General features: G+C 73.4%; 91 protein-coding genes and 1 pseudogene (2 of these 92 cut by a window edge). 50 read left to right on the top strand and 42 right to left on the bottom strand.

Going from position 1 to position 115,343, the window contains the following annotated elements; translation table 11 throughout:
• Positions 1-1,223, bottom strand: partial view of a hypothetical protein gene (locus ACGF5U_RS17290; RefSeq protein ID WP_392818608.1) — the 5' portion only. Its footprint begins 271 nt before the window's first position; only the first 1,223 of its 1,494 coding nucleotides appear in the window; it begins with the start codon at positions 1,221-1,223; its stop codon lies beyond the left edge, outside the window.
• A 231-nt stretch (positions 1,224-1,454) separates the two neighbouring features.
• Between ACGF5U_RS17290 and ACGF5U_RS17285 the strand changes: the two genes are divergently transcribed.
• The 3 genes from ACGF5U_RS17285 (at position 1,455) to ACGF5U_RS17275 (ending at position 7,108) form a co-directional block, all read left to right on the top strand.
• Positions 1,455-2,570: an aminoglycoside phosphotransferase family protein gene (locus ACGF5U_RS17285; protein WP_392818606.1), complete on the top strand. Its 1,116-nt coding sequence runs from the start codon at positions 1,455-1,457 to the stop codon at positions 2,568-2,570.
• Positions 2,571-2,875: 305 nt separating this feature from the next.
• Entirely contained in the window at positions 2,876-4,654 is a 1,779-nt protein-coding gene (locus ACGF5U_RS17280; protein WP_392818605.1) for a PP2C family protein-serine/threonine phosphatase, read from the top strand.
• Between the two features lie 234 nt (positions 4,655-4,888).
• Entirely contained in the window at positions 4,889-7,108 is a 2,220-nt protein-coding gene (locus ACGF5U_RS17275) for a germacradienol/geosmin synthase (RefSeq protein WP_392818603.1), read from the top strand.
• Between the two features lie 8 nt (positions 7,109-7,116).
• Here ACGF5U_RS17275 and ACGF5U_RS17270 read toward each other — a convergent pair whose 3' ends face one another.
• From ACGF5U_RS17270 to ACGF5U_RS17235, 8 genes are all read right to left on the bottom strand, one after another.
• Positions 7,117-7,509 (bottom strand): RNA-binding S4 domain-containing protein, encoded by a 393-nt coding sequence (locus ACGF5U_RS17270; RefSeq protein ID WP_392818602.1) that lies wholly within the window; start codon positions 7,507-7,509, stop codon positions 7,117-7,119.
• Between the two features lie 19 nt (positions 7,510-7,528).
• Positions 7,529-8,029 carry a hypothetical protein gene (locus tag ACGF5U_RS17265; RefSeq protein ID WP_392818600.1) on the bottom strand — a complete coding sequence of 167 codons (501 nt, stop codon included), beginning with the start codon at positions 8,027-8,029 and terminating at the stop codon, positions 7,529-7,531.
• A 271-nt stretch (positions 8,030-8,300) separates the two neighbouring features.
• Complete coding sequence (locus ACGF5U_RS17260; RefSeq protein WP_392818599.1) at positions 8,301-8,702, bottom strand: ACT domain-containing protein; 402 nt, start codon at positions 8,700-8,702, stop codon at positions 8,301-8,303.
• Between the two features lie 157 nt (positions 8,703-8,859).
• The gene (locus ACGF5U_RS17255) at positions 8,860-9,102 is read right to left on the bottom strand and encodes a DUF397 domain-containing protein (protein ID WP_392818597.1); all 243 of its coding nucleotides are present in this window, start codon (positions 9,100-9,102) and stop codon (positions 8,860-8,862) included.
• A 114-nt stretch (positions 9,103-9,216) separates the two neighbouring features.
• Positions 9,217-10,392, bottom strand: a complete 1,176-nt coding sequence (locus ACGF5U_RS17250; RefSeq protein ID WP_392818595.1) for a thiolase domain-containing protein — start codon at positions 10,390-10,392, stop codon at positions 9,217-9,219.
• On the bottom strand, positions 10,389-11,444 hold the full coding sequence (locus tag ACGF5U_RS17245; protein ID WP_392818593.1) for a thiolase domain-containing protein: 1,056 nt from the start codon (positions 11,442-11,444) through the stop codon (positions 10,389-10,391). Before ACGF5U_RS17245 ends, ACGF5U_RS17250 begins: the two co-directional genes overlap by 4 nt.
• Positions 11,441-12,403, bottom strand: coding sequence for a Zn-ribbon domain-containing OB-fold protein (locus ACGF5U_RS17240; protein WP_392818817.1), 963 nt, complete (start codon positions 12,401-12,403; stop codon positions 11,441-11,443). Before ACGF5U_RS17240 ends, ACGF5U_RS17245 begins: the two co-directional genes overlap by 4 nt.
• 219 nt (positions 12,404-12,622) lie before the next feature.
• Positions 12,623-13,432, bottom strand: a complete 810-nt coding sequence (locus ACGF5U_RS17235; RefSeq protein ID WP_392818591.1) for a crotonase/enoyl-CoA hydratase family protein — start codon at positions 13,430-13,432, stop codon at positions 12,623-12,625.
• 172 nt (positions 13,433-13,604) lie between these two features.
• Between ACGF5U_RS17235 and ACGF5U_RS17230 the strand changes: the two genes are divergently transcribed.
• The 3 genes from ACGF5U_RS17230 (at position 13,605) to ACGF5U_RS17220 (ending at position 19,623) form a co-directional block, all read left to right on the top strand.
• A complete protein-coding gene (locus tag ACGF5U_RS17230; protein ID WP_392818589.1) occupies positions 13,605-15,317 on the top strand; it encodes an acyl-CoA synthetase in 1,713 nt (570 codons plus the stop codon).
• 480 nt (positions 15,318-15,797) lie between these two features.
• Positions 15,798-17,096, top strand: coding sequence for a phenylacetate--CoA ligase PaaK (gene paaK, locus ACGF5U_RS17225; protein WP_392818587.1), 1,299 nt, complete (start codon positions 15,798-15,800; stop codon positions 17,094-17,096).
• Between the two features lie 115 nt (positions 17,097-17,211).
• Positions 17,212-19,623 carry a penicillin acylase family protein gene (locus tag ACGF5U_RS17220; RefSeq protein ID WP_392818585.1) on the top strand — a complete coding sequence of 804 codons (2,412 nt, stop codon included), beginning with the start codon at positions 17,212-17,214 and terminating at the stop codon, positions 19,621-19,623.
• Positions 19,624-19,670: 47 nt separating this feature from the next.
• Here ACGF5U_RS17220 and ACGF5U_RS17215 read toward each other — a convergent pair whose 3' ends face one another.
• Both ACGF5U_RS17215 and ACGF5U_RS17210 read right to left on the bottom strand, forming a co-directional pair.
• Positions 19,671-21,227, bottom strand: a complete 1,557-nt coding sequence (locus tag ACGF5U_RS17215) for an acyl-CoA synthetase (protein ID WP_392818584.1) — start codon at positions 21,225-21,227, stop codon at positions 19,671-19,673.
• Positions 21,224-22,348, bottom strand: coding sequence for an NAD(P)H-dependent flavin oxidoreductase (locus tag ACGF5U_RS17210; protein ID WP_392818583.1), 1,125 nt, complete (start codon positions 22,346-22,348; stop codon positions 21,224-21,226). The genes ACGF5U_RS17215 and ACGF5U_RS17210 overlap by 4 nt, the downstream gene beginning before the upstream one ends.
• 157 nt (positions 22,349-22,505) lie before the next feature.
• Here ACGF5U_RS17210 and ACGF5U_RS17205 point away from each other — a divergent pair, with 157 nt between their 5' ends.
• The 4 genes from ACGF5U_RS17205 to ACGF5U_RS17190 all read left to right on the top strand — a co-directional run bounded on the left by ACGF5U_RS17205 (position 22,506) and on the right by ACGF5U_RS17190 (position 26,043).
• The gene (locus tag ACGF5U_RS17205; protein ID WP_392818581.1) at positions 22,506-24,398 is read left to right on the top strand and encodes a serine hydrolase; all 1,893 of its coding nucleotides are present in this window, start codon (positions 22,506-22,508) and stop codon (positions 24,396-24,398) included.
• A gap of 84 nt (positions 24,399-24,482) precedes the next feature.
• Entirely contained in the window at positions 24,483-25,406 is a 924-nt protein-coding gene (locus tag ACGF5U_RS17200; protein WP_392818579.1) for an arylamine N-acetyltransferase, read from the top strand.
• A gap of 74 nt (positions 25,407-25,480) precedes the next feature.
• Positions 25,481-25,672: an antitoxin gene (locus ACGF5U_RS17195; protein WP_392818577.1), complete on the top strand. Its 192-nt coding sequence runs from the start codon at positions 25,481-25,483 to the stop codon at positions 25,670-25,672.
• A gap of 194 nt (positions 25,673-25,866) precedes the next feature.
• A complete protein-coding gene (locus ACGF5U_RS17190) occupies positions 25,867-26,043 on the top strand; it encodes a hypothetical protein (RefSeq protein ID WP_392818575.1) in 177 nt (58 codons plus the stop codon).
• A gap of 255 nt (positions 26,044-26,298) precedes the next feature.
• Here ACGF5U_RS17190 and ACGF5U_RS17185 read toward each other — a convergent pair whose 3' ends face one another.
• Positions 26,299-27,924, bottom strand: coding sequence for a phytoene desaturase family protein (locus ACGF5U_RS17185; protein ID WP_392818574.1), 1,626 nt, complete (start codon positions 27,922-27,924; stop codon positions 26,299-26,301).
• Between the two features lie 97 nt (positions 27,925-28,021).
• The gene (locus tag ACGF5U_RS17180; protein ID WP_392818572.1) at positions 28,022-30,502 is read right to left on the bottom strand and encodes a tetratricopeptide repeat protein; all 2,481 of its coding nucleotides are present in this window, start codon (positions 30,500-30,502) and stop codon (positions 28,022-28,024) included.
• Between the two features lie 418 nt (positions 30,503-30,920).
• Here ACGF5U_RS17180 and ACGF5U_RS17175 point away from each other — a divergent pair, with 418 nt between their 5' ends.
• The 5 genes from ACGF5U_RS17175 (at position 30,921) to ACGF5U_RS17155 (ending at position 34,981) form a co-directional block, all read left to right on the top strand.
• The gene (locus ACGF5U_RS17175; RefSeq protein WP_392818570.1) at positions 30,921-31,457 is read left to right on the top strand and encodes a toxin-antitoxin system HicB family antitoxin; all 537 of its coding nucleotides are present in this window, start codon (positions 30,921-30,923) and stop codon (positions 31,455-31,457) included.
• A gap of 33 nt (positions 31,458-31,490) precedes the next feature.
• Positions 31,491-32,363 carry a DUF4097 family beta strand repeat-containing protein gene (locus ACGF5U_RS17170; RefSeq protein WP_392818568.1) on the top strand — a complete coding sequence of 291 codons (873 nt, stop codon included), beginning with the start codon at positions 31,491-31,493 and terminating at the stop codon, positions 32,361-32,363.
• Positions 32,364-32,550: 187 nt separating this feature from the next.
• A complete protein-coding gene (locus tag ACGF5U_RS17165; protein WP_392818566.1) occupies positions 32,551-33,519 on the top strand; it encodes an ATP-binding cassette domain-containing protein in 969 nt (322 codons plus the stop codon).
• A complete protein-coding gene (locus ACGF5U_RS17160; RefSeq protein WP_392818564.1) occupies positions 33,516-34,307 on the top strand; it encodes an ABC transporter permease in 792 nt (263 codons plus the stop codon). The genes ACGF5U_RS17165 and ACGF5U_RS17160 overlap by 4 nt, the downstream gene beginning before the upstream one ends.
• Positions 34,308-34,387: 80 nt before the next feature.
• Positions 34,388-34,981, top strand: a complete 594-nt coding sequence (locus ACGF5U_RS17155) for a DUF4097 family beta strand repeat-containing protein (protein ID WP_392818562.1) — start codon at positions 34,388-34,390, stop codon at positions 34,979-34,981.
• Between the two features lie 226 nt (positions 34,982-35,207).
• Here ACGF5U_RS17155 and ACGF5U_RS17150 read toward each other — a convergent pair whose 3' ends face one another.
• The 4 genes from ACGF5U_RS17150 to ACGF5U_RS17135 all read right to left on the bottom strand — a co-directional run bounded on the left by ACGF5U_RS17150 (position 35,208) and on the right by ACGF5U_RS17135 (position 37,764).
• Positions 35,208-36,395, bottom strand: coding sequence for an acyl-CoA dehydrogenase family protein (locus ACGF5U_RS17150; protein WP_392818560.1), 1,188 nt, complete (start codon positions 36,393-36,395; stop codon positions 35,208-35,210).
• 143 nt (positions 36,396-36,538) lie between these two features.
• Positions 36,539-36,772, bottom strand: a complete 234-nt coding sequence (locus ACGF5U_RS17145) for a DUF6480 family protein (RefSeq protein ID WP_392818559.1) — start codon at positions 36,770-36,772, stop codon at positions 36,539-36,541.
• A 28-nt stretch (positions 36,773-36,800) separates the two neighbouring features.
• Positions 36,801-37,124, bottom strand: coding sequence for a CDGSH iron-sulfur domain-containing protein (locus tag ACGF5U_RS17140; protein ID WP_392818557.1), 324 nt, complete (start codon positions 37,122-37,124; stop codon positions 36,801-36,803).
• Entirely contained in the window at positions 37,108-37,764 is a 657-nt protein-coding gene (locus ACGF5U_RS17135) for a HemK2/MTQ2 family protein methyltransferase (RefSeq protein ID WP_392818555.1), read from the bottom strand. Before ACGF5U_RS17135 ends, ACGF5U_RS17140 begins: the two co-directional genes overlap by 17 nt.
• Positions 37,765-37,824: 60 nt before the next feature.
• On the opposite strand from ACGF5U_RS17135, the gene ACGF5U_RS17130 reads away from it, so the two are divergent.
• The 4 genes and pseudogenes from ACGF5U_RS17130 (at position 37,825) to ACGF5U_RS17115 (ending at position 41,068) form a co-directional block, all read left to right on the top strand.
• Positions 37,825-39,477 (top strand): FAD-dependent oxidoreductase, encoded by a 1,653-nt coding sequence (locus ACGF5U_RS17130; protein ID WP_392818554.1) that lies wholly within the window; start codon positions 37,825-37,827, stop codon positions 39,475-39,477.
• Positions 39,474-40,469, top strand: coding sequence for an iron-containing redox enzyme family protein (locus tag ACGF5U_RS17125; protein ID WP_392818552.1), 996 nt, complete (start codon positions 39,474-39,476; stop codon positions 40,467-40,469). The genes ACGF5U_RS17130 and ACGF5U_RS17125 overlap by 4 nt, the downstream gene beginning before the upstream one ends.
• 107 nt (positions 40,470-40,576) lie before the next feature.
• Positions 40,577-40,723, top strand: a pseudogene (locus ACGF5U_RS17120) (LD-carboxypeptidase); the annotation flags it as partial.
• 102 nt (positions 40,724-40,825) lie between these two features.
• Positions 40,826-41,068, top strand: coding sequence for a hypothetical protein (locus ACGF5U_RS17115; protein WP_392818550.1), 243 nt, complete (start codon positions 40,826-40,828; stop codon positions 41,066-41,068).
• 123 nt (positions 41,069-41,191) lie between these two features.
• Here ACGF5U_RS17115 and ACGF5U_RS17110 read toward each other — a convergent pair whose 3' ends face one another.
• A complete protein-coding gene (locus tag ACGF5U_RS17110; RefSeq protein ID WP_392818548.1) occupies positions 41,192-41,392 on the bottom strand; it encodes a hypothetical protein in 201 nt (66 codons plus the stop codon).
• 324 nt (positions 41,393-41,716) lie between these two features.
• Here ACGF5U_RS17110 and ACGF5U_RS17105 point away from each other — a divergent pair, with 324 nt between their 5' ends.
• Positions 41,717-42,871 carry a right-handed parallel beta-helix repeat-containing protein gene (locus ACGF5U_RS17105; RefSeq protein WP_392818546.1) on the top strand — a complete coding sequence of 385 codons (1,155 nt, stop codon included), beginning with the start codon at positions 41,717-41,719 and terminating at the stop codon, positions 42,869-42,871.
• Positions 42,872-42,909: 38 nt separating this feature from the next.
• Here ACGF5U_RS17105 and ACGF5U_RS17100 read toward each other — a convergent pair whose 3' ends face one another.
• Genes ACGF5U_RS17100 through ACGF5U_RS17085 form a run of 4 tightly spaced genes read right to left on the bottom strand, consistent with a single transcriptional unit; the run spans position 42,910 to position 45,842 of the window.
• A complete protein-coding gene (locus ACGF5U_RS17100; protein ID WP_392818545.1) occupies positions 42,910-43,641 on the bottom strand; it encodes a hypothetical protein in 732 nt (243 codons plus the stop codon).
• Positions 43,641-44,171: a SigE family RNA polymerase sigma factor gene (locus ACGF5U_RS17095; protein WP_392818543.1), complete on the bottom strand. Its 531-nt coding sequence runs from the start codon at positions 44,169-44,171 to the stop codon at positions 43,641-43,643. Before ACGF5U_RS17095 ends, ACGF5U_RS17100 begins: the two co-directional genes overlap by 1 nt.
• Before the next feature lie 52 nt (positions 44,172-44,223).
• Complete coding sequence (locus tag ACGF5U_RS17090) at positions 44,224-45,075, bottom strand: SMP-30/gluconolactonase/LRE family protein (protein ID WP_392818541.1); 852 nt, start codon at positions 45,073-45,075, stop codon at positions 44,224-44,226.
• Positions 45,072-45,842, bottom strand: coding sequence for an IclR family transcriptional regulator (locus ACGF5U_RS17085; protein WP_392818539.1), 771 nt, complete (start codon positions 45,840-45,842; stop codon positions 45,072-45,074). The genes ACGF5U_RS17090 and ACGF5U_RS17085 overlap by 4 nt, the downstream gene beginning before the upstream one ends.
• A 190-nt stretch (positions 45,843-46,032) precedes the next feature.
• Between ACGF5U_RS17085 and ACGF5U_RS17080 the strand changes: the two genes are divergently transcribed.
• The 7 genes from ACGF5U_RS17080 to ACGF5U_RS17050 all read left to right on the top strand — a co-directional run bounded on the left by ACGF5U_RS17080 (position 46,033) and on the right by ACGF5U_RS17050 (position 54,594).
• Positions 46,033-47,196, top strand: a complete 1,164-nt coding sequence (locus ACGF5U_RS17080) for a mandelate racemase/muconate lactonizing enzyme family protein (RefSeq protein WP_392818537.1) — start codon at positions 46,033-46,035, stop codon at positions 47,194-47,196.
• Positions 47,193-48,203 carry a zinc-binding dehydrogenase gene (locus ACGF5U_RS17075; RefSeq protein WP_392818535.1) on the top strand — a complete coding sequence of 337 codons (1,011 nt, stop codon included), beginning with the start codon at positions 47,193-47,195 and terminating at the stop codon, positions 48,201-48,203. The genes ACGF5U_RS17080 and ACGF5U_RS17075 overlap by 4 nt, the downstream gene beginning before the upstream one ends.
• Before the next feature lie 198 nt (positions 48,204-48,401).
• Entirely contained in the window at positions 48,402-49,370 is a 969-nt protein-coding gene (locus tag ACGF5U_RS17070; protein WP_392818533.1) for a hypothetical protein, read from the top strand.
• A gap of 2 nt (positions 49,371-49,372) precedes the next feature.
• The gene (gene chvE, locus ACGF5U_RS17065; protein WP_392818531.1) at positions 49,373-50,521 is read left to right on the top strand and encodes a multiple monosaccharide ABC transporter substrate-binding protein; all 1,149 of its coding nucleotides are present in this window, start codon (positions 49,373-49,375) and stop codon (positions 50,519-50,521) included.
• Between the two features lie 20 nt (positions 50,522-50,541).
• Complete coding sequence (gene mmsA, locus ACGF5U_RS17060; protein WP_392818815.1) at positions 50,542-52,077, top strand: multiple monosaccharide ABC transporter ATP-binding protein; 1,536 nt, start codon at positions 50,542-50,544, stop codon at positions 52,075-52,077.
• A 9-nt stretch (positions 52,078-52,086) separates the two neighbouring features.
• Entirely contained in the window at positions 52,087-53,319 is a 1,233-nt protein-coding gene (gene mmsB / locus ACGF5U_RS17055) for a multiple monosaccharide ABC transporter permease (RefSeq protein ID WP_392818530.1), read from the top strand.
• 120 nt (positions 53,320-53,439) lie between these two features.
• Positions 53,440-54,594, top strand: a complete 1,155-nt coding sequence (locus tag ACGF5U_RS17050) for an aldose epimerase family protein (RefSeq protein WP_392818528.1) — start codon at positions 53,440-53,442, stop codon at positions 54,592-54,594.
• A 142-nt stretch (positions 54,595-54,736) separates the two neighbouring features.
• On the opposite strand, the gene ACGF5U_RS17045 is transcribed toward ACGF5U_RS17050, so the two are convergent.
• The gene (locus tag ACGF5U_RS17045) at positions 54,737-56,818 is read right to left on the bottom strand and encodes a SpoIIE family protein phosphatase (RefSeq protein ID WP_392818813.1); all 2,082 of its coding nucleotides are present in this window, start codon (positions 56,816-56,818) and stop codon (positions 54,737-54,739) included.
• Between the two features lie 173 nt (positions 56,819-56,991).
• Positions 56,992-59,871 (bottom strand): glycoside hydrolase family 3 C-terminal domain-containing protein, encoded by a 2,880-nt coding sequence (locus tag ACGF5U_RS17040; RefSeq protein ID WP_392818527.1) that lies wholly within the window; start codon positions 59,869-59,871, stop codon positions 56,992-56,994.
• A gap of 357 nt (positions 59,872-60,228) precedes the next feature.
• On the opposite strand from ACGF5U_RS17040, the gene ACGF5U_RS17035 reads away from it, so the two are divergent.
• From ACGF5U_RS17035 to ACGF5U_RS17005, 7 genes are all read left to right on the top strand, one after another.
• On the top strand, positions 60,229-61,920 hold the full coding sequence (locus ACGF5U_RS17035) for a Tat pathway signal sequence domain protein (RefSeq protein ID WP_392818525.1): 1,692 nt from the start codon (positions 60,229-60,231) through the stop codon (positions 61,918-61,920).
• A 25-nt stretch (positions 61,921-61,945) separates the two neighbouring features.
• Positions 61,946-63,031 carry an ABC transporter permease gene (locus ACGF5U_RS17030; protein ID WP_392818524.1) on the top strand — a complete coding sequence of 362 codons (1,086 nt, stop codon included), beginning with the start codon at positions 61,946-61,948 and terminating at the stop codon, positions 63,029-63,031.
• Positions 63,028-63,942, top strand: coding sequence for a carbohydrate ABC transporter permease (locus ACGF5U_RS17025; RefSeq protein ID WP_392818522.1), 915 nt, complete (start codon positions 63,028-63,030; stop codon positions 63,940-63,942). Before ACGF5U_RS17030 ends, ACGF5U_RS17025 begins: the two co-directional genes overlap by 4 nt.
• Before the next feature lie 203 nt (positions 63,943-64,145).
• Positions 64,146-66,389 carry a WD40/YVTN/BNR-like repeat-containing protein gene (locus ACGF5U_RS17020; protein WP_392818520.1) on the top strand — a complete coding sequence of 748 codons (2,244 nt, stop codon included), beginning with the start codon at positions 64,146-64,148 and terminating at the stop codon, positions 66,387-66,389.
• Positions 66,389-68,365 (top strand): beta-galactosidase, encoded by a 1,977-nt coding sequence (locus ACGF5U_RS17015; protein ID WP_392818518.1) that lies wholly within the window; start codon positions 66,389-66,391, stop codon positions 68,363-68,365. The genes ACGF5U_RS17020 and ACGF5U_RS17015 overlap by 1 nt, the downstream gene beginning before the upstream one ends.
• On the top strand, positions 68,362-70,641 hold the full coding sequence (locus ACGF5U_RS17010) for a glycoside hydrolase N-terminal domain-containing protein (RefSeq protein ID WP_392818516.1): 2,280 nt from the start codon (positions 68,362-68,364) through the stop codon (positions 70,639-70,641). The genes ACGF5U_RS17015 and ACGF5U_RS17010 overlap by 4 nt, the downstream gene beginning before the upstream one ends.
• A gap of 31 nt (positions 70,642-70,672) precedes the next feature.
• Positions 70,673-71,401: a hypothetical protein gene (locus ACGF5U_RS17005; RefSeq protein ID WP_392818514.1), complete on the top strand. Its 729-nt coding sequence runs from the start codon at positions 70,673-70,675 to the stop codon at positions 71,399-71,401.
• Positions 71,402-71,798: 397 nt separating this feature from the next.
• On the opposite strand, the gene ACGF5U_RS17000 is transcribed toward ACGF5U_RS17005, so the two are convergent.
• From ACGF5U_RS17000 to ACGF5U_RS16980, 5 genes are all read right to left on the bottom strand, one after another.
• On the bottom strand, positions 71,799-72,824 hold the full coding sequence (locus ACGF5U_RS17000) for a LacI family DNA-binding transcriptional regulator (protein ID WP_392818512.1): 1,026 nt from the start codon (positions 72,822-72,824) through the stop codon (positions 71,799-71,801).
• A 284-nt stretch (positions 72,825-73,108) separates the two neighbouring features.
• Positions 73,109-75,658 carry an alpha-L-arabinofuranosidase C-terminal domain-containing protein gene (locus tag ACGF5U_RS16995; RefSeq protein WP_392818511.1) on the bottom strand — a complete coding sequence of 850 codons (2,550 nt, stop codon included), beginning with the start codon at positions 75,656-75,658 and terminating at the stop codon, positions 73,109-73,111.
• 105 nt (positions 75,659-75,763) lie between these two features.
• Positions 75,764-77,068 (bottom strand): sensor histidine kinase, encoded by a 1,305-nt coding sequence (locus tag ACGF5U_RS16990; RefSeq protein WP_392818509.1) that lies wholly within the window; start codon positions 77,066-77,068, stop codon positions 75,764-75,766.
• Positions 77,065-77,757 carry a hypothetical protein gene (locus ACGF5U_RS16985; RefSeq protein WP_392818507.1) on the bottom strand — a complete coding sequence of 231 codons (693 nt, stop codon included), beginning with the start codon at positions 77,755-77,757 and terminating at the stop codon, positions 77,065-77,067. Before ACGF5U_RS16985 ends, ACGF5U_RS16990 begins: the two co-directional genes overlap by 4 nt.
• Positions 77,758-77,891: 134 nt before the next feature.
• On the bottom strand, positions 77,892-78,947 hold the full coding sequence (locus tag ACGF5U_RS16980) for a PucR family transcriptional regulator (RefSeq protein ID WP_392818812.1): 1,056 nt from the start codon (positions 78,945-78,947) through the stop codon (positions 77,892-77,894).
• A gap of 168 nt (positions 78,948-79,115) precedes the next feature.
• On the opposite strand from ACGF5U_RS16980, the gene ACGF5U_RS16975 reads away from it, so the two are divergent.
• Both ACGF5U_RS16975 and ACGF5U_RS16970 read left to right on the top strand, forming a co-directional pair.
• Positions 79,116-81,206, top strand: a complete 2,091-nt coding sequence (locus ACGF5U_RS16975) for a SpoIIE family protein phosphatase (RefSeq protein ID WP_392818505.1) — start codon at positions 79,116-79,118, stop codon at positions 81,204-81,206.
• A 7-nt stretch (positions 81,207-81,213) separates the two neighbouring features.
• Positions 81,214-82,245 carry a PHP domain-containing protein gene (locus ACGF5U_RS16970; protein WP_392818503.1) on the top strand — a complete coding sequence of 344 codons (1,032 nt, stop codon included), beginning with the start codon at positions 81,214-81,216 and terminating at the stop codon, positions 82,243-82,245.
• A 43-nt stretch (positions 82,246-82,288) separates the two neighbouring features.
• Here ACGF5U_RS16970 and ACGF5U_RS16965 read toward each other — a convergent pair whose 3' ends face one another.
• Together ACGF5U_RS16965 and ACGF5U_RS16960 are read right to left on the bottom strand one after the other, a co-directional pair.
• Positions 82,289-82,930: an LAETG motif-containing sortase-dependent surface protein gene (locus ACGF5U_RS16965; protein WP_392818502.1), complete on the bottom strand. Its 642-nt coding sequence runs from the start codon at positions 82,928-82,930 to the stop codon at positions 82,289-82,291.
• Positions 82,931-83,424: 494 nt separating this feature from the next.
• Positions 83,425-84,438 (bottom strand): TrmB family transcriptional regulator sugar-binding domain-containing protein, encoded by a 1,014-nt coding sequence (locus tag ACGF5U_RS16960; protein WP_392818500.1) that lies wholly within the window; start codon positions 84,436-84,438, stop codon positions 83,425-83,427.
• Between the two features lie 402 nt (positions 84,439-84,840).
• On the opposite strand from ACGF5U_RS16960, the gene ACGF5U_RS16955 reads away from it, so the two are divergent.
• The 3 genes from ACGF5U_RS16955 (at position 84,841) to ACGF5U_RS16945 (ending at position 88,122) form a co-directional block, all read left to right on the top strand.
• The gene (locus ACGF5U_RS16955; RefSeq protein ID WP_392818498.1) at positions 84,841-85,671 is read left to right on the top strand and encodes a helix-turn-helix domain-containing protein; all 831 of its coding nucleotides are present in this window, start codon (positions 84,841-84,843) and stop codon (positions 85,669-85,671) included.
• 368 nt (positions 85,672-86,039) lie between these two features.
• A complete protein-coding gene (locus ACGF5U_RS16950; RefSeq protein ID WP_392818496.1) occupies positions 86,040-87,101 on the top strand; it encodes a PhlD in 1,062 nt (353 codons plus the stop codon).
• 37 nt (positions 87,102-87,138) lie between these two features.
• Positions 87,139-88,122, top strand: coding sequence for a glutathione S-transferase family protein (locus tag ACGF5U_RS16945; protein WP_392818494.1), 984 nt, complete (start codon positions 87,139-87,141; stop codon positions 88,120-88,122).
• Positions 88,123-88,303: 181 nt separating this feature from the next.
• On the opposite strand, the gene ACGF5U_RS16940 is transcribed toward ACGF5U_RS16945, so the two are convergent.
• Complete coding sequence (locus ACGF5U_RS16940; RefSeq protein ID WP_392818493.1) at positions 88,304-89,710, bottom strand: NADP-dependent succinic semialdehyde dehydrogenase; 1,407 nt, start codon at positions 89,708-89,710, stop codon at positions 88,304-88,306.
• A gap of 62 nt (positions 89,711-89,772) precedes the next feature.
• On the opposite strand from ACGF5U_RS16940, the gene ACGF5U_RS16935 reads away from it, so the two are divergent.
• Complete coding sequence (locus tag ACGF5U_RS16935) at positions 89,773-90,837, top strand: YihY/virulence factor BrkB family protein (protein WP_392818491.1); 1,065 nt, start codon at positions 89,773-89,775, stop codon at positions 90,835-90,837.
• 43 nt (positions 90,838-90,880) lie between these two features.
• Here the strand turns inward: ACGF5U_RS16935 and ACGF5U_RS16930 are convergent, their stop codons facing one another.
• Both ACGF5U_RS16930 and ACGF5U_RS16925 read right to left on the bottom strand, forming a co-directional pair.
• Positions 90,881-91,768 (bottom strand): SDR family oxidoreductase, encoded by an 888-nt coding sequence (locus ACGF5U_RS16930; protein WP_392818489.1) that lies wholly within the window; start codon positions 91,766-91,768, stop codon positions 90,881-90,883.
• A 110-nt stretch (positions 91,769-91,878) separates the two neighbouring features.
• Complete coding sequence (locus ACGF5U_RS16925; RefSeq protein WP_392818487.1) at positions 91,879-92,298, bottom strand: DUF1348 family protein; 420 nt, start codon at positions 92,296-92,298, stop codon at positions 91,879-91,881.
• A gap of 87 nt (positions 92,299-92,385) precedes the next feature.
• On the opposite strand from ACGF5U_RS16925, the gene ACGF5U_RS16920 reads away from it, so the two are divergent.
• Genes ACGF5U_RS16920 through ACGF5U_RS16905 form a run of 4 tightly spaced genes read left to right on the top strand, consistent with a single transcriptional unit; the run spans position 92,386 to position 97,314 of the window.
• Positions 92,386-92,967: a TetR/AcrR family transcriptional regulator gene (locus tag ACGF5U_RS16920; protein ID WP_392818485.1), complete on the top strand. Its 582-nt coding sequence runs from the start codon at positions 92,386-92,388 to the stop codon at positions 92,965-92,967.
• 9 nt (positions 92,968-92,976) lie between these two features.
• Positions 92,977-95,496, top strand: coding sequence for an FHA domain-containing protein (locus ACGF5U_RS16915; protein WP_392818482.1), 2,520 nt, complete (start codon positions 92,977-92,979; stop codon positions 95,494-95,496).
• A 25-nt stretch (positions 95,497-95,521) separates the two neighbouring features.
• On the top strand, positions 95,522-96,265 hold the full coding sequence (locus ACGF5U_RS16910; RefSeq protein WP_392818479.1) for a hypothetical protein: 744 nt from the start codon (positions 95,522-95,524) through the stop codon (positions 96,263-96,265).
• The gene (locus ACGF5U_RS16905; protein ID WP_392818477.1) at positions 96,265-97,314 is read left to right on the top strand and encodes a serine/threonine-protein kinase; all 1,050 of its coding nucleotides are present in this window, start codon (positions 96,265-96,267) and stop codon (positions 97,312-97,314) included. Before ACGF5U_RS16910 ends, ACGF5U_RS16905 begins: the two co-directional genes overlap by 1 nt.
• 42 nt (positions 97,315-97,356) lie before the next feature.
• On the opposite strand, the gene ACGF5U_RS16900 is transcribed toward ACGF5U_RS16905, so the two are convergent.
• Positions 97,357-98,715 (bottom strand): streptophobe family protein, encoded by a 1,359-nt coding sequence (locus tag ACGF5U_RS16900; protein WP_392818475.1) that lies wholly within the window; start codon positions 98,713-98,715, stop codon positions 97,357-97,359.
• 540 nt (positions 98,716-99,255) lie between these two features.
• Between ACGF5U_RS16900 and ACGF5U_RS16895 the strand changes: the two genes are divergently transcribed.
• Both ACGF5U_RS16895 and ACGF5U_RS16890 read left to right on the top strand, forming a co-directional pair.
• On the top strand, positions 99,256-100,350 hold the full coding sequence (locus ACGF5U_RS16895) for a DUF6777 domain-containing protein (protein ID WP_392818474.1): 1,095 nt from the start codon (positions 99,256-99,258) through the stop codon (positions 100,348-100,350).
• Positions 100,351-100,492: 142 nt separating this feature from the next.
• Positions 100,493-102,445, top strand: a complete 1,953-nt coding sequence (locus tag ACGF5U_RS16890; protein ID WP_392818472.1) for a rhamnogalacturonan lyase — start codon at positions 100,493-100,495, stop codon at positions 102,443-102,445.
• 60 nt (positions 102,446-102,505) lie between these two features.
• Here ACGF5U_RS16890 and ACGF5U_RS16885 read toward each other — a convergent pair whose 3' ends face one another.
• From ACGF5U_RS16885 to ACGF5U_RS16865, 5 genes are all read right to left on the bottom strand, one after another.
• Positions 102,506-103,396 carry an alpha/beta fold hydrolase gene (locus ACGF5U_RS16885; RefSeq protein WP_392818469.1) on the bottom strand — a complete coding sequence of 297 codons (891 nt, stop codon included), beginning with the start codon at positions 103,394-103,396 and terminating at the stop codon, positions 102,506-102,508.
• Positions 103,397-103,427: 31 nt separating this feature from the next.
• On the bottom strand, positions 103,428-104,510 hold the full coding sequence (locus ACGF5U_RS16880; protein ID WP_392818467.1) for a class I SAM-dependent methyltransferase: 1,083 nt from the start codon (positions 104,508-104,510) through the stop codon (positions 103,428-103,430).
• Between the two features lie 124 nt (positions 104,511-104,634).
• A complete protein-coding gene (locus tag ACGF5U_RS16875; RefSeq protein WP_392818465.1) occupies positions 104,635-106,281 on the bottom strand; it encodes an adenosine deaminase in 1,647 nt (548 codons plus the stop codon).
• 164 nt (positions 106,282-106,445) lie between these two features.
• Positions 106,446-106,892, bottom strand: coding sequence for a hypothetical protein (locus ACGF5U_RS16870; protein ID WP_392818463.1), 447 nt, complete (start codon positions 106,890-106,892; stop codon positions 106,446-106,448).
• A gap of 10 nt (positions 106,893-106,902) precedes the next feature.
• Positions 106,903-109,506, bottom strand: a complete 2,604-nt coding sequence (locus ACGF5U_RS16865) for a multicopper oxidase domain-containing protein (protein WP_392818462.1) — start codon at positions 109,504-109,506, stop codon at positions 106,903-106,905.
• A gap of 198 nt (positions 109,507-109,704) precedes the next feature.
• Between ACGF5U_RS16865 and ACGF5U_RS16860 the strand changes: the two genes are divergently transcribed.
• The 3 genes from ACGF5U_RS16860 to ACGF5U_RS16850 are packed head-to-tail and all read left to right on the top strand — an operon-like array spanning position 109,705 to position 112,297.
• Positions 109,705-109,929 (top strand): FeoA domain-containing protein, encoded by a 225-nt coding sequence (locus ACGF5U_RS16860; protein ID WP_392818460.1) that lies wholly within the window; start codon positions 109,705-109,707, stop codon positions 109,927-109,929.
• Positions 109,923-111,935, top strand: coding sequence for a ferrous iron transport protein B (gene feoB, locus ACGF5U_RS16855; RefSeq protein WP_392818458.1), 2,013 nt, complete (start codon positions 109,923-109,925; stop codon positions 111,933-111,935). The genes ACGF5U_RS16860 and feoB overlap by 7 nt, the downstream gene beginning before the upstream one ends.
• The gene (locus ACGF5U_RS16850; RefSeq protein ID WP_392818456.1) at positions 111,932-112,297 is read left to right on the top strand and encodes a FeoC-like transcriptional regulator; all 366 of its coding nucleotides are present in this window, start codon (positions 111,932-111,934) and stop codon (positions 112,295-112,297) included. The genes feoB and ACGF5U_RS16850 overlap by 4 nt, the downstream gene beginning before the upstream one ends.
• On the opposite strand, the gene ACGF5U_RS16845 is transcribed toward ACGF5U_RS16850, so the two are convergent.
• Positions 112,258-113,451, bottom strand: coding sequence for a TIGR04053 family radical SAM/SPASM domain-containing protein (locus tag ACGF5U_RS16845; protein WP_392818455.1), 1,194 nt, complete (start codon positions 113,449-113,451; stop codon positions 112,258-112,260). The two genes, ACGF5U_RS16850 and ACGF5U_RS16845, sit on opposite strands and share 40 nt — an antisense overlap.
• On the bottom strand, positions 113,448-113,672 hold the full coding sequence (locus ACGF5U_RS16840) for a hypothetical protein (RefSeq protein ID WP_392818453.1): 225 nt from the start codon (positions 113,670-113,672) through the stop codon (positions 113,448-113,450). The genes ACGF5U_RS16845 and ACGF5U_RS16840 overlap by 4 nt, the downstream gene beginning before the upstream one ends.
• A gap of 154 nt (positions 113,673-113,826) precedes the next feature.
• Between ACGF5U_RS16840 and ACGF5U_RS16835 the strand changes: the two genes are divergently transcribed.
• Positions 113,827-115,343 carry the start of a nitrate reductase subunit alpha gene (locus tag ACGF5U_RS16835; RefSeq protein ID WP_392818451.1) on the top strand. 2,188 nt of this gene lie beyond the right edge of the window, so 1,517 of the gene's 3,705 nt are visible here — the first part of the coding sequence; the start codon lies at positions 113,827-113,829; its stop codon lies beyond the right edge, outside the window.

Below are 115,343 nucleotides of genomic sequence, written 5' to 3'. Positions count from 1 at the left end.
TCGATCCGTAGCTCCAGGGCCTTCTGCGCGAAGTGCTGGGCCTGTTTGGCCGCGCCAGGTTCGTGCTCGGCGAGCGTCCGGTAGGCGAGCGCCTGCATCCCGTACAGGTCCTCGCTCCTGAAGGTCTGCATCCAGCTCGGCAGGGGCACGTCGGTCCGGTCGGAGACGAACAGCTCCTCGGCCTCGCCGAGGGTCCTGCGCATCGCCTGGCCCCTGCCCAGCGCCGCCTGCGCCCAGGCCTCGATGGTGTGCAGCATGGCCTGTGTACGCGGCAGGATCTGGTCACCCGAGCCGGAGCGCGCCAGTTTCATCAGGTCCAGGGCCTCGTCGGGGCGCCCGAGGTGGACCATCTGGCGGGCGGCGCGGGAGAGCGCCTCGCCGGCGCGTGGCCGGTCGCCGCCCTCGCGCGCCGCGTGGGCGGCGATGACGAAGTACTTCTGCGCGGTGGGTTCCAGACCCACGTCGTGGGACATCCAGCCGGCCAGTACGGCCAGGTTGGCGGCGACGCCCCACAGCCGGTTCTGGATGGGGGTGGGGTGGCGGTAGGCCAGCATGCCGCCGACTTCGTTCAGCTGTCCCACCACCGCCTTCCGCTGGAGCCCGCCGCCGCGCGCGGCGTCCCAGGCGCGGAACACTTCGACCGAGGTCTCCAGTTCCTCGATCTCCTGCCACCCGATGGGGGCGGCCTCGTAGCGGTCGAAACCGGCGGGGTCGGCGTGCAGCGGATCGTCGAGACGGGGGGTGTCGCCGGCGAGTGCCGGGTCGGTGTGGAGCCAGTCGTGCATGGCACTGGTGAGTGCGGAGCCTGCGGCGAGCGCGGCACCCGCGCCCACCAAGCCGCGTCGGTTGAGCATGAGGTCCATTCCCGTGAATTCGGTGAGGACCGCGGCCGTACGTTCGGGCGCCCAGGGCAGCCCGTCAGGGTTGTCGACGTTCCTGACGTCCCGCCGTTTCCCGGCGCGCCCGTGCCGTACGAACCCGAGATCCTCGATGGTCACGACACGTCCGAGTCGCTCGGTGAACAGTGCTGCCAACACCCGCGGTACGGGATCGCGCGGGGTCTCCCCCATGTCGATCCAGCGCCGCACGCGCGAGGTGTCGGTCGCCAGCTGCGGATGGCCCATGGCCGCCGCCTGCCGGTTCACGAGTCTCGCGAGTTCGCCCTTCGACCAGCCGGCCAGGCCGAACAGATCCGCAAGGCGGGTATTGGGTTCTCCGGTCACGTCAAGCCCCCAGGTTCTCGGCTGAGTTGACAGTAGCCCGCTGTCATAGGGCTGGCGACTATTCGCCAGGCTTCGCCAGGGTGCGCAACATGGTTAGCCATGGGCGCGCGGGTGTCAGGTAGGAACGCGCCACCCCGTCCCGGCAACGGCCCTCATTCCCCAGGGTGTCGACCGGTGGCGGGACGGGGCAGCGTACGTATTCGTCGGCACACGAAGGGATCTGTCTCGCCCATGTACACAGCATCGTCCTCCGTGTCCGCCCCGCCCCGGCCGCGCTCCGTCCCGGTCGGCAGCGGACCGTATCTGGATCCTGCCCACGCGGGGCGGACGCGACGCTGGGCGGGAACGGTCACCGGGCCGCTCAGCGGCAGAATCGACCTCTCCGGGCCGCAGGGCGCGCAGCTGCGCAAAGCCATCGCGTCCGTGCACCGGATCTGCCCGGAGTTCAACCCGGTGCAGGTGATGCGGCGCAGCGGGCGCTCCGTCCTGCTGGTCGGCACCACCGGGCGGGCCACCGCGGTCGCCAAGTGTTTACTGGACCAGTCCCCCGCCTGGGCCGAGCGCATCCGCCACGAGATCGCGGCCTACCGCACCTTCGTACGACAGCGTCCGCCGGTGCGCGTGCCCCGGCTGGTGGCCGCCGACCCGGACAACTGCACCCTGGTGATCGAGCGGATGCCGGGCCGTGCCGCCGCGCTGAGCCGGCACCCGGTGGAGGCGCCGCCGCGCGCCGATGTGCGCGCCGTGCTCGGTGCGATCACCCGGCTGAACGCCTGGCGGCCCCCGGCCGGTACGTTCGACGCGCCGCTGGACTACGCGTCGCGGATCTCCCGCTACCACGAGCTGGGGCTCTTCACCGACCGGGACCGGGACGACCTGCAGAAGCTGCTGCACGGCCTGGCCCTCGCGGGCGGCCGGTACGGCATGGGCCAGTTCTGCCACGGTGACGCGCTGCTCTCCAACATCCTGCTGTCGCCGACGGGCCCTGTGCTGGTCGACTGGGAGCACGCGGGCTGGTACCTGCCCGGCTACGACCTGGCGACGCTGTGGGCGGTCCTGGGGGACGCCCCGGTGGCGCGGCGGCAGATCAGCCAACTGGCGCAGGCCGCCGGACCCGCGTCGCGGGACGCCTTCCTGGTGAATCTGATGCTCGTGCTGACGCGGGAGATACGGACGTACGAGACGGCGGTGCAGCGGACCATACGGGACGCTCCGCCCGCCGGCTCGATCCCGGTCCAGCCCGGTGCCGTGTCGACCGGGGAGGAACAGCGGCTGCTGCTGAGGCGGCTGCACGACGACTGCGCGCTGGCACGGCGGGCCGTGCGCGCGGCGGTCGGCACACGCTGACCGTACGACGCGGGGACGTGCGCCGTGCGTCCGGTGCCGACACACCGGACGCACGGCGCACCGTCGTTTCCGGCCACCGTCCGCGCCCACCCTCCGCGCCCACCGGCGCCCACCGTCCCCCGCCAGCGGCGCCCACCGTCCGCCCCCCGGTGAGCGGGGTGTCCGGCGGGGCGTCCCGTGGCGGCCGCGTGCGACCGTGACGTCCGGCGGGGGTGTTTATCGCGTCCCTGGCAGGTAACGCGGGGGGAGTCCCCTCTCGCGGAGCCTGCCGGCTCTCGCGGAGCCCGCAGGGAAGGACGTCGTCCATGACGCTCACGCACACCGGCGACGTCGCGTCGCTCAAGGCGTTCATCGAACGGGAGATCACCACCCTCCGGACCGACGTGCGCGGCCGGTCGGAGACCGCCGGAACCGCCGAGCCGTCGCCGGGACGGGCCGCCGGTGACGTGGGGCTCGACACGCCGGAGGCCGTCGGCCGCGCGCCGATGGCGGAGTGCCCGTGCGGTCAGGGCAACGGGCCCGTGCACACCTGCGTGGACGCCGGGGAAGGACACGATCCGTGGCGGTGCCTGTGCGCCACGCTGCCGGCGATCCCGGTGTCGGCGGCGCTGCTCGAACCGGTACGGGACCGCTCGGGCCACATCGAGGACTTCGTCATCCGGGCCGGCAACCACATCCGCTCGGCCGAGTGGCTGGTCTCCCCCGACCAGCAGGCGGGTCAGCGGTTCTTCACGGCGGCCCGGCCAGGAGCGGCGACCAGCGGGCTGCTGGCGGCGCTGCGGAACGTCCTGGCGACGGGCCGCTCCCTGAACGGCCTGGTCGTGGACTACACGGAGGAGCGGTACGGCCGGCTCAGACGCGTCCAGCTCGTGCACTACGCGGCTTCGTGCGGGGATCAGGTGCTGACGACCTGGCGGCCGGTGCGCAGCCAGGCGGAGCTGCTGACGATCGACGCGCAGCACCTGGCGTCGATGGGCTGGGGGCGCTGGGACCTGTTGTCGGGGAACGTCACCTGGTCGGAGGGGTTGCAGCGGATCTTCCGCACGGATCCGGCGCTGCCGTGGACGCTGCTGGAGCTGTGCGACGCGCTGGTGCCGATGGACGTCGGTCCCTTCGGTGAGTTCATCGCGTCGGTTCTGGCCGGTGAGGAGCCCGCCTGGACACGGATCCGGTTCCTGGTGCTGGGCGAGGTCAGGACGGTCGACCTGCTGGGCCGGCCGGTGGCCGGTACGGACGGCCGGCCGTGGGCGGTGCAGCTGGTGGCGCGTGATCTCACGCCGCAGATGCGCAGCCGTCGCAGGCTGGTGGAGAAGCAGGTCGAGACGGAGCAGTTGCGCCAGCAGGCGGCGGCGGAGCGGCATGTGGCATCGGCGCTGCGCGAGGCGCTGCTTCCCACGTACTCGGAGGGGCTGGCCGAGCTGGGGCTGAACGTGGCGGCGGCCTATCTGCCGGCCGAGCCGGACGCCGCCGTGGGGGGCGACTGGTACAAGTGCCGGCCGCTGCCGGACGAGCGGGCGCTGATCGCCATCGGGGACGCGAGCGGCCATGGGCTGGACGCGGTCGCCCGGATGGCGCAGCAGCGTCACGCGGTGGCGGGGCTGGCGCAGACGGCCGCGCTGGCCGGGGAGATCGCCACCTGGCTGAACGAGCTGGTGTGCAGCGATCCCACCGCGTCGACGGCGACGATGTCGGTGGGGCATATCGGTGACGACCGCGTCTTCCGTTGGGCGTGTGCGGGGCACCCGGCGCCACTGCTGCTGCGCGGCGGGCACGCGTTCGCGCTGCCGACCGAGCACCGGGGACCGCTGCTGGGCGCGCTGCCGGGGCACGCGTACGAGACGGCGGCCTTCCCGCTGGAACGGGGGGACGTGCTGCTGCTGTACACCGACGGTGTGGTGGAGCGGCGCGGGCAGGACATCACGCAGGGCATCGGCTCCCTGACGGAGGCGCTGACCGCGTGCCGGAACATGCCTCCGCAGCGGATCGTCGACCGGCTGACGGAGGAGTACGGGCGCAGCGCCCATGACGACGACGCCTGTCTGCTCGCCGTACGGGTCGACCACGCTCCGAAAGCGGCGTCCTGACCGGCGGCACCACCGACGAGTAGTTCCCCGGACGCCCGTTCGATATTCATGGGCGGCGCCGTTCCGCCCTGCCCGCCGACCTGGGGAACCCCTCGGACGTGCGGGTTTCCGCGCCGGGCGGACCGATGACAGCACCCGGATTCGTATGACTAATAGGTCTGCGGCGTGGGCCGTCCGGGCGAGGGGTAAGGCTGGCGCGTCGAACCGGACGATCACCGAAAGGTCTGTTGACCCATGGCACAGCCGTTCGTACTGCCGGATTTCTATGTGCCGTACCCGGCGCGCCTCAACCCGCATGTGGAAGCCGCACGCACGCACACCAGGGAGTGGGCGCGGCGGATGGGGATGCTGGAGGGATCCGGGATCTGGGAGCAGCACGACCTCGACTCCCACGACTACGCCCTGCTGTGCGCGTACACCCACCCGGACTGCGACGCGGAGGCGCTGTCCCTGGTCACCGACTGGTACGTGTGGGTCTTCTTCTTCGACGACCACTTCCTGGAGGTCTTCAAGCGGACGCAGGACCGGCAGGGCGGCAAGGAGTACCTGGACCGGCTGGCGGCGTTCATGCCGCTGGACCCGGCGGCGGGCACACCGGAGCCGACCAACCCGGTGGAGGCGGGCCTGGCGGACCTGTGGGCCCGGACGGTGCCGTCCATGACGCCGGCGTGGCGGGCCCGGTTCGCGGTGGCCACCGAGAACCTGCTCAACGAGTCGCTGTGGGAGCTGTCGAACATCAACGAGGGGCGGATCGCCAACCCCGTCGAGTACATCGAGATGCGCCGCAAGGTGGGCGGCGCGCCCTGGTCGGCGGGGCTCGTGGAGTACGCGGCGGGCGCCGAGGTACCGGAGTCGGTGGCCGGGTCCCGGCCGCTGCGGGTGCTGCGCGACGCGTTCTCGGACGCTGTGCACCTGCGCAACGACCTGTTCTCGTACCAGCGCGAGGTGGAGGACGAGGGCGAGAACAGCAACGGCGTGCTCGTCCTGGAACGGTTCCTCGACTGCTCCACGCAGGAGGCCGCCGATGCCGTCAACGACCTGCTGACGTCACGGCTCCAGCAGTTCGAGCACACGGCGCTGACCGAGGTGGGCCCGCTCTGCCTGGAGAGGGGCCTGACCCCGCAGGAGACGGCGGCGGTCCTGGCGTACGCGAAGGGCCTGCAGGACTGGCAGTCCGGCGGGCACGAGTGGCACATGCGGTCCAGCCGCTATATGAACGAGGGCGCACTCGGCGCCGGCCCCGGCACCGGGGCCTTCGGTATGGCGGCCGCGTCGATCCGGCTCACACCGCGCGCCGAGACCGCCCGGTGGCGCGGCTTCAGCCATGTGCCGTTCCAGCGTGTCGGCCCTTCGCTGCTGCCGCACATCGAGATGCCGTTCCAGGTGACGCACAACCCCGAACTGGAGGGGGCGCGGGCCCGCTGCGTCGCCTGGGGCCGTGACATGGGGATGCTGGAGCCGCAGCTGGGGCAGCCGGGGTCGCACGTCTGGAACGAGCGGAAACTCGCCGGCATCGACCTCCCGCTGTGCGCCGCCGGGCTGCATCCGGAGGCGAGCGCCGACGAGCTGGACGTGGCGTCGCACTGGCTGTGCTGGGGCACGTACGGGGACGATCTGTACCCGGCGGTGTACGGCGCGTCGCGGGACCTGGCGGGGGCGCGCGCGCAGAACGAGCGGCTGAAGCTGTTCATGCCGCTCGACAGCACCGGTGCGGCCGTGCCGGAGCCGGCGAACGCCCTGGAACGCGGCCTCGCGGACCTGTGGCCCCGGACCGCCGGACCCATGAACGACACGGACCGCGCCGCGTTCCGGGCCGCCGTCGAGGTCATGATCGCCAGCTGGGAGTGGGAGCTGGCGAACCAGGCGCAGAACCGGATCCCGGACCCCGTGGACTACCTGGAGATGCGGCGGGCCACCTTCGGGGCGGACATGACGATGGCGCTGTGCCGGATCGGGCACGACAACAAGGTGCCGCCGGAGGTGTACCGGAGCGGCCCGGTGCGTTCGCTGGAGAACGCGGCGGTGGATTTCGCGTGCCTGATGAACGACCTCTTCTCGTACCAGAAGGAGATCGAGTTCGAGGGCGAGGTCCACAACTGCGTCCTGGTGGTGCAGAACTTCTTCGGTGTGGACTACCCGACGGCGGCGGCGATCACCGCTGACCTGATGAACTCGCGGATGCGGCAGTTCCAGCACGTCGCCGAGCACGAGTTCCCGGTGCTGTACGACGACTTCGGCCTGGACGACGAGACCCGTGCGGTCCTGGACGGGTACGTACGGGAGCTGGAGAACTGGATGGCCGGCATCCTCTGCTGGCACCGGGAGTGCGAGCGGTACCAGGAGGAGGTGCTGCTGCGCGACCGGGCGGAGGCCGCGCGGCCGGTGCGGCTGTTGGGCGGGCCGACGGGGATGGGGACATCGGCGGCCCGCCTTGGACCGCTGCTCGTCTCGTGACAACGCCCCTACTGGCCCCGGCGGGCGCCGCGTAGCTGGTCCAGTTCGCGGCGCTCGCGCTTGGTGGGGCGGCCGGCGCCCCGGTCGCGTACGCCGGCGACGGCGACGTGCTCGCGGGGCGGCGGGGGCGGGCTGTTGTCGATGTACGCCTCGGCGGCGACGGGCGGACCCACCCGCTTGGCGAGGGTCCGCTTCACCTCCACGATCCGCTCCCGCCCGGCATGGAACAGGCGGACCTCGTCACCCGGCTTGACGGGCTGCGCGGGCTTGGCGCGGTCCCCGTTGACCCGGACGTGGCCGGCCCGGCAGGCCGAGGCGGCCTGCGAGCGCGTCTTGGTGAGTCGTACCGCCCAGATCCAGCTGTCGACCCGTACGGTCGTGTTCCCCTCGTCGGTTGCCATGGATCCGACTGTAGCGGGGTCAGCCCTGCTGGAAGAGCTCCGCCGGCAGGGGCTTGAGCAGCGCGTACAGATCGTCCGTGATCGGCCGGTCCCAGCTGGCGATGGTCACCAGGACGTTGTCGCTGCGGTCGAACTGCACGCAGGAGACACGGCTCTCGCTGAGCTTGACGCGCCGCACGATGAGCAGGTTGTCGCCCTGCATCACCGGGACGTCCTCGGTCTCGACGACCTCGACGTGCTCGTCCATGTCCAGGGCCGCCAGCAGCTGGGCGACCTCGAACGGGATCTGGCCCTCGGCGAGCTCGCGCGCCGGGGAGCCCTCCGGCAGGTTGCCGATGATCATCGCGGGGCCGCGGCCGCCGAACAGGTCGTAGCGGAGGAAGACGCCCTGGCACGTGCCGTCGGGGGCGGGAAGCAGCCCGGCGCCCAGGTTTCCGGGCCAGTCGCCCGGGTCCATGGCCAGGACGTCGAAGTCCGGGCCCGCGGGTGTGGCGGCGCTGCGGCGGCGGAGGAAGGACATGCCGCCCATGGTACGTGTCCGAGGCCGGTCGACGGCGACCGGGCCCGGGCACGTCGGCGCCCCGCGCACGGGTCCGCGAGCCCGTACTCGGGCCGGTCGTCGGCGGTTCGTCGGCGGTTCGTCGGCGGTTCGTCGGCGGGTAGTCGGCCGGTACGCCGCGGGGCGCCGTCCCGCGTCCGGCGGGGTGCGCGGCCACGGCAACTCGCGGCGCCCGCCGGGGCGTCGGCCGGCCGGACGGTGACCGGAACGGCTGATCCGGGAGCGCGGCCGCTCAGGCGGAGCGTTCGGCGAGCTCCCGGAGCGCGGCGAGGGCGTCGTGCGCCCGGTCGTGCTCCACGAACAGGTGATCGTGGTGGTATCCCGCGACGACGTTGCAGCTCAGCCCCGCGTCGGCGAGCGCGCCCGCGACGGCCGCGGTGAGTCCGACCGCGTCCAGCGCGGAGTGGACGCGCAACGTGATCCGGCCCGCCACATAGTCGTACGGCAGGGACGCCGCGTCGGCTTCCTCCTGCCGTACGACCAGGGTGAGGCCCTCGGACTCGGCCACCGTGACCACGGGACGCAGCCCCGGTGGCACGGCGGCGGCGTCGATGGTGCAGAAGACATAGCGGTTCCGGTCGAGCTCCGGCCGCATACCGGCGATCAGCCGCTTCAGATCACGCTCTCCACTCATGATCACCAGCGTACGAGGTGGTCACGGGTACGGCCGGGCGGGCACGACGGCACGGACACGGCGGTGCGGGAGGGGCTGTACGGGCGAGGCGCGGGCGAGGCGGTGTGGGCACGGTGGTACGGGAGAGGCGGTACGGGCGCGGCGCGGGCGCGGCCGATCAGGTGAGGTCGAACTCGCCTTCGCTGGCGTTGAGCACGAAGGCGCGCCACTCGGCCGGGGTGAACACGAGCGGCGGGCTGCCGGGGCGGGCGCTGTTCCGCATGGCGATGAAGCCCTCGACGAAGGCGATCTGGACGTCGCCCACGCCATGGCTGCCGGACCGCCAGTCCGCGTTGCTGAGGTCGAGCTCCGGCTGGTGCCACTCGGTGCGCTGCTGCCGTGCGGTGACGGTGTCGGCCATGGGCGTGCTCCTCCCGGATCGGCGTCGCGCTCAGCGTAGTCATCGCGGCCGTTCGCGGACAGGGCGCCGCCCCCGGACGCGTACCGCGTTCGCCGTGGCGGCCCGGACGGCGGGTCAGGTGGTGGGCGGCTCCGCGCCGACCAGCCACATCGCGAAGAACTGGGCGCCCCCGCCGTAGGCGTGCCCCAGCGCCCTGCGCGCACCCGCGACCTGGTGGCCGCCCGCCGCGCCGCGCACCTGCAGCGCCGCCTCGGCGAACCGGATCATGCCGGATGCGCCGATCGGATTGGTCGACAGGACACCGCCGGACGGGTTCACGGGCAGGTCGCCGTCGAGTTCCGTGACACCGGCCTCGGTGAGCTTCCAGCCCTCGCCCTCGGCGGCGAACCCGAGGTTCTCCAGCCACATCGGCTCGTACCAGGAGAACGGCACGTAGATCTCGGCGGCGTCGATCTCGCGGCGCGGGTCGGTGATGCCCGCCTGCCGGTAGACGTCGGCGGCGCAGTCGCGGCCGGCGCGCGGCGAGACGAAGTCCTTGCCCGCGAACATGGTCGGTTCGCTGCGCATCGCGCCGCCGTGCAGCCACGCGGGCGGGCGGGGCGACCGCGCGGCGCCGGTCCGGTCGGTGAGGACCATGGCGCAGGCGCCGTCGGATGAGGGGCAGGTCTCCGAGTAGCGGATCGGATCCCACAGCATGGGCGACGCCTGGACCTTCGCCAGCGTGATGTCGTGTTCATGGAGGTGGGCGTACGGGTTCTTCAGGGCGTTGCGCCGGTCCTTGTACGCGACGAGGGAGCCGGTCGTGTCGGGGGCGCCCGTGCGGCGCATGTAGGCCCGCACGTGCGGGGCGAAGAAGCCGCCGGCCCCGGCCAGCAGCGGCTGCTGGAAGGGGACGGGCAGCGACAGGGCCCACATGGCGTTGGACTCGGACTGCTTCTCGAAGGCGAGGGTGAGGACGGTGCCGTGCACGCGGGCCGCGACCAGGCCGGCGGCGACCAGCGCGGTCGAGCCGCCGACCGAGCCCGCGGTGTGCACGCGGAGCAGCGGCTTGCCCACCGCGCCGAGGGCGTCGGCGAGGTAGAGCTCGGGCATCATCACGCCCTCGAAGAAGTCGGGGGCCTTGCCGATGACGACCGCGTCGATGTCGGCCCAGGTCAGTTCGGCGTCGTCCAGGGCACGGGTCGCGGCCTCGCGGACGAGTCCGGCGAGGGAGACGTCGCGGCGCGCGGCGACGTGCTCGGTCTGTCCGATCCCGACGACGGCGACGGGTTCCCTGCCGCGGGCGCTCATGACTCCCCCTCCAGGACGGCCACCAGGTTCTGTTGCAGGCACGGACCCGATGTGGCGTGGGCCAGCGCACGGTCGGACGCGCGCCGGTGGATGCGGGCGGCCGCCTCGCCGAGCCGGATCAGGCCCGTCGCCATGACCGGGTTGGCGGCGAGCGCGCCCCCGGAGGGGTTGACGGTCACGGTGTCGTCGAGCCGGAGCGCGCCGCGCAGGACGACCTCCTGGGAGGTGAAGGGCGCGTGCAGTTCGGCGGTGTCGACGGGGCGTTCGAAGGCTCCCGCGCGTTCGGCGGCGAGACGCGTGGACGGGGAGTCGGTCAGGTCGCGGACGCCGATGGAGTGCGGTTCGACGCGGTGGTCCATACCCCGGATCCAGGCGGGCCGGTCGCACAGGTCGCGGGCCGGGTCACCGGCGGCGAGGATCACGGCGGCGGCGCCGTCGCCGACGGGCGGGCAGTCGCCGGTGCGCAGCGGTCCGACGACCTGGTCGCCCTGGGGGCGCGCGCCGCGCACCTGGGCGTACGGGTTGTCATCGGCGGCGGTGCGGCTCCGGGCGGCGATCCCGGCGAGCGCGGCCTCGTCCGTACGGCCCGCGTCGATCAGCGCCCGGGCCTGGAGCGCGGCGAGGGCGACGGCGTCGGGCCAGAGCGGGGCGAGGTAGTACGGGTCGAGCTGCCGGCTGAGGACGTCCCGTACGGAGCCGGACGAGGACGTGCCGTAGGCGTAGACGAGCGCGGTGTCGGCCTCACCCGTCAGGATCCTCACCCAGGCCTCGTACAGCGCCCAGGCGCCGTCCATCTCGACGTGCGACTCGGAGATGGGCGGCCAGGCGCCGACGCCGTCGAGGGCCATCGTGAAGGAGAAGGCCCGGCCCGCGAGATAGTCGCTGGACCCGGAGCAGGTGAAGCCGATGTCGGCGGTGGTGAGACCGGTCGTGCCGAGCACCTCGTGCAGGACGGGCATCAGCATCTCGACCTCGGACAGGTCGTCGGTGCGGCGCCGGTGTCGGGTCTGCGCGAAGGCGACGATCGCGACGTCCCGGGCGGGTCGCGTCACAGCAGCTCCTTGTAGGTGTCGTAGGCGGCGTCGGGTTCGCCGGTGGGCCGGTAGTGGTCGGGGTACCGGCCGCCTTCGGTCCAGACGGGTTCGACCCGCAGCCCCATGCGCACCTGGTCGTACGGGATGCCGCCGATACGGCCGTGCAGGGCGAGGTCGGCGCCGTCGAGCGCGATGTGCGCGTAGACGTACGGGACGTCGATGGCGTCGCTGGCCGCGTTCCTGGCCTTGATGTTGACGACGCAGTAGGTGGTGACGGTGCCGCGCGGTCCCGCCTCGACCTGTTCCTCGGTGGCGATCCCGCAGGTGGGGCAGGCGCCGCGGGGCGGGACGTACACCTTGCGGCAGCGGGGGCAGCGTTCACCGACGGCGCGGCGGCCGGCGAGCGCGTGCAGCCAGCGGGACTGGGCGCGACCGGGTGTGTAGGTGTAGTCGAGCCGGGCGGGCGTGACGACGCCGGTGACGGGGTCGGCGGCGAACTCGCCGCTGTGCGGGCGGGGTTCGGGTACCGCCTCGTCGGCGTGGTCGTACGGTTCGAAACAGGCGATGTCGGTGATGGCGCCGGTGCGCTGCTCGGCCCAGCGGATCCGGACGCGCATCCCGGTGCGTACGGCGTCGGGACCGGGCGCGTCGAGTGCGTGCAGGAGTGCGGTGTCGGCGCCGTCGAGCCGTACCAGGGCCCAGGCGAACGGGTGCGGCAGCGGCTGGCCCCGGCGCGGCGATGGGTTCCAGGCCCAGGTGGTGACGGTGCCGGTGGCGGCGACCTCGACCAGGTCGCCGATCTCATCGGCGGTCACCGGGTCGTACTCGACGGGCGGGACGAGGATCCGGCCGTCGCCGGTCCGCACGCCGAGGACGGTCCCGGCGCGCAGGCCGGTGAGGAACGCGGACTGGACGGGGCCGAGCGAGCGGGTGAAGGGGAACTCGACGGTGAGCGGTGCCCGGAGGGCTCCGGGCACCGGAGGTTCGGCGGGCGGAGGTGGTGCCGCCTCGGGGCGCGTGGAGGAGGCGGCGGGCGGGGGTGCCGCCCCGGGCGTGGACGAGACGGCGGACGGGGGTGCCGCCCCGGGCGTGGACGAGACGGCGGACGGGGGTGCCGCCCCGGGCGTGGACGAGGCGGCGGGCGGGGGTGCCGCCTCGGGGCGCGTGGGTTCGGGCACGGTGGCTCCTCCTGCGGGTCAGGCGCGCCGGTAGACCGGTGGCCGCTTCTCGGCGAAGGCGCGGGCGCCCTCCTTGGCGTCGGCCGTGTCGAACACGGGGCGGCCACACGCGAGTTCGGCGGCGAGTCCGTCGGCCTCCGTCATGTCGGCCGTCTCGTACACCGACGCCTTGACGGCCTCGACGGCGAGCGGGCCACAGGCGTTGATCCGCTCGGCGACGGCCAGCGCCTCGTCCAGGGCGGTGCCGTCGGGGACGACACGTCCGACGAGGCCGATCCGGGCGGCCTCGTCGGCGGTGTAGGCGCGACCGGTCAGCAGCATCTCCAGGGCGTGGGTACGGGGGATCTGGCGCGGGAGGCGCACGGTGGAGCCGCCGATGGGGAACAGGCCGCGCCTGACCTCGAAGAGACCGAAGGTGGCGGAGGCCGCGGCGACCCGGATGTCGGTGCCCTGGAGGATCTCGGTGCCGCCCGCGACGCACGGGCCCTCGACGGCGGCGATGACGGGTTTGCGGGGGCGGTGGTGGCGCAGCATCGCCTTCCAGTGCAGGTCGGGGTCGGCGTCGAGGCGGTGCCGGTACTCCTGGCCGGCCATCCTGTCGCCGGCGAGGGCCTTGAGGTCCATGCCCGCGCAGAAGCAGCCGCCGGCTCCGGTGAGCACGATGGAGCGGATGTCGTCGTCGGCGTCGGCCGCGAGCCAGCCGTCGTACAGGCCGACGAGCATCGGCAGCGAGAGGGCGTTCCTCGCCTCGGGCCTGTTCAGGGTGAGGATCAGTGTGGCGCCGTGGCGCCGCACGGTGAGGTGCCGCGTACCGTCGCTCGGGTCCATGTCCGGCCTCCCGTCGTGAGGACCTAGAACAGGTTGCAGGAGGCGGGGGCGCAGTTCAATAGTTTTCTGACAGTCAGTCAGATTCTTTGGCGGCGGCCCTTCCCCCCTGCGCCCGCCGGCGCTCTAATGACGGCCGAGTCGGTCGGGCCCGGGGTGCGGAGGAGGAGCGACGGTGGAGTACAACCTTGCCGATCTGTTCGAGTCGGTCGTGGACGCCGTCCCGGACCGCGAGGCGCTCGTCCACCTCGACCACCCCGGCACCGGGGCGGAGCGCCGGCTGACGTACGCGGAGCTCGACGCGGCCGCCAACCGGATCGCCCACCACCTGCTCGACGCGGGCGTCCGGCACGGTGAGCACGTGGGGCTCCAGCTGTACAACGGTGTCGAGTACCTCCAGACGGTGCTCGGCTGCCTGAAGGCGCGGATGGTGCCGGTGAACGTCAACTACCGGTACGTCGAGGAGGAGTTGGCCTACCTCTACCGGGACGCCGACCTGGCGGCGCTCGTCTTCGACGCGGAGTTCACCGGCCGGGTCGCGGCGGCCGCCCCGAAGGCGGAGACACTGCGGCATCTGGTCCGGGTGGGGCCCGCCGCTCCGGCCGCCCCGGCCACTCCGGACGCTCCAGCCGCTCCGTACCCGGAGTGCGCGGCGTTCGCCGAGGCGGAGGCCGCGGGGTCTCCGGAACGTGACTTCGGGGCGCGGTCGGCGGACGACCTGTTCATCATCTACACCGGCGGCACGACCGGGATGCCCAAAGGGGTGATGTGGCGTCAGGAAGACCTGTTCTTCGCCGGGCTCGGCGGCGGAGCGCCCACCGGGGAGCCGGTCCTGCGGCCCGAGGAGCTCGCGGAGCGGGTCGCGGCGGGCGGTGACGGGATCACCTTCTTCCCCACTCCCCCGCTGATGCACGGCACCTCGACGCTGACGGCGTTCATCGGGTTCCACTTCGGTCAGCGGGTCGTGCTGCACCGCAAGTTCGCTCCGCACGAGGTGCTGCGCACCATCGAACGGGAGAAGGTCACCAGCGTCTCCCTGGTCGGCGACGCGATGCTGCGCCCCCTCATCGACGCGCTGAACGGGCCGCTGCGCGGCACCGACCTGTCGTCGCTGTTCAGCGTCTCCTCGTCCGGGGCGATCATGTCGGAGACGGTGCGCGAGCAGTTCACGGCGCTGGCACCGCATGTGACGCTGCTGAACAACTTCGGGTCGTCCGAGTCCGGTTTCAACGGTACGGCGACCGACGACGCGGGTGCCCGCAACGGCTTCCGGCTGCGCGTCAACGCCCGCACGCGGGTGGTCGACCCGGTCACACACGACCCGGTCCCGGTGGGCGAGCCGGGACGCATCGCCCAGCGCGGCCATGTCCCGCTCGGCTACTACAACGACCCCGTCAAGACCGCCGAGACCTTCTTCCGCCGGGACGGCGAGCGGTGGGTACTGCTCGGCGACATGGCGACGGTCGACGCCGACGGGGTCGTCACGGTGCTCGGCCGGGGGTCGCAGTGCATCAACACGGGCGGCGAGAAGGTGTACCCGGAGGAGGTCGAGCAGGCGCTGAAGTCCCACCCGGACGTGTACGACGCCCTGGTCGCGGGCGTGCCCGACGCACGGTGGGGCAACCATGTGGCGGCCGTCGTGGAACTGCGCGCGGGCGCGGCACGGCCGTCACTCGGCGACATCCAGGACCACTGCCGCGGCCGGCTCGCGGGCTACAAGATCCCCCGCCAGCTGGTCGTCACGGACCGCGTCCAGCGCTCCCCGAGCGGCAAGGCGGACTACCGCTGGGCCCGCGCCACCGCCACAGCCGCCGCCCGCCTCCCCGACGCACCCCGACCCCAGGACGACCCCGCCCCCCTCGGCGAACCGGAGCCCCCGCACGCCTGAGAACCCGACGGCGGGCGGGATCCGCACGTGACGGGCATCCTGCCAGGACGGCGGCCGGGGGCTTCCGGTTTTCGGGCCAGCGGCGGGGGTGCCGGTGGTAGGGGTGCCGGTGGGGGGCGTGGGGCGCGCATCGCGGACCGTGTCGGCCGACGGGGCGCGGAACGCGAGGTCGCGCGCGTCCCGGCCCCGCTGGTGGGCTTCTGGCGGACCTCGGCGCTGAGGCGCGCGCCATGGCGGACGCGGCGGCGCCCGGGTGAACGCGGGTCGGTCGCCCTGCGGAGGTGATCGCGGCGCGGCAGCGGCCGGGGTCCGCCGCGGCCGGGGCTCGTCCACACGACCGGGGGCTTGTCCCCGACCGGGGCTCGTCCACGCGGTCGGGGCTCGTCCACGCGGTCGGGGCCTTGTTCACGCGGTCGGGGTCTGGATTACTGATCCGGCACACATGTCTCGACCGAATGATCGGTTGCTGGGAGAGGGCTCATGGCGGATCTGCTGGACGACGGTGAGCGGCTGGGGCGGGAGGAGCTGGCGGCGTTGCAGCTGACGCGGCTGCGCGGCACGTTGCGGCACGCGTACGACAATGTCGCGTTCTACCGGAACGCCTTCGACGAGGCGGGGCTGCGGCCCGAGGACTGCCGTTCGCTCGCGGATCTGGCGCGGTTCCCGTTCACGACGAAGGCCGATCTGCGGGACACGTACCCGTTCGGGATGTTCGCGGTGGAGCGGTCGCGGGTGCGGCGCGTGCACGCGTCGAGCGGGACGACGGGGCAGCCGACCGTCGTCGGGTACACCGACCGGGACCTGGACACCTGGGCCGACGTGGTGGCGCGGTCGATCCGCGCGGCCGGGGGCCGGCCCGGCCACACGGTGCACGTGGCGTACGGGTACGGGCTGTTCACCGGCGGGCTCGGGGCCCACTACGGCGCCGAGCGGCTCGGCTGCACGGTCGTGCCCGCTTCCGGCGGCATGACGGCGCGCCAGGTGCGGCTGATCCAGGACTTCCGGCCCGAGATCATCATGGTGACCCCGTCGTACATGCTGACCCTGCTGGACGAGTTCGAGCGGCAGGGCGTCGACCCCCGGTCCACCTCGCTGAAGGTCGGCATCTTCGGCGCCGAGCCGTGGACGGAGGCGATGCGCCGGGAGATCGAGGACCGGTTCGCGCTCGACGCCGTGGACATATACGGGCTGTCGGAGGTCATCGGGCCGGGGGTCGCGCAGGAGTGCGTGGAGACCAAGGACGGTCTGCACATCTGGGAGGACCACTTCTATCCCGAGGTCGTCGACCCGGTCACCGGCGAGGTGCTGCCGGACGGGGAGCGGGGCGAGCTGGTGTTCACCTCGCTCACCAAGGAGGCGATGCCCGTCGTCCGGTACCGCACGCGCGATCTGACGCGGCTGCTGCCGGGCACGGCAAGGGTGTTCCGCCGGATGGAGAAGGTCACCGGGCGCAGCGACGACATGGTGATCCTGCGCGGTGTGAACCTGTTCCCGACGCAGATCGAGGAGATCGTGCTGCGTACGCCCGGTCTCGCACCCCACTTCCAGCTGCGGCTGACCCGTGAGGGGCGGCTCGACGCGCTGACCGTGCGGGTCGAGGCGCGGGCGGACGCGCCGCCGGGGACCCGGCGGGAGGCGGCGCGCGCGGTGGCGGCCGCCGTCAAGGACGGGATCGGGGTGTCGGTCGGCGTCGACGTCGTCGACCCGGAGACGCTGGAGCGGTCGGTCGGGAAGATCAAGCGGATCGTCGATCTGCGGCGCGGTTCCTTCCGGGAGTGAGGCACGACCCGTCTCCAGAGTGAGACGGGATCACTCCGGGGACGGATGACAGGGCCCGGTGACGGATGGGTGGATGGGGCAACCGACCTTTCCGGCAACGCCGTTGGAGGCCACCTTGTTATTCCGTACCAGTCTGGGGCGGCTCGTACCGGTCGCCGTGGCCGCGCTCGCCGCCGTCGCCACCTCACTGCCGTCGGCCACCGCCGCCGGGCCCGTCACGGACACGGCCGGTGAACGCCGGCCGTCGGGGGGCGGTCTGTCGGCCGTCATCCGCTACACCGAGTACGGCATCCCGCACATCCTGGCGAAGGACTACGCCGACCTGGGCTTCGGCACCGGGTGGGCGCAGGCCGCCGACCAGGTGTGTGTGCTCGCCGACGGGTTCGTGACCGTACGCGGTGAGCGCTCGCGCCACTTCGGGCCCGACGCGGAGCCGGACGGCTCCCTGTCGTCGGCCGACACGAACCTCTCCAGCGACCTGTACTTCCGAGGGGTGCGGGACGCGGGCACGGTGGAGCGGCTGCTGAAGGCGCCCGCCCCCGCGGGGCCCAGCCGGCAGGCGAAGGAGCTGATGCGCGGCTGGGCAGCCGGCTACAACGCGTGGCTGAAGCAGAACCGCGTCACCGACCCGGCGTGCGCGGGCGCCGCCTGGGTACGGCCCGTGACCTCCCTCGACGTGGCCGGGCGCGCGTTCGCCCTGGCCGTGCTGGGCGGTCAGGGCCGGGCCGTCGACGGCATCACGGCGGCGAGGCCGCCCGCTCCGGGCTCCCCGGCGGTGCCCGCCCCCGACCCTGCCCGTACGGCGTCGGCCGCGCGCGAGCTGCTCGACCCGGGGAACGCCGACCGGGGCTCCAACGCGGTCGCGTTCAGCGGAGCCACGACCGCGAACGGCCGCGGCCTGCTGCTGGGCAACCCGCACTACCCGTGGCACGGCGGGCGGCGCTTCTGGCAGGCGCAGCAGACCATCCCGGGGGAGCTGAACGTCTCGGGCGGCGCGCTGCTGGGCAACCCCATCGTGCAGATCGGCTTCACCGAACGGACGGCGTGGAGCCACACCGTCGCGACCGGTGTCACCATGAACCTGCACCAGCTCACCCTCGATCCCGCCGACCCGACGGTCTACCTGGTCGACGGCAGACCGGAGCGGATGACCCGGCGCCAGGTGACGGTGCCCGTCGCCGCCGGGGGCGAACCGGTGACCCGTACGCAGTGGTGGACCCGGTACGGGCCGGTCGTCACGCGGCTGGACGCGTCGGCGCCGCTGCCGTGGTCGACGACGACCGCGTACGCGCTGAACGATCCCAACGCCGTGAACCTGCGCGGATCGGACACCGCTCTCGGCTTCGCCAAGGCGCGCTCCACGGCCGAGATCGCGGACGCGCTGCGCCGCACGCAGGGCCTGCCGTGGGTGAACACGGTCGCCGCCGACGCGAAGGGCGGCACGCTGTTCGCGCAGGCACAGGTGCTGCCGCGCGTCACCGACGAGCTGATGGAGCGCTGTTCGACGGCGCTGGGCCGGGCGATGTACCCGGCCTCGGGCCTGGCGGTGCTCGACGGGTCGCGCGCGGACTGCGCTCTCGGCGAGGACCGGGACGCGGTGCAGCCAGGGATCATGGGCCCGTCGCGGATGCCGATGCTGCGGGGCGCCCCGTACGTGGAGAACTCCAACGACAGTGCCTGGCTCACCAACGCCGACCGTCCGCTGACCGGCTACGAGCGGGTGTTCGGCGACATCGACCTGCCCCGGTCGCTGCGGACCAGGGGTGCGATCGAGGACGTGTCGGCGATGGCGGGGCGGGGCCGGCTGACGGTGGCCGACCTCCAGCGGCTGCAGTTCGCGAACCGCGTGCCGGCCGCCGACCAGGTCCTCGACGACGTGCTGCGGGCGTGTCCTGGCCTGCTTCCGGGGAACGGTGCGGTCTGCGAGGCGCTGGCCCGCTGGGACCGGACGATGGACGCCGGCAGTCGCGGGGCCCTGCTCTTCGAGCGGTTCTGGTACTGGATGGGTCACCGTTCCCTCCGGCCGGCCGCCCCCTGGAGGGTGCCGTTCTCGGCGGCCGACCCGGTCCGTACGCCGCGCGGTCTCGCCACGGAGAAGCCCGATGTCGCCGAGGCGGTGCGCAAGGCCCTCACCGCGGCCGTGTCGGATCTGCGCGGGGCGGGCGTCGCCCTGGACGCGCCGCTGGGTGAGCACCAGTTCGTGGTGCGGGGTGGCGAGCGGCTCCCGGTGCACGGCGGTACGCACGCGCTGGGCGTGTGGAACATGACCGTCCCGCTGTGGGACGCGGCGCGCGGCTACACGGAGGTCGCGCACGGGACGAGCCATGTCCAGGCGGTCGGCTGGGACGGCGGGCGGTGCCCGGTCGCGCGGACCCTGCTGACGTACTCGCAGTCCTCCAACCCGCTGTCGCCGCACTTCAGCGATCAGACGCGGCTGTACTCCGGCGAGCGGTGGGTGACGGCGCGGTTCTGTGAGAAGGACATCCTCGCCGATCCGCGGCTGCGGGTGGTGCGCGTCGGCGACTGACCGGTCGTGGCCCGGCCCTCCCTGTACGGGAGGCCGGGCCGCGGCGGTCACAGGGGGCGGTCGCGGCCTTCCCAGTACGGGGCGCGCAGGCGGCGTTTGTAGAGCTTGCCGTTCGGGTCGCGCGGCATGACGGTGACGAAGTCGATGCTCCTGGGGCGCTTGTAGCCGGCGAGGCGTTCGGCGCAGTGGGCGAGGATCTCGGCGGCCAGCGCCTCGCCGGGGCGGTGGCCGTCGGCGGGTTCGATCACCGCCTTGACCTCCTCGCCCCGGTCGGGGTGCGGGACGCCGAACGCGGCGGCGTCCGCGACGGCGGGGTGGGTGAGGAGCGCGGCCTCGATCTCGGCGGGGTAGATGTTCACGCCACCCGAGATGATCAGGTCGATCTTGCGGTCGCGGAGGAACAGGTAGCCGTCCTCGTCGAGGTGGCCGAGGTCCCCGACCGTGAAGAAGTCACCGACCCGGTTCTTCCGGGTCTTCTCGTCGTCCTTGTGGTAGCGGAACCCGCCCGTCGTCATCCGCATGTACACGGTGCCGAGTTCGCCGGGCGGCAGCCGCTCGCCGTCGTCGTCCAGGACGGCGAGCTCGCTGATCGGCCAGGCCCGGCCGACCGTGCCGGGCTTCTTCAGCCAGTCATCGGCGGTGGCGAACGCGCCGCCGCCCTCGCTGGCCGCGTAGTACTCCTCGACGCAGGTCCCCCACCACTCGATCATGGCCCGCTTGACGTGGTCGGGGCAGGGGGCGGCGCCGTGGACGGCGTGCCGCATCGAGCTCACGTCGTACTCCTCCCTGACCTCCTCGGGGAGGGCGAGCAGCCGGTGGAACTGGGTGGGCACCATGTGGGTGTGGGTGCACCGGTGGGTGTCGATGAGGCGGAGCATCTCGCGCGGTGTCCACTTGTCCATGACGACGAGGGGATGCCCAATGTGCAGGGCGGCGGCCGCGAACTGGAGCACGGCCGTGTGGTAGAGCGGCGAGCACACGAGGTGGACGTTGCCGTCGAACGGCCTGATGCCGAAGATGCCGAGGAATCCACCGAGATGGGCCTCTTCCGGGGGCCTGCCGGGCAGCGGGCGGCGGATGCCGCGCGGGCGGCCGGTCGTACCGGAGGTGTAGTTCATCACCCAGCCGAGCGTGCGGTGGTCCGGGGGTGCGGCCGGCTGCCCGTGGAGGAGGTCCTCGTACGGGCGGAAGCCCGGGGCCGGGCCGCCGACGGCGTAGCGGCGGTGCGCCGGGAGCCCGGCCTCGTCGGCCGCGGCCCGCGCGGGATCCGCGAACCGTTCGTGCGCGATCAGCACCTTCGCCCCGCTGTCCGCGACGATCCAGGCGGTCTCCGGCCCGGTCAGGTGGTGGTTGACGGGCACGAGGTAGAACCCGGCCTGGGCGGCGGCCAGATACGCCGTCAGGAACGCGGGCCCGTTGGGGAGGACGACGGTGAAGGCGTCGCCCTGTTCGAGGCCGGCCGCCCGCAGGCCGTGGACGAGCCGGTTGGCGGCGGCGTGCAGCCGGCCGGCGCTCCACTCCTCGCCGTCGGGCGCGGTCAGGACCGTGCGGTCCGGGTCGGCGGCGGCCTGGGCCCAGAAGCCGTTCGGCGCGGGGGCGTTCACGAGGCGCTCCGTTTCGCGATGCGGTTCATCCGGTCGACGGCTCGTTCGAAGCCGCGGGTCAGGTCGTCGAAGACCTGCTGGACGGGGCGTTCGGAGGTCATCCGTCCGACGATCTGGCCCACGGGGGTGCCGAGCAGCGGCTCCACCTCGTAGGTCTGGATCCGGGAGACGGCCTCGGCGACGAGGAGGCCCTGGAGCGGCATCGGCAGGGTGCCGGGCCCGTCCGGGTCGTCCCAGGCGTCGGTCCACGCGGTGCGCAACTGGCGGGCGGGTTTGCCGGTGAGGGCCCGGGAGCGGACGGTGTCGCCCGAGCCGGCCGCGAGGAGCTTGCGGGTGAGGGCGCGTGAGTGCAGGTCGGCCTCGGCGGTGGTGAGCCAGAGGGAGCCGAGCCAGACGCCCTGGGCGCCGAGGGCGAGCCCGGCGGCGATCTGTTCGCCGCTGCCGATGCCGCCGGCCGCGAGGACGGGCAGCGGGGCGACGGCGTCGACGACCTCGGGGGTGAGGACCATGGTGCCGATCTCGCCCGTGTGGCCGCCCGCCTCGTACCCCTGCGCGACGACGATGTCGATGCCCGCGTCGGCGTGGCGGCGGGCGTGCCGGGCGCTGCCCGCGAGGGCGGCGACGAGCACGCCGTGGTCGTGGGCGCGGCGTACGACGTCGGGGGGTGGCGAGCCCAGCGCGTTGGCGAGGAGTCTGACGGGGTAGTCGAAGGCGACGTCGAGCTGGCTCCTGGCGACCTGTTCCATCCAGCCGGTGATCCGCCAGCCGGACGCCTCGCCGTCGGCGAGCTCGGGGACGCCGTGTTCGGCGAGGGTGTCCCGGACGAACCGTCTGTGCCCTTCCGGGATCATGGCCTCGACGTCGGCCTCGGTGAGGGTGCCGCCGTCGGGGGCCTCGGTCTTCCTGGCGGGCATGACGACGTCGACGCCGTACGGGAGGCCCTCGGTGTGGTCCTGCATCCAGTCGAGGTCCCGGGCGAGGTCGCCGGGGTCGGTGTAGCGGACCGCGCCGAGCACGCCGAATCCGCCCGCCCGGGTGATGGCGGCGGCCACCGCGGGGAAGGGCGTGAAGCCGAAGATGGCGTGCGTGGCGCCCAGTCTCTTGCTCAGCTCCGTCTCCATGGGCGCAGGATGCCGCAGCGTGGCCGGGGAGGGAAGAGATTTTCTGATGCTGCGTCAGATTGGCGGTGGCGCCCCGTCCCTTGACGCGGAGCGCGGGGCGGCAGAAAGTTTCACGTGTTGCGCACGCTGCCGAAGGAATCTTTCAGGGAGGGTGAGGATGACGGAGGTCGATACGGGCAGAGGGAACCATGGGGCCCACGGGGACCGGGAAGGCCACGGCAGGCATGGTGAACACGGCGCCCGTGGGATCAGCCGGCGGAGGCTCGGCGGCGGGGCGCTCGCGCTGGGAGGTGCGCTGGTGATCGGCTCGGTTCCGGGCGCGGGGACGGCCGCCGCCGGGGATGGCGCGCCGGCGGGCGCGGTGCCCGGCGGCGGCCGTACGACGCTGCGGCGCGGTTCCGCCGAGCGCGCCGGGCTGCTGCGCGCCCCGCTGGACCGGCTCGTCGCCGACGCCGAGCGGTTCCTCGGCCCCTCCCCCACGCACCCCTGGTACGCGGGCGCCGTGCTGCTGGCGGGGCGCGGCGGCACCGTGGCGCTGCACCGGGCCATCGGGTACGCCGTGCGCTACGCGGCGTACGACGAGACGACCGGCACCGGCGTGGAGCTGCCCGACGACCGGCGGATCCCGATGGCCGACGACACCGTCTTCGACCTCGCGTCGCTCACCAAGCTGTTCACCTCCGTGCTGGCCGTCCAGCAGATCGAGCGCGGCGCGCTTGAGCTGGAGGCGAAGGTGGTCGCGTATCTCCCGGAGTTCGGCTCCGGAGGCGGCGGCAAGCAGGACATCACGGTCCGTCAGCTGCTCACCCACACCTCCGGGCTGCGCCCCTGGATCCCGCTGTACACGGAGCCGACCCGGGAGGGGATGCTGCGGCTGCTGTGGGCGCAGACGCCGGTGAGCGCGCCCGGCACCGCGTACGCCTACTCCGACCTCAACCTCATCAGCCTCCAGCTGGTCCTGGAGGCGGTCACCGGCCGCACGCTGGACGCGCTGCTGCGGAGCGAGATCACCGCCCCGCTCGGGATGCGGCGCACCCGCTTCAACCCGCCGGCGTCCTGGCGCCCCCGGATCGCCGCGACCGAGGACGCCCGCCGCCCCTGGTCCGGGCTCGACCGGGGCATGGTGTGGGGCGAGGTGCACGACGAGAACGCGTACGGCTTCGGCGGTGTCGCCGGCCACGCCGGGGTGTTCTCCTGCGCCTGGGACCTGGCCGTCCTCGCCCGTACGCTGCTGAACGGCGGCGCCTACGGACGCGTCCGCGTGCTGGAACCCGCTTCGGTGGAGCTGATGTTCACCGACTTCAACACCGCCTTCCCCGGTGACGAGCACGGCCTCGGCTTCGAGCTGTACCAGCACTGGTACATGGGGGCGATGGCGACACCGCGCACCGCCGGGCACACCGGTTTCACCGGCACCAGCATCGTGCTCGACCCGACGACCGACTCCTTCCTCGTCGTCCTCGGCAACTCCGTGCACCCGGTGCGCTCCTGGCGCTCCGGGTCGGCGCCGCGCGTGGCCGCGGCCGACCACTTCGCCCGCGCGGTCGCGGTACGTCCCGCCCACGGCCGCACCGCCTGGTTCGCCGGCATGGCGAGCGGCACCACGGCAACGCTCACGCTGCCCGAGCTCGTGCCGGACACGGCGACCGCCCGGCTGCGCTGCTCCCTGTGGTGGGACACCGAACCGGGCGCCGACGCCCTGTTCCTGGAGGCGTCGAAGGACGCCGGGGCGACGTGGAGCGCGGTGCCGTTCACGACCGTACGGCCCGGGGCCGGCGGGCACGCGGAGGAGCCGGTCGAGCATCCGCGCGGGACGGCGACGGGCTGGTCGGGGCGGGTGTGGCACCGGCTGGACGCCGGCCTGTCCGCGTGGCGCGGCGCACCGGTCCGGCTGCGCTGGCGGTACACGACCGACCGGCGGTACGTCGGGCGCGGGGTGTACGTGGACGGGCTGCGCGTCCTGGACGGGCACCGGACGCTGTTCGACGAGGCACGGGCGACGGACGCCGCCCGGATCGCCGCGGACGGCTGGACGGCCTCGGCCGACTGACCCGGCCGGCTGACCGCAGCCCGTGGTCCATGGACGAGGACCCGGCGAAACCGCCCGCCAAGGCACTGTTTATCGTGAACAACCATGATTCCAGAAGGATTTGGGGCCTATCTGGCCCGTCTCGGCGTACCCGCGTCCGGTACACCCTCCACCGAGGAGCTGTTCGCGCTCCAGAGCGCACACCTCGAAAGGGTTCCGTACGAGAACGTCGGCATTCAGCTGGGCCGACCGCCCGGTATCGAACCGGCGCTGTCGGCGCGGCGGTTCGCGGCCGGGCAGGGCGGCTACTGCTTCCATCTGAACGGCGCGTTCGCCGCGCTGCTGGAGGCGCTGGGCTACGACGTGACCCGGCACGTCGGGGGCGTCCACATGGACCCGGCGGGCCGGGGTGCCAACGGCAACCACATGGCGCTGACGGTACGCGTCGACGGGGAGGCGTGGTTCGTGGACGTCGGCCTCGGCGACGGGCCGCACGAGCCGCTGCCGCTGCGTGCCGGCACCTACGAGCAGGGCCCGTTCACCTACCGGATGGAGCCGTCCGACACCGTGCCGGGCGGCGGCTGGACGTTCCACCACGACGGCCGCAGCACGTTCCCCGTGATGGAGTTCAGGACCGGACCCGCCACCCTGGCGGACTTCGCCGACGAGCACCTGCGCCTGTCCACCGCGCCGGACTCCCCGTTCCTGACGACGTTCGCGGCGCTGCGCCGGGACCCGAAGGCCGTGCACCTCATGCGGGGCAGGATGCTCACGCGCATGGACGCGGCGGGCCGCGCGGACCGGCTGATGGAGACAGCCGACGAGTGGTTCGCCGCGCTCACCGAGGTACTGGGCCGGACCCTGGACGACCTCGACGCCGACGACCGCTCCACCCTGTGGGACGGGGTCTGCCGCGCCCACGAGACCTGGCTGGCGTCCCAGGGCACGCAGGAGCGGCCGGACCAGCAGGACCAGCAGGAGCGGCCGGACCGGCAGCACCGGCCGGACCGGCCGGAGGCGTCGGGCTGAGCGGATGCGAACCCGGGCTGCGGCGGTGAGACTGGGGGGTGGGGGGCTCTCACCCCGCCGAGGAGGATCACCCCATGTCCATGCTGGACAAGCTCAAGAGCATGCTGAAGGGCCACGAGGACAAGGCCGGCCAGGCCGTCGACCGGTCGGGCGACTTCGTGGACGAGAAAACCCAGGGCAAGTACAGCCGTCAGGTCGACACCGCTCAGGAGAGGGCCAGGGAGCAGTTCGGCCGGCACCCGGACCAGGAGCCGCCGCAGCGGTGAGACAACGCGCTACCGCGTCCCCGGCCGCCGTGGCTCCACGGCGGCCGGGGACGCCGCGCGTGCGCCGCCTCCCGGCAGACGGGGCGTCACCCCTGGTGACCCGGCGGCCACCACCCGGTCGCCCGCTTCGACGTGCGGGGGCGCCACGGCTGGTGAAGAGTCGTGCCGAGTCCCCCAACTCGAAGGAGAGAAACATGCTTCGGCGTATCTCGATCGCTCTGGCCGGCCTGCTCGCCGTCGGCTTCTTCGCGGCTTCCCCGGCGGCCGCGCACGACTCGGACGTCCACGGTTGCTGGGCGCACGGCACCGGCGTATCGGCCGGCAGCGTACATGTGCACGACCACCACGCGGCCTGCTGGCACGTGGGCTGACCCCGCACGCTCGCGGCTTCGGATGGGCGCCCGCGCGGCGCCCATCCGCATGCCCGCGACCGGCCTCCAGGGAGTGTCCGGCGGATCATGGCGGCATCGGAGCCGGGGTACGCCTTCCCACCCGGGAGCGGGGTCTGGTGCGTGCGGACGCACGGCGGAGGAGTGTGCCCCCGCGAAGCGTCGGCGACCGGCGACACCGCACTCGGCGGACCACCGCCCATTCACCCGCGTCGACAACCCCGCGGGTCGATACACCTAGCGTCCCAGCGCCGCCATCGCCGCGTTGTGACCGGGGACGCCGCTGACCCCGCCGCCCCGGATCGCGCCCGCCCCGCACAGCAGCACATTGGGGTGGGCGGTCTCCACACCCCAGCGGCCGCCGCTCCCCGTCGCGTACGGGAAGGCGAGGTCGCCGTGGAAGATGTGGCCGCCCGGCAACCGCAGGTCGCGCTCCAGGTCGAGCGGGGTCTTCGCCTCGATACACGGGCGGCCGTCCGCGTCGAGCGCCAGACAGCCGGCGATCGGTTCGGCGAGCCGCGCGTCGAGTTCGGCGAGGGTCGCGGCCAGCAGCTCGTCCCGCACGGTGTCATGACGGGCGGTGAAGAGCCGCGCGGGCGTGTGCAGTCCGAACAGGGTCAGGGTCTGGTAGCCGCGGTCGGCGAGCTCGGGCGCGAGGATCGACGGGTCGGTCAGGGAGTGGCAGTAGATCTCGGAGGGCGGGGCGCTCGGCGGGCGGCCCGCCGCCGCCTCGGCGTACGCGGTCGCCAGCTCCCGGTATCCCTCGGCGATGTGGAAGGTGCCGGCGAACGCCTCCCGGGGGTCGACGGAGGTGTCGCGCAGCCGGGGCAGTCTGGTCAGCAGCATGTTCACCTTGAGCTGGGCGCCTTCCGGGGCCGCCGCCGGAGTCTCGCCGAGCAGCTCGGCCAGCGCCCGCGGTGAGGCGCCGACCAGGACGTGCCGGGCCGTGACCGTGCCCTCGCCGCCCCGGGTGCGCGGTCCGCCGTCCGGGCCGGTCGTGCCGCCCGCCCCCGGTGTGCCGTGCGTGCCCGGTGTGCCGTCGGCGCCGATGACGCGGTACGACACCTCGGCCGTACGTCCGTCGGTGTCGATCCGGGTCGCCTCGTGGCCCGTGACGATCTCGGCGCCTGCCGAGCGGGCCGCGTCCGCGAGCGCGTCGGTGAGGGCTCCCATGCCGCCGACGGGCACGTTCCAGTCACCGGTCCCCCCGCCGATGACGTGGTAGAGGAAGCAGCGGTTCTGGAGCAGCGACGGGTCGTGCGCGTCGGCGAACGTGCCGATGAGCGCGTCGGTGAGCACCACACCCCGCACGATGTCGTCGGTGAAGTACTTCTCGACGGCGACGCCGATCGGCTCCTCGAACAGCATCCGCCAGGCGTGCTCGTCGTCGATCCGGGCGCGCAGTTCGGCCCGCTCCGGCAGCGGCTCGGTGAGCGTCGGGAAGACCCGCCGGGCGACGTGCGCGGTGGTCGCGTGGAACCGCTGCCAGGCGGTGTACGCGTCGTCGGAGCCGGTCAGCGCGGCGAGGGACTCCCGGGTGCGGCCCTCGGCGACCAGCAGCCCGGTGGCACGGCCACCCCGTTCGACCGGGGTGTACGAGGAGACGGAGCGGCGGCGCACGGCGAACCGCAGCCCCAGTTCGCGCACGATCTTCGGCGGCAGCAGGGACACCAGGTAGGAGTAGCGCGAGAGCCGGGCGTCGACCCCCTTGAAGGGGCGGGTGGACACGGCGGCTCCGCCGGTGGTGCCGAGGCGTTCCAGGACGAGGACCGAGCGTCCGGCCCGGGCGAGGTACGCGGCGGCGACCAGTCCGTTGTGTCCGCCGCCGACGACGACGGCGTCGTATGCGCGCTGTGCGGTCATGGCTCTTCGTAGCACGGGCCTGTGCGGACGATCCAGAGGGCCGCGCGGCGCCCTCCCGGCGCCCACGCCGGGGCGCCGGGCCGACCGCCGCGGGATGTCAGGCGCCCGGGGACGGCGGGGTCGCGGCGGGGGCGGGGGACGGCGGGGTCGCGGGGGCGCCTGGGGACGGGGACGGCGGGGTCGCGGGGGCGCCCGGGGGCGGCGGGGTCGCGGGGGCGGCGGGCGCGGCCGCCCTGCGGTAGAGCTCCACGGCCTCCGCGTGCCGCCCGAGCTGCTCCAGGCACTGCGCCTCGTCGTTGTGGCTGGCGAGCGTATCCGGGTGGCCGGGGCCGAGGACCCGCTCCCGTGCCCTGGCGACCTGCTGGTACACGCTGAGCGCCTCGGTCCAGCGGCCGAGCCAGCCCAGGCCGACGGCCACCTCGCGGCCGCTGACCAGCGTGTCGGGGTGGTCGGGGCCCAGGACCCGGTGCCGGGCGGTGCGTACCGCGCGGGCTTCGGCGAGTGCCTCCTCCCAGCGGCCGAGCCGGCCCAGGTTGACGCCGAGGCCGTGCCGGGCGCGGAGCGTCTCGGGATCCTCGGGGCCGTGGACGCGGGTACGGGCGTCCACGAGGTCCCGGAACAGGCCGAGCGCCTCCCCGCCCCGGCCGAGCCGGCCCAGGCTGATGCCGACCTCGTACCGGGCGGCGAGCGTCTCGGGGTGGTCGGGTCCGAGGGCGCGGGCCCGCGCGTCGGCGACCTCGCGGTAGGCGTGCAGCGCGTCGGTCCAGCGCCCGAGTCTGCCCAGCGTGTAGGCCACCTCGTACAGCGTGACCAGGGTGTCCGGGTGGTCGGGGCCCAGCAGCCTGGCGCGGGCCGATGCCACGTCGTACGCCATGCGGTACGACTCCTCGAGGCGGCCGAGCCGGCTGAGCGTGAAGGCCAGGTTGTGGCGGCAGCGCAGGGTGTCGGGGTGGCCCGGGCCCGTGGTGCGTTCCCGTACGGCGAGGACCTCGGCGTACACCTGGTGCGCCTCGAAGTGCCGGCCGAGTCTGCCGAGGACGTACGCCATCTCCTGACGGGCCGTGAGCGTGTCCGGATGGTCGGGTCCGAGGACGCGGACACGGCCCTCGGTGACGCGCTCGAACTCGCGCAGGGCGTCGGAGGCGCGGCCGGTCCTGCTGAGCGTGAAGCCGATCTCGTACCGGCTGGCGAGCGTGTCCGGGTGGTCGGGGCCCAGGGCGTGTTCGCGTTCGGCGGCGACGGCGCGGTGCACCTCGCCCGCCTCGTCCCAGCGGCCGAGCCGGCCGAGGCTGAGGCCCGCGCTGTGCCGTCCGGCGAGGGCGGCGAGCAGCTCGGGCGGCGGTGTGGGGCGCTCGGCGACGGGCGAGACCGGGTCGCCGGGGTGCGGGGCGGCGACGGGCCTGGTCCACGCGCCGGTGAGCGCCGACGCCGGGTCCGGTACACGGCCGCGCGGCACGGCTCCGCCGACCGCCTTGCGGCCCGTGGTCATCTGGCGCGTCCAGGAGGGCAGCGCGGGGCCAGCCGAGTCCGGCGCCCACGCGCGGGGCACGGGTGCGGGGCCGGCTCCCGGGACGGCGACGGGGAGCGCCACGGCCGGCACGGGCGCGGGAACCGGCGCGGGCGCGGGCCAGGTGCCGGACGCGGGCCCCGGCCCGGGTGCGGGGGCGGGGGCGGGGGCGGCCCCCGGGAGGACGTGCTGCGGGACGTGCGGGTGTGCCGGGGCGAGGGCGATCCGGGCGCCGGTGAGCCGCCGGTGCAGGTCCCCGGCGTCGGCGGGGCGGCCTTCCGGGGTCTTGGCGAGCAGGTCGAGCACGATCCGCTCGAAGGAGGCGGGCAGCTCGGCGCGGCGGGCGCGCGGCGGCTCGGGCGGGGTGTCGCGGTGCCCGACGATCACGGCCCAGGCGTCGTCCTGGTCGAACGGCGGGACGCCGGTGGCGATCTCGTACAGCACGCAGCCCAGGGAGTACAGGTCGCTGCGGTGGTCGACGGGGTCGCCGCCGATCTGCTCGGGCGACATGTAGTGCGGGGTGCCCATGGCGATGCCGCCGCCGGTGAGCCGGGAGGTGAAGCCGATGTCGGCGCCGAGTCGCGCTATGCCGAAGTCGCAGATCTTCACGGTGCCGTCGGCGAGCCGCATGATGTTGGCGGGCTTCAGGTCGCGGTGCACGATGCCCTGCCGGTGCGTGTAGTGGAGGGCGTCGGCGACCTGTTCGGCGATGTCGACGATGTCGTGCACGGGCAGCGGATGGTGCGCGTTGTCCTCCAGGAGCTGGCTGAGGTTGCGTCCTTCCAGCAGCTCCATCACCAGGTACAGCACGCCGTCGGACTCGCCGAAGTCATGGACGACGGTCACCCCGCGGTGCTGGAGCGACGCCGCGACGCGGGCCTCGCGGCGGAACCGCTCGCGCAGCACCCGGACGAAGGCGTGGTCCTGCTGCGGGCCCAGCGGTTTGAGGCACTTGACGGCGACCCGGCGGCCGAGGGCCTCGTCGGTGGCACGCCACACCTCACCCATGCCACCGCGCCCGATCACCTCGTGCAGCCGGTACCGGCCCTGGATCAGCGTGGTGTCCCCCATGTCGTGCTGCCGCCCCCGTCGTTTCGCCGCGCCCTCCCCGGACGTCCAGTATGGCCGTCTGTCTGCGGAGTTTGTACGGGCCCTGTCGTTCGGCGGATGCGCCCCGGCGCCCGTCGGTTGCGCGGCCTTGCCCGACGGGCGATGGGCGTGCGGAGGCACGGGGTGGTACACGGGCGCGACCGCACGCCGCCGGTACGGATCGGGCGCCGCGACGACGGCCCCGCCCGCCGTCCACGGCCTCGGGGGCGGGCTGACGGCGCTTCTCCCGGGCACGTGACCGGCGACGAGCACCGCCCTGGCGCGGTCGGCCGTCCGGGGTCGGCCGTTTCGATTGCCGGTGAGGTGCCGACATGGGTCGAACTCCGCTCCCCGAGCCGACGGGCTTGCGATGGCGCCATCAAGGCGCCATGCTTGCGCCATGGATCTGACCCCCTACATCGACGGCCTCCACCGTGAGCTCCTGGCCTCCGCGGGGGCGGACGACAGCGAGGCCCGCGCGCTGGCAGAGCGCCTGGCCTCTTCGGTCGTGTCCGCGACACGACTGACCATGCTCGACGTGCTCTCGGCCGCGGCGGACGAGATCACCCGGGACCTCGTTCCCGGCTCGGTGGAGGTCCGGCTGCGCGGGCGCAATCCGTACTTCGTGGTCGCACCGCCGGGCCTGGAGGAACCCGTCGACCAGGAACCCGTCCCCTCTCCGGCTCCCGCCGAGGCCGCCGAGACGCCACCACCGCCGCCTCCCAGCACCGAAGGCGCTGTCGGCCGGATCAACTTCCGCCCTCCGGAGCATCTGAAGGCCCGCATCGAAGCCGCCGCGGCCAAGGAGGGGCAGTCGTTGAACGCCTGGCTCGTACGCGTCACCACGGCCGCGCTCGACACCGAATCCGCCCAGCCACCCCCACCGGGCCGACGCGGCCCAGGACCGTCGCGACGCTACATCGGCTGGGTCGGCTGAGCCCCGTACACGACCATGACAGGACGGTCCCTCATGCCCGAGTTCTCCACCCCGAAGCCCATCACCGTCGCCGTCACCCTCAACAAGGGCAGGCTGTCGGTCGTCGCCGGCGACCGCGCCGACACCGTGGTGCACGTCCGCCCAGCCAACCGGTCCTCGGCAGCCGACGCCAAGGCGGCCGAGCAGACCGCCGTCGAGTACGCGTCGGGCCGACTGCTGATCAAGGCGCCGGAACCGCACTGGCTCAGCGGCGTCTTCGGCAACTCGGCGTCCGTCGACGTCACGATCGAGCTTCCGGCCGGCTCCAGCGTGCAGGTCGAGGCCGCGAAGGCGGAGGTCAGGACCGAGGGACGACTCAAGGACGTCCGGCTGGACTGCGTGTCCGGCGAGGTCCACCTCGATCACGTCGAGCTCCTCCACGTCGACACGGTGTTCGCCCACATCGCGGTCGGCGACGTGTCGAAATACGCCAACGTCAACGGGGTGTCCGGGAAGACCCGGCTGACCAGGGTCTCGGGCAGCGCCGTCGTCAAGGGCGTGAACGGCGACGTCTGGATCGGCGAGAGCGGAAGCGACCTGCACGTCAGTACCGCCGGTGGCAGCATCTTCGTCGACGAGGCGGGAGAGGGCGTCACCGCCAAGACCGCCGGCGGCACCATTCGCCTCGGACGCGTACAGCGGGGCGAGGCGGAACTCCTGACGGGGTCGGGAGAGATCGAGATCGGCATCGGCGAGGGTTCCGTCGCCTGGATCGACGCCCACAGCTCCATGGGATCCGTACGCAACACCATGCAGGCGAAGGACGGCCCCTCGCCGCACGGGGACATGGTGAAGGTGCGCGCCCGGTCGAGGCACGGCGACATCATGATCCACCGCGCGGCGGCGTCCCCGCAGGCGTCCGGCTGACCCCCCGAACGTCGCACACCCTCGCCCACTCACCGCCATGGCGCCTTACAGGCGCAACATTGCGCCACAAGCCCGGGTGACCGCGCGGTGTCCCGGCGACGGGACAGCGTTCGCGACCCAGAGCACCACGCGCCCTCGAACCGAGGCCGCGGCGAGCCCCGAATTCCCGACCGAAAAGGAAAAGGCCATGACACCGACCGGTCCACCCGCCATCAAGGTCACCGGGCTGCGCAAGTCGTACGGCGACAAGCCGGTTCTCGACGACATCGACTTCGAAGTCCCCGCAGGCCGTATCTGGTCGTTACTCGGCCCGAACGGCGCGGGTAAGACGACCCTGGTGCAGATCCTCTCCACACTCATCCGCCCCGACGCCGGCACTGTTCACGTCGCCGGCCACGACCTGAGGCAGAAACCCGAGGAGGTCCGCCGGGCCATCGGTGTCACCGGGCAGTTCTCGGCGGTGGACGAGTTGCTCACCGGCGAGGAGAACCTCCTGATGATGTGCCGGCTCTACCGCCTCTCCCCCGCGGAGAGCAGGCAGCGCGCCGATGAACTGCTGGAGCAGTTCGAGTTGGCGGGCGACGATGCCAAGAAGCTCGCCGGCTCCTATTCCGGCGGGATGAAGCGCAAGCTCGATCTGGCGATGACTCTCGTGGGCCGTCCCCGGATCATCTTCCTGGACGAGCCGACCACCGGCCTCGACCCGCGCAGCAGGCGTACGATGTGGGCGATCATTCGTGAGCTCGTCGCCGACGGCGTGACGATCTTCCTCACCACGCAGTACCTCGAAGAGGCCGACGAACTCGCCGACGAGATCGCGGTGCTCCACCAGGGCGGCTTCGTGGCGCAGGGCACTCCGACCCGGCTCAAGCAGCTCGCGCCCACCGGCCACATCAGGCTGACCTTCGACTCGGCGGAGCGACTCGCCCTGGCCGCGAGCGTCCTGGCCACCTCGGACGTCGACGAGGAGACGCTGAGCCTGCGGGTACCCAACGCGGACGAGCTGCGGTCGATGCGCCAGGTACTCGACCGGCTCGACGCGGCATCGATCACCCCGGTCGGCATGTCGGTGCACAACGCCGACCTCGACGATGTGTTCCTCACCCTGACCAGCCAGACGGCAGCGGACAACGGAAAGCAGGAGGCCGTCCGATGAGCGCTCTCCCGCTCGCCCTGCACGACTCGTCCGAGATGGTGCGCCGCAACCTGAAGCACGCCCTGCGCAACCCTTCGACGCTCCTGGGGAGCGTCGTCATGCCGGTCGTCCTGCTGCTGCTGTTCGTCTTCGCCTTCGGCAGCACCCTCGGCGACGGCTTGGGGGAATCGGGACGGAACATCGAGTACGTCGACTACCTCACCCCGGGCATCCTGCTGCTGGCACTGACCGTCGGAGCGATGGGAACCTCGATCGCGGTCGCCGCCGACATGACGAAGGGAATCATCAACCGGTTCCGCACCATGCCCATTTCCCGTGCCTCGGTCCTCACCGGACATGTGGTGGGCAGTGTGGTCCAGTCCATGGTCAGCACCGTCGTGGTCATCGCCATCGCGCTGCTCGTCGGCTTCCGGCCGCGGGCGGGCGTGCTGGAGTGGCTCGCGGCCTTCGGCCTCCTGGCCCTCGTCAGCTACGCGCTCACCTGGGTGGCCGTCGGCTTCGGCCTCCTGGCGAAGACGGTGGACTCGGCGAGCAACCTGCCAATGGTCATGCAGATCCTGCCCTTCATGTCCAGCACCTTCGTCCCGGCCCATTCGATGGCCCCCGGCCTGCGCTGGTTCTCCGAGAACGAACCGTTCACACCCATCACCGAGACGCTGCGCGGCCTGCTCCTCGACCAGCCGGTCGGCAACGACTGGATCCTCGCGGTCGCCTGGTGCCTCGTCATCGCGCTGGCCGGCTACCTGTGGTCGAAGAAGCTCTACAAGCGCGACCCCCGCCACACCTGAGCACGGTCGGCGACACGGACGCCGACGCTCCCGCCGCCCCGTGCGGCCTCGCCGCATTCCGCCCGCCAAGGACGTACATCATGCGCAGCTTCTCGACCCCCGATGGGGTCTCGATCACGGTCAGCCTTCCCGTCGGCGATCTGCTGGTGCTTGCGAGCGACCGGTCGGAGACCGTCGTGTCGACCACCGGCATAGACGATCCGTCGCGGGTCCGCATCAGCCACCAAGGCGACCGCCTTGCCATCGACGGCCCGCCCCCACGTGAGACCTGGGCCAGCTGGCTGGGTTTCGGAGAGTCGATCCGCGTCAGAATCGGCCTTCCCGAAGGTTCCCGTGTGAATGCGGTGGTTCTGGAAGGAGACGTGCGAGGGGTGGGCAGGCTCGGCGCGTGCACTTTCCGGACCGACGGTGGTGAGATCGCCCTGGACGAGACAGGCCCGCTGACCGTCACCACGGACAGCGGTGACGTCTCTGTCCGACGGGTCGTCGGCAGCGTGGAGGTGACCAGTGACTCCGGTGTCATCCGGATCCGCCGCATCGATGGCAGCGCCGACATCACCAACGAGTACGGCGAGACGGAGATCGGTGAGGTCACCGGTGATCTCCGTCTCCGCGGGCGCGATGCCGACTTCGTGGCCGCCCACGCGCACCGCGATGTCGACGGGCACACCTGAGCCGGCGACATCCATATCGCCGAAGCACAGACGGCGAACCGGTCGACGCGGCTTCGGGCTTCGGGCTTCGGGCTTCGGAAGCACTGACATCGACAGCCCCGGGGAGATGTGAGCCACGCTCGGTCTCGATGCGACGGCAGGGGCCCGTTCGTCCTTGACCCGCCCCACCCCGCCCCGCCGACGCGGCGCGGTCCGCCGTGACGTCACGCGTCACCGCGTCACCGCGTCACCGGCGTACGCGGGGCATGCCCAGGCCGACCCAGGAGATGATCTCCCGCTGGATCTCGTTGTTCCCGCCGCCGAAGGTGAAGATGACGGCGGACCGGTAGCCGCGCTCCAGGTCGCCGCGGAGGACGGCGCCGGTCGAGCCCTCCTTGAGCGGGCCCGCCGCGCCGACGACCTCCATGAGCGCGGCGTAGGCGTCGCGGCGCGCCTCGGAGCCGTACACCTTGACGGCGGAGGCGTCCTGGGGGGTGAGGGTGCCGTCCTGGACCGCGCTGACCATGCGCCAGTTGAGGAGCTTCATGGCGTCGAGCCGCGCGTGGGTGCGGGCGAGGCGCTGTCTGACCCAGCCGATGTCGATGACGCGGCGTCCGTCGGCGAGTTCCGTGTCGGCGGCCCAGCGCCGCACGTCGTCCAGGGCGCGGATGGCCGTGGTGCCGTGCGCGGCGAGCGTGACCCGTTCGTGGTTGAGCTGATTGGTGATCAGGCGCCAGCCCCGGTTCTCCTCCCCGACGCGGCGGGAGACGGGCACACGGACGTCGTCGTAATGGCTGGCGGTGGTGTCGTGGCCGGCCAGGGTGTGGATGAGCGTGCACGAGTAGCCGGGTTCGGTGGTCGGCACGAGCAGCATGGTGATGCCCTGGTGCGGGGGCACTCCCTCCTCGACGGGGGCGGTGCGGACGGCCAGCCACACCCATTCGGCGGTGTCGCCGTTGGTGGTCCAGATCTTCTGGCCGTTGACGATGTACGTGTCGCCGTCGCGGACCGCTCGGGTGCGCAGGGAGGCCAGGTCGGTGCCGGCGTCGGGTTCGCTGTAGCCGATGGCGAAGTCGATCTCGCCGGAGAGGATGCGGGGCAGGAAGTACGCCTTCTGCTCGTCGGTGCCGAACCGCATGATCGTGGGCCCGACGGTGTTGAGGGCCATGAGCGGCAGGGGCACGCCCGCCTGGGCGGCCTCGTCGAAGAAGATGAACTGCTCCATCGCCGTCATGCCGCGCCCGCCGTACTCGCGCGGCCAGCCCACGCCGAGCCAGCCGTCGGTGCCGAGGCGGCGGATGGTCTCGCGGTAGAACCGCTTCTGGGTGACGTGGTCGGTGAAGCGGGACGTGGCGTCGTCGGGCACGAGCTCGGCGAAGTAGGCGCGCAGTTCGGCGCGCAGCCGCCGCTGCTCGGGTGTGTACGCGAGGTGCACGGTTCTTCCTCCAGGCCGCTCGCACGAGTACCGCGGGGCGCACAGAGTAGAACGCGTTTCAGTAATGCGGAAGGCCGACGACACCCCTCCGGCCGGGTGGGCGGCACGCCCGGTCGGGGACGCTGCTCGGGTTCCGTCGGGCCTCAGAGGGCGATGATCAGCGCCATGGCGGCGAACATCGCCGCGACCAGGACGGCGACCAGCAGGATCAGGATCAGCGGGGCCTTGGCCCAGCCGGTCGTCGGGTTGTGGGTCTCCTGGGGGCCCGCCCCCGGGGTGCTCCCTTCGGCGGGGGGCGTCTCGCCGGGCGGGACGGACCCTCCGGAGTCGAGTCCAGGGGTGCGGTACGGGTCGGGGTCGGGGTTCGCGTGGGTCATGGGGTACGAGTGCGCAGCCCCGGCCCGTTCAATCACGTTCCCGGGGTCCCGCCTCCGGTTCGTCCGTCCGGTCGTCCTCTCCCCCGGGCTCGGCCTTCCCGGGCTCCCCGGGCTCCTCGGCCTTCCCGGGCTCCCGGCGGCTTCTGCGGCGGTGGCTGGTGTCGCACCACGGGTAGCGGCGGCTGCGGCGGCAGACGCACAGCGCGACCTTGAACCGGTCGGAGCGCACGACGGTACCGTCCGGAAGCCTGACCTCCACCGGCCCGTCCAGCAGCAGCGGCCCCGCCGGGTCGATCACGACCCGCGCGGCCGTGCGCGCTTCCGGCGCCGTCCCCTCACCTCCGCTCGGCACGGATCACCACCAGGTCCTCCACGCGCTCGCCGGGCCGGATGAGGCCGCGCGCCTCCAGCCAGCGGGCGTGCCGCTCCATCACCGGCCCGAACGGGATCGTCGCCCGGGTCTCCACACCGGCCCGCAGCCCCGAGGCGCGCAGCGCGTCCAGGGTGGCGCCGACGTCGCTGAGCGCGGACTGCACCAGCAGCAGGACGCCGCCGTCCCGGAGCAGCCCCGGCGCTTCGGCGCAGAGCCGGTCGAGGACGTCGCGCCCGTCGGCGCCGGCGTGCCAGCTGCGGTCGGTGTCCCCGGCGGCACCGGGCGAGATGACGTACGGCGGATTGGACAGGATCAGGTCGAAGCCGCGCCCGGCGACGGGCTCCGTGAGGTCGCCGTGGAGCACCCGCACCGGCAGTCCGAGGCGCCGGGCGTTGCGGCGCGCCTCTTCCACGGCCCGCCGGTCGATGTCGACGGCGGTCACCCGGGCCCTGCCGCTGCGGGCCGCGACCAGGGCCAGCGCCCCGGAGCCGGTGCCGACGTCGAGGACCTCGGCAGGGCGGCCGCGGCGCAGGGCGCGCAGTTCCGCCCTGGCGGCCCTGGCGAGCAGTTCCGTGTCCTCCTGGGGCGTGTAGACACGGTCGGTTCGGAGTAGGGGCATGCGACGCGGGTACCTCGGACCTCTCCGGCGAAACGGCATGATCGGCAGGAGGAGACAGACATGACGTCCTGGACCCCGCAGTGGGCCTCGGCTCCCGGCTCGCTCTGGATGGAGTACGCCCCCGGGCCGGGCCGTCCGCCGCTCGACGGTTCCGTCGATACGGAGGTGGCCGTGGTGGGCGGTGGCATCGCGGGGCTGTGCACGGCGTGGGAACTCGCCCGAGCCGGGCATTCCGTGGTGCTGCTGGAGGCCGGCCGGATCGCCTCGGGCGTGACCGGGCACACCACGGCGAAGCTGTCGGCGCTGCACGGTATGGCGTACGCGGAGATCCGCTCGGTGCACGGCGCCCGCGCGGCGCACCTGTACGCCCGCTCCCAGCAGCTCGCCGTCGAACATGTGGCCGAGGTGGCCGACGAGCTGGGCATCGACTGCGATCTGGAGCGGTTGCCCGGCTACACGTACACCGAGGACCCCGCGCGGACGAAGCAGGTGCGTGAGGAGGCGGACGCGGCACGGGAGGCGGGGCTGCCGGCCTCCTACGTCACCGAGACGCCGCTTCCGTTCCCGGTGGCCGGCGCGGTCCGGGTGGAGGACCAGGCCCAGTTCCATCCGCGCAAGTACCTGCTGGGGCTCGCCGCCGACCTGGAGAGGCTCGGCGGCCGGATCTACGAGCGGACCCGGGTGACGGGTCTGAAGGAGGGCACACCGTGCCGGGTGACCACGGACGGCGGTCACACGGTCGTCGCCCGCGATGTCGTCGTGGCCACGCACTACCCCGTCTTCGACCGGGCGCTGCTGTTCACCCGGCTGGAGCCGAAACGGGAACTGGTGGTGGCGGGCCCCGTCCCGGCGGACCGCGACCCGGGCGGCGTGTTCCTGACCCCGGAGGGCGGGACACGCTCGGTGCGGACGGCGCCGTACGGCGACGAGGCGCACCGGATGCTGATCGTCACGGGTGAGAAGTTCACCCCGGGCACGGCCGAGGAGGGCGAGGTCGGCGAGCGCTTCGCGCGGCTCGCGTCCTGGGCGCGGGAGAGGTTCGACGGTGTGGAGTTCACCCACCGGTGGGCGACGCAGGACAACTGGACCACGGACCGGCTGCCGTATGTGGGAAGGCTCCACGCGGGCGCTCACCACGCCTATGTGGCGACCGGTTTCGCCGGCTGGGGCATGAGCGGGGGTGTCATGGCGGGCGAGCTCCTCGCGGCCCGGATCCGGGGCCGGGACCCCGCCTGGACCAGCCTGTACGACCCGGTGCGGCTGCGGCCGCTGCACGAGGCGCCCGCGCTGCTGCGCCTCCAGGCGCAGGTCACGCGGCACTACGTCGGCGACCGGATGCCCGGCGCGCACGCCGACTCCACGGATGACATCGGCCCCGGTCAAGGCGCTGTCGTCCGCGTCGGCGGGCGGCGGCTCGCGGTGCACAGGGACGACGCGGGGACGCTGCACGCCGTGTCCGCGCGGTGTACGCATCTGGGGTGCGTCGTGCACTTCAACGACGAGGAGCGCGCCTGGGAGTGCCCGTGCCACGGCTCCCGGTTCGACACGGACGGCCAGGTGGTGGAGGGGCCGGCCGTGCGGCCGCTGGAGAGGTTCGACGTCGAAGGCGCCGAGGCGCCCGCGGGGGGCGACGGGTCCGGTACGCCGAGCGAGCGGGACGAGGGCGGGCAGGGCGAGGGCGCGCCGGGCCGGGGCGAGGAGGACACGGCATGAGGCTTCCGGAGGCCCGGGGTCCGCTGTCGGAGGCGGTACGGCGCGTGCTGCTGACCGGTCCGGACGGCGGCGCGGGCGCGGTGGGCGGCGTTCCGGCGCCGGCGGAGGACGCCGACCCGTTCGGCGAGGACCTCCAGCTGGCGCTGTACCTCGCGTACGAGCCGCACTACCGCTCCATCGAGGGCGTCGCGGACGAGCGGGAGTGGGACCCGGCCCTGCTGGCGCTGCGGCGGCCGATGGAGGACGCGTTCCTGGCGGCGCTGCGCGCCGAGGTGCCCGCCGACGGCGATGTGGAGGCCGCGCTGGCCCCGCTCCTGGAGGAGCCCGTCGACGGCCGCGGGGTGTCGCACCGGCTGATGGACGCGGGTACGTGGGAGCTGATGCGGGAGTACCTGGCGCACCGTTCGCTGTACCAGCTGAAGGAGTCCGACCCTCAGGCGTGGCTGATCCCGCGCCTGGAGGGCCGGGCGAAGGCCGCGCTGGTCGCGGTCGAGTACGACGAGTTCGGCGCGGGCCGCGGCGAGCGGGTGCACGCCCATCTGTTCGCCGAGCTGATGGCGGGTGCCGGTCTCGACCCGGCGTACGGCCGCTATCTGGACGCGGCCCCCGCCACCACCCTGGCCACCGTCAACGTGATGACGCTGTTCGGGCTGCACCGGGCGCTCAGGGGCGCGGCCGCGGGGAACTTCGCCGTTCTGGAGATCACCTCGCCGCCCGGAGCGCGGCGGATGGCGAAGGCGCTGGAGCGGCTGGGCGCCCAGGAGCGGTGCGTCCGGTTCTTCACCGAGCACATCGAGGCCGACGCGGTGCACGAGCAGGTGCTGCGCCGCGAGGTCCTCGGCGGTCTGCTGGAGCGTGAACCGGGTCTCGCGCCGGACGTGGTGTTCGGGATCCGCGCGACGGCGCTGCTGGACGAGCGGTGGGGGGCGGGGGTGCTGGCGGCGTGGGACGAGGGCCGGACGTCGCTGCGGATGCCGCTCGGGACCGGGTGAATCCGCTGTCGGACGAGCTGCGGCGGCCAGCCGTCGCCGCAGCTCGTCCGCCGCACCGCCCGAAGGGGAACCTCGACGCGAAGGGGAGCCTCGACGCGAAAGGGAGCCTCGACGCGCTCGGGCCGCTCGGGGCGCCCGTCATCGCCGATGTCGAGTGCGGGCACGTACCGCCGTACATGCCGATCGTCAATGGCGCGCGGGGGCGTGTCGTGTGCACGGGGGCGCGCGACGAACTCAGGCAGACGCTCGACTGAGGAGGCGATCGGCAGTGTCGTCTGCGGCCGGGACTCGTTGCACAGACCAGCCGTTCACACGGTTTTGCAGCCTTACCCGATTTTTCTCGTCAGGAGCGACACATGAGCAAGCGTCCCGGTATCCGTCTCATCACCGTCTGCGCGGGCATCGCCGGAGCGACCCTGGCGGCCGCCGCCCCGGCCTCCGCCGAAGGGCTCGCCGGAGCGCCCGCCATCGGCGGGCCGGTGATGAGCAGCCTCAACACCGACGGCGCCACCAAGGGCGGGAACCCCGCCTCCTCCCTGCCGGTCGCCGGCGGTCTCCTGGGCGGTCTGCCCACGGGCGGCCTGCCCATCGGCGGCTGACCGACGGCAGCCCACCGACCGGCGACGGCCGGGCCGGGCACCGCCGGACGCGCGCCCACAGGGGCGGCGTACAGCGCGGGTGCCGGTCCGGCTCGGCCGCTCGGTCGGAACGGAAACTCTTCGTCAGGGCAGGAGCTCGTCCAGGGCCGCCTTGCCCTTCTCGGCCATCCTGCGTTCGGCCCACGCCAGGTTCTTGGGATTGACGTCCCGCCCTGAGGCGAGGACCACGTCTTCGGCGGAGAATTCTCCTTCGGCGCCGCTGTGCAGAAGGCCGTCGGGGGTGACGCCCTCCCGCCGGAAGGTCGAATCGGGCTCAGCGTTCATGCCGCCTCCTAGTTCGTCCTGCACTGGTCATTGTCGTCCGCGCCGTCCCGGAACGCATCCCCGTCAAGCGGGCGATCCACGCCGAATCGCCCCGATTTCCACTCGCCGATCACCCGCCGGCCGCCACGTCGGCACTCGGTGCGCCCCGCCCGTCACCGCCGGTGAGCCGACGGCGCCCGCCCGGCCCCGCCCCGTCGCCCCGCCCCGCCCCGTCGCCCCGCCCGGCCCCCGCTCGTCCCGGCCTTCGCCCGAGCCCAGGCAACCTTTCCGCGTCCGGTGGCGACCGGACGACGTCGCGAGACGTTTCCGAGGAAGGGACCGACGTTGAGTCACCGCGCAGGCTGCCACCGCCGCCGTACCCGTACGCTCACGCTCTCCGCCGCCATCGCCGTGTCGGCGGGGGCGGCAGGGGTATGGCTGGGGCTGACGCAGGAGGACGCCCGCGCCGTCGGCACCGTCGTCGTGTCGGACACGGCCGCGCTGCGGCACGCCGTCGCGAACGCCACGGCCGGCACCACCATCCAGATACGCGGCGGTACGTACTACCCGACGAGCACCCTGACCTCGACGGCGAACGGCACGGCGACGCACCGGATCACGCTCATGGCGTACGGCTCGGAGCAGGTGAGGATCGACGGGTCCGGACTGCCGTCGGGGTCCTCGCTGGCCGGGCTCCACGGCGACCACTGGACGGTTCGGAACATCCGCTTCCAGAACGCGCCGGCGCAGGGGTTCGTGGCGACCTCGTCGGTGGGCGGGATCTTCGAGAACCTGGTCACCAACGGCAACGGCGGCAGCGGCTTCACGCTGCGCGGCGACGGCACGTCGGACAACCTGATCCGGAACCTGGACTCGTACGGCAACTACGACGCGGCGAACCACGGGCAGAACGCGGACGGGCTGGCGATCACGTTCGGATCCGGGACGAACAACAAGGTGACCGGGGCGAGGCTGTTCGACAACGCCGACGACGGGCTGGACCTGTGGCAGTGGGCCGGCACGGTCACCATCGAGCACACCTGGGCGTTCGGCAACGGCGAGAACCGCTGGAACGATCCGGCGTTCGAAGGCGAAGGCAACGGTTTCGCACTGGGCGGCGGCGGCGCGACGGCCGCGCACCTGGTCACCGCCAGCGCGGCGTGGGACAACGCGCGGCACGGCTTCACCGGGAACGGCAACACGGGCGCGATCTCGCTGAACCGCAACACGACGCACGTCAACGAGGGGGCGGGCTTCTCCTTCACGACGGGCGCGGCGCGGCTCGCGGGCAACCTCGCGGTGTCCGACGCCGGTGGAAGGGCCGGTCTCGGCCCGGGTACGGTCTCCGCCCGCAACAACTGGGACAGCGGTGTCGCCACGCCGCCGTTCCGGTCGACCGACGCGTCCCGCGCGTACGGGGCGCGCGGGCCGGACGGCTCACTGCCCGCGACGACGTTCCTGACCACGGGGTCCACGAGCGTCGGTGCCACGATGGGCTGAGCCCCGTCCCGCGCGGGGCGCGGCTCGGCCGGCGGGCTTCAGAAGCCGCCGCCGACCCGCGCCCGCTTTCCGTCGGTGGCCGTCGCCGTCACCGTGTAGCGGTCGCCGCGGGCATCGCGGCCGCCCTCGGCGTGGTTGTACTGGCCGGCGAAGACATGCCGGCCCGCGGGCGCGGTACGGCCGGGCTTGAGGGTCCAGGTGTAGACGAGGGCGTCGCCGTCCGCGCGGACGGCGACGGTGAAGTCGTCGGCGGGCAGGGAGCGCCAGTTGCCGGTGTCGCCGATGCCCCCCGTCAGGGCGACACGCAGTTCGACGGTGAGGGCCTTGAGGGGCGCGCCGGTGGTGAAGGTGATGTTGGACTGGGCCCACCAGCGGTTGCTGTGCGGGTCGACGGCGCCCTCGCCGCGCAGGAAGCCGTCCTGCGGGCGGGACACGCCCTCCGTGGCCGGGGGCGCGGTGGGCGCCGACGAGCCGGAGGGCGGGGCCACCGGGGTGCGGGGCGCGTCGGTCGGCGCCGGGCCCGCGGTCGTGGCCGGAGGTTCGTCGCGCAGGACGCCGCCCACCACGAAGCCGCCGACGGCCAGCACGCCGGCGACGGCGGCGGTGGCCGCGGCGACCCGCAGCCACGGGGCGGTGAACGGGCGGTGGCGGGCGGGAGGTTCGACGGCCGGCGTGTCGGTCATCCCGCGCTCGACCCGGGCGAGGATGCGCGCGCGGTCGGGCTGGTGGGCGCGGGCGGCCTCGCGCAGGCGGCGCTCGACGTGGTCCATCACTTCCTCCCTCCGACCAGGTGCGAGGCGGCTCGGCCGCCCAGGAGTCGTTCCAGCTGGGCCAGGCCCTTGGACGTCTGGCTCTTCACCGTACCCACCGATACGCCGAGGGCGAGGGCCGTCTCCCGTTCGGAGAGGTCGAAGGCGTGGCGCAGGACGACACAGGCGCGCTTGCGGAACGGCAGCCGCCGCAGGGCTTCCTGGACGTCCACGACGGCCGGTATGTCGGGGTCGTCGCAGCGGTCGGAGCGGCGGTCCCAGAACAGGGCGACGCGGCGGCGTTCGCGTACGGCGCTGCGGACTCGGCTGCGGGCGAGGTTGGCGACGACACCGCGCGCGTAGGCCGCCGGGTGGTCGGCGGCGCGGACCCGGTCCCAGCGGTGCCACAGGGCGAGCAGGGCGTCGGCCGCGAGGTCGTCGGCGGCGTCGGCCTCGCCGGTGAGGAGGTGGGCGAAGCGGGCGAGGTCGGCGTAGTGGCGTTCGAAGAAGGCATGGAACTCCGTGGCGGCGTCATCGGTGGATGTGCCCACGGGCGGCCTCTTCCTGTGTTTCGTCGTGCGGTGTCGCTGGGGGTGGTGATGGTCAGCCCCCGAAGGGGGTGCCCGGCAGGCCGCGGCCCGCGTCGGGGAGCACCAGCAGGGACCCGGACAGGGGGTGGGGGCGGGTCAGGCCGGTGCGGGCGGTGGTGATGAAGAGGTCGCGCAGTCCGGGGCCGCCGAACGCGCAGGCGGTGGGGCGGCGCACGGGGAGGTCGACGGTGCGGTCCAGGCGGCCGTCCGGGGTGTAGCGGCGGATCGCGGCGCCGTCCCAGAGGGCGACCCAGACGCAGCCGTCGGCGTCGACGGTGAGGCCGTCGGGGTAGCCCGCGTCGGGTTCGATCACCGCGAAGGGGCGCCGTCCGGTGAGACCTTCTCCGTCGGTGCGGCAGACGTCGATCCGCCGGGTGGGGCTGTCGGCGTGGTAGAGGAGCGTGCCGTCGGGGCTCCAGCCGGTGCCGTTGCTGACGGTGAGGTCGGGCAGGACCGTGGTGGCCGTGCCCTCGGGGGCGATCCGGGCGAGGGTACCGCCGCCCTTCGCCTCGTCGTAGCGCATGGTGCCGGCCCACAGCGATCCGTCGGGGGCGACGGCCGCGTCGTTGCCGCGGCGGCCCGGCACCGGGTCGTGGACGAGCCAGCGGAAGGTGCCGTCGGGGTCGTACAGACCGATGCCGTCCCGGAGGTTGACGACGAGTCCGCCGCCGGCGCGGGGTTTGGCGGCGCCGACGTGCTGTGCGGTGAGCATGACGGTGCGGCGGCCGGTCGCGGGGTCGTGGGTGTGGACGCGTGCGTTCAGGATGTCGACCCAGAGGAGCCGCCGGGTGGCCGGGTCCCAGGTGGGGCCCTCGCCGAGCGCCGCCGCTTCCCGTACGGCGACGTCCACGGGGGTGCGGGTCACCGCCCGCTCCGGTGGCCGAGGCTGGTGGAGAGGTCGTCGGCGCCCTTGGCCGCGAGTTCGGCGAGTTCGGCCTCGCGTTCCTCGCTCCAGCGGATCATCGGGACGGAGATGGACAGGGCGGCGACGACCTGTCCGGTCCCGTCCCTGACGGGTGCGGCGACACAGCTGACGTCCGGGTTGGACTCCTGGTGCTCGATGGCGATGCCGCGCTCCCGGACGGCGGCGAGCGCGGTGCGCAGTTCCTCGGGGTCGGTGAGGCTTTTGGGGGTCATGGCGGCCAGTTCGCGTCCGTCGGTGCGGAGGTCGAGTTCGTCCTCGGCGAGGGAGGCGAGCAGCATCTTGCCGACGGCGGTGCAGTGCGCGGGGAGCCTGCGGCCCGCGGCCGAGACCATCCGTACGGCGTGGGTGGAGTCGACCTTGGCGATGTAGATGACGTCGAGGTCCTCCAGGATGGCGACATGGACGGTCTCGTCGCAGGTCTCGGCGACCTCCTGGGCGACGCGCCGGCCCTCGGCGGCCAGGTCGAGCTGTTCGGCGTAGCGGCTGCCGAGCTGGTGGGTGCGGACGCCGAGGCGGTAGCGGCCCGGGTGTTCGGGCACGGGGACCAGGTAGGAGCGGGCCGCGAGGGTGGTGATGAGCTCGTGCACGGTGGTGCGCGGGAGCTGCAGCCTGCGGGTGACCTCCGGCGCCGAGAGTGTTCCGTCGCCGTCGAGGAAGAGTTCCAGTATGTCGAGTGCCCTGGTGACCGCGGGGACAAGACGACCCATACCGCCCACCCACCCCTTCGTTCGAAACTCCGGCAGCTGGCCGGTATGACGAACACAGGCTAGCGCCAGTGGACTTCGGGCGGCAACGGCCGTGCGAGGAGCATTGACACCCTCCAGAGCGGTGATTACGGTCACGCCAAGATTTCGAACGTCTGCCGAAATACCGAACGCTCGGGAGAGGGCAACAGCCGTGCGCATCACGGGAATCAGCACTCATGTCGTCGGGACCCCCTGGCGCAATCTCACCTATGTGCTCGTCCACACCGACGAGGGGCTCACCGGTGTGGGTGAGACACGGATGCTCGGTCGTACCGACGCGCTGGTGGGCTACCTCCGGGAGGCGGAGGCCAACCACATCGCGGGCTCCGACCCGTTCGCGGTGGAGGACCTGGTACGCCGGATGAAGTACGGCGACTACGGGCGCGCCGGCGAGATCGTCATGTCCGGCGTCGCCGTCGTGGAGATGGCCTGCTGGGACATCAAGGGCAAGGCGCTGGGCGTGCCGGTGTGGCAGCTGCTCGGCGGCAAGGTGACGGACCGGGTCAAGGCGTACGCGAACGGCTGGTACACCACGGAGCGGACGCCGGAGGCGTACCACAAGGCGGCCCAGGAGGTCGTGGCGCGCGGTTACCGGGCGCTGAAGATCGACCCGTTCGGCACCGGGCACCTGGAGCTGGACGCCGAGCAGACGCGGTACGCCGTGTCGCTGATCGAGGCGGTGCGGGACGCGATCGGCCCGGACGCGGAGCTGATGCTGGAGATGCACGGGCGGTTCAGCCCGGCCACGGCCGTACGACTGGCGAAGGAGCTGGCGCCGTTCCGCCCCGCGTGGCTGGAGGAGCCGGTGCCGCCGGAGAACCTCAAGGCGCTGAAGAAGGTCGCGGACAAGGTGGACCTGCCGGTCGCGACCGGTGAACGGATCCATGACCGGATCGAGTTCCGGGAGCTGTTCGAATCGCAGGCGGCCGACATCATCCAGCCGGACCTGGGACACATCGGCGGCATCCTGGAGACGCGCAAGCTGGCGGCGACCGCCGAGACGCACTACATGCTGGTGGCCCCGCACAACGTGGGGGGCAGCGTGCTCACGGCGGCCTCCCTCCAGCTGGCCGCCTGCACCCCGAACTTCAAGATCCTGGAGCACTTCAACGACTTCGCGGACGCCGAGATCAAGAAGGTGGTCAAGGGCGCCCCGCAGGTGGACCCGGAGACCGGCTGCTTCGAGGTGTCGCACGCGCCGGGCCTCGGCGTGGAACTCGACGTGGAGGCGGCGGCCGAGTTCCCGCAGCAGCGGGCCCGGTTCGACCTGTGGGCCGAGGGCTGGGAGAAGCGGGCACCGAAGGAGAGCCGGTGAGCCGGGCGCTCGTCGTCGACCGGCCGGGCTCGCACCGCCTCGTCGAACGGGACGCACCGGTGCCCGGCCACGGCGAGGTGCTGGTGCGGGTCGCGGCGGCCGGCATCTGCATGAGCGACCGCGAGGTGCTGGAAGGCCACCGCGCCCCCGGCTACGTGCGCTATCCGGTGGTCCCGGGCCACGAGTGGGCAGGGACCGTCGAGGCGGTGGGCGAGGGCGTGGACCCGGCGCTGGTGGGCCGCAAGACGGTCGCCGAGGGGTTCAGGGCGTGCGGGACGTGCGAGCGGTGCCGCAGCGGGGAGACCAGCCTGTGCACCGCCGGGTACGCGGAGACCGGGTTCACCGAGCCGGGTGCCTTCGCCGACCTGCTGACGGTGCCGGCGCGGCTGCTGCACGTGCTGGACGACGCCGCCGACCTGCGGGCGGCCGCGCTGCTCGAGCCGGCCGCGGTGATCGCGGCGGCGGTACGGGCGGGCCGGCCGCGCCCCGGCGAGCGCGTCGCGGTGGTGGGCGCCGGCACCCTCGGGCTGCTCGCGGTGCAGTCGCTGGCCGCGTCGTCGCCCGCCGAGCTGGCCGTGGTGGACCCCCGGGCGGCGCGCGCCGACACGGCGCTGCGGTTCGGGGCGACGGAGTCGCTGGACCCGGCCGAGGCCGAGGCGCTGCACGGCCGGTTCGACCTGGTGGTCGAGACGGCGGGCGCGCCCTCCACGGCGGCGTCCTCCTGCCTGCTGGCGCGCCGGGGCGGCCGGGTGGTGCTGACCGGGATGTTCGCGGCGGGTGCGACCGGGATCGACCCGGTGCACCTGTCGGTGAGCCAGTTGGAGATCCGCAGCGTCTTCGGCGCCACGTCGTCGGCGTGGGCGGACGCGGTCCGGGCGTTCGGGCTCGGGCTGCTGGACCCGGCGCCGCTGATCACGCACGAGTTCCCGCTGGAGCGGTTCGCGGACGCGATCGCCCTGGTCGGCGGGGGCGACGCGAAGACCGGAAAGGTGCTGTTGCGCCCTTAGGGGGTGTCCGGCGGATCCCGCCGGACGACCCGCTGGGCCACGGCCCGGCCAGACGCCCCTGAGGGGCCCGCCTGACGTACGGCGGTACGGGACGCGCCTGTCCGCTCCCGTACCGCCGTACACCCCACGTCCCGAATGGTGTCCGGAATTTCGAACATCCAGGTCGGCCCGCTCGACCGCACTGACCCGAGGAGTCCTGTGAACGCCCCGTCAGCACCCCGCCGCCCCGGCGCCGAAGCCCTCGCCGGGATCGGCCATCCGGTCCCCGCCGCCGACCCGGCCGACACCTCCCCGCACTCCTTCCCCGACGGCGGTACCTGGCGCACCGAACTGCCCTCGGTGGAGGGCCCCGAGGCCCTCGCCGTCGTCCTCAAGGAGAGCTCCCGGCTGGACGTGCCGATCCACCGGGTCAGCCAGGGCAGCGGCGTGTGGATGCTCACCGACGCCGAGATCACCGAGATGGTGGAGTCCTGCGCCGAACGCGGCATAGAGCTCTGCCTGTTCACCGGACCGCGCGGCACCTGGGACATCGGCGCCGGCACCCGCACCGACTCGGGCGGTGCCGGGCTGCGCGCCCGGGGCCATGACGCGCTGGCCGGCTGCGTCGAGGACGCGCTGCGCGCCACCGCGCTGGGAGTGCGCTGCCTCCTCGTCGCCGACGAGGGCGTCCTGTGGACCCTGCACCGGCTGCGCGCCGCCGGCCGGCTGCCCGCCGGCACCACCCTCAAGCTGTCCGCGCTCACCGGACCGGTCAACCCGGCCTCGTACGCCGTGTACGAGGGGCTCGGCGCTGACTCGATCAATGTGCCGTCCGATCTGACCCTGGACCACCTCACCGAGATCCGGCGGGTCAGCCGCGCCCCGATGGACATGTACGTGGAGGCCCCCGACGACCTCGGCGGCTACGTGCGGATGTACGAGGCGGCCGAGCTGATCCGGCGCGGCGCCCCCCTGTACCTCAAGTTCGGGCTCAGCCGCTCCCCCGGCATCTACCCCTACGGCGCCCAGCTGCGCGACACCGCGCTCGCGACCGCCCGCGAGCGCGTCCGCCGAGGACGCCTCGTCCTCGACCTGCTGGCCCGGCTCGGCGCCGACGGCGGTATGTCGCCGCTCGGTTCCCGCCTGCCGGGCGACCTGAGGCGCTTGACCGCCCCCGAAGGGAACTGACCATGCGTACCCGCACACGCACCCGCACCCGCACCCGCACCCGCACCCCACGGATCGCCGGCGCCGCCGTCCTGGCCGCGCTCCTCACCGTGTCCCTCACCGCCTGCGGCCAGGAGGCCCGGGGCGGCAGCCGCTACAAGCCGGACGGCGGCAAGGGCGGCACCGTGGGCCTCGCCATGCCCACCAAGTCGTCGGAGCGGTGGATAGCCGACGGCGAGAACATGGCGGAGCAGTTCCGGAAGGCCGGTTACGACACCGACCTCCAGTACGGCGACGACAAGGTCGAGAACCAGATCGCCCAGATCGAGAACATGATCACGAAGGGGCGGCGGCTGCTGGTGGTCGCCGCCATCGACGGCTCCGCGCTCACCGAGGTGCTCCAGCGCGCCGAGGACGCCGGAATCCCGGTGATCTCCTACGACCGGCTCATCATGGGCACCGAACACGTCGACTACTACGCGTCGTTCGACAACGCGCGCGTCGGTGAGCTCCAGGGCCGGTACATCGTCGACCGGCTGAAGCTGGGCGCCCCCGCGAAGAACGCGGGCCGCTCCTACAACGTCGAGCTCTTCGCGGGCTCCCCCGACGACAACAACACCAAGTACTTCTGGAACGGCGCCCTCACGGTGCTGAAGCCGTACCTGGACTCCGGGCAGCTGGTCGTGCGCAGCGGCCAGACCCGGCTGAACCAGGTCACCACGCTCCGCTGGGACGGCGGCACCGCGCAGAAGCGCATGGACGACCTGATCAGCAAGAACTACGCCGAAGGGCGCGTCGACGCGGTCCTCTCGCCGTACGACGGGATCTCCATCGGCATCATCTCCGCCCTCAAGAGCGCCGGTTACGGCACGAAGGGCCGGCCGCTGCCCGTGGTCACCGGACAGGACGCGGAACTGGCGTCGGTGAAGTCCATCATCCGGGGCGAACAGACGCAGACGGTGTTCAAGGACACCCGCAAGCTCGCCGCGCAGGCGGTACGCATGGGCGACGCCGTGCTCAACGGCCGTACGCCCGAGGTGAACAACACCGAGGACTACGACAACGGCAAGAAGACCGTGCCGTCCTACCTGCTGGACCCGGTCAGCATCGACAAGGCGAACACCGGGCTCCTCGTGGACGAGGGGTACTTCACCGCGGGGCAGCTGAAGTGACCGCCCGCCCCGTACTGGAGATGCGCGGCATCACCAAGACGTTCCCCGGCGTCAAGGCGCTCTCCGAGGTCGGTCTGACGGTCCGCTCCGGGGAGATCCACGCGATCTGCGGCGAGAACGGCGCCGGCAAGTCGACCCTGATGAAGGTGCTCAGCGGCGTCCATCCGCACGGCTCGTACGAGGGGGAGATCCTCTTCGACGGCGAGCCGGTGGCCTTCAAGGACATCCGGGCCGGTGAACGGCACGGCATCGTCATCATCCACCAGGAACTGGCGCTGGTCCCCCATCTGTCGATCGCCGAGAACATCTTCCTCGGCAACGAAAGGGCCACGGGCGGGTTCGTCGACTGGAACGCCACACTGCGCGAGGCCGGCCGGCTGCTGCGCCGGGTCGGCCTGCGGGAGAACCCCCAGACGCCGGTCGCCGAGATCGGCGTCGGCAAGCAGCAACTCGTCGAGATCGCCAAGGCGCTGGCCAAGGAAGTGAAGCTGCTCATCCTGGACGAGCCGACCGCCGCGCTCAACGACGAGGACAGCGCGGCCCTGCTCCGGCTCATCCTGGAGCTGCGCGACCAGGGCGTCCCGAGCGTCGTCATCTCCCACAAGCTCAACGAGATCCGCACGATCGCCGACTCCGTGACGATCCTGCGGGACGGGCGGACCATCGAGACGCTCACCGTACGCGCCGCCCCCGACGACGAGCCGGAACTCTCCGAGGACCGGATCATCCGCGGCATGGTCGGCCGCGACCTCGACCAGCGCTTCCCCGACCGCACCCGCTACACGGGCGAGGACGCGGACCGGGTGGCGCTGTCGGTACGCGGCTGGACGGTCCGGCACCCGGCCGACCACCGGCGCACGGTCGTGGACGACGTGTCGCTGACCGTGCGGCGCGGGGAGATCGTCGGCATCGCCGGCCTCATGGGCGCGGGCCGCACGGAACTCGCCATGTCCGTGTTCGGCCGCTCGTACGGCACTCACGTGGCGGGCACGGTCGAGGTGAACGGGCGCGAGGTCAGCACCCGGACGGTGCCCGCGGCGGTCGCGGCGGGCATCGCGTACGTCACCGAGGACCGCAAGACCTACGGCCTGAACCTGATCGACGACATCAACCGCAACATCTCCCTGGCCTCGCTCCCCGCCATGCGGCGCCGCGGCGTCGTGGACGAGCACCATGAGCGCCGGGTCGCCGAGGGCTACCGCGCCTCCATGAACATCAAGGCGCCCAGCGTCTTCGAGCAGGTGGGCCGGCTGTCCGGCGGCAACCAGCAGAAGGTCGTCCTGAGCAGATGGATCCACGCCGACCCGGACGTGCTGATCCTGGACGAGCCGACGCGCGGGATCGACGTCGGCGCCAAGTACGAGATCTACACCGTCATCGACCGGCTCGCGGCACAGGGCAAGGCGGTGCTCCTGATCTCGTCGGAGCTGCCGGAGCTCCTCGGGATGTGCGACCGGATCTACACGATGGCCGAAGGCCGGCTGACCGGAGAGGTCGACCGTGCCGACGCCACCCAGGAAGTCCTGATGCGTCAGATGACCCGGAACAGAAGCTGAGGCCCCGCCATGACCACCACGACCACTCCCCCCAAGGACACGCCCGCCGGGCCACCGTCCGAGCGGCCGTCGGCCGGCGCCCTGCTCGTGCGGGGTCTGCGCGGCAACATGCGCCAGTACGGCATGCTCATCGCGCTGGCCTTCATCGTCGTCCTGTTCCAGATCTGGACGGACGGCACGCTGCTGCTGCCGAACAACGTCTCCAACCTGATCCAGCAGAACGGCTACATCCTCATCCTGGCCATCGGCATGATGATCGTCATCATCTCGGGCCACATCGACCTGTCCGTCGGCTCGCTGGTCGCCTTCGTGGGCGCGATGTCGGCCGTGATGATCGTCAAACACGACATGCCCTGGGTGCTCGCCCTGGTGCTGGCGCTGCTGATCGGCGCGGTCGCCGGCGCGTGGCAGGGCTGGTTCATCGCCTACCTCGGCATTCCCTCGTTCATCGTGACGCTGGCCGGCATGCTGCTCTTCCGCGGGCTGACGCAGATCGTCCTGGAGGGCCAGTCCATCGCCCCGTTCCCGGACGGCTTCCAGAACATCGCCAAGGGCTTCATCCCCGAGATGGGCCCCTACACGCAGTACCACAACCCGACGCTCCTCCTCGGCTTCGCCGCCGTCGTGTTCCTGCTCCTGCGCGAGTGGCGCGACCGCAGGCGGCAGCTCGACCACGAGCTCGACGTGCCGCCGACCGGCCTGTGGGTGCTCAAGTGCGTGGCGCTGACGGCCGCGCTGGTGGCGTTCACGCTGACGCTGGCGTCGTTCCACGGTGTGCCGGTGGTGATGCTCATCCTGTGCGTGCTGCTCATCGGGCTCGGCTACGTCATGCGCAACGCCGTGATCGGCCGTCATGTGTACGCGCTGGGCGGCAACAAGGCGGCGGCGAAGCTGTCCGGCGTCAAGGACAAGCGGGTCACCTTCCTCGTCTTCGTCAACATGGGCGTCCTGGCCGCGCTGGCCGGCTGCGTGTACGCGGCGCGTCTCAACGCGGGCACCCCGCAGGCCGGCCTCAACTTCGAACTGGAGGCGATCGCGGCCGCGTTCATCGGCGGCGCCTCCATGAGCGGCGGCGTCGGCACCGTGATGGGCGCCGTGATCGGCGGCCTGGTCCTCGGCGTGCTGAACAACGGCATGTCGCTGGTCGGCATCGGCACCGACTACCAGCAGGTCATCAAGGGGCTGGTGCTGCTGGCGGCGGTCGGGTTCGACGTCTGGAACAAGCGCAGGGCCGGCAAGTAGGGCCGTCACCCCGGCCCTCCAGCACCCCAGCACCCCAGCACCCCAGCAACCCAGCAACCCAGCACCCCAGCAACCCATCCACTCATCGACGCATCGACGCATCGCACTCGGGAGCCGCACATGGAAACGAGCAGACGCACCGTCCTGGCGGCGGCCGCCGCCGCGGGACTCACCGCGGTCGCCGCCACGCCGGGCACCGCCCACGCGAAGGAGGGCGCGAAGCCCGTGAAGGAGCTCTTCGGCACGCTCGCCGACGGGACGAAGGTCCACCGCTGGACGCTGGCGAACGGCGGCACCCGGATGAAGGTGCTGTCCTACGGCGGCATCGTCCAGTCACTGGAGATACCCGACCGGCACGGCCGCTACGCGAACGTGTCGCTGGGCTTCGACACGCTGGACGCCTACGCGGCGTCGAGCCCGTACTTCGGGGCGCTCATCGGCCGGTACGGCAACCGGATCGGCGGGAGCCGCTTCACCCTGGACGGCCGGGAGTACCAGCTGTCCGTGAACGACGGGCCGAACAGCCTGCACGGCGGGGCGGCCGGCTTCGACAAGCGGGTGTGGGACGTGGAGCCGTTCAGCGGCCCGCGCGGGGTCGGCCTGGTCCTGCGGTACGTGAGCGCCGACGGCGAGATGGGCTACCCGGGCCGGCTCGACACCACCGTGACGTACACGCTGGGCGGGAACGGCGACTGGCGGATCGACTACGCGGCCACCACCGACCGGCCCACCGTCGTCAACCTGACCAGCCACACCTACTTCAACCTCGCCGGTGAGGGCGGCGGCGACATCCTCGGCCACGAGCTGCGGCTCCCCGCGTCCCGGTACACCCCGACCGACGCGACCCTCATCCCGACCGGGGAACTGGCGAAGGTGACGGGCACGCCGTTCGACTTCCGGCACGGCAAGCCGATCGGCCGGGACATCCGCACGGCCCATCCGCAGCTGGTGCTCGCCAAGGGCTTCGACCACAACTGGGTGCTCGACAAGGGCATCACCCGGGCCCCGCAGTACGCGGCGACGCTGCGCGACCCGGTGTCGGGACGGACCATGCGGATGGCGACGACCGAGCCGGGCATGCAGTTCTACTCGGGGAACTTCCTGGACGGCACCCTCCACGGGCCGTCGGGCCGGACCTACCGGCAGGGCGACGGGCTGTGCCTGGAGACCCAGCACTTCCCCGACTCGCCGAACAGGCCGGACTTCCCGTCGACGGTGCTGCGGCCCGGCGAGACCTACCGGTCGGCGACGGTGCACAGCTTCTCCGCGCGGTGACCCGGTTCACCGGATGACGTGACGTGCCACGGCACGGGCGCCGCTCCGGTGCCCGTGCCGTGGACGTGCCCGTGACGGATTCCGGCGGCCGGTCGGGGGCGGGTGACGCCCTCGGTCCCGCGGACCCGGGCGATAGGCGCTATCAGGTGCCGTCGTCGGGGCCGGCCGTGCGCAGCACGACGAGGGCGATGTCGTCGGCGCTCGGGGCCGATCCCCGGGCGTGGCCGACGAGCACGTCGGCGAGCCGGTCCATGGTCAGGTCGCGGCCGAGGTCGAGGTGCCCGGCGAGATCGGCGGTGGCCTCGTCCATGTCGACGCCCGGCGCCTCGACGAGGCCGTCCGTGTACAGGGCGAGCACCGTGCCGGGCGGCAGCGGGACCTCCTTGGCCGGGTACGTGGCGTTCGCGTCGATGCCGAGGAGCAGGCCGGGCGGCAGGTCGAGGACCTCGGACGCCCGCCGGGGCAGCCGGCACAGGGGCGGTGGATGTCCGGCGGTGGCCAGCACGGCCCGGTGGCGGGCCAGGTCCAGATGGGCGTAGAGGCAGCTGGTGAAGAGGCCCGGGTCCAGGTCGAGCAGCAGCCGGTTCGTGCGGGCCAGCACCTCACCGGGGGGCGCGCCCGCGCTCGCGTGGACGGCGGTGCGGACCTGCCCCATGAGGACGGCGGCGTCGATGTCGTGGCCCTGGACGTCGCCGATGGTGACGGCCGCGGTCGTCGCGTCCAGCCGGATGACGTCGTAGAAGTCGCCGCCGATGCCCACGCCGAGACCGGCGGGCAGGTAGCGGGCCGCGATGTCGATGCCGGGCACCGAGGGCAGGCTGTGGGGCAGCAGACCCGCCTGGAGGCGGTGGGCGAGCTCGTGCTTGGTGTCGTACAGCCGGGCCCGTTCCAGGGCCTGGGCGACGAGTCCGGCGAGCGAGGTGAGGATGGCGCGCTCGCCGGAGTTGAAGTTGCGCATCCGGTCGTAGCCGAGGATCAGCGACCCGATGGGCCGGCCGGACGCGATGAGCGGCAGGAACGCCCAGGACGCCATGGCGCTGTCGACGACGCCGTCCGGGAAGGCGTCCCGCAGGTCGTCGGGGCTGTTGCGGAACACGGGGGACCCGGTGGCGACGACGCGTACGGCGGGGGTGTCAGAGGTGAGGGGGAGGGAGTAGAGGTACTCGGCGAGCCGGGGGGCGCAACCGCGTTGACCGGCCAGCCGGAGCCGCCCGTCCTCCGTGGTGAGCAGGGCGAACGCCTGCGCGCCCAGCGCCGGGGTCATCTGGTCGGCGGTCTGCCCGACGACGTCCTGGACGCCCACGGCCTCGCTCAGCGTGGCCGCCAGGTGCATCAGGTTGTACAGGGCGCCCGCGCGGCCGGGCAGGGCGAGCGCGCTCCGACCGGTGCCGCCCGGCTGCTCCGTCCCCGCCGCCACGTCGGGGAGGTCCGCCGTCGTGGCGGGGGTGATGCGGACGCTGATGCCGGTGGCGTCCGGGTGCAGCTCGAAGAGGAGCCGTGTGTCCGGCGGGCGGACGGCGGTGAACGCCGTCGGGTCCCGGCTGATGACGGCCGTCCGGTAGCGGTCCTCCACGACCGGGTCGTCCAGCCAGGGCAGCGCCTCCCACGGCAGCGCCCCCATCAGCTCGGAGACGTCCGCTCCGAGGAGCTGCGCGGCCGACGCGGTGACGAAGGTGATCCGGCCGTCGATGGCCAGGGCGCAGCTCCCGCCGGGCAGTCGCTCGACGAACGCGGCCACGGCGGCCGCTGCGGACGGTTCGGGGGCGCGCCGCCGGGGCGGGACCACGAGCGGCGGCTGCTCGGGCAGCACCGAGCGGCCGTCGGCGGCGGCCGTGGCGAGCACGCCCGCCATGTGCTCGCAGGCGGCACGCACCGCGTCGGCCTCGTCCTCGGCCAGGTACGGGGAGTGCGCGCCGGGCCAGAGCATCACGAGTCCGCCCCAGACGGAGGCGCCGGTGGAGACGGGCGCGGCGGCCAGCGAGAAGCGGTACGGCAGGACCAGGCCCGGCCGGGGGTAGCGGCGGGCCATCTCCTCCTGGTCGCCGATCCACACGAGGGTCTGCTCGGCGACCGCGTCGGCCACCGGCACCGGGTCGTCGAGCGCCACCCGCGTCCAGGGGGCGGCGATGTCCAGGGCGACGCCGCTGAGGACGGCCAGACGCAGCGCCCGCCCGTCCGGGGGCAGCAGGTACACCATCCCCACGGACGCGCCGGTCTCCTCCATCGCCGAGGCCAGCGCGTCGCCCAGCTCCCGCGTCTCCGGCCGCCCGCTGTGCTCCACGCATCCAGCGTGCCCCGCCGCGCCGCGCCTCGCAGTCCGGGGCGGACCGGGAGCGTGCCCCGCTCCGGGGGGCCGGCGGGGCGGCCCCGGGGGCTGTCCCGGCGGGGTACGGCCGGTCAGGGCCGGGCGGGGGTGAAGCGGACCGCCGCGAGCCGTACCGTCCCGGTGAGGGTGATCTGCAGGTCCTGGACTCCGGCGACGTCGACGTCCACGGTCGACGTGGTGTAGGCGTACGGGCCGCCGGGCGCCGCGACGTCGACGGCCGCCAGCGGGGTGCCGTCGCCGAGCGTCAGGGCGACCGTGCCCGTGCCGGACACCTCCAGGGTGGCGGCGCGGGCCCCGGCGCCGAAGTCGCAGGCGCGGAACAGCAGGCCGCCCGTGCCCCCGCCGGCCGGGGTGACGCAGTCGCCGTACGTCCTGGTCAGGTCGGCGAGCTCGGTGCCGTGCTGCTCGTCGTGGTCGGCGGCGGCGAGCCCGCGCTCCAGGACGGGCCGGGGCGCGGCGGGCGGGCCGTCGAGCACGATCGCCGCCGTGAGCCGGATGTCGCCGCTGGACGCCCCGGCGAGCAGCTCGTACGTGCCGGGCTCCACCGTCCAGCGGCCGTGGGCGACGTCCCAGAAGCCCAGCGCGGAGACGGGTACCTCGAACTCCAGCCGCTCCCGGGCGCCGGGGGCGAGGTGGACGCGCCGATGGGCGACGAGCTCGCGGTGCGGCCGGGCGACGGACGGGGCGACGGCCCGCGCGTACAGCTGGGCGACCTCGTCGGATGCGACGGCGCCCGTGTTGGCGACGGTGAAGGCGACCCGCACCCGTCCGGCGTCCCGCCCGGCCGCCGGGTCGGTTTCCCGCTCGGCCGTCAGGTCGGTGTAGGCGAAGGACGTGTACGTCAGGCCGTGCCCGAACGGGAACAGCGGCGTGCCGTCGAAGTACAGATACGTCTGGCGGCCGCCGATGACGTCGTAGTCCAGCAGGTCCGCCAGGTCGCCGTCGGCGGCGTACCAGGTCTGCGGGAGCCGGCCGGCCGGGGAGACGTCCCCGGCGACGACCCGGGCGAGCGCGGTGCCCGCCGCCTGCCCGCCGTGGGCGGTCCACAGCACGGCGGGCAGCTCGGCGGCGGCGTCGCCGACGGCGTACGGGTAGGAGGAGGCGAGGACGAGGACGGTGCGCGGGTTGGCGGCGCGGGCGGCGCGCCAGAGCCGGTCCTGCGCCTCGGGCAGGGCGAGGGTGGTGCGGTCCTCGGTCTCGCGGCCGTTGATGTGGGGGTCGTTGCCCGCGACGACGATGACGACGTCGGCCGCCGCAGCCGCGCGGGCCGCCTCCTCGTCGCCGCGCTCGGCGGTCTCCACGGTGAAGACGGCCGGATCCTCCTCGTCCGGGGCGGCAACCCGCACGCCGTCGGCGGCGACAGAGACGTAGCCACCCGTCCCGATGTGCCGGAGGAGGTGCCCGTTCCCGTGCGGTTCGAGCCGGAACGTCTCCTGGACGACCCAGCCGCCCGGCTGGTCGGCGGAGGCGCGGACACGGCGGTCGTCGGCGACCGAGAGGTAGCGCCCGTCCGGGGCGCGCAGGGTGAGGACGCCGCCGCCCCAGTCGGTGAGGGCGAGCTCGGTGCCGTGCTCGTCGGCGACGAGGGGCGGCAGATCGGTGCGGCCCGCGAGGAGGGCGGGGTCGAGGGCGCCCTCGGCGCCGCGGGCCGCGATCGGGTGGTCGGGGTCGCCGTCGGGGACCCGCAGCACACCGGCCGCGCAGCGCAGCCGCACCCGGTCGGCGCCATCGGCGTGGGTGACGTGCTCGGCGCCGAAGCGGGCGCGCAGCCCGTCGAGGGGGCTGGAGCGGCGGATGAGGGTGCCGCTGTACCAGTCGAGCTTGCACTCGTCGGCGAGCGGTCCGACGACGGCGACGCGCGGGCCGGCGGCCGGGTCGAGCGGCAGGAGGCCGTCGTTGGTCAGGAGGACGACGGCCTGTTCGGCGGCTTCCCGGGCGAGCGCCCGGTGTTCGTCGGTGTCGAAGGCGGTGACGTCGGCGTAGGGGTCGAGCTCCGGGTCGAACTCGCCGAGCGAGAAGCGGACGCGGAGCTGACGGCGTACGGCGGTGTCGATGTCGGTCTCGTCGACGAGGCCGCGGTCGAGTGCGCCGAGCACCCTGGCGACGATCCGCGTGCTGTCGGTGCCGTGGTCGGTGAAGCTGTCGACTCCGGCACGGAGCGCGGCGGCGGTCGCCTCCTCGTGGGTGTCGAAGTAGTGCTCGGAGTCGACCAGGTTGGACGGGGCGCCCGCGTCGGAGCAGACCAGCAGCTCCTGGTCGGTCCAGGTGCGCAGGTGCTCGCGCAGATACGGCGAGAGGTGGTTGGGGCGGCCGTTCACCAGGTTGTACGCGGGCATCACCCCGGCGACGCCGCCCGCTTCGACGGCGGGGCGGAAGGCGCGCAGGTCGTACTCGTGCAGGACGCGGGGGCGCACCGACGAGGAGGTGGTGTCGCGCCCGGTCTCGTTGTTGTGGGCGAGCCAGTGCTTGAGGACGGGCGCGGTGCGCCAGTACGCGGGGTGGTCGCCGCGCAGGCCGCGCGTGTACGCGACGGCGATGGCGGAGGTGAGGGCGGGGTCCTCGGAGTAGCCCTCCTCGCCACGGCCCCACAGGGGGTTGCGCAGCAGGTTGACGGTGGGCGCCCATACGTTGAGGCCGACGCGGTCGTCGTGGGCGCGCATCGCGCGGGCCTCGGTGGCGACCGCCTCGCCGACCCGGCGGACGAGGTCGTCGTTCCAGGTGGCGCCGAGTCCGACGGCCTGGGGGAAGACGGTCGCGGGGCCCATCCAGGCGACTCCGTGCAGGGCCTCCTGGCCGGTGCGGAAGGCGGCGACACCGAGGCGTTCCACGGCGGGTGCGTACTGGTGCAGCATCGCGATCCGCTCGTCGAGCGTGAGCCGCCCGAGCAGATCGTCGACGCGCTTGCCGAACGGCAGGTGCGGATCGCGGAAGGGCAGCCGGTCTGCGGTCACGTGCGTCTCCCCTTGTGGAGGTTCCGAAGCGATCTTTCGAAGCGCTTCGATGCTCCGGCCGGTCGAGGTCGGGTGTCAAGACACAACCGGGCTACATCTCGGCAGCGCCTGTGTCGCTTCACCAGCTCCCGACCCCGGGGAGGGCGGAGGAATCTTGCCAACGGCCCTTGTGCGGCCGGATGGGTTCACTTAACCTCGCAGCAACATCGAAGCGCTTCGACGGTGAGACGCGACCGACGTCGGCCGCCGCGCCATGACCCGCTTCGGATCAGCCAGTTCCGCCAGTTCCACCTCAGACACCGCAGCCGACCGGCGCTCACCGCCGGGTGTCCTGGCGCGCCACGAAGGGTTGACGCAATGACGCCGAACGCCTCCGCAGCCCCGAGCTCCGCCCCGAGCCGGAGAAGCTTCCTCGCCTCCACGGCGGTCGCCGCGGCCGCCGTGGCCGGCGGGGTGCCCCTGCTCGCCGCGTGCGGCGGCTCGCAGAGCCAGAAGAAGGACGGCGCCACGAGCGGCAAGGACGCGGCGAGGATCCTCCCCACGTATGTGGCGCAGACCGTCGTGCGGCCCGACATCCCGTCGAAGAACGGCTCGTCGGCCGGCTTCTCCGCGGCCATCGCCGCGGCCACGCTGAAGACGTCGGTGCCGGGCAAGCTCGGCAAGGGCAACACCGTGCGGATCATGGCGCCGCTGTGGGGCTCGCCGCCGAAGAGCGACAACCCGTGGTACAAGGCCATGGACGAGGCGATCGGTGTGACGACCCGGTGGCAGAACCAGGACGGCAACACGTACGACGAGAAACTGGGCGCGGTGCTGGCCTCCAGCGACGTCCCGGACGTCGTGGTCGTGCCCGGCTGGAACCTCACCGGCAAGATACCGAGCGCCGTCAACGCGAAGTTCGCCGACCTCGGGCCGTACCTGTCGGGCGACAAGGTCAAGGACTACCCGAACCTGGCGGCCGTCCCCACCGACGCGTGGCAGCGGTCCATCTTCGGCGGGGCGCTGCGCGGCATCCCCATGCCGGCCCCGCACGTCACCAACATCGCCCCCTTCTACCGTCAGGACGTCTTCGCCAAGCGCGGCTGGCAGGTGCCGAAGAGCCCCGACGAGTTCCTGGCGTGGGCGAAGGAGGCCACCGCGGCCAAGAGCAAGGTGTGGGCCTGCGACGACATGAAGTGGACCGCCTTCAACGTGTTCGGGGTGTTCCCCGGCAGCGACAAGGCGCTGTGGTGGAACATGGTCGACGGCAGGCTCGTCAACCGGATCGAGACCGAGGAGTACCTCGAAGCCCTGGAGTGGACGCGCAAGCTGTACGCGGCCGGAGTCGTCCACCCCGACGCCTTCGCCCAGAACCAGGGCGACTCGGGCAACCGGTTCACCTCGGGACAGGTCCTCGTCTACAACAACGACCTGTCCCACTGGTACTCGAAGACCGCCGAACAGGCCGCGCAGAACCCCGAGTTCAAGATCGCGGCGATGGACGTCTTCGGCCCCGGCGGCGCGGCGCCGAAGCTGTTCGCCCAGCAGCCGGCCGGCATCTTCACCTTCGTCAGCGACAAGGCGTCGGAGGCGGTCGTCCGGGACTTCCTGGCCATCGCCAACTTCTGCGCGGCGCCGTACGGCACCAGGGAGCGCATGCTCACGGACTACGGCGTGGAGGGCACCCACTTCACCTACCAGAAGGGCCTGCCCGTCAAGAACGACACCGGGCTGAACCAGGTGACGTCCGCGTTCGACCTCACCGGCGACCCCGCCCCGTACATCGCCCACCCCGACCAGCCGGACATCACCAGGGCGCAGGTCGAATGGCAGCAGCGGATGGGCGCCTTCACGACGAAGACCTCGTTCTACGGGCTGACCGTGACCGAGCCGTCCCAGTGGACCAACCTCGCGGACGACTTCGAGCAGCTGGAGGACGACGTCGTGCGCGGCCGCAAGAAGATCGGAGACGTCCAGCGGGCGGTGTCCGACTGGAAGAGCAAGGGCGGCGACCAGCTGCGCGACTGGTACCGCAAGCTGCTGGACGACACCGGCTCCGCCGCGAACTGACACGCCGACGCGCAAGGAGATGACCGTGTCGCAGCACAGCACGGTGCCGGACGAGACAGCCCCGGCCGCCCGGGGCGAGGCGGACACGGCACCGGCACCACGGACCCGGGCGGGCGCGCTGCCGGCCGCACGGTCCGGCCGCAAGGCCCGTCGGGAGCCGGCCGGAACTCCCCCCGAGGGCGGCAAGCCGGCCCTGCGGGCGCGGTTCCGGCGGGACCGGGTACTGGTGCTGATGACGCTGCCCGCCCTGCTGCTGGTCCTGGTGTTCCACTACGTCCCGGTCCTCGGCAACGTGGTGGCCTTCCAGGACTACAACCCGTACCTCAGCGAGAACGGCTTCGCCGCCATGCTGGAGAGCCCGTGGATCGGGTTCGACCAGTTCGAGCGGATCTTCGCGGACTCGGCGTTCTGGCGGGCGGTCGAGAACACGCTCGTGCTGTTCTTCCTCCAGCTGGTGCTGTTCTTCCCGGTGCCGATCGTGCTGGCGCTGCTGATCAACAGCATCATCAGGCCCCGGGTGCGGGCGGTCGCCCAGGCGATCATGTACCTGCCGCACTTCTTCTCCTGGGTGCTGGTCGTCACCGTCTTCCAGCAGATCTTCGGCGGCGCCGGCATCATCGCGCAGACCCTGCGGCAGCACGGCATCGAGGGCTTCGACCTGATGACCGACCCGGGCATCTTCAAGTTCCTCGTCACCTCCGAGGGCATCTGGAAGGACGCCGGCTGGGGCGTCATCGTCTTCCTCGCGGCGCTGTCCTCGGTCAGCCAGGACCTGTACGAGGCCGCCGCGATGGACGGCGCGGGACGGTGGCGGCGGATGTGGCACGTGACGCTGCCCGCGCTGCGCCCGGTGATCGCCCTGCTGCTGGTGCTGCGGGTCGGTGACGCGCTCACCGTGGGCTTCGAGCAGCTCCTGCTGCAACGGGACGCCGTGGGACCGGACGCGGCCGAAGTGCTGGACACGTACGTGTGGTGGACCGGTCTGCGCAACCAGGACTTCAGCTACGCGGCGGCCGCCGGCCTCATCAAGGGGATCGTCGGGCTCGGGCTCGTCCTCACGGCCAACAAGGTCGCCCATCTCATGGGCGAGCAGGGGGTGTACAAGAAGTGACCACGCCACCCAGCCGCTGGGCCGCGCCGCCCCGCCCCGTGTGGGAGGAGGAGCCGCGCGCGGCCGGACTGGCCGGCAAGGGCATCGTCCTGGCCGGCGCGTGCCTCGCCATCCTCTTCCCCCTGTGGATCGTGATCGTCACCAGCCTGTCGTCACGGAAGACGATCACCGAGGCGGGCGGCCTCGTCGTCGTCCCGAAGGACCTCACGTTCGTCGCCTACCAGGAGCTGCTGAGCGGCGGTCAGGTGCAGCGGGCGGCGCTGGTCAGCCTGGGCGTGACGCTCGTCGGCACGCTGTTCAGCATGACGGTGTCGGTGCTCTGCGCCTACGGGCTGTCGAGGACCGGGTCGCTGGCTCACCGGTGGATCCTGATGACCCTGCTCGCGACGATGTTCTTCGGCGCCGGACTGATCCCCACGTATCTGCTGGTGCAGGCGCTGGGTCTGACCGACACCTATCTGGCGCTGATCCTGCCCAGTGCCGTGAGCGTCTTCAACATCCTCGTCCTGCGGGCGTTCTTCATGAACATCTCCCCGGAGCTGATCGACAGCGCCCGCATCGACGGGGCCGGCGACCTGCGGATCCTGTGGAAGATCGTGATGCCGCTGTCGCGGGCGGTGATCGCCGTGATCGCGCTGTTCTACGCGGTCGGGTACTGGAGCGCGTGGTTCAACGCCTCGATCTACCTCACCGACCAGGACATGATGCCGCTGCAGAACGTCATGATCCAGATCGTGCAGAAGCAGGAGCCGCCGACCGGGCTCGCCCAGGTCATCAGGACCGGGCAGCTGTCTCCGCTGTCCGTGCAGATGGCCGTCATGGTGATGGCGCTGCTCCCCGTCGCCGTCGTGTCGCCCTTCGTCCAGAAGCACTTCCGGAAGGGCATGCTCACCGGCGCGGTCAAGGGCTGAGCCGCGATCGCGCCGAGCCCTCGGCGGGAGCCGAGCCCGCGATCGGGGCTCGCTGTCGAGGGCCCGCCGTGAGCGGATGACGAGCCGCCCTCCCCTCCGACGGGCGCCTGCCGGGGCGTGACCACCCGCCGCCCCGGCAGGCGCAGGCCCTCTCCGCGCTACGACTCCACCGCACACCCCCACTTCAGAGATCGAGGCATCCCATGCGTCCTTCCGAGCCGAGCCGACGGTCCGTTATCGCCGGCGGTGCCGGCGCCGCCGCACTCGCCGCCGTACCCGCTCTGGGCACCGCCGCGCACGCGGCGCCCGCCCCCGTGCCGGGCCGGGGGCGTGACCGGGCCGCCGGGGGAGCCACAGCGGCCCCGTACCGCTGGCGCACCGCCGTGATCGGCGGCACCGGTTTCCTCACCGGCGTGCTGTTCCACCCGTCGGTGCGCGGCCTCGCGTACGCCCGCACCGACATCGGCGGCGCCTACCGCTGGGAGGACCGCACCGGCTGCTGGAAACCGCTGACGGACCACATCGGCTGGGACGACTGGAACCTGCTGGGCGTGGAGGCCATGGCCGTCGATCCCGCGCACCCGAACCGGCTGTACCTGGCGCTCGGTACGTACAGCCAGCCGTGGGCGGGGAACGGCGCGGTGCTCCGCTCCGACGACCGGGGCGCCACCTGGGCCCGTACCGACCTCGACGTCAAACTGGGCGCCAACGAGGACGGCCGGGGCACGGGCGAGCGGCTGCTCGTCGACCCGCGCGACAGCGCGACGCTCTGGCTGGGCACCCGGCACGACGGCATGCTGAGGTCGAAGGACCGGGGCGCCTCCTGGGCCCCCGCGCCCTTCCCCGCCTCCCCCTCCCCCACCGGCCAGGGCGTCACCTTCCTCGTCGCCGCGGGCCGCACCGTGTACGCGGGCTGGGGCGACGGCGGTGGCGCCCTGTACCGCACGACGGGCGCCGGGGGCGGCTGGGAGGCCGTGCCGGGCCGCCCGGCCGGCGCCGCGGCGAAGGTCCCGATCCGCGCCGCGTACGACACGGGCACCCGCTGCCTGTACGTCACCTACGCGGACGCGCCCGGCCCCAACGGGCAGTCGGACGGGTCGGTGCACCGGCTGAACACGACGACCGGCGCGTGGACCGACGTCACCCCGGTACGCCCGGGGCCCGGTGACACGTTCGGCTACGGCGGTGTCGCCACCGACGCCCGGCGCCCCGGCACCGTCGTCGTGTCGACCAACAACCGCTGGGGCCGGGTCGACACGCTGTTCCGGTCGACGGACGGCGGCTCGACCTGGACGTCCCTGAAGGACTCCGCCGTCTTCGACGTCTCCGAGACCCCTTTCCTCGCGTGGGGTGAGGCGACCCCCAAGTTCGGCTGGTGGATCCAGGCGCTGGCACTCGACCCGTACGACTCCCGGAACCTCGTGTACGGCACGGGCGCCACCCTCTACGGCACCCGCGACCTGCGCCGCTGGGCGCCGCGGATCCGCGGCCTGGAGGAGAGCTCCGTACGCCAGCTGATCTCGCCCCCGGCCGGGGAGGCGCATCTGATCAGCGGGCTCGGCGACATCGGCGTGATGTACCACGAGCGGCTCACCGCTTCGCCGTCGCGCGGGATGGCGACGAACCCGGTGTTCGGGTCGGCGACCGGGCTCGCCCAGGCCGCGCTGCGGCCCGCGTACGTGGTGCGCACCGGCTGGGGCGAGCGGGGCAACGGCGCGTACTCCACCGACGGAGGCCGGACGTGGGCGCCCTTCGCCGCCCAGCCCGCCATCGCCAAGGACGCTCCGGGGCCCATCGCCGCCAACGCCGACGGCACCGTGCTGCTCTGGTCGTTCGTGCACGGGGACGGCACCAGGCACGCCACGCACCGCTCCCTCGACAACGGCGCCACCTGGGCCGGAATCGACTCCTTCCCGAAGGGCGCCACGCCGGTCGCCGACCCGGCCGACCCGACGCTCTTCTACGCGTACGACACCGACACGGGAACGGTATACGTCAGCACTGACAGTGGCGCCTCGTTCACGGCCGGTGCGACAGGACTGCCCGCAGGGGACGTCCAGTTCAGGATCGCGGCCGTGCCGGGCCGGCGGGGCGACCTGTGGCTTTCGGCCAAGTGGAACGGGCTGTACCACTCGACCGACGCGGGCCGCGCGTTCACCAGGGTGAGCAGCTGCTGGGCGTCGTACGCGCTCGGCTTCGGCAGGGCGGCCCCCGGCGGCGACGGCTACCCGGCGATCTTCCAGACCGGCGCGGTCGAGGACTTCGTGGGCGTCTACCGCTCCGACGACGGCGCGAAGAGCTGGATCCGGATCAACGACGACGCCCACCAGTGGGGCTGGACCGGTGAGGTCGTCACCGGCGACCCGCGCGTCCACGGCCGCGTCTACCTCGGCACCAACGGGCGCGGCATCCAGTACGGGGACCCCGCTCCCGGAGCTGGTGCCTGATGCCGTCGCTCCACGACGCCACCCGGGGACGGATCCTCTTCGGCGGCGACTACAACCCGGAGCAGTGGCCCGAGGAGACCTGGGCCGATGACCTCCGGATGATGAAGGACGCCGGAGTCAACTCCGTGACGCTCGGGGTGTTCTCCTGGGCGCGCCTCGAACCGCGCCCCGGCGCCAGGGACTTCGGCTGGCTCGACCGGCTGATGGACCTGACGCACACGCACGGCGTCGGCGTCGTCCTCGCCACGCCGACCGCGTCGCCGCCGCCGTGGATGGGCTCGCGGCACCCCGAGACGCTGCCGCGCGACGAGAACGGCCAGACGGTGTGGTGGGGGTCGCGGCAGCAGTTCTGCGCCAGCTCCCCCACCTACCGGGCGTACGCCGCCGCGATCACCGAGGACCTGGCCGCCCGGTACCGCGCGCACCCGGCGCTGACGATGTGGCACGTCAACAACGAGTACTGCACGCACTGCTGGTGCGACGAGACCGCCCGGCACTTCCGCCGCTGGCTGGCCGCCCGGTACGGCACGGTCGACGCGCTCAACGAGGCGTGGGGCACCGCGTTCTGGTCGCAGCGCTACGACGCCTGGGACGAGATCATCCCGCCCCGCCGTGCCCAGTACATGCGCAATCCGGCACAGCTCCTGGACTTCCGGCGGTTCACCTCGGACGCGTTGCTGGAGTGCTACGTCGCCGAGCGGGACATCGTCGCCCGGCACACCCCGCTCGTCCCGGTGACCACCAACTTCATGCCGTTCTGGTCGGGTCAGGACGCGTGGACGTGGGCGGGGCGGGAGGACGTCGTCTCCGTCGACGTCTACCCCGACCCGAAGGACCCGTACGGCGGCCAGTACAACGCCATGATCGGCGACATGACCCGGTCCCAGGCGGGCGGCCCGTGGATGGTGATGGAGCAGGCGGCGGGCCCGGTGAACTGGCGGGGCGTCAACCACCCCAAGCCGCGCGGACTGAACCGGCTGCTCTCCCTCCAGTCGGTGGCGCACGGCGCGGACGCCGTCTGCTACTTCCAGTGGCGCCAGTCGCGGCAGGGCGCGGAGAAGTTCCACTCGGGCATGGTGTCGCACGCCGGCGAGGAGGGCCGCACCTTCCAGGAGGTCAAGCGGATCGGTGCCGAACTGGCCGTGCTCGGCCCCGAGGTGGCGGGTACGGACGTGCGGGCGGACGTCGCGGTGCTGCACGACTGGCACTCCTGGTGGGCGGTGCGGCAGGACGGCATGCCGTCCCGCGAGGTCGACTACCCGGAGGTGGTGCGGGCGTGGCACCTGGCCCTGTGGCAGCAGGGCCTCACCACGGCGTTCGCGCACCCCGAGCACGAGCTGAGCGGGTACCGCCTGGTCGTCGTCCCCCAGCTGTACCTGCTGACCGACGCGGCGATCGACAACCTCGTGGGGTACGTGGAGGGCGGCGGCACGCTGGTGTCGGGCTTCCTCACCGGGGTCGCCGACCGGGACGACCGGGTCCGCCCCGGCGGCATGGACGCGCGGCTGCGCGCCCTGTTCGGGATCGGCGTGCTCCAGGAGTGGTGGCCGCTGGACAAGGGCGAGACGGTCCCCTGCGACGGTTTCGAGGGGTCCCTGTGGTCGGAGGAGCTGACGGCGTCCGGCGACGGCGAGGTGCTGGCCGCGTACCGGGGCGGTGAGCTCGACGGGCTGCCCGCGGTGCTGCGCAGGGGCCGCGCCTGGTACGTGTCGACGCTGCCGGAGCCCGCCGCCCTGCGGGCCCTGCTCGCGGACGCGGCCGGGCGGGCGGGGGTGGGCCCGGTGCTCGACGGGCTGCCGGAGCGGGTGGAGGCGGTACGCCGCGGTGACCTGCTGTTCCTGTTGAACCACGGGCGGGCGGCCGTCACGGTGGACGTGCCCGGCACCCATCGGGACGTGCTGACCGGGGCGCGGGTGACCGGCGCTGTGCCGCTGGAGCGGTACGGGGTCGCGGTGCTCAGGGAGACACCGCGATGACGTGGGGCGGGGCGGGCGGGGGCGGGTTCGGCGGCGGGCCGGTGCACGGAACGTGGGAGCCCGCCCCGGCCGGCCGCTGGGAGGACGCGTTCCTGAGCGGCAACGGCCGGCACGGTGCCATGGTGTTCGGCGATCCGGAGGACGACCGGGTCATCGTGAACCATCACGCGCTGGTGCTCCCCGTACCGGCCGCCCACACCCTGCCGCCCCGGCTCGCCGCCGGGCTGGCCGGACTGCAGGACCGGCTCCTGGCCGGGGACACGACCGCCGCCGAGCGGTTCACCGACGGGCGGGAACTGCGCTGGGTGGGCGCCTTCCACCCGGCGTTCCAGGTGCGGACGCGCCGGGAGACGGCCGGTGGGGGCGGGCGCTACCGCCGCGAGGTCGACTTCGCGACCGGGGTGGTGCGTTCCGTGTGCGCCGGGCGGGAGAGCCGGGTGTTCGTGTCCCGCGCGGACGACGTGATCGTCCAGTACGTCACCGGCGCCGCCCTGTCCGCCGTGATCAGCCTGGACCACCGGCTGCCGGGCGCGCCCGGGAACCTGGCCGTCGGCCAGGGCACCGTCCTGACGGCCGAGGGGGCCCTGCTGAGCCTGCGGGCCGCCTACCCGGGCGGCGACCTGGCGTTCACCGGCGTGACGCTGATCGTCGTGCCGCCGGGCGGTACGAGCCGCGTCGAGGGCCCCGGCGTCCGGGTGTCGGGCACCCGGGAGGTGCTGCTGCTCACGCGGGTGCGCCGCCACCCGGGCGAGTGCGATGTCCTCGGGGAGGCCGCGGCCCTGCGGGCACTGCTCACGGAGCCCGCCGCGGAACCCGCGGGACCCGCCCCCCGGGAGGCCCCGGGCGCCGTGTACGCCGCACTGCTCGCCCGGCACGAGGCGCGGCACCGCACGGCGTACGAGCGGGTCGTGCTGGACCTCGGCGGGAGCGCCGCCGACCGGGCCCTGCCCGGCAGCGCGCTGCTGGCCGCCCCGGACAGCCCGGCGCTGACCGAGCGGCTGTTCGCGGCGGGCCACTACCACCTGCTCTCCGCGAGCGGGATGCTGCCGCCCCGGCTGGTGGGCCTGTGGACCGGCGACTGGGACACCGCCTGGGCCGGGGCGTTCACGACCGACGCCAATCTGAACCTCCAGACCGCGTCGGCGGCGGCCGCCGGCCTGCCGGAGGTCGCCGAGGCCCATGCGGCGCTGGTGTACGGCCAGTTGCCGGACTGGCGGGACAACGCCCGGGCGGTCTTCGGGGCCCGGGGGGTGGTGGCGCCGCCGCACACGGACGGCGTGTCGGGCCATACGTACCACTTCCAGCGCGAGTACCCGCTGCACCTGTGGACGGCGGGGGCCGACTGGCTGCTGCATCCGCTCGTCGAGCACGCCGACACCACCGGCGCCACCGATCCCCGGCTGGTCGCCGCACTCGCCGAGGTGGCCCGGTTCTACGAGGACTTCCTGACCCGCACCGGGCCCGACGGGCGGCTCGTGATCGTCCCGTCGTACTCGCCGGAGAACCGGCCCGCCAACGCGAGCTGGGGCACGATCAACGCGACGATGGACATCGCGGCGGCCCGGCACGCGCTCACCACGGCCGCCGACCGGGCCTGCGGCCCCGGGGACGCGCGGCGGCTGCGGGAACTCGCCGCGCGGCTGCCCGACTACCGGATCAACGAGGAGGGGGCGCTGGCCGAATGGGCGTGGCCCGGCCTCGCCGACAGCTACGACCACCGCCACCTGAGCCATCTGTACCCGGTGTGGCCGCTCGGTGAGATCAACCCGTACGACACCCCGGAGCTCGCCCGTGCCGCGCACCGGGCGCTGGAGCTGCGCGGCGCGGAGAACGACTCGGCGCACGGCCATCTCCACCACGCCCTGATCGCGGCGCGGCTGCGGGACGGGACGCGGGCGGCCGGGGCCCTCGGCCGGGTGCTGCGCGGCGACTTCTTCCATGAGTCGCTGATGAGCGCGCACTATCCGGGGCGTGAGGTGTACAACGCCGACGCCGCGCACACGCTGCCCGCGCTGCTGATCGAGCTGCTGGTCCAGTCGACGCCGGACCGGCTGGTGCTGCTGCCCGCGCTGCCCCCCGCGTACCGGGCGGGGGCGCTGCGCGGCGTGCGCACCCGGTTCGGCGCCCGTGTCGACCTGGAGTGGCGCGACGACACGTGCACCGCCACGCTCCGCCCCTCCCGTACGGGCCGGATCGACCTGAGGACTCCCGCCGGCGGACAGCCGCTGGAGCTGACCGCCGGTGAGGAACGGGTGCTCACGCTGAGCACCCGGTGATCCCCATCCCCCCACCCATGGAAGGGACCCCATGGCACGACGTACCCCCGGCCGGCTGCGGACGGCGCTGCTCGCGCCGGTGCTCGCGCTCGGCGCGACGATCGGACTGGCCTCGGCGCCGGCGCACGCCGCCGTCTGGCACACCTGCGACCAGTGGGGCAACACCTCGCTGAACGGCTACACCCTCTACAACAACATCTGGGGCAAGGGCCCCGGCCCCCAGTGCACCTGGGCCAACTCCGGGACGAGCTGGGGAGTGTGGGCGGACCACCCCGGCACGGGCGGCATCAAGTCGTACCCGAACGCCAAGAAGGCGGTCAACCGGTCGATCAGCGGCATGTCCTCGCTGACCAGCGGCTACCGGGTGACGGTCCCGTCGTCCGGCGCGTACAACACGGCGTACGACATCTGGGACACGGACTACGACTACGAGGTCATGCTCTGGATGAACCACAACGGCCCGGTGGGCCCGCTGGGCACCGCGCAGGGCGGTGTCACGCTCGGCGGTCACAGCTGGAACGTGTACAAGGGCCGGGTCACCAACGAGGACGGCTCGTACCACGACGTGTTCTCGTTCCTGCGGACGTCGGACTCCACCTCCGGAACGGTGAACATCCTGCCCATCCTCAAGTGGATCAAGGACACCAAGGGCTGGTGGGGCGACGAGACCATCGGTGACGTGCAGTTCGGCTTCGAGATCACCTCGTCGCCGGGCGGTCTGGACTTCCGCACCGACAGCCTGACGGTCTCGGCGGGCTAGCACCCCGCGCGGGCCGCGCCACGCCGCGAGGGCTTCGTGGCCCGCGCCGGCGCCGCCGCCGCGCGTCCCTCTCGTGGACGCGCGGGGGCGGCGTCCGGCGTGTCCTGCCGCGCTGCGGGACGAGAGTGCGCCACGGGACGGGAACGGCCTCGCCGCCGAGCAGGAGTCACCGTGACGCACCGAGCCCGGCGTGATCCACCGCGACCGGTTCGTCGCCCGTCCGCGCCGGTGCTGTCAGGCCGGTGGTGGGCCACACGGGCCGAGGCGTCGAACCGCTGCGCCCTGGACAGGGGCCCCGGGGCACAGGGCCGGCGTCGGGGCGGTCCGCCGGGCCTCGCGGGTCAGGGGCGGTCCGCCGGGCCTCGCGGGTCAGGGGCGGTCCGCCGGGCCTCGCGGGTCAGGGGCGGTCCGCCGGGGCGGCCGCCCGGGGCCCGGTGCTCTCGCGGACCGTCAGCTCGGGCGCCAGCAGGACGACCTCGTCCGTGCCGCGCCCCTCCAGTTTGGCGACGACCTGCTCCACCGCGTGACGGCCCATGCTCTGCGCGGGCACCGCCACCGACGTGAGCGGCACGGAGGCGTGCGCGGCGACCTGGTCGGGGCAGATGGCCATCACCGAGACGTCCTCGGGCACGGCACGGCCCTGCTGCCGCAGCAGGGCCAGGAGCGGGTCGGTCGCGGCCTCGTTCTGCACGATGAACGCGGTGGTGCCGGGCCGCTCGTCGAAGACGCGGGCGAGGGTCGCGGAGACGGCGGCGTAGCTGCCCTCGCAGGGCCGGTGGAGCAGGCGCAGGCCCCGTTCGGCGCTGCGGGCGCGCAGTCCGTTCAGCGTCCGCTCGGCGAAGCCGGTGTGGCGTTCGTAGACGGCCGCGGCCTCGCCGATGACGGCGATCTCGCGGTGCCCGAGCCCGGCGAGGTGGTCGGCGCACAGCGCGCCCGCCGCCTCGAAGTCGAGGTCGACACAGCTCAGTCCTGTGGTGTCGGCGGGCAGGCCGATGAGGACACCGGGCCTGGCGGCCTCGCGCAGCAGTGGCAGCCGGTCGTCGTCCAGCTGCACGTCCATGAGGATCATGGCGTCGGCGAGCGCGCTGCCCTCGATGCGGCGGACGGCGGCGGGGCCCTCCTCACCGGTGAGCAGCAGGACGTCGTAGCCGTGGCCGCGGGCGGTGGTGGCCACGGCGATGGCGATCTCCATCATGACCGGCACGTACATGTCGCTGCGGAGCGGGATCATCAGCGCGATGATGTTGGACCGGCTGCTGGCCAGCGCGCGGGCGCCGGCGTTGGGGTGGTAGCCGAGCTGTTCGATGCTGCGCTCGACGCGCTCGCGGGTGGAGGCCGAGATGGACCGCTTGCCGCTCAGGACATAGCTCACCGTGCTGGCGGACACTCCGGCATGCTGAGCGACATCGGCAAGGGTGACCATCGGCTCTCCCGGACGGTAGGGCTGCGAAGTGAAGCGGACCGGAGTGAAGCAGAAGTGCGGCAGAACACGGGGAAGTGAAGAGCCCTGCGAAGTGAAGCGCTTCGATTCGTTTCGCTCCGAGATTAGAGGGACCGCCGACGACTGTCCAGAGAATCTATCGAAGCGCTTCGATAGGAGTCTCCGGGGGCCGTGGACCGGACGCCGCGAAGGCCCGGTACGCGGGTGAGGCCGGGGAGGCGAGCGCCTCCCCGGCCCAGGGTAGTGAAGGGACCGCCCGTCCGCTCCTATCCGTTCGGGATCCGCAGGAAGGTGACGGAGTGCGGCGGGAAGGTGTGCGTGAACGTCCGGCCGACTCCCGTCAGGGTCGATTCGACGGGCAGGACCGGACGGTCGTCCGCCGTGTTCACGGCGTCGGGCGCGCCCTGGAGGGTGGTGAGCCGCGCGGTCGTGGAGCCGGGCTCGGTACCGAGGTCGACCCGGGTGCGGGCCGGGGACGCCTGGGCGTTGACCACCTTGACGATCAGCTCGCCGGTGGCGGCGTCCCGCGTGACCACCTGGCGGAACGGTTCGGCGCGGGAGTCGTCGGTGAAGGAGCCCCACCGCTGCCCGTCGAGGTAGAGGGTGACCTGGCGGCCGCGCACCTGGACACGCAGGTCGTAGGTCCGGCCGGTCTCGACGGTCGTGGCGTTCTCGGTCAGCGTCTGCTTGGCGCCGTCGACCGCCTTCTCCACGGCGGACCGGGTGTTGTTCCAGCCGCCGAGGTTCCACCAGTAGTGGTTGCCGGTGTCGCGGACGCCGAAGGCGACGAGGAAGCCCTCGCTGCCCGCCCTCTTGGTGGCCTTGACCCTCAGGTCGTAGTTCCGCCAGGCCGGGTCCCCCGCCGTGACCAGGGTGTCCTGGGCGGCCGTGTCGGACTGGACGAAGGCGCCGTCCTGGACGGTCCAGGTGCCGCGACCTGCCGCCCGGGTCCACCGGCCGTCACCGGCGGAGAAGTCGTCCGCCAGGAGGGTGGTGCCGTCCTCGCCGGTGACCGACACATCGTCGTACGCGACGCTGGTCGCCCAGGTGGACAGGCCGACCGCGCCGGTGATCGGGGCGTTCAGGTGCGGCGTGCGGGACGCCTCGCTGGGCACGACCCGGTCGCCGGTGTTGTTCATGAACAGCTTCTGCACCTCGTAGCTGGTCGACCCCCAGGAGCGGGAGGAGTCGAACCAGATCATGTCCGGCCGCCACTGGTTCTGGTCGACGTCGGCCAGCAGCGGGGCGTACGAGGCGAGTTTGACGACGTCGGCGTTGCGCTCCAGGCCGGTCATGAAGGCGGCTTCGGACAGGGCGTTGAAGAACCGGTTGTCACGGGAGGCGTACTCGCCGAGGAAGACCTTCGGGCCCTGGCGGTCGTAGGAGTCGTACCGCTCGTTGTTCTCCAGGAACCACTGGGGGCTGTTGTAGTAGTGCTCGTCGACCAGGGCGACGCCCGCCTGGCGGTTCAGCTGCCAGAGGCGGTCGAAGGTGGTGCCGGTGTCGTCGGGGCCCGAGTTGCCGACGACGGTGATGCCGGGGTACCTGGCCTCGATGGCGGCGCGGAACTGCTGGAAGCGGGTGAAGTACGCGTCGGGCAGGTTCTCCTCGTTGCCGACGGCGAGGTGGGTGAGGCCGAACGGCTTGGGGTGGCCCATCGCGGCGCGCTTGCGGCCCCAGGTGGAGGTGACGGGCCCGTTGGCGAACTCGATCAGGTCCAGGGTGTCCTGGATGTGGCGGCGCAGCAGGGCGTGATCGTCGGTGGCCGTGTTCTGGCCGCAGCCGGTGACCAGGGCGGGGACCACGGGTAGCGGCATGGCGCCGATGTCCTCGGCGAACTGGAAGTACTCGTAGTAGCCGAGGCCGTAACTCTGGTGGTAGCCCCAGAAGTTGGCGTTGACGGCCCGTTCCTCGACGGGTCCGACGGTGTCCTTCCACTGGTAGGAGCGCTTGCGCTCCCAGTCGGGCGCCTCGTACGCCCGGTGGCTGCCGGTGTTGACGAGGCAGCCGCCGGGGAAGCGGAGGAATCCGGGCTTCAGGGCGGCGATCTTCTCGGCGAGGTCCTTGCGCAGCCCGTTCGGGCGGCCCTTGAAGGTGTCCTTGGGGAACAAGGAGACCATGTCGAGGCGCAGGACGCCGCCGCCCTCCGCGGTGACCGCGAGCCGGGCGCCCGTCGTGGTGGCGCGGCCGGTGAGGGTGCCGGAGTACCGGGTCCAGCCGTCGCCCCGCACGGTGACGGTGAGCGGCGCGGAGAGGGCGGAGCCGTCGGCGGCCTGGAGCTGGGCGGTGAGGCGGGTGCCGCGGCGCTGGTCGGTGCGGGCCCGGACGGAGAAGTCGTAGCGGGCGCCCTCCCGTACGGCGATCCCGGTGCCGTATCCGGAGTTGACGACGCCGTAGCGGGCGCCGGCGCCGCCGTGCCCGGAGAGGTCGACGCGCAGGTAGTGGCGGTTGCGCTCGTTGAGGCGGTCGGCGTCGCCCACGACCCGCACGGTTCCGGTGGCGCCGCCGGTGGCGGTCTCCCGCCAGCCGGTCAGCGGGGTGTAGGCGCGGTTGTCGGCGGTGGAGAACTCGAACGACCGGTTCTGGACGAGTTCCGCGTAGAGGCCGCCGTCGGCGGCGTTGTTGATGTCCTCGTAGAAAACGCCGTACATGGTGCGGTCGATCGCGGGGCCGGTGCGGTCGGGGTGGACCGTGAGGCTGTAGTCGGCCGGCTCGGCCGCGGGGATGGAGTCGTCGGCCCGGGTGGGGGCCGCCATGACGGTACCCACCAGCGCGGCCGCCAGCGCGAGGACGAGCCTCGGCCGTATGCGTGCCATGTGTGTGCTCCTGGATTCTCTGCTGTTCGATATACCGGACATTGACCAGGACTTCGAACAGGAAGATAGGCACGGGGAGTTGACGCGTCAACGGTGACGACCGTGTCACCGGGTCCGCCGGGCCGGTCGTGGCGCGCGGGGCGACGCCTCCGGCAGCCGTACGGTCGCCACCGCTCCCCCGTCCGGCGCATTGGCGAACTCCACGTCGGCGCCCAGCACAGCCGCCTGGCCCAGCACGATCGTGAGCCCCAGGCCGTGCCCGCGCCCCCGGTCCGCCTCGCCCGTGCGGAACCGCTGCGGGCCCCGGTCGATCAGTCCCGCGGGGTACCCGGGGCCGTGGTCGCGGACCCGGACCAGCGGTCCGTCGACCGTCACCTCGACCGGTGGGGCGCCGTGCCGGTGCGCGTTCACCACGAGGTTGGCCAGCACCCGGTCGAGCCGGCGCCGGTCGGTCTCCACCCGCGCGTCGCGCACGATCCGCACCTCGGCGGGCAGGCCCGTGGCCCGTACCGCCCGTTCGGCCGTGCGGCCGAGATCGTGCGGGTCGAGCTCGGCGCGCTCCACACCCGCGTCGAGGCGGGAGATCTCCAGCAGGTCCTCGGTGAGCCGGTGCAGGGCCCTCAGCCGGTCGTGGATCATCTCCTTCGGCCGGCCGTCCGGCAGCAGCCCCGCCGCGGCCAGCACCCCGGTCAGCGGGGTGCGCAGCTCGTGCGCGACGTCCGCGGTGAACCGCTTCTCGGTCTCCAGCCGGGCCTGGAGCGTGCCCGCCATGGTGTCCAGTGCGGTGGCCACCGCCCGCACCTCATCGCGCCCCGCTCCCCGCCCGCCGTCGCCGGGCATGGAGACGCGGGCGTCGAGGTCGCCGTCGGTGATGCGGCGGGCGACGGCGGCGGTGGCGGTGAGGCGGCGGCTGATCCGCACGGCGAGGAACAGACCGGCCACGGCGACCAGCCCGGCCGCCGCCACCGCCGAGCCGATGATCGCGGTGTCGGTGTCCCGCAGGTGGTCGCGGGTCTGGGCGTACGGCGCCCACACGGCGAGCGCGTGGCCGTCGGCGGGCGCGGCCGCCCACATCACGGGGACGCCGTCCCGGGCGCCGACCATGCTGCCCCGCCTGCCCTGCCGTACCAGGTCGCGCAGCTCGCGAGGGAGCTCCGGCGGGTCCAGTTCGGAGGCGAGCGCGCCGGTGGACGTGCCGTACTCGTAGTGCCGGGCCGCCTCGTCCAGGGCGTGGCCGATCTCGGTCCTGACGTGGTCCACCGTCTGCTCGGCGGTGACGTTGTGGACGAGGATCCCGAGGACGGCGGCGACGGCGCAGCACACGGCGGTGGTCGTCGCGGCGATCTTCCAGCGCAGGCTGGCCGCCCACCCGGTGCGCGGCCCGCCGAGCGGACCCCGTGAGCGGCTCATGTCCCGCCGCGGGGGCAGGGGCTCCGGGTCCGCTTCAGGGCGGGGCACTGGTCGAGCATCAGTCCGCCGAGCCGCATCTCGCGCCCGTCCCAGACGTACTCGGAGACGCTGACGTACGCCGGGTTCGACGTCGGCTCCCGTACGGTCAGGTGTCCGGCGGCGACCTGCGTGCCCTCCAGTACGGCGCGGCGGGACAGCACACGGGTGACGGCGGCGTTCTCGACGGTGTAGACCCGCAGCTCGCTCAGCCGTCCGTCGATGTCGACCGCGGTGATGAGCTCGGCCCTGCCGTCGCCCGTCAGATCGTGGTGGACGGGCGGACGGACGGGGCAGGCGGCGGCCGCGCACGCGGCCATGAGCCGTACGGCCCGGGGGTCCACGAGCACGCCCCGCCCCTCGTCGGCGCGCCCCGCCGCGGCGATGTCGGCCCTGACGACGGCGAGGGCGTCCGCGTCCCGCATGTCCCCGGACGGCACGGCGGGCACCGGAACCCGGGCGGGACCGCCCGGTTCCCGCCCGGGAGGCGGCGGCGCGGGGCTCGTCCCGGCCCACAGCGACAGCGGTGCCCGCAGCCGCCCAGGGCTGCCGTGCGCGCGCGGCCCCTCGACGTCGGCGCACCCGGCGGCCGGTGCCAGCGCCGCCAGACCCGCCGCGGCGAGCAGAGCACGACGTACCGGTGTCGGGGCCATGACCTCATGCTCGGGGCGCCGCGGCCGGGACACACGGTCGGCTGACCCGTCCGGGTCATCCTGCCCGGGCCACCCCGCTCCGGTCTGCTCCGGCCGGGCTCCGGTCTGCTCCGGCCGGGCTCCGGGCGGGCGGGTCAGAGTTCCCGGTGGGGCCAGTCCAGGAGGCGGGCTCCGATGACGGCGGTCTGCAGGGTGTAGCGGTGCATCGGCTCGGCGGGGTTGGAGCCGGTGAGGCGGTGGATGCGGTCGAGCCGGTACGTCAGGGCGCGGACGCTGAGGCTGAGGCGGCGGGCGGCCTCGGCGGCGTTGCAGCCGGCGTCGAAGTACGCGGTGAGGGTGTCGATCAGCGGTTCGGCCCCGCCCCTGGCCTGTTCCAGCGGGCCGAGCGCGCTGCGCACCAGATCGGCCATGGCCTGCCTGTCGCGCGTCAGGACCGGGAAGACCAGCAGGTCGGCGGCGCGGAGCACGGGCTCGTCCAGGTTCATCCGCTCGGCCAGGTCCAGCGCGTTGAGGGCTTCCTCGTACGAGTGGACGACACCGCCGGGGCCCGAGTGCGGGCGGCCGATGGCGACCCGGCCGCCGTCGGTGGCGGCGTACGCCTGCTTGGCGAAGAAGGTGAGGACGTCGTCCTGGTCGCCGGGGGCGACGCAGACCAGCCGGCCGTCCTTGGTGGTGAACAGGATGCGCCGGTCGCCGAACCGGCCGAGCAGCGCCTGTTCGACCTGGCGGGAGACGGGGCCCGCCTCGTCGTAGGCGGTACGGGCGTCGGCGACGGCCACGGCGTGCGCGCGGGCGAGCCGCAGCCCGAACCGCTCGGCGCGCTCGGCGAGCCGCCCGAGGTCGCTGCGCCCGTAGAGCAGGTCGTCGATGAATTCGCGGCGCGCGGCCTCCTCCTGGCGTACGGCCAGCCGCTGGGCCTGCTCGTAGCCCTCGGCGAACGCGTCGATGGCCTGCTGCACGGCGGCGAGTACGCTGTCGGCCGCCGCGCCGGACGGCCAGGCGTCACGGGTGGCCGCCAGGTGCATCCCGACGAGGGCGCGCAGTCCGTGCCCGTCCTCGGCTGCCCGCTCGCCGAGCGCCCTGCGGGAGCGCAACTCGTCCCGGTTGAGCCGCCGGCCGGTGGCCGAGACCTCCGCCAGGATGCGGGCATAGCCGTCCAGATACTCGTCGGATATCTCCCGCCCCGCCACGCTCTTCCCCACATCCTGATGTTCCGTTGACGCCCTGCCGACGCGATCTTGACGCGGATCGCCCCCGGTAAGGGTGCCAGACCCGCCGCGCTACGTCGGCCACGATCGCGCCAGGTGCCCCGCGCGACGCCCTGGCGTTCGCGCGGAAGCGGCTCGACAATGAGGGTGATGACGGACAACCTGGGACACAGCGGAGAGATCGGGCCGACGGAGCGGCTCGCCATGAACCGCACGGGCAGCTTCGACTGGGATCTCGACGCCGGGACGATCGACGTCGACGAGGCCGGCCTGCTCGTGTTCGGCCTGGTTCCCGGCGCCTTCGACTCCCGTCCCGCGTCGCTGGTGCACCGGCTGGACCCGCAGGAGCGGACGCGGCTCGACACGGTGATCCATGACGCGCTGACCAGCGGCCGCACCTCGTACGCGGCGCACTTCCGGCAGGAGCGGGAGGACGGCTCCGCCCAGTGGACGCATGTGCAGGCGCGCATCCTGCGTGACGGGACCGGGCGCGCCCACCGGATCGTCGGCATCGTCAGGGACGCCACATCCGAGGTGACCCATTCGGAGTTCATGCTGGAGCTGGAGAAGCGCAGACGACGCCAGACGGACATGGTCGAGCGGTCCACACGCGCGCTGTCCCGGGCGGTGACGGTGGACGATGTCACGGCGGCGCTGACCGGCGCCGGGGGGCTCGCCAGGCTCGGTGCGGACGGGCTGGCGCTCGGCCTGGTGGAGAGCGGCTCGCTGAACATCATCGCGCTGAGCGGCGACTCGCTGGAGGTGCTGGACGACCTGCGGGTGCGCCGGCTGGAGACGGGGCTGCCGCTCGCGGAGGCGGTGATCAGCGGCCGCCCCCTGTTCACCAGCGACTTCCAGGAGATGATCAAGGGTTATCCGCAGCTGGCGCCGTACGCGGGGCACCTCAGGTTCAAGGCCGCCGCGTATCTGCCGCTGATCGCGCAGGCGCGCACCCTGGGCGGGATGGCGCTGTTCTACCTGCGGCGCACCGCGTTCACCGCGGACGAGCGGAACCTGGCCCTGGGCCTCGCGGCCATCGTGGCGCAGTCCCTCCAGCGGGCGATCCTGTTCGACGAGGAGCGGGAGCTGGCGACCGGCCTCCAGGCCACCATGCTGCCGCGCCGCATCCCGGACATCGAGGGCGGCGAGATCGCCGTGCGCTACCACTCGGCGTGGAGCGGCCGGCAGGTCGGCGGCGACTGGTACGACGTGATCCCGCTGCCCAAGAGCCGGGTGGGGATCGTGGTGGGGGACGTGCAGGGGCACGACACGCACGCGGCGGCGATCATGGGCCAGCTGCGGATCGCGCTGCGCGCGTACGCCGGGGAGGGCCACGCCCCGTCGACGGTCCTGGCCCGGGCCTCGCGGTTCCTCGCCGAGCTGGACACCGAGCGGTTCGCGACGTGTACGTACGCGCAGGTGGACCTGGTGACGGGAACGGTCCGGGCGGTACGGGCGGGGCATCTGGGGCCGTTGATCCGGCACACCGACGGCCGGGTCGGCGTCCCGAAGCTGCGGGGCGGGCTGCCCCTCGGCATCGCGTCGGTGTTCGAGGACGAGGAGTTCCCCGAGACCCGGCTCGACCTGGTGCCCGGCGAGACGCTGGTCATGTGCACCGACGGGCTCGTCGAGGAACCGGGGCTCGACATCGGCGAGGGCGTGGCCGCGCTGGCGGAGGCGGTGAGCGCGGGCCCGCCGGGCGCCGAGGCCCTCGCCGACCACCTCTCGGAGCGGTTCTGGGAACGGTGGGGCGCGGGCGACGACGTGGCCCTGCTGGTGCTGCGGCGCAGCCCCGACCCGGGGACGATCCGGGCACCCCGCGTCCACCAGTACATCCACCAGGCCGATCCGCAGGGCCTGTCCGAGGCACGGGCCGTGGTGCGGCGGGCGCTGCGGGACTGGGGCCTGCGGGAGTTCGCGGACGACGCGGAGCTGCTCACCGGTGAGCTGCTGGGCAATGTGCTGCTGCACACCGAGGGCGGCGCCGTGCTGACGCTGGAGGTGCTGCCCGAGCCGGTGCGGCGGGTCCGGCTGACGGTCCAGGACCGGTCCAGCGCCTGGCCACGGCGCCGGACCCCGGGCGAGGCGGCGACCTCGGGCCGGGGGCTGCTGCTGCTGGACGCGCTGGCGATCCGCTGGGGCGTCGAGCCGCGCGGCGAGGGCAAGGCCGTGTGGTGCGAGATCGGCCCGTCCGCGAGCCCGTCCCCGGCGCCCTCCCCGACCCCGTTCACGAGGCCGTGATGCCGTGATGGACCCTGTCGAGGCGCTGGACCGGATCGCGTTCCTGCTGGAGCGGGCGCTGGCGCCGGGCTACCGGGTGCGGGCCTTCCGCACCGCGGCGGCGGCGCTGGCCGCGCTGCCGGACGGCGAGGTCGAGCGGCGGGCCGCGGACGGCACCCTGGAGGGCCTCAGGGGCGTCGGCCCGAAGACGGCGCAGGTGGTGCGGGAGGCACTCGCCGGCGAGGTGCCCGGGTACCTTCTGCGGCTGCGGGACGAGGCGGACCGGGCACGTCCGGAGGAGCCGGGGGCGACGCTGCGGGCGGCGCTGCGCGGGGACTGCCACCTCCACTCGGACTGGTCGGACGGCGGCAGCCCGATCGAGCTGATGGGCCGTACGGCGGCGGAGCTCGGCCACGAGTGGGCGGCGCTGACGGACCACTCGCCCCGGCTGACCGTGGCGCGCGGCCTGTCGGCCGACCGGTTGCGCGAGCAGCTGGACGTGGTGGCGGAGCTCAACGAGCGGTGGGCGCCGTTCCGGCTGCTGACCGGGATCGAGGTGGACATCCTCCTGGACGGGTCGCTCGACCAGGAACCCGAACTGCTGGAACGGCTGGACGTGGTCGTCGCGTCGGTCCACTCCAAGCTGCGGATGGACCGCGCCGCGATGACGCGCCGGATGGTCGAGGCGGTGCGCAGTCCGCTCGTGGACGTGCTGGGGCACTGCACGGGACGGCTGGTCACCGGCGGGCGCGGGCAGCGGCCGGAGTCGCGGTTCGACGCGGCACGGGTGTTCGCGGCGTGCGCCGAGTCCGGTACGGCGGTGGAGATCAACAGCCGTCCCGAGCGGCTCGATCCGCCCCGCAGGCTGCTGCGCGAGGCCGTGGCGGCGGGGGTGTTCTTCGCCGTCGACACGGACGCGCACGCCCCGGGGCAGCTGGACTGGCAGATCCTCGGCTGCGCGCGGGCCGAGGAGTGCGGCGTCCCGGCCGACCGGGTGATCAACACCTGGACGGCCGGGCAACTGCTCACCTGGACCCGCACGCGCGAAGCGCCCGGCTGACGCGCGGAGCGGCGGCACGGGGGGGGCGCAGGGGCGCGGTGGGTCAGTCCTGGGCGGGGCGGCGGCGGCGCACCGCCCACAGGACGCCGCCGCCCACGACGACGGCGGCCGCGGCGGCCGCGCCGACGAGCGGCGTCGCGCCGGAGGCGCCGGTGTCGGCGAGGTCCGGCCCCTGGGGCGCGGGAGCGGCCGACGACGGCACATCGCTCGGCGTGGGAGTGGGGGTCGGGGTGAAGGTGGGCGTCGGTGACGGCGCGGTGGAGCCGGTCGGGGTCGGTGCCGGGCCCGGAGGCGTCGGGCTCGGTGTGGGGGTCGGCGTCGTGGTCTCGCAGACCGGGGCCGTCCTGGTCTCGTCACGCGAGAAGTGGCCACCCGGGCTGCCGTCCTTGATGACGAGCCGGACCGCGATCTCCTTGTCGTGCCGGGGCAGTTCCAGCGTCCGGCGGAACTCCGCGCCGAACCGCTCGGTGGGCAGCAGGTCCTCCCCGTCGACGGTGACGGTCACCTCGTTGGTGACGTCCGCCGAGTAGCGGGTGAGTTCGATCCGCACCTCGGAGCAGGTCACGGACCAGGTCGGTATGTGGGCGAACGCCGGAGCGGCGGATAACGCCACGGTGGCCGCACCGGCGGCCAGGGAGGTCAGCAGGGCGGCGCTGCCGCGCCGCCGCCGGATGAACGGGGTCATGGGGGTCCCTCCGTACGGACACGTCTGTCTGTGGGCACGCCGACCGGGTCGGCGCGCAGGCGCACAGTACTGGCTCCGACGGCGGGAACGGTCACCGCCCAGCGGTCGTACGGAGTTCAACTCCCCTGCGGTGACGCGGAGTCGGCCGAGAACAGTCGGCGGGGGAGGAAGAGCCGGAGGGGGTTTCCCCTCACGCCGGGGCCGTATCACGGGGGACGTACCGAGAGATCGGTTTTGCGTTCCACGAGGCCCTGGCAGTGACCTTGCGGTATCCACGCGATGCCCGGCAGGACACGCTGCCCGTGCCCTGCGCTGCCCGGTTCTGGCATGAGGCGCGGATAACGACCCCCGTAATAACGGCTTCACGGGTCGTCTGCGTCCCGCGAAGGGCCGACGGCGATCGGCCTCCTCCAGCATGCAGGAGCGTCGCCGGTATTTCTTCTGATGGTTTTTCGGGAGAAAAAAGCGACGGGTCGCCGAGCGGTGTCCGTCCGTCACGTCCCGGGGTCCGCGCCCTCCACAGGCTGCCGCCGCTCCGGGGACAGCGCCCACTGGTAGGCGAGCGCGGCGAGCGTGGACACGCCCCAGCGGGCGCGCAGCACACCGAGCTCCTTGGTGAGGGTCCGCAGCCCGATGTTCAGCCGGCGGGCGGTGATGCGCTGGTCGACGCCCGCGGCCGTGTCGATGAGGATCTCCCGCTGGCGGCGGGTGAGCCGGCCCCCGGCGGCGACGGCACGGCGGGGGTCGCCGTGCCAGATCTCGGCGCGGCGCCACGCGTCCTCGAAGCCCTCGGCGATGTACGCGACCACCGCGCGGTCCATGACGTGCCAGGCGGCGTGCGAGGGGCTGGAGCCGACGACGTGGTCGGAGATGAACGCCTGGCGGCGGTCCACGACGACACACCGCTGGAACGGGGCGATGAGCGTACGGAACTGGGTGCCCCTGGCGGTCATCTCGGCCGCCCAGGCCCGGCTGACCGGATCGTCCCTGACGCCGTCGGCGTAGAGGGTGCGGACGCTGACGCCCCGGGCCAGGGCACGGCTGTCGCGGACGGTGGCGTCGTCGCGGAGTTCCCGGGTCCGGGGGGCGGCGGTCCTGGCGGTGAGCACCTCGGTCTCGGCCTGGCTGATCGCCTCGCCGATCCGGGCGTTGACCTGTTCGGGCTCGGCGAGGAACTCGCTGCCGGAACCGGAGCGCCACTTGGCGCGCTCGAAGTGGAGGCTGAGCTCGTCGCTGAGGTCGGGGATCGCCGCCATCCGGGCGGCGCGGGCCGCCATGGCGCGCAGTTCGTCGTCGAGGCGGCGCCGGCCGGCCTCCTGCGGGTCGAGGGCGACGGGCAGTTCGGGCTGGTCGGGGTCGACCGTGACCAGCCGCCAGTCGAGCAGTTCGCGCAGGGCGGGAGCGTCGTCGGGCGCCACTCGCTCGCCGCGGGTCACCCGGGCGTAGAGCTCCCTGGCCGGGGCCGACAACTCCTCCCGACGGCTCGCCGGATCGCCCGTTTCGGTCACTCTCGCTCCCCGTTCACGGCTGCGTGTGTGCGCCGTGCGCATGTACGCACCACACAGACGGTTGATCGCTGTCGTACGACGCGTCAGCGTACCTGTGCGGTCGTTCGCGGGCGCCGGCCCCCGAGGGGCGGCCCGGCCCGGCCGTGCCTTTCGTATGCCCATGAACGGAACCCTGCGATGCAGCACCCCGAACGCCGTACCCTGGCCGGGCCGGTCACGCTCCCGGTCGCCGCCGTCGCCGCCACCGTTGTTCTCCGCCCGGTCCCGGCACCCGACCCGCCGGCCGGGGACGAAGCCGTTCGGCGCTGACCCACGAGGACACGAGCCGTTCCGCACCCGTTCACAGCTCACCGGCGGCCGCCGGCGACCCCGTCGGCCGCCTTCTTGGGGGAAGTAACCGTCATGGACAAGGTCGCACTGCGGTCCCTGCTCAGGGAACGCCGCGCGCTGATCACACCGGAGAGCCACGGCCTGTCCCGGCCCACCCGGCAGGGCCGGCGGGCCCCGGGGCTTTCCCAGACGCAGATCGACCAGATCCTGCACCGTGCCCCGGACACATACGGCCGGCTGGAGTCGGGCCGTTACCCGAACCCGCCCGTCGACCTGCTCCAGGACGTGGCGCGGCTGCTCGGCATGAACGAGCAGGAGTGGATCGCTCTCTGGCGGTACGCCCTGGGGCAGGACCCGCCGCATCCGCTGAACTCGGCGTCCGGCGAGGAGATCCCGGGGGTGTGGCAGGAGGCCCTGGACGGCATCTCCCACATGGCGTACGTGAACGACCGCTCCTGGAACCTGCTGGCGCACAACGCGTGCTTCGCCGCGCTGTTCCCGGGCGGCCGGGTGCCGGACAACACCATGCGCTGGATGGCGGTGGAGCAGGAGGCCCGTGCGGTGCTCACGAACTGGGAGACGTCGTGGGCCCCGCTCGTGCTGCCGCAGCTGCGGGCCGCGCTCGCCGCGGACCCGACCGACGAGACCCTCGCGCAGATCGAGAAGGAGGTGCTGGCCGACCCGGTGGCGTCCGGGATCTACGAGACGGCGAGCGCCTGCATCCATCCCGACGGCGACGAACGGCCGCTCCACCACTCGGCGCTGGGGCCGGGCTGGGTGACCATGTGCGCCGCCCAGCCGATGGCCGCACCGGGCGCCCGCATGATCATCCTCGTGTTCCACCCGGGCGAACAGCGGCGGCACGCCCGCGTCCCGGTACTGCGCGCCCGCTGCCGCCCGTAGGCACGCCCCACCGCCTCGTCGCCCGCCGACCGGGCGGCGGCAGGACGGCGGGGCGTGGCGGTCGGGTGCGTACGGGGCCGCCGGTGCGGCTGGTGTCCGGGCATGCGGCGGTGAACGGCCGGTAGGCGGGCGGACCTGGTGGACGGGCGGCACGTATCCGGCGGACGGGCGGCACGGGCGCGGTGGACGGGCGCTGGACTCGCGGCAGGTGCGCGGGGGACCGACGGCGCGTGCCCGGTGGACCGTGCGCGGTGGACCCGTCGGGCCGTTCCGGGGGACGGACCGGCGCCGGTGCGGGGCGCTTGACGTAGGTTGAGCATCACCCACGCCCCCACGCCGCCCCCTTCCGCGCCCGCCGGAGGTCATTCGTGCCTGTCCATGTCTCCCGACCTCAGGTCGTCCTGCCCGACCACAAGGTCACCACCGACGACATCGTCCATGACATATCCCTGCACCACCCGGACCACCCCCGCCTCGGGGCGATCCACCGCGTGGTCCGCAACTGCGGGGTGAACACCCGCTACTTCACCCGGCCGCTGGACGCCTCCACGGTCTCCGGGACGGCCGGGATCGACCGGCGCGCCGAGGCCGCCTTCGACGACGCGGTCGTCATGGCGACGGAGGCCGCGCGACGCGCGCTGACGGCGGCGGGGCTGGCGGCGCCCGGGGACGACGGCTACGCCGACATCGACGCGATCGTCACCACGCACTCGACCGGCTGGTCCGTGCCGAACCTCGACGTGGCCCTGCTCGGCCCGCTGCGGCTGCGCCCGACCGTACGGCGCGTCGCGCTGACGACGCTCGCCTGCGCGGGCGGCACCCAGGCGCTGATCCGCGCGGCCGACCTGGTGGCGGCGCGCCCCGGCAGCAAGGTCCTGGTGGTGGCGGCCGAGGTCATCTCCAGCGTCTACAACCACGCCGACACGGGCATCGAGTCGATGATCTACAAGGCGCTGTTCGGGGACTCGGCGGCCGCGGCCGTCGTCTCGTCCGAGCCGCTCGGCCCGGGTCTTGTCGTCCAGGACAGTTTCGAGTACGTCCTGCCGGACAGCGTCGAGCGCTACTCGGGCCGGATCGCCGCCGACGGTTTCCACTTCGACTCCACCAAGGCCGCCCTGTCGGCCGCCGACGACGTGCTGCCGGCGCTGCGGACCTGGCTGCGGGGGCGGTCCGCCGACTTCGCGGTGATCCACCCGGGCAGTCTGCGGATCATCGCCGACACGGCGACCGCGGTGGGGCTGTCCGGCGACGACGCCAGACACTCCACGGACACCCTCGCCGACGAGGGCAACCTCGGCGGGGTCAGCGTCCTGCGGGTGCTCGAGCGCACCCACACCGCTCCCCCGCCCGGCGGCGCGGAGGGACTGGTCGTGGCGTACGGCCCGGGGTTCGCCGCCGCGGCCCTGCACTGCCGGTGGCAGGACGCCTGACGAGCGTGGCGCCCGGCGGCCGGGGTACCCGGGCGCCGTGAACACCACCGATGTCTTCGTACGCTCCCCGGCCCACTTCACCGACCGGATCACCGCCGACGGCAGGGACGGCTGGCCGGTCGAGGCGGGACGGTACCGGCTGGTCGTCAGCAGGGCCTGCCCGTGGGCGAGCCGCTCTCTCGTGGTGCGGCGACTGCTGGGCCTGGAGGGCGCTCTGTCCCTGGCGGTCGCCGACCCGATCCAGGACGAGCGGAGCTGGCGGTTCACGCTCGACCCGGACGGGCGGGACCCGGTGCTCGGCATCCGTTTCCTGTACGAGGCGTACGACGCGCGCGAGCCGGGCCATCCCGGCGGGGTGAGCGTGCCGGCGATCGTGGACGTGCCGAGCGGGCGGCTCGTCACCAACGACTACCAGCGCATCACCCTGGACCTGTCGGCGGAGTGGGGCGCGCTGCACCGGCCGGGCGCGCCCGACCTGTATCCGGAGGCGCTGCGCGACGAGATCGACGAGCGGGCGGAGGGCATCTTCCAGGACGTCAACAACGGCGTGTACCAGGCGGGTTTCGCGGGTGGCCAGGAGGCCTACGACGAGGCGTACGGGCGGCTGTTCGCCCGGCTCGACCAGGTGTCGGAGCATCTGGCGGGGCGGCGCTACCTGGTCGGCGACACGATCACGGAGGCGGACGTCCGGCTGTTCACGACGCTGGTCCGGTTCGACGCCGTCTACCACGGCCACTTCAAGTGCAACCGCGGCAAGCTGACCGAGGACCGGGTGCTGTGGGCGTACGCGCGTGATCTGTTCCAGACCCCCGGATTCGGTGACACGGTCGACTTCGACCACATCAAACGGCACTACTACCAGGTGCACGAGCACATCAACCCGACGCGGATCGTGCCGCGGGGACCGGATCTGCGGGGCTGGCGCACTCCTCATCACCGCGAGGAGCTGGGCGGGCGGCCGTTCGGCGACGGGACACCGCCGCCTCCGCCGCCGGAGGACGAGGTCGTCGTACCCCTGTGAGCCGCCGCCACACACACGTGGCGCCTGACTCCCGTCAGCCCCGGCCCCCGGCACCCTCCCCTGACTGCCTCACTGCCTGACTGCCTGACTGTCAGTGCGAACCTTCTCCGGACCCTTGGGCCGATGGACTTCCGGGCCGATGGGCCTCCCGGGCCTCCGGGCCTCCCGGGCCTCCGGGACCTCAGCGGTCCGGGGTGTCCGCCGCCTGCCAGACCGTGGTGGCGTTGCAGAACTCCTTGATGCCGTGCCCGGCCAGCTCCCGTCCGTACCCGGAGCGCTTGACGCCGCCGAAGGGCAGCGCCGGGTGAGAGGCGGTCATGCCGTTGACGAAAACAGCGCCCGCCTGGAGTTCCAGGACACAGCGGCGTACGTCCGCGTCGTCGCGGGTCCAGACGTTGGAACTCAGCCCGAAGGAGGTGTCGTTGGCGACGGCGAGCGCCTCGTCCAGGTCCGCGACCCGGTACAGGACGGCGACCGGGCCGAACGCCTCCTCCCGGTGGATCCGCATCCGGGGCGTGACGCCGGTCAGCACGGTCGGCGCGTAGTACCAGCCCCGGTCGAGGCCCTCGGGCCTGCGGCCGCCGCACCGGACCTCGGCCCCCGCGCGGACGGCGTCGTCCACGAGCTCCTCCAGATCGGACCGGCCCCGCTCGCCGGCCAGCGGTCCTACGTCGGTGGTGTCCGCCATGGGGTCGCCGACGGTCAGCGCGGCCATGGCGGCGGTGAACCGCTCCTCGAAGGCGTCGAACACGTCGGTGTGGACGATGAACCGCTTGGCGGCGATACAGGACTGACCGTTGTTCTGGACCCGGGCGGTGACGGCGGTGGCGGCGGCGCGTTCGACGTCGGCCGACGGCAGGACGAGGTAGGGGTCGCTGCCGCCCAGCTCCAGGACGGTCTTCTTGACCTCGTCGCCCGCGACGGAGGCGACCGCGCGCCCGGCCGCCTCGCTGCCGGTGAGCGTCGCGGCGGCCACGCGCGGGTCGCGCAGGATGCCCTCGACGGCGTCGGTACCCACCAGCAGGGTGGAGAAGCAGCCCTCCGGGTAGCCGGCCCCGCGGAACAGGTCCTCCAGGTAGAGGGCGGTCTGCGGCACGCTGGACGCGTGCTTGAGCAGGGCGGTGTTGCCCGCCATGAGCGCGGGCGCGGCGAACCGGACGACCTGCCAGAGCGGGAAGTTCCACGGCATGACGGCCAGCACCGGGCCCAGCGGCCGGTAGTGGACGCGGGCGGTCGCCGCTCCGGAGTCGCGCACGTCGGCGTCGGACGGGTGTTCGTCGGCCAGCAGCCGCTCGGCGTTCGCCGCGTACCAGCGCATCGCCTTGACGCACTTCGCCGCCTCGGCGCGGGCGGCTGCGAGGGTCTTGCCCATCTCGGTGGTCATGGTGCGGGCGATGTCCTCCTGGTCCCGCTCCAGGAGGTCGGCGGCGCGCTCCATCAGGCGGGCGCGTTCGGCGAAGGAGGTCGCCCGGTGGTGGCGGAAGGCGGCGTCGGCCGCGGCCAGCCGCTGTTCGACGCCGTCGTCGTCCAGCGGGTCGAAGGTCTTCAGCGTCTCACCGGTCGCGGGATTGACGGTCGCGATGGGCATGGCGGGGGCCTCCTCGCACAGGTCGGCGGTTGATACGCGACTACCGGGTTACCCGTGCCCGTATGGCAAACATCGACAGGAACGAGAACGAGACCCCCACCCGGCTGTCGTCCGGCTCCTGGCGCTCGGTGCTGCGCCGCACCGGGAGGGAGTTCCTGGACGACGAGCTGCCCGACCGGGCCGCGGCGCTCACGTACTACGGCGTGCTCTCGATCTTCCCTGCCCTGCTGGTCGTCGTGGCGATGCTCGGGGTGATCGGCGAATCGGCGACCCGGGCGGTCCTGGACAACCTCCAGCAGCTGGCCCCGGGACCGGCGCGGGACATCCTCGGCGACGCGGTCCGGCAGCTGCAGGGCAGCGGCGGGGCGAGCGGGGTGGTGGCGATCGTCGGTCTGGTCGCCGCCCTCTGGTCGGCGTCCGGGTATGTGGCGGCGTTCATCCGGACGTCGAACGCCGTGTACGACCTGCCCGAGGGCCGGCCGGTGTGGAAGGTGACGCCGCTGCGGATCGGGCTGACCCTGGTGCTCATGGTGATGCTGGCGCTGAGTGCGGTGATCGTGGTGTTCACGGGGCCGCTCGCCGAGCGCGCCGGTGAGGCCATCGGCCTCGGGTCGGCGGCGGTCACGGCATGGAACATCGCCAAATGGCCGGTGCTGGTGATTCTGGTGGTGCTGATGGTCGCGCTGTTGTATTGGAGCGCGCCCAATGTCCGTGGCCCCGGCTTCCGCTGGCTCACGCCGGGCAGTGTGGTGGCGGTGCTGCTGTGGCTGCTGGCCTCCGGCGGCTTCGCGCTGTACGTGGCGAACTTCGGTTCGTACAACAAGACCTACGGCACCCTGGCGGGCGTCGTCATCTTCCTGATCTGGCTCTGGCTGTCGAACCTGGCGATCCTGCTGGGCCTGGAACTCGACGCGGAGCTGGCCCGTCAGCGGGCCGTCCAGGAGGGGCGGCCGGAGTCGGCTGAGCCGTATGTGGAGCCGCGCGACACCCGCAAGTGGTCCGACGACGAACGTGAGCGGGCCCGGCTGGCCGGGCACGGCTCCGATGAGCCGCCGCCGGGACCGGCCGCACCGGACAGGGGGTCGGGCCCGGACCGGGGGCCGGACCGGGGGCCGCGCGACCGCTGAGACGGGCGGCGGCCCCGGGCCGGGGCCGCCGGGTCAGGGCGGGTCAGGGCAGCGGGGTGCCGCCGGTGGCGTTGACGATCTCCGCCGTGATGTAGCTCGCCCGGGGCGAGGCGAGAAAGACGTACGCGGGGGCCATCTCGGCGGGCTGCGCCGGGCGCCCGATCGGCGACTGCTTCCCGAACTCGGCCGTCTCGGGGAGCGTCGCCGGGATCAGCGGCGTCCACACGGGGCCGGGCGCCACCGCGTTGACGCGGATGCCGCGCGGCGCCAGCTCCTTCGCCAGCCCCTGTGTGAACGTCACGATGGCGCCCTTCGTCATGGCGTAGTCGAGCAGCGCCGGGTTCGGCTTGTACGCCTGCACCGACGTGCTGTTGATGACGCTGCCGCCGGCCGGGATGTGCGGGACCGCGGCCTTGGTGAGCCAGAACATGCCGTACAGGTTGGTCTTCATGACCCGGTCGAACTGCTCGGTCGTGATGGCTTCGATCCCGTCCGGCTGCCCCATCTGGTAGGCGGCGTTGTTCACGAGGACGTCGATCCGGCCGAACTCCCGCACGGTACGGGCGATCAGGGCCTCGCACTGCTCCTGTTCGCGGATGTCGCAGGGCACGGGAACGGCCTTGCGTCCCGCGTCCTCCACGAGCCGTGCGGTCACGCGTGCTTCGCCGGCCTCCTCCGGGAGATGGGTGAACACCACGTCGGCGCCCTCCCTGGCGAACGCGAGAGCGACCGCCCTGCCGATGCCGGAGTCCCCGCCCGTGACCACGGTGGCCCATCCGTCCAGGAGGCCGCTGCCCCGGTAGGACTCCTCGCCGTGGTCGGGCGGCGGATCCATGGGGCCCGTCCAGCCGGGGTGCGGCTGGTGCTGCTCGGCGAAGTCCGGCCGGGGGTGGGCCGTGGTGGGGTCGGGGTGCGCGCGGTCGTCGGTCATGGTGGCCTCCCGTCGTTCGTGTAGGGCGTCGGCCTTCCGCGTTCCCGTCGGCGGGGAGACGAACCGTTCGGATGTCAGGGCCAGGCGGAGCGGCCCGGCGGACCGGCCGGTCAGCGGGCGACGCGGCGCTCGTCGGCGGTGATCGCGAGGTCGTTGATGCTCGCGTAGCGCTTGCGCATCAGCCCGTTCGCGTCGAACTCCCAGTTCTCGTTGCCGTACGCACGGAACCACCGTCCGGCGGTGTCGTGGTACTCGTACTCGAACCGTACGGCGATGCGGTCGCCGGTCCAGGCCCACAGTTCCTTGCGGAGCCGGTAGCCGAGCTCCCGCCGCCACTTGTCGGTGAGGAACGCGACGATCTCGTCACGGCCGCGCAGGAACACGTCCCGGTTGCGCCACTCGGAGTCCTCGGTGTAGGCGAGCGCCACCCTCTGGGGGTCGCGGGTGTTCCAGGCGTCCTCGGCGAGCTGGACCTTCTGGCGGGCGGTCTCCTCGGTGAACGGCGGCAGGGGCGGGCGCTGGGCGGACACGGAACCTCCTCAGACGTGAGAACGGTCGTTCTCACCTTCGGTCGGTACGCTACGAGAACGCCGGTTCTCACGCAAGGGAGCAACGACATGGACGACGCGGGCACGGCGGACGCCGTACGGACGCGGGTGCTGGACGCCGCCGAGGAGCTGTTCTACGGCCGCGGCGTCCAGGCGGTCGGCATGGACGCCGTCCGCTCGGCCGCGGGCGTCACGCTGCGCCGGCTGTACCAGCTGTTCCCGTCGAAGGACGCCCTGGTCGAGGCGTACCTGCTGCGGCGCGACCGCCGGTGGCGGCAGAGCCTCGCCGACCATGTGGACGCCACCGCCGTCGCCCCGGAGGAGCGGGTCATGGCCGTCTTCGACTGGCTGCGCCGGTGGTTCGAGGAACCGGGGTTCCGGGGCTGCGCGTTCGTCAACTCCTTCGGCGAGCTCGGCGCGGTCTCGCCGGAGGTCGCGGCCGCGGCGCGCCACCACGTCGCGGAGTTCCAGCGGTACGTCACGGGGCTCGTCGTCGCGGCGGGCGGGGACGCGACGGCGGGGGCCCAGGTGACGCTGCTGGCCGAGGGCGCCATCACGACGGCGGCCGTGTCCGGCACCTCCCGCCCGGCCCGGGAAGCCGGGGAGGCGGCGCGTCTCCTGCTGCGGGCACATATCGGGATCAAAAGATAAAATTCTGACATGGGAGAGCGGCGCGTCGTGCCCACGGAACCCGAGCTGGTCGTCGAAGTCGGCGGGGACACCACGGTCCTGAGTCCGCACCGCGTCTACCGGATCGGGCGTGATCCCGCGAGCGACATCGTCCTCGCGGACGTACGGGTCTCCTGGCACCACGCGGTGCTGCGGTCCGACGGCGGGCGCTGGACCGTCCAGGACGAGGACAGCACGAACGGCACGTTCGCCGACGGCCGCCGCGTACGGGTGCAGGAGGTCGGGGACGGTACGGTGCTGCGCTTCGGCCACTCCGCCGACGGGCCCGTCGCCCTGCTGTCGGGGCGCCGCCCCCCGGCGTCGGCGCCGCCCCGTGAACCGCCCGCCGCCCAGCCGCCCGCCGAGCCGCCCGCCGCGCAACCGGCGGCGCCCGCGCCCGAGCCGCCGACGCCCGAACCCGTCGCACCCGAACCCGTCGCACCCGAGCCCGTGCCCGGCGCGCCCGAACCCGTGGCACCCCAGCCCGTGCCCGGCGCGCCCGTACGGCCGTCGGGCGTGTCCCTGCCCGGCGCGACCGGGACGTTCCGGCGGCCGACCTCGGTGCGACCGCTGCCGACGCACACGATCCGCATCGGCCGCGGCACCGACAACGACCTGGTCATCGACGACCTGGTGGTCTCCCGGCGGCACGCCGAGCTGCGGGCGGCCCCGGACGGCACGTACTGGATCGAGGACGTCGGCAGCCACAACGGCACGTTCCTCAACGGCACCCGCGTCGAACGGGCCCGGGTCGGCCCCGATGACATCGTCGGCATCGGCCACTCCGTGTTCTGCCTGGTCGGCGGCCGGCTGGTGGAGTACACCGACACCGGCGAAGTCTCGCTCGACGTGCAGGACCTGGCCGTCACGGTGGACGGCGGCCGCAAGACCCTCCTCGACGGGGTGACCTTCCCCGTGGGCCAGAAGTGCCTGCTGGGTGTCGTGGGACCCAGCGGCGCCGGGAAGTCCACCCTGCTCGGCGCCCTCACCGGGCTGCACCCCGCCGACCACGGGACCGTCCTGTACGACGGGCGGGACCTGTACCGGGACTACGCCGAGCTGCGCCAGCGCATCGGGCTCGTGCCGCAGGACGACATCCTGCACCTCCAGCTGACCGTGCGCCGGGCCCTGACGTACGCCGCCGAGCTCCGCTTCCCCGAGGACACCGCCAAGGCGGAGCGCGAGGCCCGGGTGGACGAGGTCGTCCACGAGCTGGGGCTCGACCAGCGCGTGGACCAGCCGGTGCACAGCCTCTCCGGAGGCCAGCGCAAACGGGTCAGCGTGGCCCTGGAGCTGCTGACGAAGCCCTCGCTGCTGTTCCTGGACGAGCCGACGTCCGGCCTCGACCCGGGCATGGACCGCTCGGTGATGCACATGCTGCGCGGCCTCGCCGACGACGGGCGGACCGTCATCGTCGTCACCCACAGCGTCCTCAGCCTCGATGTGTGCGACCGGCTGCTGGTCCTGGCGCCGGGTGGGCGGATCGCCTATTTCGGGCCGCCCCGCGACGCCCTCGGCTTCTTCGGGTTCCCGCAGTGGCCGGAGGCGTTCGAGGCGTTCGAGAACGACCGGGACCGGGACTGGGCCGCCGAGTACCGGGGGTCGTCGACCCACCGGCGGTACATCGCGGACGCCATGGAACGGCCGCTGCCCGCCGACGCGGGGGCCGCCGGCCCGCCGGAGCCGCCCCCGAAGGCCCAGAGCTGGGGCTCGCAGCTGCGGACGCTGGTCCGCAGGTACGCGGCGGCGCTGAGCGCCGACCGGACGTTCCTGGTCATCATGGTGGCGCTGCCGTTCGTGATGGGTGCGATGGCACGCGCCCTGGCCGAGGGCGAGTTCGGGCCGGAGTCGGCCCTGAACGTCCTGCTGATCCTGTGTGTCGGCGGGGTGCTCACGGGCGCGGCGAACGCGGTGCGCGAACTGGTCAAGGAGCGGACGATCTACCGGCGGGAGAGAGCCGTCGGACTGTCCAGATCGGCGTACCTGATGTCCAAGGTGGTGGTGCTCGGCTCCATCACGATGGTCCAGGCTGTCGTGCTGACGCTGGTCGGGCTCGTGGGCGTCCCCCTCAACGCGCCGGACGGCCGGGGTGTGCTGCTGCCGCCGCTCCTGGAGATCACCCTCGCGGTGGCGCTGCTGTCGTTCACGGCGATGATGCTCGGCCTGTTCGTGTCGGCGCTGGTGCGCAAGGAGGAGGTCACCATGCCGCTGCTGGTGCTCCTCGCGATCGTGCAGGTGGTGTTCTGCGGGGCGCTGCTGGCCGTGCGGGGCACGCCGGTCCTCGAACAGCTGGCGTGGCTGGTCCCGTCGCGGTGGGCGTTCGGCGCGATGGGCGCGACCGTCGGCATCGGTGACATCGCGCCCAACGAGAAGACCGACGACCCGCTGTTCGAGCACACCCTGTCGGCGTGGCTGCTCGACATGGGGATGCTCGTGGCCCTCGCCGTCGTCCTCGGGGTCGTTGTCGCCCGGCTGCTGCGCCGGCACGAGCCCGTGATCATGCGGAAGTAACGAAGCAGGACCCTGGAGGAAGCTCATGGCGGCACCCGTCGATCCCCTCCGGTACACGGGCTCCCTGGACCCGGACTTCCGGCCCTCCCATGTCGTGCCCCGGGACGGGCTGGCGGCGTGGGACACCCCGGATCCGTCGCGCCCGACGACGCCGCTGGACCCGTTCCTGCCGGTGCAGCTGGTGGACCGGCTGGGCGACTGGGGGCGGGTCGTGTGCTCCAACGGCTGGTCGGCGTGGGTGGACGGGCGGCTGCTCGTCCCGGTGCCTCCCGACCCGCCGGCGGCGCGGCAGCCGATGACCAGGACCGCCGACCCCCGGCCGCTGCTGGCACGGGCGGAGGGGGCGCTGAGCCGTTACCGGCAGGCCGTGGAGGAGCTGGCCGCCGGGCGGTCGGACGGCGAGGACTTCCGGCGGCGGACGCGCGGGCTGCGGGTCGGCCTCGTCGTGGACGGCGAGGCGCTCTGGCTCTACGACGCGGGGCACGAGCGCTGGGTGTACTGCGACGGCACGCGGCTGCTCACCTACGCGTCGGAGTCGGGGCCGTCGGCCGCCGGCAGCGCCCCGGCCGGTGCGGTGCCGGAGGAGACGGAGCCGTCACCCCGGGCATCGGCCGCCGCCCCGCCCGCGTCCCCGCTCGGCCATGAGCCGACGCGGGTGGTGTCGACGGAACCGGCCCCCGAGCCGACCGGGGCACCGGCGGCGGAGCCCACGCGTGTGGTGGAGCGCGGCGACGAGCGGCCGGGACCGGCGCGGGCGGGTGACGACTGATGGACCAGGGGACATCGGGCACCGACGACCTGCCGGCCGGGCGGCCGTCGGGGCTGCTGGGCCGGAAGGTCGCGGGCTATCTGGTGGAGAGCGAGATCGGGCGCGGCGGCATGGCGGTGGTGTACCGGGCGCGGGACCTGGAGCTCCACCGCCCGGTGGCGCTGAAGCTGCTGGCGCCGGAACTGGCACGCAACGACACGTTCCGCAAGCGGTTCACCCATGAGTCGCTGGTCGCCGCGGCGATCGACCACCCGCACATCGTGCCGGTGTTCGCGGCCGGCGAGACGGAGGGGCTGCTCTACATCGCCATGCGGTACGTACCCGGGCGGGACCTGCGGGCGATGCTGGACCGCGAGGGCCCGCTGCCGCCCGAGCAGGCCGCCCGGATCGCCGTGCAGGTGGCGTCGGCGCTGGACGCGGCGCACGCGCACGACCTGGTGCACCGGGACGTCAAGCCCGGCAACATCCTGATCGACGAGGGCACGCACTCGGAGCATCCCGAGCACGTCTACCTCACGGACTTCGGGCTGACGAAGAAGTCGCTGTCGCTGACCGGGTTCACGACGGTCGGCCAGTTCGTGGGCACGCTGGACTACGTCGCCCCGGAGCAGATCTCGGGGCGGCCGGTGGACGGCCGGTGCGATGTGTACAGCCTGGGGTGTGTCGTCTTCGAGACGCTGACGGGGGCTCCGCCGTTCCGGCGCGACGACGACATGGCGCTCCTGTGGGCCCACCAGTACGACCCGCCGCCGCTGCTGAGCGAGGAACGCCCGGGGCTGCCCGCCGGCCTGGACGAGGTGCTGGCGAAGGCGCTGGCGAAGACGCCCGAGGAGCGGTACGACACGTGTCTGGAGTTCGTCGCGGCGATGCGTGCCGCGCTGGCCAGGCCGCCGGAGGCCGGCTCGGACGACGGGGGGCGCGTGGGGCACGACGGGTCCGTTCCACCTCACCGGGACGGCGTACCGGAACCGCCGCGCTTCCCCCCGGAGCCTCCGCCCGAGCCGCCGCCGTGGGCGCTGCCGGTCTTCCCTCTCCGTGCGGCGCTGTAGGCCCCGAGACGGTGGAGGGCGTATGGGCCCGGGGCGGCCCGGTCAGGACCGCGGGGCCTCCCGCCCGGTGTCGTCGTCCGCGTCGGCCGCGTCGGCCGTGATCTCGCCCCGGCGGCGTACCGGGGACGCGAGCAGACCGCCGATGAGGCCCGCGACGAGACCCCACAGCAGGGCCAGTCCGGCGGCCGTCCACACGTGCGGGCGCAGCACCAGCTGTCCGCCGAACCCCTCGATGTCCCCGATGCCCAGGAGGGATAGCCCGTACCGGGCGGATACGCGGGTGACCGGGGCCACCACGAGCATGGTCAGCGCGAACGCGACACCCATGTGCACGGCGTGCTGCCACAGCCGGGTACGGGCCGGTGTACGGACCGCCATGGCGAAGGCGGCGGCCAGCAGCAGCGCACCGGCCACCGGCACCAGCCACCAGGCGCGCGCGTCGTGCTCGGCGAGGGCGCCGACGTCCAGGGTGGAGTCCTGCGAGCCGCGCAGCACCAGGTCCAGGAGGTTCGGCATGGGGAGCCCGAACGGGCCGTCCACCCTGCCCTCCCAGGAGCCGCCGATACCGAGGCCGAGGGCGAGCCACACCACGTTGGGCAGGCCGAGCAGCAGGACGGCGAGCGTCTCGGCGGGGTGGCCCCGGGTCGCGGCGACGACCACGCCGATGACCACGCCGGCGACGACGTACGCGAGCAGCAGGAGCAGCATCGCGAACGCGGCGGGGCGTACCGCCTCCTGATAGCGCAGCAGGCGCGCGGGCAGCGGGGCGCGGCGCGAGACGAGCAGCGCCATGGTGAGGACGCCGGTGATCCACAGCAGGCCGAACAGCAGCGTGGGTCCGGGGTCGCCGCGGAAGCCCACCGTGGTGGACAGGTCCAGCAGCTCCCCGATGAGGTCGAAGGCGGGGTCGGTGGGCGTGAGGGTGAAGGTGCGGCGGGCGAGGGTGGTCAGCGCGGCGAGCGCGGCGAGCCAGAGCAGTGTCGTACGGGCGACGCGGGCGAGGAGTTCACCGGCGGAGGCCACGGCGCGGTGGCGCAGCGGCCGCAGGAAGCAGACGCCGAGGGCGAGTGCGCCGGCGAGGCTCACCGACAGGGGCATGGCGGTCACGTCGGCGTCCGCCCCGGCGATCTCCCCGGCGCCTCCGGACAGTTCGATCGCGCCGCCGGCGGCCATCACGACGACGGCGGCGACGACCTGGGGGAACGCGCCGTCGGGCAGGTCGGCGGCGCCTGCCGCCCAGAGCCCGAGGGCGGCGGTGACGGCCATGGCGGCCACTGCGGCGAGCACCGCCACGAGGGCGTCGCCCCAGTCGTGGGCAGCGCTTCGCGCGCGGCTCGGCGCCCGGTTCCCGGCGTCGCGTCGCGCGTCTTCGGACGGGGGGGGTCGTCCCTGACGGCTCACGCGGCCCACCGTAGGCGGGGCGCGGGGGGCACGCCCGCCGGAGCGGGCCGACCGGGCGTCGGGCCCGCCCGCCTGCCCCGCCGGGCCGCCCGCCCGCTCACCTGGTCCGTCCGCCCGGGTGCCCCCGTCTGTCGCCCCGGGCCCCGGGCCCGCGAGCCGGGGCGGGCTTCCCGACTTGCGTCCGTCCGAGGAACGGGGCGCACAATAGTGACGGAACGGAAGAAAGGGAAGAACGTGACTTCCGACCCATCGTCCGGCCGCCCCTCGGGGCAGCCGTCGGACATACCCACCGGTCCACCGTCGGGCCCCCTGTCCGGGCCGTCCTCACACCCGCGCCCGTCGGCGCCGCCGCCGTCCGGTCCGCCGCCGCAGGGCACGCCGGGCGGCGGGGGCCCCGGGGGTCCCCCCGGGCCTGGCGACACCGGCGGCGGAGGCGGCGGGGCGGGCGGAGGCGCCGGCGGAGGCCCGGGCGGGGGCCGGGAGCGTCCGTGGTGGCGTTCGTACACCAAGGTCCTGAGCATCGCGGCCGCGCTGGTCGCCGTGGTGGCCCTGATCGTCGTCCTGGCCCGCCCCGGCGGCGGAGGCGATACGAACGATGTCGCCATCTCCCCGGTCGGGGGCGGTGACCTGCTGCTCCAGGACACCGAGCAGAGCGGGCCCGATCCCTGGACGGCCTCCACGGCCTCCGGGGAGGTGGACCCGATCCCGGCGCCGGAACCCACGGTGACCCGTACGGCCATCCGTGAGATCCAGGGCGGCGCGGAGAACCTCTACGGCGGCACCGGGAAGGTCGCCAGCTGTGACGTCGAGCGGCAGATCGGCTACCTCCAGGCCGACCAGAACAAGGCACGGGCCTTCGCCGGCGTCCTGAAGATCGGCACGCCGGAGGTCCCCGGGTACCTGCGCGGACTGACACCCGTTCAGCTGCGGCACGACACCTGGGTGACGAACCACGGCTACCGCGACGGCAAGGTGTTCAGCTTCCAGGCGGTCCTGCAGTCCGGCACGGCCGTCCTCGTCGACAAGACCGGCATGCCGAAGGTGCGCTGCGCCTGTGGCAACCCGCTGACGGAACGCGCCGAGCCCACGACGCCGCTGCGCCCCTCCGGCGACCCGTGGCCCGGTTACCGGGAGGCCGACGTGGTGGTCGTCAAGCCCGCGCCGCAGCCGGTGAAGGTCTTCGTCATCGTCGACGTCAAGAACAACACCACGGTGAAGGTCCAGCCCGGCTCGACCCAGAGCCCCGGCAGGACGCACACCACGACTCCCCCGCACACGACCACGGCTCCCCCGGACACGACCACGACGTCCCCGGGCCCCACGGACTCCTCGCCGACCGCGTGCGCGACGGTCGAGCCCGGCGAGCCGGCCCCCAAGGACGTCAAGCCGTGCCCCACGCCCACCGGCTCGACGATGTCGCCGCCGGACACGGAGACGTCGACGCCCCCCGTGGACCGGCAGGAGGGGACCACGGACACCGGCTCGCCGGGGAGCGTGACGCCGGAGGGGTCTCCTGAGAGCACGCCGGAGACGTCACCGAACGGCGGGAGCCCCGCGTCCAGCCCGCCGTCCGAGCCCCCGCCGGACGACGGCCCCGCCGAACAGCCCGACCCGGAACAGCAGCCCGCGTCCTGACGGGCGAACCGTCCCGGCACCGACCACCGGGGAGATCCCGCGAGCCCGACCGAGGTCGCCGGTTCGTTGAACCGGCAACCTCTCGCGTCGCGGTGGCGACCACGAGGTACACCTGCCCCGCCACCGACAACGAGGTCGAGCGATGCATCCGTCCCCCCGTACGTTCCGCACGACGTTCCGCCGCAGGCCCGGTGGGCTCGCGGGCACCCTCGCCGCTGTCGCGCTCGCCGTGACGGCCGCCGCCCCCGCGAGCCCCGCGGCCCCTGCCGCTCCCGACTCCCTCACGTCATCCGCCTCACCCGCCGTGCGCGCCGGCACCGGCGGGGCGCTCGCCGCCGCGCGGGTCGCCGAACGGCTCGACCGGGGCCTCGTCGCCGTCCCGGCGAGCGGCGGCGTGCTCGTCACCTGGCGCATGCTCGGCGACGACCCGGCCGACGTGTCGTTCCGCCTCTACCGGGGCGGCACCCGCATCGCGGACACAGCCAAGACCAACTTCCTCGACAGCGGCGGCGGTTCGTCGTCGGCGTACGAGGTCAGGGCCGTCGTCGGCGGGGCCGAGCAGTCCGGCACGCGCGGCGGTGTCTGGTCGTCGGGCCGGCTCGACATCCCGCTCCAGAAGCCGCCGGGCGGCACCACGAGGGACGGCGTCGCCTACACGTACTCCGCGAACGACGCGAGCGTCGGCGACCTCGACGGCGACGGGGCCTACGAGCTGGTCCTGAAGTGGGTGCCGTCCAACGCCACGGACGTCGCCAACTCCGGTACCTGCACCGGCCCGACGCTCTTCGACGCGTACGAGCTGAACGGCACCCGGCTGTGGCGGGTGAACCTCGGCACGAACGTGCGCAGCGGCTCCCACTACGACTCGTTCCAGGTGTACGACTACAACGGCGACGGCCGGGCCGAGATGGCCGTCCGCACCTCCGACGGAACCCGCGACGCGGCAGGAACCGTCATCGGCGACCCGAACGCCTCGCACCTGGCGTCCAACTGCGCGGTCCTCGGCGGCCCCGAGTACCTGTCGGTGTTCAACGGGCAGACGGGCCGCGTCATGGCGTCCGTCCCGTTCGAACCGGCGCGCGGCTCCGTCGCCGACTGGGGCGACACCTGGGGCAACCGTGAGGGCCGGCTGCTGTCGGCGACCGCGTACCTCAACGGCTCGACGCCCAGCATGATCTTCAGCCGGGGCATGTACGAGCGGATCGCGATCGCCGCGTACGACTGGAACGGTACGTCCCTCACCCGGCGCTGGACGTTCGACACGAACGCGTCCACCAACCACGGCAAGGGCTACGACCGGCAGGGCAACCACAACCTGGCGATCGCGGACGTCGACGGCGACGGCCGGGACGAGATCCTCTACGGTGCCATGGCCGTCGACGACGACGGCGGCGGCCTGTGGACGACGAGGCTCGGCCACGGCGACGCCCTCCACGTCGGCGACCTGCTGCCGTCCCGCCCCGGCCTGGAGTCGTTCAACGTGCACGAGCACACGAGCGCGGCCTACGGCTACGAGATGCACGACGCCCGCACCGGCGAGATCCTCTGGGGGCGGCGCACCGGCACGGACGTCGGCCGGGGCATCTGCGCGGACCTGACCCGCGACCACGCCGGCGCCGAGTGCTGGTCCAGTGGGGGCGGCCTGTACGCCGCGAACGGTACGAAGATCAGCGACTCGGTGCCGGCGTTCAGCGGCGGGGCGTCCTACAACTCGGCGATCTGGTGGGACGGCGACGCCCACCGTGAGCTGCTCGACCACCGCTGGTCGGGCACGGCGGGCTCCGGGTACGGCCAGATCCTCAAGTACGCGGGGTCCACGGAACTGACGCGCATCTGGTACGACCAGGAGGCCCGGTCCAACAACTGGACCAAGGGCAACCCCGCGCTGTCCGCCGACATCCTCGGCGACTGGCGCGAGGAGATGATCTGGCGCAACGCCGACTCCACCGCCCTGCGGCTCTACACCACCCCGCACCCGACGGAGTTCCGGCTGCCGACCCTGATGCACGACCCGGTCTACCGGATGGGTGTGGCCTGGCAGAACACCGGCTACAACCAGCCCCCGCAGGTGAGCTACTACCTGGGGACGAGGTGACCGGACAGCGCCGGCCGGGCCGGGACCGCCTCATGGCCGGGGCGGTCCGGGCCCGGTCCCTCACAGTCCGCCGAGGAAACCGGTCAGTGCCTTGTTGAACGCCTCCGGCTGTTCCAGGCCGGGCAGATGGCCCGCGCGGTCGACCACCACCAGCGTGGACCCCGGGATCAGGGCGTGCAGCGCCTCGGCGTCGGCGACCGGTGTGTAGCCGTCGTCCGCGCCGACCACGATCAGCGCGGGCACGTCGGCCGCGGCGAGCGACGCGCGGTAGTCCGGCCGTTCGGCCCGGCCGCGCAGGGCCGCGGCGGCGCCCGCGGGCGCGGTCGTCCGCATCATCCGCAGGACGTGCGCGGCGACGGCGGGCTGCTCGACCACGTTGTACGGGGCGATCATCCGGTCGATGACCTCGTCCGCGTACCCGTCCATCCCCTCGGCGAGCAGCCGGTCCGCGAGCGCGTTCCGGAACGCCTTGCCGTCCTCGGTCTCGGCGGCGGGCGAGGTGTCCGAGAGGACCAGGCCGCGGACCCGGTCGCCGTGCAGCCGGTGGAACTCCATGGTGATCTGGCCGCCCATGGAGACGCCGCCGACGACCGCCCGTGCGACGCCCAGGTGGTCGAGGAGGGCCGCGAGGTCGTCGGCGAAGACGGAGAACGGGGTGCTGCGGGGCGCGGGCTCCCCGCTCGGGGCGAGGGGGCTGTCCCCGTAGCCGCGCAGGTCCGGCACGATGACGCGGTGGCCCGCCGCCACCAGGGCGTCGGTCTGCGGCCGCCACAGCGTGCGGTTGAAGGGGTGCCCGTGGACCAGGAGGAGCGGCAGGCCGTCGGCGGGTCCCGACGCGTCGTAGTGGATGACGGTGCCGTTGACCGCCACCCGGCCCGACACGGTGTCCCGCACGGCGTCCGGGACGCGGTCCGACGGGTGATCCGGCAGATGATCCGATAGGTGATCCATAGCGGTACCCTAGACGGGCCCGCGCGGGCGGTCAGTGCCGTGTGGCGATGTAGTAGAGGTTGATCGGGTCGCCTTCGACGGACCGGGTCTCGATCGTGCGGAAGCCGGCTTCGCGCAGCATGCGACGGGCGGTCTGCTCGCCCCAGACGGTGCCGAGGCCCGCGCCGCCGGTGCTGAGCGATGTCGTCATGCAGTAGAAGACGGAGAACGCGAACAGCGCCGGCCCGAACGGGTGGTCGAGGTTCTCCTCCAGGTTGCTCGACGCCGCGATGTCGCCCATCAGGAACGTTCCGCCGTCCTTGAGCGCTCCGGAGACCGCCGCCAGGGTCTCGGCGGGCCGGGCCAGGTCGTGGATGACGTCGAAGGCGGTGACGAGGTCGTAGGCGCCGCTGATCTCGGTGGAGTCGCCGACCGTGAAGCGGACGTTGCCGAGGCCGAGCCCGGCGGCCTCGTCCCGTCCGGCGGCGATCCCCTGCTCGGACCGGTCGAGGCCGTGGAACCGGCTGCGCGGGAACGCCCGCGCCAGCACGACCGGCGCGTGGCCGATCCCCGTCCCCACGTCCAGGACGTCGACGCCCTCCCGCAGCCGCTCGGTGAGCCCCGGGACCAGCGGCACGATCGTGTCGACCAGCGCCTCGTCGTACACGCGCGCGGTCTCCTGGCCCTGGAGCTCCTGGAACCTCGGATACGCCGAGTACGGGACGCCGCCGCCGTTCCTGAACGCCTCCACGACCCGCTGTTCGACCTCTCCCATCAGCCCCGCGTACACCATGAGCGTGGCGAGGTTCTCCGTGCCCGCCGCCCTGGTCAGCGAGGCGGCGTGCTCGGGCGGCAGGATGTACGTGGCGCCGCCCGGCTCGTACTCCACGAACCCGCCGACGACCATGCCGCCCAGCCATTCGCGTACGTAGCGCTCGTCCAGCCCGGCCGCCGCCGCGATGTCGCCGCTGGTGGCGGCCGGGAGCGTGCTCATGGTGTCGAACAGGCCGGTCTGGTGGCCGACGCTGGTCAGCAGGGCCAGCGAGGCTCCGTTGAGGACGTCGACCACCCGTTCGGCGAACGCCTGCTGCTTCGCGGGATCCGGTGCCGCACGTTCCGTAGGGGGATGCGACATGGCTGCTCCTTCCGGAGAGCACGGAGTGTGCCTCCCTCCACGCTAAGCCCGCAGGCGGGGCGCGGTCCTCACGAGGCGGCGCCGTCCGGGCGGGACCACCGGGGCGCGGGGCGTCGGCGCGCGGTCACCGTGGCGCGGGCACCGTGCGTTCGAAGCGGGTGAACGCCGCCTCCTGGCGCCATTCGACGGCTGCCTTGGCGTTGGTCTTCAGGAAGCCGGCGCAGCGGGCGGGCGGGGTGCGGGTGCCGGGCCGGACCCCGGCGCAGTCGGCCACGGGCCGGTAGTGGCCGGGCGCCTTCCACAGGCTGCGCCCGTCGAGGAAGGCGTGCTCCAGCGAGGCGCGGGCGAGGTCCTTCAGCTCGCGGTAGGTCAGCCCGTACGTGGCCGTGGCGCGCGCGTACTCGTCACTGACGGTGATCCGGGACACGCCCTGGTCGTCGGTGGCGAGCACCACGGGCACGCCGTGCTCGCGGTAGAGCGTGAACGGGTGGTCCCGGCCCTGGACCCCGAGGATCTGGTGGTTGCTGGTCAGCGGGACCTCCACGGCGACCCGCCGCTCGGCCATGGTCCGCAGGACGTCGTCGAAGCCGTCCTCCTCGCGGATGTCGACACCGTGGCCGATGCGCTCGGCGTGGCCGGTGCGGACGGCCTCGGCGATGTGGAAGCGCAGGTGCTCCGGCTTGACCAGCCCGGCCACCAGCTCGCCCGCGTGCAGGGTGATGTGGGCGTTCGGGTAGCGGGCGTGCAGGAAGTCGAGCATGCGCATGTGGAGGCGGTAGTCGCGCAGGGCGACCTCGCCGTCCTCGGGCTGGACGAGGTTGACGGCGACGAACCGGTGGTCGCGTTCGGCGAGCGCCATGGCGAGGGTCATCTGGATGAAGACGCGGGCGGGCGAGCTCTCGCGCGCCACCTGCGAGATGAACCGGAACGGGACCGCGCAGGCGGGCTGCGGCGCGTCGGTGTCGCAGCGCGCGGCGGCACGGAACTCGGCCGTGGTCGTGTCGGCCTCGTCGCGGGCCGTGCGGACGAGCGCGTCCATGGCGCCGTCGGCGGTGATCTTCTGGTGCATGCGTGCCAGGTCGGGGTCCCAGCCGACCTTGTCGGCGAGCTTCCGGTCCTCGCCCCAGGCGGGGGTCTGCATCAGCTCCTGGTAGAACTGCCGGTGCTCGGCCGCGGTGTTGAGCACCTCGGCGAGCATCCGGCCCGGGTGGCGCCACGCCACCTCGCCGAACTTGCCGAACGTGGCGAAGAAGTGGTCGTGGCCGGTCTCGCCCGCCGCGGCGGGGTCGAAGTCCTGCATCGACCAGGCGCGGAGCACCCGCAGGCGCATGGCGTCGTCGGTCCTCAGATCCGTCGCCGGGCGGCTGCCGGCCCGGCACGGGGGTGCCAGGGCGGTGCTCGTCGCGTCGTCGACGCACAGTCCGTCCTCGGCGGCGAGCTCCATGAGCAGCTCCGTGGAGACGGCTCCCGACAAGTGGCTGTGCAGCTCACCGCCCTTGGGCATGGCGCGGAGGAACGCGGCCAGCCGTCCGGGCCGCCGGCGGACCGTGTCGAGGTACGCGTCCACGCGCCGCTCGTCGGCGGTGGCGGGCGTCGTGGCGGCGGGGCCGGAAGCGGCGTCCGGCGCGCCTGACGGGGTCGCCCGCGCGGCGGCGGTGGGCGAGGCGTGGGCGGAGAGCGGGGCCAGCAGGGCCAGCGCGGCCGTGCAGGCCAGGGCGGGCGGCAGCAGCACGCGGGCGCGCAGGATGCGGGAGCGCGGTGTGGTGGGCATGGCCCGCATCCTTGGCGGCGGGCCCCGGCCGGTCCTCCCGACAGGCGGACCGGCCGGGACAACCACCCGTTCGGGCTAGCAGGGCTTTGTGAGGCGGTGTCCGGCGGATCACGCTTGGGGCCGCGTACCCGGCTCCGATGCCACCGTGATCCGCCGGACGCTCCCTACGTCGGCGGCAGCGCCGACGCCAGGAGGACCACGCCGAGGGAGCCGACCAGGGAGGCCACGGCGAGGCCGCGGGCCAGTTCGGGGCGGCCTCTGCCGTGGGCCCAGCCGTGCAGGGCGGCGGCCGCCATCACCGCGACGAACAGGGCCAGTTTGACGGCGAGGACGCGGCCGTAGCCGGGCTCGGCCAGCGATGCCCACGTCACGCCCTTGTGCCAGGCCATGGCGACCCCGGTGGTCAGCTGCACCGGCAGGAACACCGCAGCCGTGACCAGCCCGAACCGGCGCCCGGCCCGCTGGACGAACGGGCCGCGCGCCTCGTCGGCGAGCATGCGCCGGGCGAGCGGCAGCACCACCAGGGACAGCGCCAGTTGACCGCCCACCCACAGCGCGGCGCCGGTGACATGGGCGAAGCGTACGAAGGTCCAGGCGTCGACGCCGCTCATCCGTCCGCCCTCACTTTCCGACCCGTACCGTGCCGTGCGCGCCCGCCTCGGCGTGCCGCATGTCGTGGTCCACGAAGGCGTAGTGTCCGGCTTCCGGGAAGCGGGCCTCGACGAAGCCGCCCTGGGCGGCGGCGAGGTCGAGGACCTGGGCGCCGCCGGGATCGTCCGGTCGCAGGAGGTAGGCGCCCTCCTTGTACACGGTGTCGAAGACGGTGCCGACGACGTGGAAGGCGATGCCGTCGCTCGGGCCCGCCGCGACGACCCAGAACCTGGCCCGTTCCCCGGCCTTCGCGGTCAGGGGCGCCTTGGCGTACTGGGCGGCGACGCCGTTGAACGCCCAGGCGTCGGGCCGGTTGTCGCGCATCTTGGCCACCTGCCCCTCGCTGCCGGGCTCGCCCAGGTAGAGCTGGGAGGAGACGAGGAGGTACTCCCGGTCGACGGCGGGGAGGTCCGGCGGGTCGATGACGACGGCGCCGTACATGCCGTTGCCCATGTGCTGGAGCATCGGTGCGGTGGAGCAGTGGTAGAGCCAGGCGCCCGCCCGTTCGGCGGTGAAGCGGTAGACGAGTTCCTCGCCGGGGCCGATGGTGCGCATGGGACGGTCGGGGGCGAGGGCTCCGGCGTGGAAGTCGATGCCGTGGCCCATGCCGGTGTCGTTGACGAGGGTGACCTCGAAGACGTCGCCGACCTTCCCGCGCAGCACGGGTCCCGGCGCGGTGCCGCCGAAGGTCCACATCCGCTGCCGTACGCCGGGGGCGACCTCGACGTCCCGTTCCACGGCGCGCAGGCGCACCTTGTGGACGCGGGCGGCCCCGGCGGGCGGCAGGGCGGCGGCGCGGGGGGCGAAGCCGGGTGAGAAGTCGGCGGCCAGGTTCAGGCCCGGACCCTTTCCACTCCCGGCGGCCGTGTGGTCGCCGTGGCCGGTCCCACCGGTGCCGGTGCCGGCGGCGGTGTCGGCGGTGCCGGATTCGACCGTGATCAGCATGGTCATGCCGGCGGCGCGGTGGCCGGGGACGGTGCACCAGGCGGAGCGCTCACCGGTGATCCGCCCCAGGTCCAGGCGGGCGCTCTCGCCCCGGCCGAGCAGGGGGGTGCCGGGACCCGACTGGACGCGCAGGTCGTGCCGCATGGTGTCGCTGTTGGTGACGTTGAGGACGAGCCGGGTGCCGGCCGGGACGGTGACCGTGTCCGGGATGACGCGCATACCGGAGAGCTTCACGTCCACCGTGCGGGTGCCGGAGGCGGCGGTGTCCGTGTGGTGGCCGTCGGCGGCGGGGGCGCCGCCGCCCGATGTGGTGGCCACGAGGAGCGCGAGTACGGTCACGGCGACACCGGCCGCGCCGCCGAGCAGCGGGGCGCGCCGTCCCGGGCTCGCGCCGGGGCCGGTGTGGGGGCCGCCGACGAGACTCGCGCCGAGGACGACGAACCAGGCCACGGACGCCCCGGCGAGCAGCCGCCCGGCGGTCGCGGCGGGGTCGGGCAGCGGCAGGGCGACCAGCGGCACGGCCAGGTTGAGTGCGGCGACCCGGACGCGCCAGGCACGTTCCAGGACGGACCGGACGGCGTCGCGCCCGGCCGGGCCCCGGCTGAGGACCATCGGCAGGAGATGCGTCAGGGCGCCGAGCAGCACCTGGCCGACGAATCCGATCAGCAGCACCTGGAGAAGGGGGTCGAGGTCGTCGTGGAGCCGGTCGAGCGGCCGGGTGGCCAGCAGCACCAGGTCCGCCAGCACCGCCAGGACGAACCAGCCGGTGGCGGCCGCGAGCATCCAGGCGGCGGGTGAGCGCGGCGCGCGGCGGCGCACCGTCGCGACGAAGAGGACGGCTGCGTCGGCGAGGCCCGCCGCGTACAGGGCCAGTCCCGCGGCGGCCGGCCAGCGTGCTCCGGCGAGCAGTCCCGCGACGGCCAGGGCGAGCCCCGGCAGCAGGAGCCGCAGGACGCGGCGGGCGACGCGGGCGGTGCGGTCCTCCATGCGCAGGCCCAGCACGGTCGGCCACAGCATGAACAGCGTGCCGACGACGGGCAGTCCCACCCAGCCCAGCAGGTTCACGTGGACATGGGCGAGCATGACCTCGGTGTGCCGGTGCGCGGCCCAGCCGGTGCCCAGCAGTCCGCCGAGGACGGCGCCCACCGCCAGGGCGCCCGCTGCGGACCGGTAGTAGCCGGTGAGCAGGGCGAGCCTGCCTCCCAGGGAGCGGCGCCCGATCCTGGACAGCGCCACCAGGTGCGCGAGGACGGCCGCGGTCACCCCCGCGGCGCCGACGGCCGTGAGGGCGGCCGGTCCCCCGCCGGTGCCGACGAGCACGGCGACGACGGACACGTTGAGGCCGACGAGCCGTACGTCGCTCCAGCGGACGTCAGGCTGCGGGGCGTGCAGCAGGGCGACGGTGAAGTGCTCGCTCCAGACGACGATGGCGTTGGTGACGGCGCCCAGGAGGAACATGTGCAGGGAGAGCCAGCGCGCGACCGGCAGCACGGGTTCCGCGACGGCGGTCAGCAGCGCGGCCGCCAGCCAGCCGACGACCACGATGTGGCCCCGGAGATGACGAACGCGGAACAGGGGTGGGCCGGGCGGGTTCGCCGACGGCGCGCTCGGTGGGGAGAGGCTGGGCACGTGGGCTCCTTGGGGTCCCGCAGCGGCGGCGGGAACGGCGGTACGTCAGGCCGATTGTGGCCACGGCACGCGGCGCGGCCGGACGGCATTGGTCCCGGGGCAAGGGCCGAACGGCTCTGCCCGGCGAACTCCCGCCCCTCCTAACGTCCATACCGGTTAGGTACGCCTTACCTGACTGGAGCGGATGAGGGGAACGACATGGTCCTGGAGGAGTGCGCGGCCGGTGCGCGGGTGACTCTGCGCGCGGTCACGGCCCGGCACGACGAGCGGCTGCGGATGGCGGAGCTGGGCTTCGTGCCCGGCGCGCCGATCCGGGTGGTGGGCCGGGGCGGCGGCGGCCGGATGGTGATCGCCCTGGGCGACACCCGGCTCGGGATCGACGCGCCGACCGGTGCGGCGCTCGTCGTGGAACCGACGTGGTGAGGGCGACCGGGCGCGCCTGCTGCGACGAGGGCACCGGCACCGTTCCGGCCCCGGCGCCGGGCGCGGCCAGGGCCCTTCGCGTCGCCCTCGTGGGCAATCCCAACGTCGGCAAGTCCACCGTGTTCAACGCGGTCACGGGGGCGCGCCGCCGCACCGGCAACTGGCCGGGCACCACCGTCGAGGTGGCGAACGGCTCCTGGAGCCTCGCGTCCGGCACAGCCGAGCTGCTCGACCTTCCGGGCACCTACAGCCTCGACCCGCGCTCGCCCGACGAGGCTCTCGTCCGCGACCTGCTCACGGACCGTGCCGACCCCGACCGCCCCGACCTGGTCGTGGCCGTGCTGGACGCGGCGAACCTCGCCCGCAACCTGTACCTCCTGGCGCAGGTCCTCGACACGGGCCTGCCGGTGGTCGTCGCCCTGACCATGCTGGACGTGGCGGAGGCGCGGGGGCGCGGGATCGACCGCGACCGGCTCGCCGCGCTCCTGGGCGTTCCGGTGGTGGAGGTACGCCCCCGCACGGGCGCGGGTCTCGACCGGCTCGCGACGGCGGTGGCGGCCGCACGGGGCGAGCCCGCGCCGGCGCCGTCCGTCCCGGCCCGGCCGGGTGGCGCGGAGGCCGACGGGTTCCCCGCCGCCACCGGTCCCGCCGGGGCCGATGACGACGATCCGGAGGTCGCCGAGGCCGAGCGGCGCTACGCCTGGGTGCGGCGGATCGTCGCCGGCTGTGTGACCGACGCGCCGGGTGACGGCCGTACGCTCTCCGACCGCGTCGACCGGGTGGCGACCTCGCCGTGGGCCGGTCCGCTGCTGTTCCTGCTGGTGATGTGGGGGGTGTTCGTCGCCACGACCGAACTGGCCGCGCCACTCCAGGAGGGGCTGACGGAGCTGTTCGACGGGCCGGTGATCGGGGCGGCCGAGCAGCTGCTGGCCTGGGCGCGCCTGGACGGTACCTGGGTGGCCGGGCTGGTCACGGGCGGTCTCGTGCCCGGTGTGGGAGCGGTGCTCAGTTTCGTGCCGCTGATGGCGATCATGTTCGTGCTGCTGACGCTGCTGGAGGGCTCGGGCTATCTGGCGCGGGCGGCGTTCGTCGCCGACCGGCTGCTGCGGCTGGTGGGCCTGCCCGGCCGGGCGTTCCTGCCGCTCGTGGTCGGATTCGGCTGCAACGTGCCGGCGGTCGCCGCCACACGGGTGCTGCCCGACGCCCGGCACCGGCTGATGACCGGTCTGCTGGTGCCGTTCGTCTCGTGCAGCGCCCGGCTGACGGTGTATCTGCTGCTGGCGAACCTGTTCTTCTCGCGCCACGCGGGCAGTGTCGTCTTCGCCATGTACGTGCTGTCCGTGGTGCTGGTGGTCCTCGCGGGCCTGGTGCTGCGGCGCACGGTGTTCCGGGGGATGGCGCCGGAGGCGCTGATCCTGGAGCTGCCGCCGTACCGGGTGCCGTCGCCGCGGGTGATCGTCGGCCAGTCCTGGCAGCGGCTGGCCGGGTTCCTCCGTACGGCGGGGGGGATCATCGTGGTCACCACCGCGGCGGTCTGGCTGCTGACCGCCGTCCCGCTGCGCGCGGGCACCCCGTTCGGCGAGGTCCCGGTGTCGGACAGCCTGTACGGCGGGGCCAGCAGGAGCGTCGCGGTGGTCTTCGAACCGGCCGGGTTCGGCGACTGGCACACCACCGGGGCGCTGGTGTCCGGGTTCGTGGCCAAGGAGGCGGTCGTCTCGACGTTCGCGCAGACCTACGGGACGCGGGAGCCGGGCGACGTACGGGAGGCCGGGGATCTCGGCGTCCGGCTGCGGGAGACGTTCGATGAGGCGTCCGGGGGGCATCCGCTGCCCGCGGTCGCCGCGTTCATGGTCTTCCTGCTGGCCTACACGCCGTGCGCGGCGACCGTGGCGGCGCAGCGGGCGGAGTTCGGGACGCGCTGGGCGCTGGTGGGTGTGGGGGTGCAGCTCGCGCTCGCGTACGTGCTGGCGGTCGGGGTGTTCCAGGTGGGGAGGCTGGTGGTATGAGCGCCCTGCGTGAGGTGCTCGCCCGGGTGGGGGCCGCCCGGCCGGGGACGACGCTCGACTCGATCGCGCGGGACCTCGGCGTCACCCGGGACGAGGTCGACGCGATGGTGGACTACTGGACCGCCCGGGGCCGGCTGCGGGTCGACGTGGTGGCCCCGTGCCCGGCGGCGGCGTGCGGCGGCTGCCGGCTGCGCCGCGCGCCGGGCGGCTGCGTGCCGCCCGGCCCGCCGACGCCGTCCGGAAGGCCGGTGCGGGCCGGCGCGTCGGTGCCGGCCGGCGCGTCGGTGCCGGGCGGGGCGCTGCTCGCCGTCACGGCGGTCCCTCAGGAGGGCGGCGTCAGCAGCGCCGCCAGTTCCCGCTGATGGGGGAAGGAACCCGGCACGTACGCGCACCACGGCTCTTCGGCGTACGGGTCGCCGGTCACCGCGTGGGCGCGCGAGCGGGAGCCGCCGCACAGCCGGCGGAACTCGCACCGGCCGCACTTGCCGCCGAGCCGGTCCGGGTCGCGCAGCCCGACGAACAGCTCGGACTCGCGGTAGATCTCGGGCAGCGGCCGGGTGCGGACGCTACCCGCGCCCAGCGGCAGGAATCCGCTCGGGTGCACCGTGCCGGTGTGCGAGACGAAGACGAAGCCCCGGCCGGCGTTGACGTCCAGCGGCGGGCGGCGCACGCGCCGGGTCGCCTCGCCGAGGCCGAGCTCACCGGCGTGCTGCCGCAGCCGCCGGTACAGCGGGCCGAGGCCGAGCGCCTCGACGTGGTCCTCGCCCCGGGCCGCGAGGACGGCACGCTGGACGGCGACGCGGCGGAAGTGGTGGGCCTCGGTGGTCTTGGCGGGGATCGTGAGGCCCACGTCGTAGACGAAGTTGAGGACGTCCTCGGTCTCGGCCGGGGTGAGGGCGGCCAGGTCGCGGCCGCGCCCGGTGGGGACGAGGAAGAACGCGCTCCACAGCATGACGCCGTGCTGGTGCACCAGGGCGGCGATCTCCGGCAGGTCGTACAGGTTGTGCCGGCTGACGGTGGTGTTGATCTGCACCTTCATCCCGAGGGCGCGGGCGGTGTCCCAGGCGTCGAGGGTCCAGCGGAAGACGCCGGGCACTCCCCGGAAGCCGTCGTGGAGGGTCGCCGTCGGGCCGTCGAGGCTGAGCGAGAGGCCCACCGCGCCCGCCTCGTGCACGGCACGCAGGTTCTCGGCGGTGAGCGTCGGGGTGCCGGAGGGCGAAACGGCGACGGGGACGCCCGCCTGCCTGCCGTGGGCGATGAGCTCCAGCAGGTCGGGGCGTTGGAAGGGGTCCCCGCCGGTGATGACGAAGAGCGGCGCGGGATGGCCGAAGGAGGCGACCTGGTGCAGCAGGTCCTTGGCGGCCTCGGTGTCCAGTTCGCGCGGGTCCCGGTCGGGGACGGCCTGGGCGCGGCAGTGGCGGCACGCCAGGGGACAGGCGCGGGTGGACTCCCAGATGACGATGAACGGCTTGTCGGTGACGTCCTGGTGCTGGCGCCGGACGGGGCGGGCGCTCACGGCTTCGCCCCCGTTCCGCCGGCGGGGACGGGCACGGCGTACGGGGTGCGGGGTCCGGCCGCCCGGAGGACGGGGGAGGCATACCGGGCGGCCGGAAGGTGACCGGCGGGAGGGTGCGTGTCCGCGAGCGGCACCCACGGCGGCGGGTGGTGGTCGAGGCGGCCGGGCGGGCGGTGCTGGCGGTCGTACACGAAGTCCTCCGGTTCGGTCGCGGCCAGCATCCCGCTTCGCGCGCGGGGGGTGCCGGGGCAGGGCGGTCCCGTTCGGGAGGGCCGTTGGTCCTTTCCCCGGGCCTCCGTACAGGGCCGTGCGGCCGCTCGGCCCGGACGCTTCGGCCCCGGGGCGGGACGGCCCCGCCCACCTAGCGTTTCGGCCATGGAGAACGAGGAATACGCGGGCCGCTCCGGTGGCCGCGACGATCACGGCTGGCCGCTTTCGGGCCGACGCCTGCTGACACGCCGTGAGGTGTCGCCCGACGGCCGCGCGGTGTACGGCGAGGGCGACCCGAAGTGGGAGAGCTTCTACCGCGACCGCTGGGCCCACGACAAGGTGGTCCGCTCCACCCATGGGGTCAACTGCACCGGGTCCTGCTCCTGGATGGTGTACGTCAAGGACGGGATCATCACCTGGGAGCACCAGGCGACGGACTACCCGTCCATCGGCACGGACTGTCCTGAGTACGAGCCGCGCGGCTGTCCGCGCGGGGCGTCCTTCTCCTGGTACACGTACTCGCCGAGCCGGGTCCGCTACCCGTACGTGCGGGGGAAGCTGCTCAAGCTGTGGCGGGAGGCGCGGCGGCGGCTCGGCGACCCGGTGGCCGCGTGGGCCGAGATCACCGGTGACCCGGCGAAGGCCCGTGCGTACAAGAAGGCGCGCGGCAAGGGCGGTCTGGTACGGGCCGACTGGGACGAGGTCACCGAGCTGATCGCCGCCGCGCAGGTGCACACGGTCAAGGCGTACGGCCCGGACCGGGTCGCGGGCTTCTCCCCCATCCCGGCGATGTCCATGGCGTCGTTCGCGGCCGGGGCGCGGTACCACTCCCTGATCGGCGGCACCCTGCTGTCCTTCTACGACTGGTACGCCGACCTTCCCGTCGCCTCCCCGCAGGTCTTCGGCGACCAGACCGACGTACCGGAGGCGGCGGACTGGTGGAACGCGGGCTACCTGATCATGTGGGGCTCCAACATCCCCGTGACGCGGACGCCGGACGCCCACTTCCTGACCGAGACCCGCTACAACGGCACCAAGGTCGTGGCCGTCAGCCCCGACTACGCGGACAACGTCAAGCACGCCGACGAGTGGCTCGCCCCGCACCCGGGCACGGACGGCGCGCTGGCGATGGCCATGGGCCATGTGATCCTGCGGGAGTTCCTCGTCGACCGCGAGGTGCCCTACTTCCACGCCTACCTGAAGACGTACACCGACGCGCCGTTCCTGGTGGCCCTGCGCGAGGGCGAGCACGGACTCGTCCCCGACCGCTTCCTGACGGCGGCCGACCTGGGCCGTGACGAGGAGAGCGAGGAGAACGCCGACTCCAAGACGGTCGTCATCGACGGCGTCAGCGGCGAGCCCGTCGTCCCCAACGGCTCCCTCGGCTTCCGCTGGAGCAAGACCGAGCAGGGCCGCTGGAACCTCGACCTGGGCGCCACCGAGCCGCTGCTCAGCGTCATGGAGTCCGCCGAGGACACGGTGGCGGTCACCCTGCCCCGGTTCGACGAGGGCGCCACCGAGGGCGGCTCGGTGATGGTGCGCGGCGTCCCGGTCCGCAGGGTCGGGGGCCGGCTCGTCACCACCGTCTTCGACCTGATGCTCGCCCAGTACGGCGTCGACCGCCCGGGACTGCCGGGCGAGTGGCCCGCCTCCTACGAGGACGCCGCCCAGCCGTACACCCC

Source organism: Streptomyces sp. NPDC047886, assembly GCF_043204435.1.
Lineage (GTDB): Bacteria > Actinomycetota > Actinomycetes > Streptomycetales > Streptomycetaceae > Streptomyces.
The sequence above is the reverse complement of the archived record's forward strand: the minus strand, read 5'-3'. Positions and strand labels throughout refer to the sequence as shown.

Coding starts and splice junctions, on each gene's coding strand:
- ACGF5U_RS17285 (WP_392818606.1), top strand. CDS start 1,455: ATGTACACAGCATCGTCCTCCGTGTCCGCCCCGCCCCGGCCGCGCTCC.
- ACGF5U_RS17280 (WP_392818605.1), top strand. CDS start 2,876: ATGACGCTCACGCACACCGGCGACGTCGCGTCGCTCAAGGCGTTCATC.
- ACGF5U_RS17275 (WP_392818603.1), top strand. CDS start 4,889: ATGGCACAGCCGTTCGTACTGCCGGATTTCTATGTGCCGTACCCGGCG.
- ACGF5U_RS17270 (WP_392818602.1), bottom strand. CDS start 7,509: ATGGCAACCGACGAGGGGAACACGACCGTACGGGTCGACAGCTGGATC.
- ACGF5U_RS17265 (WP_392818600.1), bottom strand. CDS start 8,029: ATGTCCTTCCTCCGCCGCCGCAGCGCCGCCACACCCGCGGGCCCGGAC.
- ACGF5U_RS17260 (WP_392818599.1), bottom strand. CDS start 8,702: ATGAGTGGAGAGCGTGATCTGAAGCGGCTGATCGCCGGTATGCGGCCG.
- ACGF5U_RS17255 (WP_392818597.1), bottom strand. CDS start 9,102: ATGGCCGACACCGTCACCGCACGGCAGCAGCGCACCGAGTGGCACCAG.
- ACGF5U_RS17250 (WP_392818595.1), bottom strand. CDS start 10,392: ATGAGCGCCCGCGGCAGGGAACCCGTCGCCGTCGTCGGGATCGGACAG.
- ACGF5U_RS17235 (WP_392818591.1), bottom strand. CDS start 13,432: ATGGACCCGAGCGACGGTACGCGGCACCTCACCGTGCGGCGCCACGGC.
- paaK (WP_392818587.1), top strand. CDS start 15,798: ATGGCGGATCTGCTGGACGACGGTGAGCGGCTGGGGCGGGAGGAGCTG.
- ACGF5U_RS17210 (WP_392818583.1), bottom strand. CDS start 22,348: ATGGAGACGGAGCTGAGCAAGAGACTGGGCGCCACGCACGCCATCTTC.
- ACGF5U_RS17205 (WP_392818581.1), top strand. CDS start 22,506: ATGACGGAGGTCGATACGGGCAGAGGGAACCATGGGGCCCACGGGGAC.
- ACGF5U_RS17200 (WP_392818579.1), top strand. CDS start 24,483: ATGATTCCAGAAGGATTTGGGGCCTATCTGGCCCGTCTCGGCGTACCC.
- ACGF5U_RS17195 (WP_392818577.1), top strand. CDS start 25,481: ATGTCCATGCTGGACAAGCTCAAGAGCATGCTGAAGGGCCACGAGGAC.
- ACGF5U_RS17190 (WP_392818575.1), top strand. CDS start 25,867: ATGCTTCGGCGTATCTCGATCGCTCTGGCCGGCCTGCTCGCCGTCGGC.
- ACGF5U_RS17185 (WP_392818574.1), bottom strand. CDS start 27,924: ATGACCGCACAGCGCGCATACGACGCCGTCGTCGTCGGCGGCGGACAC.
- ACGF5U_RS17180 (WP_392818572.1), bottom strand. CDS start 30,502: ATGGGGGACACCACGCTGATCCAGGGCCGGTACCGGCTGCACGAGGTG.
- ACGF5U_RS17175 (WP_392818570.1), top strand. CDS start 30,921: ATGGATCTGACCCCCTACATCGACGGCCTCCACCGTGAGCTCCTGGCC.
- ACGF5U_RS17170 (WP_392818568.1), top strand. CDS start 31,491: ATGCCCGAGTTCTCCACCCCGAAGCCCATCACCGTCGCCGTCACCCTC.
- ACGF5U_RS17165 (WP_392818566.1), top strand. CDS start 32,551: ATGACACCGACCGGTCCACCCGCCATCAAGGTCACCGGGCTGCGCAAG.
- ACGF5U_RS17160 (WP_392818564.1), top strand. CDS start 33,516: ATGAGCGCTCTCCCGCTCGCCCTGCACGACTCGTCCGAGATGGTGCGC.
- ACGF5U_RS17155 (WP_392818562.1), top strand. CDS start 34,388: ATGCGCAGCTTCTCGACCCCCGATGGGGTCTCGATCACGGTCAGCCTT.
- ACGF5U_RS17145 (WP_392818559.1), bottom strand. CDS start 36,772: ATGACCCACGCGAACCCCGACCCCGACCCGTACCGCACCCCTGGACTC.
- ACGF5U_RS17135 (WP_392818555.1), bottom strand. CDS start 37,764: ATGCCCCTACTCCGAACCGACCGTGTCTACACGCCCCAGGAGGACACG.
- ACGF5U_RS17130 (WP_392818554.1), top strand. CDS start 37,825: ATGACGTCCTGGACCCCGCAGTGGGCCTCGGCTCCCGGCTCGCTCTGG.
- ACGF5U_RS17125 (WP_392818552.1), top strand. CDS start 39,474: ATGAGGCTTCCGGAGGCCCGGGGTCCGCTGTCGGAGGCGGTACGGCGC.
- ACGF5U_RS17115 (WP_392818550.1), top strand. CDS start 40,826: ATGAGCAAGCGTCCCGGTATCCGTCTCATCACCGTCTGCGCGGGCATC.
- ACGF5U_RS17110 (WP_392818548.1), bottom strand. CDS start 41,392: ATGAACGCTGAGCCCGATTCGACCTTCCGGCGGGAGGGCGTCACCCCC.
- ACGF5U_RS17100 (WP_392818545.1), bottom strand. CDS start 43,641: ATGGACCACGTCGAGCGCCGCCTGCGCGAGGCCGCCCGCGCCCACCAG.
- ACGF5U_RS17085 (WP_392818539.1), bottom strand. CDS start 45,842: ATGGGTCGTCTTGTCCCCGCGGTCACCAGGGCACTCGACATACTGGAA.
- chvE (WP_392818531.1), top strand. CDS start 49,373: ATGCGTACCCGCACACGCACCCGCACCCGCACCCGCACCCGCACCCCA.
- mmsA (WP_392818815.1), top strand. CDS start 50,542: ATGCGCGGCATCACCAAGACGTTCCCCGGCGTCAAGGCGCTCTCCGAG.
- mmsB (WP_392818530.1), top strand. CDS start 52,087: ATGACCACCACGACCACTCCCCCCAAGGACACGCCCGCCGGGCCACCG.
- ACGF5U_RS17050 (WP_392818528.1), top strand. CDS start 53,440: ATGGAAACGAGCAGACGCACCGTCCTGGCGGCGGCCGCCGCCGCGGGA.
- ACGF5U_RS17045 (WP_392818813.1), bottom strand. CDS start 56,818: ATGGAGGAGACCGGCGCGTCCGTGGGGATGGTGTACCTGCTGCCCCCG.
- ACGF5U_RS17035 (WP_392818525.1), top strand. CDS start 60,229: ATGACGCCGAACGCCTCCGCAGCCCCGAGCTCCGCCCCGAGCCGGAGA.
- ACGF5U_RS17020 (WP_392818520.1), top strand. CDS start 64,146: ATGCGTCCTTCCGAGCCGAGCCGACGGTCCGTTATCGCCGGCGGTGCC.
- ACGF5U_RS17015 (WP_392818518.1), top strand. CDS start 66,389: ATGCCGTCGCTCCACGACGCCACCCGGGGACGGATCCTCTTCGGCGGC.
- ACGF5U_RS17010 (WP_392818516.1), top strand. CDS start 68,362: ATGACGTGGGGCGGGGCGGGCGGGGGCGGGTTCGGCGGCGGGCCGGTG.
- ACGF5U_RS17005 (WP_392818514.1), top strand. CDS start 70,673: ATGGCACGACGTACCCCCGGCCGGCTGCGGACGGCGCTGCTCGCGCCG.
- ACGF5U_RS17000 (WP_392818512.1), bottom strand. CDS start 72,824: ATGGTCACCCTTGCCGATGTCGCTCAGCATGCCGGAGTGTCCGCCAGC.
- ACGF5U_RS16995 (WP_392818511.1), bottom strand. CDS start 75,658: ATGGCACGCATACGGCCGAGGCTCGTCCTCGCGCTGGCGGCCGCGCTG.
- ACGF5U_RS16990 (WP_392818509.1), bottom strand. CDS start 77,068: ATGAGCCGCTCACGGGGTCCGCTCGGCGGGCCGCGCACCGGGTGGGCG.
- ACGF5U_RS16985 (WP_392818507.1), bottom strand. CDS start 77,757: ATGGCCCCGACACCGGTACGTCGTGCTCTGCTCGCCGCGGCGGGTCTG.
- ACGF5U_RS16975 (WP_392818505.1), top strand. CDS start 79,116: ATGACGGACAACCTGGGACACAGCGGAGAGATCGGGCCGACGGAGCGG.
- ACGF5U_RS16970 (WP_392818503.1), top strand. CDS start 81,214: ATGGACCCTGTCGAGGCGCTGGACCGGATCGCGTTCCTGCTGGAGCGG.
- ACGF5U_RS16965 (WP_392818502.1), bottom strand. CDS start 82,930: ATGACCCCGTTCATCCGGCGGCGGCGCGGCAGCGCCGCCCTGCTGACC.
- ACGF5U_RS16955 (WP_392818498.1), top strand. CDS start 84,841: ATGGACAAGGTCGCACTGCGGTCCCTGCTCAGGGAACGCCGCGCGCTG.
- ACGF5U_RS16940 (WP_392818493.1), bottom strand. CDS start 89,710: ATGCCCATCGCGACCGTCAATCCCGCGACCGGTGAGACGCTGAAGACC.
- ACGF5U_RS16935 (WP_392818491.1), top strand. CDS start 89,773: ATGGCAAACATCGACAGGAACGAGAACGAGACCCCCACCCGGCTGTCG.
- ACGF5U_RS16930 (WP_392818489.1), bottom strand. CDS start 91,768: ATGACCGACGACCGCGCGCACCCCGACCCCACCACGGCCCACCCCCGG.
- ACGF5U_RS16920 (WP_392818485.1), top strand. CDS start 92,386: ATGGACGACGCGGGCACGGCGGACGCCGTACGGACGCGGGTGCTGGAC.
- ACGF5U_RS16915 (WP_392818482.1), top strand. CDS start 92,977: ATGGGAGAGCGGCGCGTCGTGCCCACGGAACCCGAGCTGGTCGTCGAA.
- ACGF5U_RS16910 (WP_392818479.1), top strand. CDS start 95,522: ATGGCGGCACCCGTCGATCCCCTCCGGTACACGGGCTCCCTGGACCCG.
- ACGF5U_RS16905 (WP_392818477.1), top strand. CDS start 96,265: ATGGACCAGGGGACATCGGGCACCGACGACCTGCCGGCCGGGCGGCCG.
- ACGF5U_RS16890 (WP_392818472.1), top strand. CDS start 100,493: ATGCATCCGTCCCCCCGTACGTTCCGCACGACGTTCCGCCGCAGGCCC.
- ACGF5U_RS16885 (WP_392818469.1), bottom strand. CDS start 103,396: ATGGATCACCTATCGGATCATCTGCCGGATCACCCGTCGGACCGCGTC.
- ACGF5U_RS16880 (WP_392818467.1), bottom strand. CDS start 104,510: ATGTCGCATCCCCCTACGGAACGTGCGGCACCGGATCCCGCGAAGCAG.
- ACGF5U_RS16875 (WP_392818465.1), bottom strand. CDS start 106,281: ATGCCCACCACACCGCGCTCCCGCATCCTGCGCGCCCGCGTGCTGCTG.
- ACGF5U_RS16870 (WP_392818463.1), bottom strand. CDS start 106,892: ATGAGCGGCGTCGACGCCTGGACCTTCGTACGCTTCGCCCATGTCACC.
- ACGF5U_RS16860 (WP_392818460.1), top strand. CDS start 109,705: ATGGTCCTGGAGGAGTGCGCGGCCGGTGCGCGGGTGACTCTGCGCGCG.
- ACGF5U_RS16850 (WP_392818456.1), top strand. CDS start 111,932: ATGAGCGCCCTGCGTGAGGTGCTCGCCCGGGTGGGGGCCGCCCGGCCG.
- ACGF5U_RS16840 (WP_392818453.1), bottom strand. CDS start 113,672: ATGCTGGCCGCGACCGAACCGGAGGACTTCGTGTACGACCGCCAGCAC.